This is a genomic window from Serratia ficaria (assembly GCF_900187015.1).
Classification (GTDB): Bacteria; Pseudomonadota; Gammaproteobacteria; order Enterobacterales; family Enterobacteriaceae; genus Serratia; species Serratia ficaria.
This window is the reverse complement of record NZ_LT906479.1, coordinates 3,059,326-3,174,298: the sequence shown is the minus strand read 5'-3', so window position 1 is coordinate 3,174,298 and position 114,973 is coordinate 3,059,326. Positions and strand designations below refer to the sequence as shown.

At 61.7% G+C, this 114,973-nt stretch carries 106 protein-coding genes (1 of these 106 cut by a window edge); 76 read left to right on the top strand and 30 right to left on the bottom strand.

What is annotated here, in order from left to right; all coding sequences use genetic code 11:
* The first annotated feature begins 1,030 nt into the window (after window positions 1-1,030).
* From flhD to CKW09_RS14975, 17 genes are all read left to right on the top strand, one after another.
* Complete coding sequence (gene flhD / locus CKW09_RS15055) at window positions 1,031-1,381, top strand: flagellar transcriptional regulator FlhD (RefSeq protein WP_061794720.1); 351 nt, start codon at window positions 1,031-1,033, stop codon at window positions 1,379-1,381.
* Complete coding sequence (flhC, locus tag CKW09_RS15050) at window positions 1,381-1,965, top strand: flagellar transcriptional regulator FlhC (RefSeq protein WP_170310329.1); 585 nt, start codon at window positions 1,381-1,383, stop codon at window positions 1,963-1,965. Before flhD ends, flhC begins: the two co-directional genes overlap by 1 nt.
* Window positions 1,966-2,124: 159 nt before the next feature.
* A complete protein-coding gene (motA, locus tag CKW09_RS15045; protein WP_061794719.1) occupies window positions 2,125-3,015 on the top strand; it encodes a flagellar motor stator protein MotA in 891 nt (296 codons plus the stop codon).
* Window positions 3,012-3,947: a flagellar motor protein MotB gene (gene motB, locus CKW09_RS15040; protein ID WP_095098048.1), complete on the top strand. Its 936-nt coding sequence runs from the start codon at window positions 3,012-3,014 to the stop codon at window positions 3,945-3,947. The genes motA and motB overlap by 4 nt, the downstream gene beginning before the upstream one ends.
* Complete coding sequence (gene cheA, locus CKW09_RS15035; RefSeq protein ID WP_095098046.1) at window positions 3,944-5,899, top strand: chemotaxis protein CheA; 1,956 nt, start codon at window positions 3,944-3,946, stop codon at window positions 5,897-5,899. Before motB ends, cheA begins: the two co-directional genes overlap by 4 nt.
* Before the next feature lie 32 nt (window positions 5,900-5,931).
* Complete coding sequence (gene cheW, locus CKW09_RS15030; protein ID WP_061794773.1) at window positions 5,932-6,432, top strand: chemotaxis protein CheW; 501 nt, start codon at window positions 5,932-5,934, stop codon at window positions 6,430-6,432.
* Window positions 6,433-6,587: 155 nt separating this feature from the next.
* The gene (tsr, locus tag CKW09_RS15025) at window positions 6,588-8,258 is read left to right on the top strand and encodes a methyl-accepting chemotaxis protein (RefSeq protein ID WP_095098043.1); all 1,671 of its coding nucleotides are present in this window, start codon (window positions 6,588-6,590) and stop codon (window positions 8,256-8,258) included.
* Between the two features lie 80 nt (window positions 8,259-8,338).
* The gene (locus CKW09_RS15020; RefSeq protein ID WP_061794715.1) at window positions 8,339-9,964 is read left to right on the top strand and encodes a methyl-accepting chemotaxis protein; all 1,626 of its coding nucleotides are present in this window, start codon (window positions 8,339-8,341) and stop codon (window positions 9,962-9,964) included.
* A 28-nt stretch (window positions 9,965-9,992) separates the two neighbouring features.
* Window positions 9,993-10,865, top strand: coding sequence for a protein-glutamate O-methyltransferase CheR (gene cheR / locus CKW09_RS15015; protein WP_095098039.1), 873 nt, complete (start codon window positions 9,993-9,995; stop codon window positions 10,863-10,865).
* Window positions 10,865-11,914, top strand: a complete 1,050-nt coding sequence (locus CKW09_RS15010; protein WP_061794713.1) for a protein-glutamate methylesterase/protein-glutamine glutaminase — start codon at window positions 10,865-10,867, stop codon at window positions 11,912-11,914. Before cheR ends, CKW09_RS15010 begins: the two co-directional genes overlap by 1 nt.
* Before the next feature lie 103 nt (window positions 11,915-12,017).
* Window positions 12,018-12,407 (top strand): chemotaxis response regulator CheY, encoded by a 390-nt coding sequence (gene cheY, locus CKW09_RS15005; protein WP_006326141.1) that lies wholly within the window; start codon window positions 12,018-12,020, stop codon window positions 12,405-12,407.
* Between the two features lie 10 nt (window positions 12,408-12,417).
* On the top strand, window positions 12,418-13,062 hold the full coding sequence (cheZ, locus tag CKW09_RS15000) for a protein phosphatase CheZ (RefSeq protein WP_061794712.1): 645 nt from the start codon (window positions 12,418-12,420) through the stop codon (window positions 13,060-13,062).
* 126 nt (window positions 13,063-13,188) lie between these two features.
* Window positions 13,189-13,422: a type II toxin-antitoxin system VapB family antitoxin gene (vapB, locus tag CKW09_RS14995; RefSeq protein WP_061794711.1), complete on the top strand. Its 234-nt coding sequence runs from the start codon at window positions 13,189-13,191 to the stop codon at window positions 13,420-13,422.
* Complete coding sequence (gene vapC, locus CKW09_RS14990) at window positions 13,422-13,820, top strand: type II toxin-antitoxin system tRNA(fMet)-specific endonuclease VapC (protein WP_019452963.1); 399 nt, start codon at window positions 13,422-13,424, stop codon at window positions 13,818-13,820. Before vapB ends, vapC begins: the two co-directional genes overlap by 1 nt.
* A gap of 125 nt (window positions 13,821-13,945) precedes the next feature.
* On the top strand, window positions 13,946-15,097 hold the full coding sequence (gene flhB / locus CKW09_RS14985) for a flagellar biosynthesis protein FlhB (RefSeq protein ID WP_095098036.1): 1,152 nt from the start codon (window positions 13,946-13,948) through the stop codon (window positions 15,095-15,097).
* Window positions 15,090-17,168, top strand: a complete 2,079-nt coding sequence (gene flhA, locus CKW09_RS14980; protein WP_095098033.1) for a flagellar biosynthesis protein FlhA — start codon at window positions 15,090-15,092, stop codon at window positions 17,166-17,168. The genes flhB and flhA overlap by 8 nt, the downstream gene beginning before the upstream one ends.
* Complete coding sequence (locus tag CKW09_RS14975; protein WP_061794707.1) at window positions 17,168-17,572, top strand: flagellar protein FlhE; 405 nt, start codon at window positions 17,168-17,170, stop codon at window positions 17,570-17,572. Before flhA ends, CKW09_RS14975 begins: the two co-directional genes overlap by 1 nt.
* Window positions 17,573-17,581: 9 nt before the next feature.
* On the opposite strand, the gene CKW09_RS14970 is transcribed toward CKW09_RS14975, so the two are convergent.
* The 5 genes from CKW09_RS14970 to flgA all read right to left on the bottom strand — a co-directional run bounded on the left by CKW09_RS14970 (window position 17,582) and on the right by flgA (window position 20,028).
* Entirely contained in the window at window positions 17,582-17,884 is a 303-nt protein-coding gene (locus CKW09_RS14970; protein ID WP_061794706.1) for a helix-turn-helix domain-containing protein, read from the bottom strand.
* Window positions 17,877-18,251 (bottom strand): type II toxin-antitoxin system RelE/ParE family toxin, encoded by a 375-nt coding sequence (locus tag CKW09_RS14965; RefSeq protein WP_095098030.1) that lies wholly within the window; start codon window positions 18,249-18,251, stop codon window positions 17,877-17,879. The genes CKW09_RS14970 and CKW09_RS14965 overlap by 8 nt, the downstream gene beginning before the upstream one ends.
* Before the next feature lie 207 nt (window positions 18,252-18,458).
* Window positions 18,459-18,893, bottom strand: coding sequence for a flagella synthesis protein FlgN (locus CKW09_RS14960; protein ID WP_061794704.1), 435 nt, complete (start codon window positions 18,891-18,893; stop codon window positions 18,459-18,461).
* A gap of 41 nt (window positions 18,894-18,934) precedes the next feature.
* Window positions 18,935-19,246 carry a flagellar biosynthesis anti-sigma factor FlgM gene (flgM, locus tag CKW09_RS14955; protein ID WP_095098027.1) on the bottom strand — a complete coding sequence of 104 codons (312 nt, stop codon included), beginning with the start codon at window positions 19,244-19,246 and terminating at the stop codon, window positions 18,935-18,937.
* Between the two features lie 128 nt (window positions 19,247-19,374).
* Window positions 19,375-20,028: a flagellar basal body P-ring formation chaperone FlgA gene (flgA, locus tag CKW09_RS14950; protein ID WP_061794772.1), complete on the bottom strand. Its 654-nt coding sequence runs from the start codon at window positions 20,026-20,028 to the stop codon at window positions 19,375-19,377.
* 160 nt (window positions 20,029-20,188) lie between these two features.
* On the opposite strand from flgA, the gene flgB reads away from it, so the two are divergent.
* The 11 genes from flgB (at window position 20,189) to flgL (ending at window position 30,375) form a co-directional block, all read left to right on the top strand.
* Window positions 20,189-20,602, top strand: coding sequence for a flagellar basal body rod protein FlgB (flgB, locus tag CKW09_RS14945; RefSeq protein ID WP_061794702.1), 414 nt, complete (start codon window positions 20,189-20,191; stop codon window positions 20,600-20,602).
* Between the two features lie 5 nt (window positions 20,603-20,607).
* Window positions 20,608-21,012 carry a flagellar basal body rod protein FlgC gene (gene flgC, locus CKW09_RS14940; RefSeq protein ID WP_061794701.1) on the top strand — a complete coding sequence of 135 codons (405 nt, stop codon included), beginning with the start codon at window positions 20,608-20,610 and terminating at the stop codon, window positions 21,010-21,012.
* A 15-nt stretch (window positions 21,013-21,027) separates the two neighbouring features.
* Window positions 21,028-21,705 carry a flagellar hook assembly protein FlgD gene (gene flgD, locus CKW09_RS14935; protein WP_061794700.1) on the top strand — a complete coding sequence of 226 codons (678 nt, stop codon included), beginning with the start codon at window positions 21,028-21,030 and terminating at the stop codon, window positions 21,703-21,705.
* Between the two features lie 62 nt (window positions 21,706-21,767).
* Window positions 21,768-22,991: a flagellar hook protein FlgE gene (gene flgE, locus CKW09_RS14930; RefSeq protein ID WP_061794699.1), complete on the top strand. Its 1,224-nt coding sequence runs from the start codon at window positions 21,768-21,770 to the stop codon at window positions 22,989-22,991.
* Window positions 22,992-23,003: 12 nt separating this feature from the next.
* Window positions 23,004-23,759: a flagellar basal body rod protein FlgF gene (locus CKW09_RS14925; RefSeq protein ID WP_061794698.1), complete on the top strand. Its 756-nt coding sequence runs from the start codon at window positions 23,004-23,006 to the stop codon at window positions 23,757-23,759.
* A gap of 18 nt (window positions 23,760-23,777) precedes the next feature.
* On the top strand, window positions 23,778-24,560 hold the full coding sequence (flgG, locus tag CKW09_RS14920) for a flagellar basal-body rod protein FlgG (RefSeq protein WP_061794697.1): 783 nt from the start codon (window positions 23,778-23,780) through the stop codon (window positions 24,558-24,560).
* 76 nt (window positions 24,561-24,636) lie between these two features.
* A complete protein-coding gene (gene flgH / locus CKW09_RS14915; RefSeq protein ID WP_061794696.1) occupies window positions 24,637-25,338 on the top strand; it encodes a flagellar basal body L-ring protein FlgH in 702 nt (233 codons plus the stop codon).
* Window positions 25,339-25,381: 43 nt separating this feature from the next.
* Window positions 25,382-26,482, top strand: a complete 1,101-nt coding sequence (locus tag CKW09_RS14910; RefSeq protein WP_095098024.1) for a flagellar basal body P-ring protein FlgI — start codon at window positions 25,382-25,384, stop codon at window positions 26,480-26,482.
* Complete coding sequence (flgJ, locus tag CKW09_RS14905; RefSeq protein WP_095098021.1) at window positions 26,482-27,426, top strand: flagellar assembly peptidoglycan hydrolase FlgJ; 945 nt, start codon at window positions 26,482-26,484, stop codon at window positions 27,424-27,426. Before CKW09_RS14910 ends, flgJ begins: the two co-directional genes overlap by 1 nt.
* Before the next feature lie 283 nt (window positions 27,427-27,709).
* Window positions 27,710-29,356 carry a flagellar hook-associated protein FlgK gene (gene flgK / locus CKW09_RS14900; RefSeq protein WP_095098018.1) on the top strand — a complete coding sequence of 549 codons (1,647 nt, stop codon included), beginning with the start codon at window positions 27,710-27,712 and terminating at the stop codon, window positions 29,354-29,356.
* A 59-nt stretch (window positions 29,357-29,415) separates the two neighbouring features.
* Window positions 29,416-30,375, top strand: coding sequence for a flagellar hook-associated protein FlgL (flgL, locus tag CKW09_RS14895; RefSeq protein WP_061794692.1), 960 nt, complete (start codon window positions 29,416-29,418; stop codon window positions 30,373-30,375).
* Window positions 30,376-30,658: 283 nt separating this feature from the next.
* On the opposite strand, the gene sra is transcribed toward flgL, so the two are convergent.
* The 14 genes from sra to fliF all read right to left on the bottom strand — a co-directional run bounded on the left by sra (window position 30,659) and on the right by fliF (window position 41,978).
* A complete protein-coding gene (gene sra, locus CKW09_RS24800; protein ID WP_095098015.1) occupies window positions 30,659-30,793 on the bottom strand; it encodes a stationary-phase-induced ribosome-associated protein in 135 nt (44 codons plus the stop codon).
* 344 nt (window positions 30,794-31,137) lie between these two features.
* Entirely contained in the window at window positions 31,138-31,920 is a 783-nt protein-coding gene (gene fliR, locus CKW09_RS14885; RefSeq protein WP_061794691.1) for a flagellar biosynthetic protein FliR, read from the bottom strand.
* A gap of 2 nt (window positions 31,921-31,922) precedes the next feature.
* The gene (gene fliQ / locus CKW09_RS14880) at window positions 31,923-32,192 is read right to left on the bottom strand and encodes a flagellar biosynthesis protein FliQ (RefSeq protein WP_061794690.1); all 270 of its coding nucleotides are present in this window, start codon (window positions 32,190-32,192) and stop codon (window positions 31,923-31,925) included.
* A 33-nt stretch (window positions 32,193-32,225) separates the two neighbouring features.
* Complete coding sequence (gene fliP, locus CKW09_RS14875; RefSeq protein ID WP_095098012.1) at window positions 32,226-32,996, bottom strand: flagellar type III secretion system pore protein FliP; 771 nt, start codon at window positions 32,994-32,996, stop codon at window positions 32,226-32,228.
* Window positions 32,993-33,397 carry a flagellar biosynthetic protein FliO gene (gene fliO, locus CKW09_RS14870; RefSeq protein WP_095098009.1) on the bottom strand — a complete coding sequence of 135 codons (405 nt, stop codon included), beginning with the start codon at window positions 33,395-33,397 and terminating at the stop codon, window positions 32,993-32,995. Before fliO ends, fliP begins: the two co-directional genes overlap by 4 nt.
* A complete protein-coding gene (gene fliN / locus CKW09_RS14865) occupies window positions 33,397-33,813 on the bottom strand; it encodes a flagellar motor switch protein FliN (protein ID WP_061794687.1) in 417 nt (138 codons plus the stop codon). Before fliN ends, fliO begins: the two co-directional genes overlap by 1 nt.
* Window positions 33,806-34,810: a flagellar motor switch protein FliM gene (gene fliM, locus CKW09_RS14860; protein WP_061794686.1), complete on the bottom strand. Its 1,005-nt coding sequence runs from the start codon at window positions 34,808-34,810 to the stop codon at window positions 33,806-33,808. The genes fliN and fliM overlap by 8 nt, the downstream gene beginning before the upstream one ends.
* Window positions 34,811-34,815: 5 nt before the next feature.
* Window positions 34,816-35,301 carry a flagellar basal body-associated protein FliL gene (gene fliL, locus CKW09_RS14855; RefSeq protein ID WP_095098006.1) on the bottom strand — a complete coding sequence of 162 codons (486 nt, stop codon included), beginning with the start codon at window positions 35,299-35,301 and terminating at the stop codon, window positions 34,816-34,818.
* Window positions 35,302-35,590: 289 nt separating this feature from the next.
* Entirely contained in the window at window positions 35,591-36,790 is a 1,200-nt protein-coding gene (locus CKW09_RS14845; protein WP_095098000.1) for a flagellar hook-length control protein FliK, read from the bottom strand.
* Complete coding sequence (gene fliJ / locus CKW09_RS14840) at window positions 36,787-37,233, bottom strand: flagellar export protein FliJ (RefSeq protein WP_061794683.1); 447 nt, start codon at window positions 37,231-37,233, stop codon at window positions 36,787-36,789. Before fliJ ends, CKW09_RS14845 begins: the two co-directional genes overlap by 4 nt.
* A 21-nt stretch (window positions 37,234-37,254) precedes the next feature.
* On the bottom strand, window positions 37,255-38,616 hold the full coding sequence (gene fliI / locus CKW09_RS14835) for a flagellar protein export ATPase FliI (protein ID WP_061794682.1): 1,362 nt from the start codon (window positions 38,614-38,616) through the stop codon (window positions 37,255-37,257).
* Complete coding sequence (fliH, locus tag CKW09_RS14830; RefSeq protein ID WP_061794681.1) at window positions 38,616-39,317, bottom strand: flagellar assembly protein FliH; 702 nt, start codon at window positions 39,315-39,317, stop codon at window positions 38,616-38,618. Before fliH ends, fliI begins: the two co-directional genes overlap by 1 nt.
* On the bottom strand, window positions 39,310-40,302 hold the full coding sequence (gene fliG, locus CKW09_RS14825) for a flagellar motor switch protein FliG (protein ID WP_061794680.1): 993 nt from the start codon (window positions 40,300-40,302) through the stop codon (window positions 39,310-39,312). The genes fliH and fliG overlap by 8 nt, the downstream gene beginning before the upstream one ends.
* Window positions 40,299-41,978: a flagellar basal-body MS-ring/collar protein FliF gene (gene fliF / locus CKW09_RS14820; RefSeq protein WP_095097997.1), complete on the bottom strand. Its 1,680-nt coding sequence runs from the start codon at window positions 41,976-41,978 to the stop codon at window positions 40,299-40,301. Before fliF ends, fliG begins: the two co-directional genes overlap by 4 nt.
* A 313-nt stretch (window positions 41,979-42,291) precedes the next feature.
* Between fliF and fliE the strand changes: the two genes are divergently transcribed.
* Both fliE and CKW09_RS14810 read left to right on the top strand, forming a co-directional pair.
* The gene (gene fliE / locus CKW09_RS14815) at window positions 42,292-42,606 is read left to right on the top strand and encodes a flagellar hook-basal body complex protein FliE (RefSeq protein ID WP_095097993.1); all 315 of its coding nucleotides are present in this window, start codon (window positions 42,292-42,294) and stop codon (window positions 42,604-42,606) included.
* Window positions 42,607-42,898: 292 nt separating this feature from the next.
* On the top strand, window positions 42,899-43,174 hold the full coding sequence (locus tag CKW09_RS14810) for a hypothetical protein (protein WP_095097990.1): 276 nt from the start codon (window positions 42,899-42,901) through the stop codon (window positions 43,172-43,174).
* A gap of 181 nt (window positions 43,175-43,355) precedes the next feature.
* On the opposite strand, the gene yjjJ is transcribed toward CKW09_RS14810, so the two are convergent.
* From yjjJ to fliD, 5 genes are all read right to left on the bottom strand, one after another.
* Entirely contained in the window at window positions 43,356-44,660 is a 1,305-nt protein-coding gene (gene yjjJ, locus CKW09_RS14805) for a type II toxin-antitoxin system HipA family toxin YjjJ (RefSeq protein ID WP_095097987.1), read from the bottom strand.
* A 573-nt stretch (window positions 44,661-45,233) separates the two neighbouring features.
* Window positions 45,234-46,082: a helix-turn-helix transcriptional regulator gene (locus tag CKW09_RS14800; protein ID WP_061794676.1), complete on the bottom strand. Its 849-nt coding sequence runs from the start codon at window positions 46,080-46,082 to the stop codon at window positions 45,234-45,236.
* Between the two features lie 171 nt (window positions 46,083-46,253).
* A complete protein-coding gene (fliT, locus tag CKW09_RS14795) occupies window positions 46,254-46,622 on the bottom strand; it encodes a flagella biosynthesis regulatory protein FliT (RefSeq protein WP_095097984.1) in 369 nt (122 codons plus the stop codon).
* Window positions 46,622-47,032: a flagellar export chaperone FliS gene (gene fliS / locus CKW09_RS14790; RefSeq protein WP_061794674.1), complete on the bottom strand. Its 411-nt coding sequence runs from the start codon at window positions 47,030-47,032 to the stop codon at window positions 46,622-46,624. The genes fliT and fliS overlap by 1 nt, the downstream gene beginning before the upstream one ends.
* Before the next feature lie 27 nt (window positions 47,033-47,059).
* Window positions 47,060-48,457, bottom strand: a complete 1,398-nt coding sequence (gene fliD / locus CKW09_RS14785; RefSeq protein ID WP_095097981.1) for a flagellar filament capping protein FliD — start codon at window positions 48,455-48,457, stop codon at window positions 47,060-47,062.
* Between the two features lie 280 nt (window positions 48,458-48,737).
* Between fliD and CKW09_RS14775 the strand changes: the two genes are divergently transcribed.
* From CKW09_RS14775 to tcyN, 7 genes are all read left to right on the top strand, one after another.
* Window positions 48,738-49,793 carry a flagellin FliC gene (locus CKW09_RS14775; RefSeq protein ID WP_061794672.1) on the top strand — a complete coding sequence of 352 codons (1,056 nt, stop codon included), beginning with the start codon at window positions 48,738-48,740 and terminating at the stop codon, window positions 49,791-49,793.
* Window positions 49,794-49,975: 182 nt separating this feature from the next.
* On the top strand, window positions 49,976-50,698 hold the full coding sequence (locus CKW09_RS14770) for an RNA polymerase sigma factor FliA (protein WP_061794671.1): 723 nt from the start codon (window positions 49,976-49,978) through the stop codon (window positions 50,696-50,698).
* Window positions 50,699-50,757: 59 nt separating this feature from the next.
* Complete coding sequence (gene fliZ / locus CKW09_RS14765; protein ID WP_061794670.1) at window positions 50,758-51,267, top strand: flagella biosynthesis regulatory protein FliZ; 510 nt, start codon at window positions 50,758-50,760, stop codon at window positions 51,265-51,267.
* A 127-nt stretch (window positions 51,268-51,394) separates the two neighbouring features.
* Complete coding sequence (locus CKW09_RS14760) at window positions 51,395-52,387, top strand: D-cysteine desulfhydrase (RefSeq protein WP_061794770.1); 993 nt, start codon at window positions 51,395-51,397, stop codon at window positions 52,385-52,387.
* 115 nt (window positions 52,388-52,502) lie between these two features.
* A complete protein-coding gene (gene tcyJ / locus CKW09_RS14755) occupies window positions 52,503-53,303 on the top strand; it encodes a cystine ABC transporter substrate-binding protein (RefSeq protein WP_061794669.1) in 801 nt (266 codons plus the stop codon).
* A complete protein-coding gene (tcyL, locus tag CKW09_RS14750) occupies window positions 53,303-53,965 on the top strand; it encodes a cystine ABC transporter permease (RefSeq protein WP_061794668.1) in 663 nt (220 codons plus the stop codon). Before tcyJ ends, tcyL begins: the two co-directional genes overlap by 1 nt.
* 3 nt (window positions 53,966-53,968) lie before the next feature.
* Window positions 53,969-54,721 (top strand): L-cystine ABC transporter ATP-binding protein TcyN, encoded by a 753-nt coding sequence (gene tcyN / locus CKW09_RS14745; protein WP_095097978.1) that lies wholly within the window; start codon window positions 53,969-53,971, stop codon window positions 54,719-54,721.
* 147 nt (window positions 54,722-54,868) lie between these two features.
* Here tcyN and putA read toward each other — a convergent pair whose 3' ends face one another.
* Complete coding sequence (putA, locus tag CKW09_RS14740) at window positions 54,869-58,840, bottom strand: trifunctional transcriptional regulator/proline dehydrogenase/L-glutamate gamma-semialdehyde dehydrogenase (protein WP_061794666.1); 3,972 nt, start codon at window positions 58,838-58,840, stop codon at window positions 54,869-54,871.
* Window positions 58,841-59,422: 582 nt separating this feature from the next.
* Here putA and putP point away from each other — a divergent pair.
* From putP to lpxO, 8 genes are all read left to right on the top strand, one after another.
* On the top strand, window positions 59,423-60,907 hold the full coding sequence (gene putP / locus CKW09_RS14735) for a sodium/proline symporter PutP (protein WP_061794665.1): 1,485 nt from the start codon (window positions 59,423-59,425) through the stop codon (window positions 60,905-60,907).
* 248 nt (window positions 60,908-61,155) lie between these two features.
* On the top strand, window positions 61,156-62,001 hold the full coding sequence (efeU, locus tag CKW09_RS14730; RefSeq protein WP_061794664.1) for an iron uptake transporter permease EfeU: 846 nt from the start codon (window positions 61,156-61,158) through the stop codon (window positions 61,999-62,001).
* 19 nt (window positions 62,002-62,020) lie between these two features.
* Window positions 62,021-63,157, top strand: a complete 1,137-nt coding sequence (gene efeO / locus CKW09_RS14725) for an iron uptake system protein EfeO (RefSeq protein ID WP_061794663.1) — start codon at window positions 62,021-62,023, stop codon at window positions 63,155-63,157.
* Window positions 63,158-63,167: 10 nt separating this feature from the next.
* Entirely contained in the window at window positions 63,168-64,460 is a 1,293-nt protein-coding gene (efeB, locus tag CKW09_RS14720) for an iron uptake transporter deferrochelatase/peroxidase subunit (protein WP_061794662.1), read from the top strand.
* Window positions 64,461-64,634: 174 nt separating this feature from the next.
* Complete coding sequence (gene pqqU, locus CKW09_RS14715; RefSeq protein WP_061794661.1) at window positions 64,635-66,785, top strand: TonB-dependent receptor PqqU; 2,151 nt, start codon at window positions 64,635-64,637, stop codon at window positions 66,783-66,785.
* 347 nt (window positions 66,786-67,132) lie between these two features.
* Window positions 67,133-67,387 (top strand): hypothetical protein, encoded by a 255-nt coding sequence (locus tag CKW09_RS24575; protein ID WP_145957252.1) that lies wholly within the window; start codon window positions 67,133-67,135, stop codon window positions 67,385-67,387.
* Between the two features lie 68 nt (window positions 67,388-67,455).
* Window positions 67,456-68,244 carry a phosphate starvation-inducible protein PhoH gene (phoH, locus tag CKW09_RS14710; protein ID WP_061794660.1) on the top strand — a complete coding sequence of 263 codons (789 nt, stop codon included), beginning with the start codon at window positions 67,456-67,458 and terminating at the stop codon, window positions 68,242-68,244.
* A 240-nt stretch (window positions 68,245-68,484) separates the two neighbouring features.
* Complete coding sequence (gene lpxO / locus CKW09_RS14705; protein WP_061794659.1) at window positions 68,485-69,387, top strand: lipid A hydroxylase LpxO; 903 nt, start codon at window positions 68,485-68,487, stop codon at window positions 69,385-69,387.
* Between the two features lie 33 nt (window positions 69,388-69,420).
* Here the strand turns inward: lpxO and chaA are convergent, their stop codons facing one another.
* Both chaA and CKW09_RS14695 read right to left on the bottom strand, forming a co-directional pair.
* Entirely contained in the window at window positions 69,421-70,521 is a 1,101-nt protein-coding gene (chaA, locus tag CKW09_RS14700; protein ID WP_061794658.1) for a sodium-potassium/proton antiporter ChaA, read from the bottom strand.
* 295 nt (window positions 70,522-70,816) lie between these two features.
* The gene (locus CKW09_RS14695) at window positions 70,817-71,635 is read right to left on the bottom strand and encodes a siderophore-interacting protein (protein ID WP_095097975.1); all 819 of its coding nucleotides are present in this window, start codon (window positions 71,633-71,635) and stop codon (window positions 70,817-70,819) included.
* Window positions 71,636-71,764: 129 nt separating this feature from the next.
* Here CKW09_RS14695 and chaB point away from each other — a divergent pair, with 129 nt between their 5' ends.
* The 17 genes from chaB (at window position 71,765) to CKW09_RS14610 (ending at window position 94,984) form a co-directional block, all read left to right on the top strand.
* Window positions 71,765-71,992: a putative cation transport regulator ChaB gene (gene chaB / locus CKW09_RS14690; RefSeq protein ID WP_061794656.1), complete on the top strand. Its 228-nt coding sequence runs from the start codon at window positions 71,765-71,767 to the stop codon at window positions 71,990-71,992.
* Between the two features lie 255 nt (window positions 71,993-72,247).
* A complete protein-coding gene (locus CKW09_RS14685; RefSeq protein WP_061794655.1) occupies window positions 72,248-72,943 on the top strand; it encodes a gamma-glutamylcyclotransferase in 696 nt (231 codons plus the stop codon).
* Window positions 72,944-73,247: 304 nt separating this feature from the next.
* A complete protein-coding gene (gene cbl, locus CKW09_RS14680; RefSeq protein ID WP_061794654.1) occupies window positions 73,248-74,201 on the top strand; it encodes an HTH-type transcriptional regulator Cbl in 954 nt (317 codons plus the stop codon).
* Window positions 74,202-74,377: 176 nt separating this feature from the next.
* Entirely contained in the window at window positions 74,378-75,946 is a 1,569-nt protein-coding gene (locus tag CKW09_RS14675) for an ABC transporter substrate-binding protein (RefSeq protein ID WP_095097972.1), read from the top strand.
* Window positions 75,947-75,962: 16 nt separating this feature from the next.
* Window positions 75,963-76,976 carry an ABC transporter permease gene (locus CKW09_RS14670; protein ID WP_095100167.1) on the top strand — a complete coding sequence of 338 codons (1,014 nt, stop codon included), beginning with the start codon at window positions 75,963-75,965 and terminating at the stop codon, window positions 76,974-76,976.
* On the top strand, window positions 76,973-77,842 hold the full coding sequence (locus CKW09_RS14665; RefSeq protein WP_061794651.1) for an ABC transporter permease: 870 nt from the start codon (window positions 76,973-76,975) through the stop codon (window positions 77,840-77,842). The genes CKW09_RS14670 and CKW09_RS14665 overlap by 4 nt, the downstream gene beginning before the upstream one ends.
* On the top strand, window positions 77,832-78,674 hold the full coding sequence (locus CKW09_RS14660; RefSeq protein ID WP_061794650.1) for an ABC transporter ATP-binding protein: 843 nt from the start codon (window positions 77,832-77,834) through the stop codon (window positions 78,672-78,674). Before CKW09_RS14665 ends, CKW09_RS14660 begins: the two co-directional genes overlap by 11 nt.
* Window positions 78,671-79,342: an ABC transporter ATP-binding protein gene (locus tag CKW09_RS14655; RefSeq protein ID WP_095097969.1), complete on the top strand. Its 672-nt coding sequence runs from the start codon at window positions 78,671-78,673 to the stop codon at window positions 79,340-79,342. Before CKW09_RS14660 ends, CKW09_RS14655 begins: the two co-directional genes overlap by 4 nt.
* A 139-nt stretch (window positions 79,343-79,481) precedes the next feature.
* Window positions 79,482-81,068, top strand: a complete 1,587-nt coding sequence (locus tag CKW09_RS14650) for an ABC transporter substrate-binding protein (protein WP_095097966.1) — start codon at window positions 79,482-79,484, stop codon at window positions 81,066-81,068.
* A 52-nt stretch (window positions 81,069-81,120) separates the two neighbouring features.
* Window positions 81,121-82,401, top strand: a complete 1,281-nt coding sequence (locus tag CKW09_RS14645; RefSeq protein WP_095097963.1) for a nitrate regulatory protein — start codon at window positions 81,121-81,123, stop codon at window positions 82,399-82,401.
* 270 nt (window positions 82,402-82,671) lie between these two features.
* Window positions 82,672-83,943, top strand: a complete 1,272-nt coding sequence (locus tag CKW09_RS14640; RefSeq protein WP_061794769.1) for a CmpA/NrtA family ABC transporter substrate-binding protein — start codon at window positions 82,672-82,674, stop codon at window positions 83,941-83,943.
* Window positions 83,940-84,818, top strand: a complete 879-nt coding sequence (gene ntrB / locus CKW09_RS14635; RefSeq protein WP_095097960.1) for a nitrate ABC transporter permease — start codon at window positions 83,940-83,942, stop codon at window positions 84,816-84,818. The genes CKW09_RS14640 and ntrB overlap by 4 nt, the downstream gene beginning before the upstream one ends.
* 9 nt (window positions 84,819-84,827) lie before the next feature.
* Window positions 84,828-85,616 (top strand): ABC transporter ATP-binding protein, encoded by a 789-nt coding sequence (locus CKW09_RS14630; protein WP_061794645.1) that lies wholly within the window; start codon window positions 84,828-84,830, stop codon window positions 85,614-85,616.
* Window positions 85,617-85,618: 2 nt separating this feature from the next.
* Window positions 85,619-89,749: a nitrite reductase large subunit NirB gene (nirB, locus tag CKW09_RS14625; RefSeq protein ID WP_095097957.1), complete on the top strand. Its 4,131-nt coding sequence runs from the start codon at window positions 85,619-85,621 to the stop codon at window positions 89,747-89,749.
* Window positions 89,746-92,397 (top strand): nitrate reductase, encoded by a 2,652-nt coding sequence (locus CKW09_RS14620; protein WP_095097954.1) that lies wholly within the window; start codon window positions 89,746-89,748, stop codon window positions 92,395-92,397. Before nirB ends, CKW09_RS14620 begins: the two co-directional genes overlap by 4 nt.
* Before the next feature lie 12 nt (window positions 92,398-92,409).
* Window positions 92,410-93,225: a uroporphyrinogen-III C-methyltransferase gene (cobA, locus tag CKW09_RS14615; protein ID WP_095097951.1), complete on the top strand. Its 816-nt coding sequence runs from the start codon at window positions 92,410-92,412 to the stop codon at window positions 93,223-93,225.
* Window positions 93,226-93,373: 148 nt separating this feature from the next.
* Window positions 93,374-94,984 (top strand): hypothetical protein, encoded by a 1,611-nt coding sequence (locus tag CKW09_RS14610; RefSeq protein WP_095100164.1) that lies wholly within the window; start codon window positions 93,374-93,376, stop codon window positions 94,982-94,984.
* Here the strand turns inward: CKW09_RS14610 and CKW09_RS14605 are convergent.
* Entirely contained in the window at window positions 94,981-95,631 is a 651-nt protein-coding gene (locus tag CKW09_RS14605) for a prepilin peptidase (protein ID WP_095097949.1), read from the bottom strand. The two genes, CKW09_RS14610 and CKW09_RS14605, sit on opposite strands and share 4 nt — an antisense overlap.
* Between CKW09_RS14605 and CKW09_RS24570 the strand changes: the two genes are divergently transcribed.
* Both CKW09_RS24570 and CKW09_RS14600 read left to right on the top strand, forming a co-directional pair.
* Window positions 95,630-95,833, top strand: coding sequence for a hypothetical protein (locus tag CKW09_RS24570; RefSeq protein ID WP_129544432.1), 204 nt, complete (start codon window positions 95,630-95,632; stop codon window positions 95,831-95,833). The two genes, CKW09_RS14605 and CKW09_RS24570, sit on opposite strands and share 2 nt — an antisense overlap.
* A gap of 268 nt (window positions 95,834-96,101) precedes the next feature.
* Complete coding sequence (locus CKW09_RS14600; protein ID WP_061794640.1) at window positions 96,102-97,595, top strand: YchO/YchP family invasin; 1,494 nt, start codon at window positions 96,102-96,104, stop codon at window positions 97,593-97,595.
* Here CKW09_RS14600 and narL read toward each other — a convergent pair.
* The gene (narL, locus tag CKW09_RS14595) at window positions 97,592-98,242 is read right to left on the bottom strand and encodes a two-component system response regulator NarL (RefSeq protein WP_061794639.1); all 651 of its coding nucleotides are present in this window, start codon (window positions 98,240-98,242) and stop codon (window positions 97,592-97,594) included. The two genes, CKW09_RS14600 and narL, sit on opposite strands and share 4 nt — an antisense overlap.
* Window positions 98,243-98,252: 10 nt before the next feature.
* Window positions 98,253-100,037 (bottom strand): nitrate/nitrite two-component system sensor histidine kinase NarX, encoded by a 1,785-nt coding sequence (narX, locus tag CKW09_RS14590; protein ID WP_095097946.1) that lies wholly within the window; start codon window positions 100,035-100,037, stop codon window positions 98,253-98,255.
* A 341-nt stretch (window positions 100,038-100,378) separates the two neighbouring features.
* Here narX and CKW09_RS14585 point away from each other — a divergent pair, with 341 nt between their 5' ends.
* The 12 genes from CKW09_RS14585 to CKW09_RS14530 form a co-directional block, all read left to right on the top strand.
* Window positions 100,379-101,776, top strand: coding sequence for a NarK family nitrate/nitrite MFS transporter (locus CKW09_RS14585; RefSeq protein ID WP_095097943.1), 1,398 nt, complete (start codon window positions 100,379-100,381; stop codon window positions 101,774-101,776).
* Between the two features lie 762 nt (window positions 101,777-102,538).
* Window positions 102,539-103,438: a transcriptional regulator gene (locus CKW09_RS14580; RefSeq protein WP_061794767.1), complete on the top strand. Its 900-nt coding sequence runs from the start codon at window positions 102,539-102,541 to the stop codon at window positions 103,436-103,438.
* Between the two features lie 182 nt (window positions 103,439-103,620).
* Window positions 103,621-104,583 carry an NAD-dependent epimerase/dehydratase family protein gene (locus CKW09_RS14575; RefSeq protein ID WP_061794636.1) on the top strand — a complete coding sequence of 321 codons (963 nt, stop codon included), beginning with the start codon at window positions 103,621-103,623 and terminating at the stop codon, window positions 104,581-104,583.
* 173 nt (window positions 104,584-104,756) lie between these two features.
* Window positions 104,757-105,806: a UDP-N-acetylglucosamine--undecaprenyl-phosphate N-acetylglucosaminephosphotransferase gene (gene wecA, locus CKW09_RS14570; protein WP_061794635.1), complete on the top strand. Its 1,050-nt coding sequence runs from the start codon at window positions 104,757-104,759 to the stop codon at window positions 105,804-105,806.
* A 45-nt stretch (window positions 105,807-105,851) separates the two neighbouring features.
* Window positions 105,852-106,985, top strand: a complete 1,134-nt coding sequence (locus tag CKW09_RS14565; RefSeq protein WP_095097940.1) for a polysaccharide export protein — start codon at window positions 105,852-105,854, stop codon at window positions 106,983-106,985.
* A gap of 27 nt (window positions 106,986-107,012) precedes the next feature.
* Window positions 107,013-109,193 carry a polysaccharide biosynthesis tyrosine autokinase gene (locus tag CKW09_RS14560; protein ID WP_061794633.1) on the top strand — a complete coding sequence of 727 codons (2,181 nt, stop codon included), beginning with the start codon at window positions 107,013-107,015 and terminating at the stop codon, window positions 109,191-109,193.
* Between the two features lie 4 nt (window positions 109,194-109,197).
* Window positions 109,198-110,496, top strand: coding sequence for a flippase (locus CKW09_RS14555; protein WP_061794632.1), 1,299 nt, complete (start codon window positions 109,198-109,200; stop codon window positions 110,494-110,496).
* Complete coding sequence (locus CKW09_RS14550; protein WP_061794631.1) at window positions 110,477-111,325, top strand: ATP-grasp fold amidoligase family protein; 849 nt, start codon at window positions 110,477-110,479, stop codon at window positions 111,323-111,325. The genes CKW09_RS14555 and CKW09_RS14550 overlap by 20 nt, the downstream gene beginning before the upstream one ends.
* A gap of 87 nt (window positions 111,326-111,412) precedes the next feature.
* The gene (locus CKW09_RS14545; RefSeq protein ID WP_231922055.1) at window positions 111,413-112,486 is read left to right on the top strand and encodes a hypothetical protein; all 1,074 of its coding nucleotides are present in this window, start codon (window positions 111,413-111,415) and stop codon (window positions 112,484-112,486) included.
* Window positions 112,487-112,489: 3 nt separating this feature from the next.
* A complete protein-coding gene (locus tag CKW09_RS14540; RefSeq protein WP_061794629.1) occupies window positions 112,490-113,395 on the top strand; it encodes a glycosyltransferase family 2 protein in 906 nt (301 codons plus the stop codon).
* Between the two features lies 1 nt (window position 113,396).
* On the top strand, window positions 113,397-114,452 hold the full coding sequence (locus CKW09_RS14535; protein ID WP_095097938.1) for a glycosyltransferase family 4 protein: 1,056 nt from the start codon (window positions 113,397-113,399) through the stop codon (window positions 114,450-114,452).
* A gap of 7 nt (window positions 114,453-114,459) precedes the next feature.
* Window positions 114,460-114,973, top strand: the 5' portion of a protein-coding gene (locus CKW09_RS14530) for a glycosyltransferase family 2 protein (protein WP_061794627.1). It continues 230 nt past the right edge of the window; the window shows 514 of its 744 coding nt (coding positions 1-514); it begins with the start codon at window positions 114,460-114,462; its stop codon lies beyond the right edge, outside the window.

Genomic DNA, 114,973 nt, shown 5'->3' with positions numbered 1-114,973 from the left:
GCCTGCTTCTGCTTGCGCATCGGCCTGGCATTCTTTTATCGCGATATTTATGGTCGCTGTGATTTTTCGCTGCAGTGAGAGCCTGAGGGAATGAATAAAAAACTGCGTTTTATTTATCTTGAAATGAGATATGCCACCAAAAAACACAATAACAAATAACGCATGGTGATAATCAAGCGTTTTTTCACTGGGCCGAAAAAAAAGAATTAAAGTTTTAACGATTGCGGTCGATAATTCGTTTTAAGGGTATTTTTAGCCTGAAATGCCATTCTTGCGCCGCACTTATACGGAAACATATCGTTACGTCTGTTTTCTTGTTCACGACATCGACGAATCATCGTTAAGCCAATCTTCCCCCGCGCCGAAAATTAAAACGGCCCGCCGTCGGAAATTTAAGTCAAATCCGAAACCATAAAGACTTATAGTTGCCGTGTGTTACTTTTTGCGAGCTATAGTTTATCGCCCGTTAAATGGTTATTTATACTGCATTTATCGGCTAGTAACAGATTTTTGTTCTGTTATTTTGGTTTGGTGATGCTTTTGTTCGAATTGATCTAAAAAAGATAATTTTTTGGCTGATATGCATTGTTTTTAAGACGTTTTTTTACTTATGGCTATTTAGTGAACGAAAATAAGCTCGAAAAGTGAGCGCAATACGAGATATTTGGCTTAAATATTTTTTATTTTTGTGATCTCTGTCACATTGTATTTAAAATTGCTTCTTACTTACATTGTGTGTGCTAATGGTTCGGGGGTAGAGTTGCGCTGCTTTAGGAATAATCTTATTAATTTTGTAAAAATAGTTTCATGGTGACTAAACACTATCGAAGCAAAAATGCTGTACATCCATACACGTTGGTTTACGCACGTATCAAATACTGAACAGCGGTCGAATTTAGTGATTTGCAAAATTTATAACGGCTGCTCTTCAGGAATTAATTTGCCAACTTCGGGAACAAACCCAGGTCACGGGCGATAAAAATTATCACCCAGCGTATGTTTTTAAACATAGTCTGTCGGGATGGGGAATATGGGTACGTCTGAATTACTTAAGCATATTTATGACATAAATTTGTCATACTTACTTTTAGCACAGCGATTGATTAATGATGAAAAAGCGTCGGCGATGTTCCGTCTGGGTATTGACGAAACCATGGCCGATGCGCTCGCGCAACTGACGTTGCCGCAAATGGTCAAACTGGCGGAGACCAACCAGCTGATCTGCCACTTCCGCTTTAACGACAGCCAGAGTATCGAACACCTGACCAAAGAGTCGCGAGTGGACTCCCTGCAGCAAATCCATACCGGGATTTTGCTTTCGAGTCATTTACTGCAAGAGCTATCGGCTAAAGACGGTAGTGCGACGAAGAAAAGAGCCTGATGATGGTAGAGAAAAGTATTGTTCAGGAAGCCAAGGACATTCAGCTCGCCATGGAGCTGATTTCACTGGGGGCCCGTTTGCAGATGCTGGAGAGCGAAACCCAGCTCAGCCGTGGGCGCTTGATTAAGCTCTATAAGGAATTGCGCGGCAGCCCGCCGCCTAAAGGGATGCTGCCGTTCTCTACCGACTGGTTTATGACCTGGGAACAGAACATCCACTCTTCGATGTTTTACAACGCCTACCGATTTTTGATGAAAAGCGGGCAGTGCAGCGGCGTAGAGGCGGTGATCAAGGCTTATCGCCTGTACCTGGAGCAATGCCCCCAGCAGGCGGGGGAGGCGCCGTTGCTGGCGCTGACCCGCGCCTGGACGCTGGTGCGCTTCGTCGACAGCGGCATGCTGCAGCTTTCCGCCTGCAGCTGCTGCGGCGGCGCCTTCATCACCCATGCGCATCAACCGCTTAACGGTTTTATCTGCAGTTTATGCCAACCCCCATCCCGCGCAGTAAAAAGACGTAAACTTTCGCCGCAACTGGCCGATATTATTCCTCAACTGCTGGACGAGCAGGTTAAACGCGCCATTTGAGCCCGCAACATTGCCGGTTCTCGGCAGTGAAAACAGACGTGTGATACGCAAGTGGGCGGCCATGCCGCCCCGTCGACGCAGCCCAATTTGCTGCGCCGCCGGCGTGCCATGGCGCGTTTGCCCCACCTTCCATCCACATTGTTAATTTAAGGAATGCGTGTGTTAGTTATTTTGGGTTATCTGGTGGTATTGGGTGCGGTTTTTGGCGGATACCTGATCGTGGGGGGCCATCTCGGCGCGCTGTATCAGCCGGCAGAATTTCTGATTATCGGCGGTGCGGGCATCGGCGCCTTTATCGTCGGCAACAACGGCAAGGCCATCAAATCCACGCTGCGTGCGCTGCCCAAGCTGATGCGCCGTTCGAAATACAGCAAGGATCTGTATATGGATCTGATGGCGTTGCTGTATCGGCTGTTGGCCAAATCGCGCCAGCAGGGCATGTTGTCCCTCGAGTTCGATATCGATAACCCGCAGGAAAGCGAAATTTTCTCTAATTATCCCCGCATCCTTGCCGATAACACCCTGGTGGAGTTCATTACCGACTATCTGCGGCTGATGGTGAGCGGCAATATGAATGCGTTCGAGATCGAAGCGCTGATGGATGAAGAAATCGAAACTTTCGAACAGGAAAGCGAAGTGCCGGCCGGTAGCCTGGCGATGGTCGGCGACTCGCTGCCGGCGTTCGGCATCGTGGCGGCGGTGATGGGCGTGGTGCATGCGCTGGCCTCGGCCGATCGCCCGGCCGCCGAGCTGGGGGCGCTGATCGCCAACGCGATGGTCGGTACCTTCCTGGGCATCCTGCTGGCCTACGGCTTCATCTCTCCGCTTTCCACCCTGCTGCGGCAAAAGAGCGCCGAGACGGTCAAGATGATGCAGTGCATCAAGGTTACGCTGCTGTCCAGCCTGAACGGTTACGCGCCGCAGATCGCGGTCGAGTTCGGCCGTAAAACGCTGTACACCACCGAGCGTCCTTCGTTCGTTGAGCTGGAAGAGCACGTGCGCCGGGTGAAAGCGCCGGCGCAGCAGGCGACGGAAGAAGAAGAAGCATGAAACAGAATCACCCGGTCGTTCTGGTCAGAAAGCGCAAGGCGCATCAGGCCAGCCATCACGGCGGCTCCTGGAAGATAGCCTACGCCGACTTTATGACCGCAATGATGGCGTTCTTCCTGGTGATGTGGCTGCTGGCGATCGCCAGCCCGCAGGAGCTGACGCAAATCGCCGAGTATTTTCGCACCCCGCTGAAGGTGGCGCTGACCACCGGCGATAAAAGCAGCTCGGAAAGCAGCCCGATCCCGGGCGGCGGCGATGACCCGACCCAGCAGGAAGGCCTGGTGAAGAAGCGGGTTGATTCACCGGAAAAGCGCGCCGAAGAGCTGCGGCTCAACAAGCTGCGCGAGCAGCTGGATGAGCTGATTGAGTCGGACCCGCGCCTGAAGGCGCTGCGGCCGCATCTGCTGATCAACATGATGGACGAAGGGCTGCGCATCCAAATCATCGACGGCCAGAACCGGCCGATGTTCAAGACCGGCAGCGCGCAGGTTGAAAGCTACATGCGCGATATTCTGCGGGCGATTGCGCCGATCCTCAACGACCTGCCGAACAAGATCAGCCTGTCCGGCCATACCGACGATATCCCTTACGCCAGCGGCGAGCGCGGCTACAGCAACTGGGAGCTGTCCGCCGATCGCGCCAACGCTTCGCGCCGCGAGCTGATCGCCGGCGGCCTGTCTGAGGGCAAGGTGCTGCGGGTGGTGGGCATGGCGGCCACCATGAGCCTGAAACAGCACGGCGCCGACGATGCGATCAACCGCCGGATTACCGTATTGATGCTGAACAGGGAAACTCAGCAGGGCATCGAGCACGAAAATGCCGAAAGCAACGCGATGGATATCGCCCAGCCCGACCGCCTGAAACAGCTGGCGCCTTCGGCGACCGCGCCGGCACCGACTAACCGCGACTCACAGCCCGAGGTGACCCCGTGAGCATGGATATTAGCGCTTTTTATCAGACCTTTTTTGATGAAGCAGACGAGCTGCTGGCAGACATGGAACAGCACCTGCTGGAGCTGGATCCGCTGGCTCCGGATATCGAGCCGCTGAACGCCATCTTTCGCGCGGCGCACTCGATCAAGGGCGGCGCCGCGACCTTTGGTTTTTCGGTGCTGCAGGAAACCACCCACCTGCTGGAGAACCTGCTGGACGGTGCCCGGCGTCAGGAAATGAGCCTGAGCACCGAGATTATCAACCTGTTTCTGGAAACCAAAGACATTATGCAGGAGCAACTGGACGCCTATAAAACCTCGCAACAGCCCGACGCCGACAGCTTCGAATATATCTGCCAGGCGCTGCGCCAGCTGGCGTTGGAAGCGCAGCAGCAGGCTCCCGCTGCACAACCGGCGGTGCCGCAAGCCATAGCCGCGCCGGCGGCGATCGAAGGCGGCATGCGCATCAGCCTGTCCGGCCTGAAGGCCAGCGAGATCCCGCTGATGCTGGAGGAGCTGGGCAATCTGGGCGAAGTGAAAGATCCGCGTCAGACCGAAAACAGCCTGGAGGTGACGCTGCTGACCTCGGCCAGCGAGGATGACATCAGTGCGGTGCTGTGCTTCGTGTTGGAGCCGGAGCAAATCGCCTTCGCTACGCCGCCGCAGAGCGAAGCGCCGCCTGAGCCGGCCGCCGCGCCGATCGCCGAAGCCGCTGCCGCCAAACCGGCCCCGGCCGAGGCGCCGAAAGCGCGCGCCAAGGCCAGCGAGTCGACCAGCATCCGCGTGGCGGTGGAGAAGGTGGACCAGTTGATTAACCTGGTGGGCGAACTGGTGATCACCCAGTCGATGCTGGCGCAGCGCTCCGGCAACCTGGACCCGGTGGATCACGGCGACCTGCTGAACAGCATGAGCCAGCTGGAGCGCAACGCGCGCGACCTGCAGGAGTCGGTGATGTCGATCCGCATGATGCCGATGGAATACGTCTTTAGCCGCTTCCCGCGGCTGGTGCGCGATCTGGCCGGCAAGCTCAACAAGCAGGTGGAGCTGACGCTGCAGGGCAGTTCCACCGAGCTGGACAAGAGCCTGATCGAGCGCATTATCGATCCGCTGACGCACCTGGTGCGCAACAGCCTGGATCACGGCATCGAAGATCCCGCTACCCGCGTCGCCGCCGGCAAGTCGGAAGTGGGCAACCTGGTGCTGTCGGCCGAACACCAGGGCGGCAATATCTGCATCGAAGTGACCGACGACGGCGCCGGCCTCAACCGCGAAAAAATCCTCGCCAAGGCGGCCTCGCAGGGGCTGGCGGTCAGCGACGGCATGAGCGATGAAGAGGTCGGCATGCTGATCTTCGCGCCGGGCTTCTCCACCGCCGAACAGGTGACCGACGTCTCCGGCCGCGGCGTCGGCATGGACGTGGTGAAAAGAAACATTCAGGAAATGGGCGGTCACGTCGAGATCCACTCCCAGGCGGGCAAGGGCACCGCGATCCGCATCCTGCTGCCGCTGACGCTGGCGATCCTCGACGGCATGTCGGTCAAGGTGAACGACGAGGTCTTTATCCTGCCGCTGAATGCGGTGATGGAATCACTGCAGCCGCAGGCGGAAGATCTGCATCCGCTGGCCGGCGGCGAGCGGGTGCTGCAGGTGCGCGGCGAATACCTGCCGCTGGTGGAACTGTACCGGGTGTTCCAGGTGGAGAATGCCAAGACCGATGCCACCCAGGGGATCGTGGTGATCCTGCAAAGCGCCGGCCGCCGCTATGCGCTGCTGGTGGATCAGCTGATCGGCCAGCATCAGGTGGTGGTGAAAAACCTGGAAAGCAACTATCGCAAGGTGCCGGGCATCTCCGCCGCCACCATTCTGGGGGACGGCAGCGTGGCGCTGATTGTCGACGTCTCGGCGTTGCAAACCCTAAACCGTGAGAAGCGTCTGACGGACGCCGCCGCATAATAATTAATCTATTGATTCAGAAGGTGAACAAGATGGCAGGATTGGCAACCGTCAGCAAGCTGGCTGGCGAAACGGTAGGTCAGGAGTTTCTGATTTTTACCCTGGGCAATGAGGAATACGGCATCGATATCCTCAAGGTGCAGGAGATCCGCGGTTACGATCAGGTCACGCGCATCGCCAATACGCCGGCGTTTATCAAAGGGGTCACCAACCTGCGCGGCGTGATTGTGCCGATTATCGATCTGCGGGTGAAGTTCGCGCAGCAGGGCGTCTCCTACGATGAAAACACCGTGGTGATCGTGCTGAACTTTGGCCAGCGGGTGGTGGGCATCGTGGTCGACGGCGTCTCCGACGTACTGTCGCTGACCGCCGAACAGATCCGCCCGGCGCCGGAATTCGCCGTCACGCTGGCGACCGAATACCTGACCGGCCTCGGTTCGCTCGGCGAACGCATGCTGATCCTGGTGGATATCGAAAAACTGCTGAGCAGCGAAGAGATGTCGCTGGTCGACAGCGTGGCGAAAAGCGCCTGATGGCGTTTCCCGGGGCCAGCCCGCTGGCCCCGGCATTTTAGCTCCCCTGCCAAAAATAGTGACTCCCTCGCATAAAGTTCTGTCCCGCCGCGCCGATAACCCTGTCATTCAACATAGACAGAGCCTGTCCGCTCGGGCTTTCAACAAGGGAAATCATGTTTAATCGTATGAAGGTGGTAACCAGCCTGTTGCTGGTGCTGGTGTTATTTGGCGCCTTGCAGCTGGTTTCAGGCGGGCTATTTTTCTCCTCGCTGAAGAATGACAAAGAAAACTTCGCCGTGCTGCAGACCATTCGGCAGCAGCAGTCTGAGCTGAATGAAAGCTGGGTCAACCTGCTGCAGACCCGCAACACGCTGAACCGCGCCGGTATCCGTTACATGATGGACGCCAATAAAATCGGCAGCGGCGCCAGCGTCAACGATCTGCTGACCTCGGCGAAAAGCATGCTGACGGTGGCGGAGCGGCATTACGCCGCCTACGAAAAAATCCCGCTCGACCCGCGCCAGGATGCGCCATCGGCAGAAAAGCTCAAGCAGCAGTACGGCGTTCTGCACGGCGCGCTGTCGGAGCTGATCCAACTGTTGGGCGAAGGCAAAATCAACGCCTTCTTCGACCAGCCGACGCAAAGCTACCAGGACGGTTTTGAGGATATCTACAACACCTATCTGGCGCAGAACGACAAGCTGTATCAGGGCGCGGTCGTAGACAGCAACCGCTCGTTCACCTCGGCCCTGTGGACGCTGGGAGTGGTGCTGCTGGTGGTGCTGGCGACGATCGTACTGGTGTGGACCGGCATTCACCACATTCTGGTGCGCCCGCTGAACCGCATGATCGAACACATCAAACAGATTGCCGCCGGTGACCTGACCCAGCCGATTGCGGTCACCAGCCGCAACGAAATGGGCGTGCTGGCCGCCAGCCTGAAGCACATGCAGAACGAGCTGATCGAAACCGTCAGCGGCGTGCGCCAGGGCGCCGACGCCATCTACAGCGGCGCATCGGAAATCGCCGCCGGCAATAACGATCTCTCCTCGCGCACCGAGCAGCAGGCCGCCTCGCTGGAGGAAACCGCCGCCAGCATGGAGCAGCTGACCGCCACGGTGAAACAGAACGCCGAAAACGCCCGCCAGGCTTCGCAGCTGGCGCTCAGCGCCTCCGAAACCGCGCAGAAAGGCGGCAAGGTGGTGGCCAACGTGGTGCAGACCATGCACGACATCGCCGGCAGCTCGCAGAAAATCGCCGACATCACCGGGGTGATCGACGGCATCGCCTTCCAGACCAACATTCTGGCGCTGAATGCGGCGGTGGAAGCGGCGCGCGCCGGCGAACAGGGCCGCGGCTTCGCGGTGGTGGCCGGCGAAGTGCGCAATCTGGCGCAGCGCAGCGCCCAGGCGGCGAAAGAGATCAAGGGTCTGATCGAAGACTCGGTCAGCCGCGTCGATATGGGATCGGTGCTGGTGGAAAGCGCCGGTGAAACCATGGGCGATATCGTCAATGCGGTCACCCGCGTTACCGACATCATGGGCGAAATCGCCTCGGCGTCGGATGAACAAAGCCGCGGTATCGATCAGGTCGGCCAGGCGGTGGCGGAGATGGACCGCGTCACCCAGCAGAACGCCTCGCTGGTGGAAGAGTCCGCCTCGGCGGCGGCGGCGCTGGAAGAACAGGCCAGCATGCTGACCCAGTCGGTGGCGGTGTTCCGCCTGAGGGCGGAGGGGCAGGAGGAATTCAAAGCGCCCGCCGGCAGCAAGGCGGCGCTAACCCCGGCAATCAATCATAAAAAAATGAACGCCAGCGATCTGCAGGATAACTGGGAAACGTTCTGACCGGCACTGGGCCTCTCTTTTGCGCAGAGGCCCCTTTCCCTACGTAGGCGGGCCTGTGGCCGGCCGCAAGGAGGTTCACCGTGTTTAACCGAATCCGCGTCTCTACCAGTCTGTTTCTGTTGTTGATGACTTTTTGCGTTATGCAGTTGGCCACCAGCGGCCTGTCCTATACCGCTTTTCGATCCGATAACCACAACCTTAACCTTATCACCCTCGGCAGCCAGCAGCGCGATGCGCTCAGCCTGAGCTGGGTGTCGCTGCTGCAGGCGCGCAACACCCTGAACCGCGCCGGCACCCGCGCCGCGCTGAAGCTGCCGCAGGATCAGGTGAACGCGCTGATGGGCAATGCCCGCAGTTCACTGCAAAAAGCCGACCTCTATTTCAATCAGTTTCTGGCGGTGGAGCGCACCAGCGAGCAGGAACTGCAGCTGACCGCAGCCACCCGGGCCAGCTATCAGCGCCTGCGCGGCGCGCTGCGCGAGCTGATCGGCTTCCTGGAGAACGATAATCTGCAGGCGTTTATGGATCAGCCGACGCAGAAAACCCAGGATCGGTTCGAGGCCGATTTTGTGCAGTATCTGCAGCTGGTGAACGACAAGGTTAACCAGGCCAACGGCGCCAATCAGCTCTCCTTCACGCTGTCCGGCTGGCTGGTGGCCGGCGCGGTGCTGATGCTGATCCTGGTCGCCGGCAGCGCCATGTGGTGGCTGCGAACCATGCTGGTGCAGCCGCTGAACATCATGCGCAGCCATTTTGACCGCATCGCCGCCGGCGATCTGGCCGCGCCGATCCAGGTGTACGGCCGCAACGAAATCAGCCAGCTGTTCGCCGGCCTGCAGCGCATGCAGCAGTCGCTGATCGGCACCGTCGGCGCGGTGCGCGACGGCGCGGAATCGATACTGATCGGCCTGCAGGAGATTTCCGAAGGCAATAACGATCTTTCTTCGCGCACCGAGCAGCAGGCCGCTTCGCTGGAGGAAACCGCCGCCAGCATGGAACAGCTGACCGCCACGGTGAAGCAAAACGCCGACAACGCCCGCCAGGCGTCCCAGCTGGCGCGCGACGCCTCCGCCACCGCCGCCAGGGGCGGCGCGCTGGCCGGCGACGTGGTGACCACCATGCACGAGATAGCCAACAGTTCGCAGAAGATCGGCGCCATCACCAGCGTGATCGACGGCATCGCCTTCCAGACCAATATTCTGGCGCTCAATGCGGCGGTGGAAGCGGCGCGCGCCGGCGAACAGGGCCGCGGCTTCGCGGTGGTGGCCGGTGAGGTGCGCAATCTGGCAAGCCGCAGCGCCCAGGCGGCAAAAGAGATTAAAGGCCTGATCGACGAGTCGGTCAGCCGCGTTAAGCAGGGCTCGGTGCTGGTGGAAAACTCCGGCGCCACCATGCAGGACATCGTGCGTTCGGTGACCCGGGTGACCGACATCATGGGGGAAATCGCCTCGGCTTCGGATGAACAAAGCCGCGGCATTGAGCAGGTAACGCAGGCGGTCACCCAGATGGACCAGGTGACCCAGCAGAACGCCGCGTTGGTGGAAGAGGCCGCTTCGGCCGCCGCCGCCCTTGAGGATCAGGCCATCACCCTGGCGGACGCGGTGTCGGTATTCCGTCTGGCGGACGATAACGTCGCCGCGCCAGGTAACAGTCATGACGCAGTTTCACCCGCGGTAAAGGAAGCCCCAGATTGTCAAAGCGCATAAGCAACCCGTTTTACCTGAGCGAGCAGGCATGAAGCAGGCGCCCTCAACCCAGAATCGAGACCCGGCGTCGTTGCCGACGCAAATGGTGCAGCGCCTGCCGCTGTCGGACGTGCATTTTCGTCGCATCAGCCAGCTGATCTATCAGCGCGCCGGCATCGTGTTGGCGGAGCACAAACGCGAGATGGTTTACAACCGCCTGGTGCGCCGCCTGCGGCTGCTGGGCCTGAGTGACTTCGGCGATTATCTGGCGCTGCTGGAAAGCGACCCGCACAGCGCCGAATGGCAGGCGTTCATCAATGCGCTGACCACCAACCTGACGGCGTTTTTCCGCGAGGCGCATCACTTCCCGATCCTGGCGGAGCATGCGCGCTCGCGGCCCAACGGCTACAGCGTCTGGAGCACCGCGGCGTCGACCGGCGAAGAACCTTACTCGATCGCCATCACCCTCAGCGAGGCGCTGGGGCAGCGCGCCACCGGCTGCCAGGTGTGGGCCAGCGACATCGATACCCAGGTGCTGGAGAAGGCCGAGGCGGGCGTCTATCGCCAGGAAGATCTGCGCACCCTGACGCCGGCGCAGATGCAGCGCTATTTCCTGCGCGGCACCGGGCCGCATCAGGGGCTGGTGCGGGTGCGGCCGGATCTGGCGGCGCGGGTGAACTTCCAGCCGCTGAACCTGCTGGCGCCGGAATGGGCGCTGCCGGGGCAGTTCGACGCTATTTTCTGCCGCAACGTCATGATCTATTTCGATAAGGCGACGCAGGAGCGCATCCTGCGCCGCTTCGTTCCCTTGCTTAAGCCGGGGGGGCTGATGTTTGCCGGTCACTCGGAGAATTTCAGCCAGATCAGCCGGGATTTCTACTTGCGTGGGCAGACCGTGTATGGGCTGACCAAGGAGAGGTAATGAATAAAATCAGAGTGTTGTGCGTAGACGATTCGGCCCTGATGCGCCAACTGATGACCGAGATCGTCAACGGCCATGCCGACATGGAGATGGTGGCGACCGCGCCGGACCCGCTGGTGGCGCGCGATCTGATCAAGAAATTTAACCCGCAGGTGCTGACGCTGGACGTCGAGATGCCGCGCATGGACGGCCTCGATTTTCTCGAAAAGCTGATGCGGCTGCGGCCGATGCCGGTGGTGATGGTGTCGTCGCTGACCGGCAAGGGCTCGGAGATCACCCTGCGCGCGCTGGAGCTGGGGGCGGTGGATTTTGTCACCAAGCCGCAGCTCGGCATTCGCGAAGGCATGCTGGCCTACAGCGAGCTGATCGCCGAGAGGATCCGCACCGCCGCCAAGGCGCGGCTGCCGCAGCGTTCCACCAGCCCGGCGCCGGCGATCCTCAGCCATGCGCCTTTGCTGAGCAGCGAGAAGCTGATCGCCATCGGCGCGTCCACCGGCGGCACCGAGGCGATCCGCCAGGTGCTGCAGCCGCTGCCGGCCACCAGCCCGGCCTTGCTGATCACCCAGCATATGCCGCCGGGCTTTACCCGTTCGTTCGCCGAACGCCTGAACAAGCTGTGCCAAATCACGGTGAAAGAGGCGGAAGACGGCGAACGCGTGCTGCCGGGCCACGCCTATATCGCCCCGGGCGATCGCCATCTGGAGCTGACGCGCAGCGGCGCCAACTACCAGGTGAAGCTGCACGACGGCCCGGCGGTTAACCGTCACCGCCCGTCGGTGGACGTGCTGTTCCGCTCGGTGGCGCAGTACGCCGGCCGCAATGCGGTCGGGGTGATCCTCACCGGCATGGGCAACGACGGCGCCGCCGGCATGCTGGAGATGCACCGCGCCGGCGCCTATACCCTGGCGCAAAACGAGGCCAGCTGCGTGGTGTTCGGCATGCCGCGCGAAGCCATCGCCGGCGGCGGCGTCAGCGAGGTGGTGGAGCTGGAACGCATCAGCCAGCGGATGCTGGCGCAGATCGCCGGCGGCCAGGCGCTGCGCATTTGATTTTATTCCGCAGGGCCAACCCTGCGGGCATCGGGTCAGCGGCCGCCGTTGGGCGGGCCGCTATTTTGCACCATTAAAACGGTTAAAAACTTCAGGAGTAGCAATGGCAGACAAGAATCTCAGATTTCTGGTGGTGGACGATTTTTCCACTATGCGCCGCATCGTCAGGAATTTGCTGAAAGAGCTGGGCTTCAATAACGTCGAAGAGGCCGAAGACGGCGCGGATGCGCTGAACAAGCTGCGCGCCGGCGGCTTCGACTTTGTGGTGTCCGACTGGAACATGCCGAACATGGACGGCCTTGAACTGCTGCAGACCATTCGCGCCGACGGCGCGCTGGCCGCCATGCCGGTGCTGATGGTGACGGCGGAAGCCAAAAAAGAAAACATTATCGCGGCGGCGCAGGCCGGCGCCAGCGGTTACGTGGTGAAACCTTTTACGGCGGCGACGCTGGAAGAAAAGCTCAATAAGATTTTCGAAAAACTGGGCATGTAAGGAGAGGGCGATGAGAGAGATTCCAATGCCTGCCAGCGATGCAGCGACCGCGGGAGAGATCATCTCCCGCATCGGCCAACTGACCCGCATGCTGCGCGACAGCATGCGCGAGCTGGGGCTCGATCAGGCGATCGCCCAGGCGGCAGAGGCGATCCCGGATGCGCGCGACCGTCTTGACTATGTAGTGACCATGACGGCGCAGGCGGCGGAACGGGCGTTGAACTGCGTGGAGGCGGCGCAGCCGCGTCAGGCGGAGCTGGAGTCCGGAGCCGATGCGCTGAAAGGACGCTGGGATGAATGGTTCGCCAACCCGATCGACCTGGCCGACGCCCGTTCGCTGGTTACCGATACCCGCGCGTATCTGGATCAGGTACCGGGGCACACGGCGTTCACCAACGCTCAACTGCTGGAAATCATGATGGCGCAGGACTTCCAGGATCTGACCGGCCAGGTGATCAAGCGCATGATGGACGTGGTGCAGGAGATCGAAAAACAGCTGCTGATGGTGCTGATGGAAAATATTCCGGAACAGCCGGTGAAAGAGAAGCGGCCGAACGACAGCCTGCTCAACGGCCCGCAGCTCGACCAGAACGGCGCCGGCGTGATAGCCAACCAGGCGCAGGTCGACGATCTGCTCGACAGCCTCGGTTTTTGACCCTTGTCGGGGCGCGCGACGGCGCGCCCCGACAAGTTGCGCTGTGTCCCGCAAAGATTAATGTATATAGCATTGCTATATACATCATGGCGGTTATAATTTGTACTCCAGTTAAAGGAGGTCGCCATGACGTTAGGTTCTGTCTTTACCAATAATCGGACACAGGCTGTACGCTTGCCTACAGAGGTGCGTTTCCCTGATACCGTTTCTAAAGTGACCGTCCGCGTAGTGGGCAAAGAGCGCATTCTTGCCCCCCTGGAGAATACCTGGGACAGTTTCTTCTGCGCGGAAAATGAGGTGAGCGATGACTTCCTCAATGAACGCGCCGGGCAACACCAGCGCGAGCGGGAAGAGTTTTGATGTTCAGCCATATGCTGGACACCAACATTGTTATCTATGTCATCAAGCGCCGGCCTCTGGAAGTGCTGGAGGCGTTCAATCGCTATGCGGGCAAAATGGTCATTTCGTCGGTCACCTATGGCGAATTGGTTCACGGAGTGGAGAAAAGCTCGCGTCCGGCGGTTAACGCGAGAGTGGTTGAGGATTTTGTCTCCCGATTGGACATTCTCGATTACGGCGCCAAAGCGGCTTCGCACTACGGCAACATTCGGGCTGCGCTGGAGCGTCAGGGAACGCCTATTGGCGTAAACGATCTGCATATCGCTGGGCATGCGCGCAGCGAAGGATTGATTCTGGTGACCAATAACCGACGCGAATTTGAGCGCGTTGATGGCTTACGGCTGGAAAATTGGCTGTAACGTCTCCCCTTGATTGCCCCATCCCCTAAATAACCCGCCTTTTTCCCCGCTGTTCCATCAATGACATCGGCAGTTTTTTGGCATGCTGACCGCCATTCTATTCCCTCCCGGTACAGGAACGGCGCGTGGCTGAAGACAGCGATCTGGAAAAAAGCGAGGCCCCCACGCCCCATCGGCTGGAAAAGGCGCGCGAAGATGGCCAGATCCCGCGTTCGCGCGAGCTGACCTCGGTGCTGATGCTGGTGGCCGGGCTGGCGATCGTTTGGCTGTCCGGCGGCAATATGGCGCAACAGCTGGCGATGATGCTGACCCAGGGGCTGCATTTCGACCACGGCATGGTCAGCAACGACAAACAAATGCTGCGCCAGCTGGGCATGCTGCTGCGCCAGGCGGTCTGGGCGCTGCTGCCTATCATGGCGGGGCTGGTGCTGGTGGCGATCGCCGCGCCGATGCTGCTGGGCGGCATCCTGTTCAGCGGCAAGTCGATCAAGTTTGATTTGAAGCGCATGAACCCGCTGTCCGGGCTGAAGCGCATCTTCTCCAGCCAGGTGCTGGCGGAGCTGCTGAAGGGCGTGCTGAAGGCGACGCTGGTGGGGTGGGTCACCGGTTTGTATCTGTGGCACAACTGGGCGGCGATGCTGCACCTGGTGACGCAACAGCCGCTCGATGCGTTGGCCAATGCGCTGCAGATGATTATTTTTTGCGGCCTGTTGGTGGTGCTGGGGCTGACGCCGATGGTGGCGTTCGACGTGTTTTATCAGCTGTGGAGCCACTTCAAGAAGTTGAAGATGACCAGGCAGGATATCCGCGACGAGTTCAAGGACCAGGAAGGGGACCCGCACGTCAAGGGGCGCATTCGCCAGCAACAGCGGGCGATCGCCCGGCGCCGCATGATGGCCGACGTGCCGAAGGCCGACGTGATCGTCACCAACCCGACGCACTACGCGGTGGTGCTGCAGTACAACGACCAGAAAATGAGCGCGCCGAAAGTGCTGGCCAAGGGGGCCGGCGAGATTGCGCTGCGCATCCGCGAACTGGGCGCTGAACACCGCATCCCGCTGCTCGAGGCGCCGCCGCTGGCGCGCGCGCTGTATCGACACAGCGAGATTGGGCAACCTATCCCGGCCACCCTGTACGCCGCGGTCGCCGAGGTATTGGCCTGGGTTTACCGGCTGCGCCGCTGGCGATGCGAGGGCGGTCTGATCCCGAAAAAACCTGAACGTTTACCGGTGCCGGAAGCACTGGACTTTGCTGGAGAGAGTAACTCTGATGGCTAATTTGGCCTCCCTGCTTCGTTTGCCGGGTAATTTTAAAGATACGCAGTGGCAGGTGCTGGCCGGCCCGATACTGATCCTGATGATCCTGTCGATGATGGTGCTGCCGTTGCCGGCGTTCATTCTCGACCTGTTGTTCACCTTCAATATCGCGCTGTCGATCATGGTGTTGCTGGTGGCGATGTTTACCCAGCGCACCCTGGAGTTCGCCGCCTTCCCGACCATTCTGCTGTTCTCAACGCTGCTGCGGCTGTCGCTTAACGTGGCCTCGACGCGCATCATCCTGATGGAAGGCCATACCGGTTCGGCCGCCGCCGGCCGCGTGGTCGAGGCCTTTGGCCACTTCCTGGTGGGCGGCAACTTCGCCATCGGCATCGTGGTGTTCATCATTCTGGTATTGATCAACTTTATGGTGATCACCAAGGGCGCCGGGCGCATCGCCGAAGTGGGCGCGCGTTTCGTGCTGGACGGCATGCCGGGCAAGCAGATGGCGATCGACGCCGATCTCAACGCCGGTCTGATCGGGGAAGACGAGGCCAAGAAGCGCCGCGCCGAAGTGACCCAGGAAGCGGATTTCTACGGCTCGATGGACGGCGCCAGCAAGTTCGTGCGCGGCGACGCGGTCGCCGGCCTGATGATCATGGTGCTGAACGTGGTCGGCGGCCTGCTGGTCGGCGTGATCCAGCACGGCATGGAGCTGGGGGCGGCGGCGGAAAGCTACACGTTGCTGACCATCGGCGACGGCCTGGTGGCGCAGATCCCGGCGCTGGTGATCTCCACCGCGGCCGGCGTGATAGTCACCCGGGTGGCGACCGATCAGGACGTGGGCGAACAGATGGTCGGCCAGCTGTTCAACAACCCGCGGGTGATGCTGCTCAGCGCCGCGGTGCTGGGGCTGCTGGGCCTGGTGCCGGGCATGCCGAACCTGGTGTTCCTGCTGTTTACCGCCGCCTTGCTGGGATTGGCCTGGTGGCTGCGCGGCCGCGAGCAGCAGGCGCCGAAGGCGGCGGAAGCGCCGGCGGCGCAGGAAAATCCGCAGGCTGCCGAGGCCAGCTGGTCCGACGTGCAGCTGGAGGATCCGTTGGGCATGGAAGTCGGTTATCGGTTGATCCCGATGGTGGATTTCCAGCAGAACGGCGAGCTGCTCGGGCGCATCCGCAGCATTCGCAAGAAGTTCGCTCAGGACATGGGCTATCTGCCGCCGGTGGTGCACATCCGCGATAACCTGGAACTGCCGCCCGCCGGCTACCGCATCCTGATGAAAGGGGTGGAAATCGGCAGCGGCGAGGCGCAGCCGGGCCGCTGGCTGGCGATTAACCCCGGTAACGCGGTGGGCGAACTGGCGGGAGACAAAACCGTCGATCCGGCCTTTGGGCTGGAAGCGGTGTGGATCGACAGCGCGCTGCGCGAGCAGGCGCAGATCCAGGGCTTTACCGTGGTCGAGGCCAGCACGGTGGTGGCCACGCACCTCAATCACCTGATTGGCCAGTTCGCCAGCGAGCTGTTTGGCCGCCAGGAAACGCAACAGCTGCTGGATCGCGTCTCGCAGGAGATGCCGAAGCTGACCGAAGACTTCGTGCCGGGCGTGGTGTCGCTGACCACGCTGCATAAGGTGCTGCAGAATCTGCTGGCGGAACGGGTTTCAATCCGCGATATGCGCACCGTCATCGAAACGCTGGCGGAGCATGCGCCGACGCAGAGCGATCCTTACGAACTGACCACGGTAGTGCGGGTGGCGCTGGGCCGGGCCATCACGCAACAGTGGTTCCCGGGCCACGGCGAGATCCAGGTCATCGGTCTGGACACCCAGCTGGAACGGTTGCTGCTGCAGGCGCTGCAGGGCGGCGGCGGGCTGGAGCCGGGGCTGGCGGATCGCCTGCTGGACCAGGCGAAGCAGGCGTTGCAGCGGCAGGAAATGCTCAGCGCGCCGCCGGTGCTGCTGGTCAACCATGCGCTGCGGGCGTTGCTGGCGCGGTTCCTGCGCCGCAGCCTGCCGCAAATGGCGGTGTTGTCGAATCTGGAAATCAACGACGATCGGCAAATCCGCATGACCTCGACCATTGGAGCCGCATAATGAAAGCCTGGCTGACGATACTGTTTTTACTGGCGCCGTCCCTGGCCCTGGCGGTGTCCGGCTCCTGGGTGGCCGAGGGGGCCGGCGTGACGCTGGAGCAGGGCGGCGTGCGCGACGCGTCGGACGCCTTGCGCCCGCCGAATGCGCTGCCGAACGCCGATGCGCGCATCACCAGCGTCAGCTGGCGCTATCGCCTGCTGTCGGGCGAACCGGCCGGCCTGCAGGCGCAGCTGTGCACCCCGAGCCGCTGCATCCCGCTGGGCGGCGGCAGCGGCACCAGCCGTGGGCTGCAGGGCGAACCGGCCAACGTGGAATTGCGTTTTATTTATCTTGTGCAGTCGCGCGGCGGGCTGAATCCGCCGCTGCGGGTGATCGGCAATCAGGTGATTGTCAACTATCAGTGACCGAACGCCTCAGGCCAGTATCGCCAGGCCGTTGCGGTCGATGAGAGAAAGCAGCTTCATGGCGGCGGAGTTCGGTTGCGCTTCGCCGCGCTCCCATTTTTGCACCGCTTTTTTGCTGACGTTCAGATACAGCGCGAACACCGGCTGGCTGACGTTTTCGCGTTCGCGCAGCGCGCGGATGTCTTCCGGCCCATAGTGCTTGACCGGCCGCAGGCACAGCATGTCGAAGGTGCGCATGGTGACGTCATCGACAAACCCGGCGCGGTGCAGGCCCTGAACTTCCTGGTGGATCTCGGCAAGAATTTTACTCATCGCTTAGCCTCCTTAATTCCTTGTTGTTGACCAACTGGTAGAGTCTGAAAGGCGAATAATCCAGATACAGCGCAGCCAGATGTTTCAATCCCTGTAACTCATCCGTACTGATGTTTTCTCTCTCACTTTTGGCAAAACCGCGCATGAAAAACAGGCGATTTTCATCGCAAAAGGCGATCGGCACGCGATAGCCGTTGCGTTTACCGCCGCCGGGGCGGGCGATGCGTTTTTTATATGCGCAGCCGCCGAGGTTGGCGTCATACAGCTGATTTTGCATTTCGCGCGCGGCTTTTATTATCGCGGCATCGCGGATGCGTTCACCGGCGGCGAAGGCCTGGAAGGTTTTGGTGAGGTAAATGTCGGTCATTCATTCTCCTGTGAAATTTATACCCGATTAGGGTATAGATCAAGGGGTTTAAAAACCGACGCAGGGTTGCGGACCCGGCTGGCGCAGGCAAGGCGTTAACGTAAAGGATGCGTGATGCTGCGCGAATAAACAGCGGTAAACGGCAGAGTGTAGAGTGATGGTGCGATCGGCTGCGCACGCCCGGCGGCCCCGGGCGAAGAAGAGGGTTCAGACGCCGATTTTACGCCCCAGCAGGCTATTGCCGCGCGATTGGCCATCCGGTCCGTACAGCGATTTGCTGTTTTTGCTGAGGATGGCCAACGCCTGGGCGTTGTGATCGATCTGCTGATTGAGCAACATGCCGTTGTGCTGGTTCTTCTCGCGCAGCGTTTGGCTCAGTTGCTGCACCCGTTGCCAACGATCCGCCAGCGGGGGCTGGTCGGCATAAGGCGCGCGTTGCCGGTGGGCGTTTTCGGCACCCAGGCGCTGCTGCTCCAGGTAGGCGACGGTGGCCAGCAGCTGGCTCTTGGCGTCGGTGGCGCGCTGCAGCGCCACGCCGGGCAACTGGCCCGAACACAGCAGATGGTGTTCCTCCGCCAGCACCGTATCCAGCGCCTGCAGCGTTTCCAGCAGCTTATCCAGCAGTTTTGCCAGGTTTTCCATGGTGGTTGATTATCCTTCAGATTTTCCCTGCCGCTGCGCGTTCAGTCGCGCCCGGCGTTCCAGTGGCCATCGCGTTGCGCATCCTGCAGCAGCGCGTCGGCGATTTTACCGGCGTCCATGGTTAGCTCGCCGCTGCGGATCGCCTGCTTGATGGCTTCTACCCGGCCCATGTCAATATCCTGGGTGCCCGGCTGCATCAGGCGCGCCTGCGCATCGCTCAGCTTTACCTGGGTGCCGCCGACGGCCGTTTCCGCCGTAGCGGCTTTGCGCGGCTGAAGCGGATTGTCGGCGGGAGTTTCACGCGGTTGCACCGTTGGAACAGGTTGCAGCCGCTGGGTGCGATCGATACTCATGGTCAATCTCCATCTGCGCCATCGCCGTAGCGGCGACGGCGCTGCAATGATAATTTTGCGGCCCTGGTGGCCAATAAAATACTGCCTCTATTTTTCTTATCGGCAAGGTTCGGCAAACCTTTACACTTTTATAACGCAATGCGGATGCCGCCATCCTCGCCGGCGACGCCGCTGACGATTTGGCCCGACGCCATGCGCACGCGTACGCCGTCTTCGGCGGCGGCGTTGTTCATCGCGGTGCCGGCGCCGCTGATGTTGAACCCCTCTCCCCGGGCGCTCACCTGCACCCGCTGACCGGCCTTGATCACCCAGGCGCGGCGCAGCATGGCGAAGGTCAGCGGCTGGCCGGGGCTGATATTGCGCAGGCTGACGGCGCCGAGCGCTTTGCCGGTTGTCGTCAGGGTGCGCGGCGGCAGGGTATCCAGCCGGCCGGTTTTCAGCTGCAGATCCGCCGCAGTCAGGCGGCTGCCGGCGCCGATGCCGCGCGCCGAGACCAGATAACGGCCGATCACCTGCACCTGGGTCTGAATAAAGCGCCGTTCCTGGCCGCAGCGCACCGAGACGCTGATATTGCCCCATGAGCGGGCGTTCGACGGCAGCGACAGCTGCGGCGCCGCACACTGCGGCCACTGCGCCGGCGGGGTGCGCACCCGCACCTTGACCTGCACCGCGGCGTCGGTGAAGCGCCCCTTGATGAAGCTTTCGATTTGCGTCGCCAGACCTTCGGCGCGGGCGCCAGGACTGCACAGCAGCCCGGCAAGCAGCAGCATTTTACCTTTCATCATTCTCTTCTCAAGCTTCATCGGGATGCGCGTAAGTGTACCCGTACGACGCGCTGGCTAAGCAGACAAATAGCGACCCATTTTGCCCTTATTCCCGCGATAGGCTGGCGCTGCGGGCGTTTATGCTGTCGGCTCCAAATTCTAACCTCGCGGAGGGGGCATGCTCGACAAACTGGACGCTGCTCTGCGCTTTGGTCAAGAGGCGCTGAACTTGCGCGCCCGGCGGCAGGAAATTTTGGCCGCTAACATCGCCAACGCAGACACACCGGGCTATCAGGCGCGGGATATCGATTTCGCCAGCCAGCTGAATAAAGTGCTGGAACAGGGGCGCGTCAGCGGCGGCGGCATCGCGCTTAACCTGACGGCGGCGCGCCACATACCGGCGCAGAACATGCAGCCGCCGCAGCTCGATTTACTGTTCCGGGTGCCGGATCAGCCGTCGATGGACGGCAACACGGTGGACATGGATCGCGAGCGTACCCATTTTGCCGATAACAGCCTGAAATATCAGACCGACCTGACGCTGATCAACGGTCAGATCAAAGGGATGATGTCGGTGCTGCAACAAGGATAAGGCTCATGTCTTTACTGAATATTTTCGATATCTCCGGCTCGGCCCTGTCCGCGCAGTCGCAGCGCCTGAACGTCAGCGCCAGCAACATGGCCAATGCCGACAGCGTAACCGGCCCGGACGGCCAGCCCTATCGCGCCAAGCAGGTGGTGTTCGAAGTGGCGGCGGCGCCTGGCCAGCCGACCGGCGGCGTGCGAGTGGCGCAGGTGGTGGACGACCCGGCGCCGGAGCGGCTGGTGTATCAGCCGGGTAACCCGCTGGCGGACGCCAAGGGCTATGTGCGCATGCCGAACGTCGACGTGGTGGGCGAGATGGTCAACACCATTTCCGCCTCCCGCAGCTATCAGGCCAACGTCGAGGTGCTTAACACCACCAAGTCGATGATGATGAAAACCCTGACGCTGGGTCAGTAACCGGGAGATATCGCCATGTCAGTGGCCCCAACTACCAATGCATCGCTGGATGACACGCTCATCGGCGCCAACGGCAAAACCACCAACAGCCAGGACCTGAGCAACAGCTTCCTGACGCTGCTGGTGGCGCAGCTGAAGAATCAGGACCCGACCAACCCGATGCAGAACAACGAGCTGACCTCGCAGTTGGCGCAGATCAACACGGTGCAGGGCATCGAGAAGCTCAACACCACGCTGGGCTCCATCTCAGGCCAAATCAACAGCAACCAGTCGCTGCAGGCCAGCGCGCTGATTGGCCACGGGGTGATGGTGCCCGGCAACAACATCCTGGCGGGCAGCAAAGACGGCAAGATCAGCACCACGCCGTTTGGCGTCGAGCTGGAGCGCGCCGCCGATCGGGTGACCGCCACCATCACCAACGCCAGCGGCCAGGTGGTGCGCACCATCGAGATCGGCGGCCTGACCGCCGGCGTGCACGCGTTTACCTGGGACGGTTCGCTGGACGACGGCAGCACCGCGCCCGACGGCGCCTACAAAGTGGCTGTCAACGCCAAGGGCAACGGCGAGCAACTGGTGGCGCGCAGCCTGCACTTCGGCATGGTCAACGGCGTGATCCGCGACGCGAACGGCGCCAGGCTGGATCTCGGCCTGGCGGGCAGCGCCACCCTGGAAGAAGTGCGACAGATTTTATAACCCCATTCCTTGTTTCATCAGGCTCAATCGGACGATAGCCTGACCACTATTCGGAGAATAACATGGCCTTTTCTCAGGCAGTCAGCGGCTTGAACGCGGCAGCAACCAACCTGGACGTGATCGGTAACAACATCGCCAACTCCGCCACCTCCGGCTTCAAATCCGGCAGCGTGTCCTTTGCCGACATGTTCGCCGGTTCGCAGGTCGGGCTGGGCGTCAAGGTGTCCGGCATCACCCAGAACTTCAAGGGCGGCACCACCACCGGCACCAGCCGCGCGCTGGACGTCGCCATCACCGGCAACGGTTTCTTCCGCATGCAGGACAAGGACGGCGGCATTTTTTACACCCGCAACGGCCAGTTCAAGCTGGACGAGAACCGCAACCTGACCAACATGCAGGGGCTGCAGCTGACCGGTTACCCGGCGGCCGGCACGCCGCCGACCATTCAACAGGGCGCCAACCCGGTGCCGTTGAGCATTCCCGAAGGCATGATGAACGCCAAGGCGTCCACCTCGGGCGAGATGGTGGCCAACCTGAAATCCACCCACAAGGTGCCGGAAAACAAGACCTTCGATCCGACCAAGCAGGACAGCTACAACTACGTCAATACCATCACCGCCTACGATTCGCTGGGTAATGCGCACAACATCAACGCCTACTTCGTGAAGACCGAAAACAATAAGTGGCAGGTCTATACCCAGGACGGCAGCGCGGCGCCGGTAGACGCGGGCACCATGGAATTCAGCACCAGCGGCAACCTGGTGAGCACCACCAGCGCCCAGGGCGCCGCCGGCGACTTCAACATGCTGATCCCGATGGCCGCCAAAGACGGCGCGCCGGCGCAGAACTTCACCCTGAGCTTCGCCGGCAGCATGCAGCAAAACGTCGGCAGCGACTCGGTGAGCAAGGTGGCGCAGGACGGTTATGCCGCCGGCGAATACACCAACTTCCAGATCAACAACGACGGCACGGTGGTGGGGATTTATTCCAACCAGCAGACCCAGGTGCTGGGCCAGATCGTAATGGCCAACTTCTCCAACCCGGAAGGCCTGTCTTCGCAGGGCGATAACGTTTGGCAGGAAACCGGCGCTTCCGGCCAGCCGCGCGTCGGCCTGGCGGGCAGCGGCGGCCTCGGCAAACTGGCCAGCGGCGCGCTGGAGTCGTCCAACGTCGATCTCAGCCAGGAGCTGGTGAACATGATCGTCGCCCAGCGCAACTATCAGTCGAACGCCCAGACCATCAAGACGCAGGACTCGATCCTGCAGACGCTGGTCAGCCTGCGCTAACAGGATTGATTTATGGATCACGCGATTTATACCGCGATGGGTGCGGCGCGGCAGACGCTGGACCAACAGGCGGTCACCGCCAACAACCTGGCCAACGCCGCGACGCCGGGCTTTCGCGCCCAGCTGTCGGCGCTGCGCGCGGTGCCGGTTGACGGCCCGAGCCTGGCGACCCGTACGCTGGTCACCGCCTCGACGCCGGGCGCCGACATGAGCCAGGGCGCGCTGAATTACACCGCGCGCCCGCTGGACGTGGCGCTGCAGCAGGACGGTTTTTTGGCGGTCAGCCTGCCGGGCGGCGGTGAGGCCTACACCCGCAACGGCAATATCCAGATCTCTTCCACCGGGCAATTGACGGTGCAGGGCATGCCGCTGATGGGCGACGGCGGGCCGATCGAAGTGCCGCCGTCGGCGGAGGTAACCATCGCCGCCGACGGCACCATTTCGGCGCTGAATGCCGGCGACCCGCCGAACACCATCGCGCAGATTGGCCGCCTGAAACTGGTGAAGGCCGACGCGCGCGAGGTGATGCGCGGCGACGACGGTCTGTTCCGGCCAACGCCGGAAACCCAGCGGCAGCGCGGCAACCTGCTGCAGAACGATCCGCTGGTGCGGGTGATGCCGGGGGTGCTGGAAGGCAGCAACGTCAAGCCGATGGAGACCATGGTCGACATGATCGCCAACGCCCGCCGTTTCGAAATGCAAATGAAGGTCATCCACAGCGTGGATGAAAACGAACAGCGCGCCAACTCATTGCTCTCATTGAGTTAAGCAGCAAGGAAATAATCAATGATCCCATCGTTATGGATTGCCAAGACCGGTCTGGACGCGCAGCAGACCAATATGGACGTGATCGCCAACAACCTGGCCAACGTCAGCACCAACGGCTTCAAACGCCAACGCGCGGTGTTTGAAGACCTGTTGTACCAGACCATGCGTCAGCCGGGGGCGCAGTCCTCCGAGCAAACCACGCTGCCTTCCGGCCTGCAGATCGGCACCGGCGTGCGCCCGGTCGCTACCGAACGCCTGCACAGCCAGGGCAACCTGTCGCAGACCAACAACAGCAAGGACGTCGCCATTAAAGGGCAGGGGTTCTTCCAGGTGATGTTGCCGGACGGCAGCCAGGCCTACACCCGCGACGGCTCGTTCCAGATCGATCAGAACGGCCAACTGGTGACCGCCAGCGGTTTTCAGGTGCAGCCGGCCATCACCATTCCGGCCAACGCCCTGAGCATCACCGTCGGGCGCGACGGCATCGTCAGCGTCACCCAGCAGGGGCAAACCGCCGCCCAGCAGGTAGGGCAACTGACGCTGACCACCTTCGTCAACGACAGCGGCCTGGAAAGCGTCGGCGAGAATCTGTATCAGGAAACCGAAAGCTCGGGCGCGCCGAACGAGAGCACGCCGGGGCTGAACGGCGCCGGCTTGCTGTATCAGGGCTACGTGGAAACCTCCAACGTCAACGTGGCGGAAGAGTTGGTCAATATGATCCAGACCCAGCGCGCCTACGAGATCAACAGCAAGGCGGTATCGACCTCCGATCAGATGCTGCAAAAACTGACGCAGCTGTAATTGACGGGCGCAGCCTGCTGCGCCCGTAACCCCATTTAGTGAAACAAAGGCGATACCCGTGGTAACCACATATTCGATGGCAATCCTGCCGCGGCAGGGACAACGCTGGCTGGCGGGAATGGTGATGCTGACGCTGAGCGGCTGCGCTTACATACCGCACAAACCGCTGGTGGACGGTGCGACCACGGCGCAGCCCGCGCCGGCGGGGGCGCCGGTGCCGAACGGCTCAATTTTCCAGACGGTGCAGCCGATGAACTACGGCTATCAGCCGCTGTTTGAAGATCGCCGCCCGCGCAACGTCGGCGATACCCTGACCATCGTGCTGCAGGAAAACGTCAGCGCCAGCAAAAGCTCCTCCGCCAACGCCAGCCGCAACGGCGCCAGCAAATTCGGCGTCGCCACCTCGCCGCGCTATCTGGACGGCCTGTTGGGCAACGCGCGCGCCGACATGGACATTTCCGGCGACAGCACCTTCGGCGGCAAGGGCGGGGCCAACGCTAACAATACCTTCAGCGGCACCATCACCGTGACGGTCAATCAGGTGCTGGTCAACGGCAACCTGCACGTGGTGGGGGAAAAACAGATCGCCATCAATCAGGGCACCGAGTTCATCCGTTTTTCCGGCGTGGTCAACCCGCGCACCATCAGCGGCAATAACTCGGTCACCTCCACCCAGGTGGCGGACGCGCGCATCGAATACGTCGGCAACGGCTATATCAACGAGGCGCAAACCATGGGCTGGCTGCAGCGCTTCTTCTTAAATGTTTCCCCGTTTTGAGTTCAGGCTATAACGCTTTTTGGCTAAGGCGAATGAGGTTCCAATGATAAAAAAATTCCTGATGGCTTTGCTGATCGGAACGATAAGTCTGGCGGCGGCGGCGGAGCGCATCCGCGATCTGGTGACGGTGCAAGGGGTGCGCGACAACGCCCTGATCGGCTATGGGCTGGTGGTGGGGCTGGACGGCTCGGGCGACCAGACCATGCAGACGCCGTTCACCACCCAGAGCCTGAGCAACATGCTGTCGCAGCTGGGCATCACCGTGCCGCCGGGCACCAACATGCAGCTGAAAAACGTCGCGGCGGTGATGGTGACCGCCAGGCTGCCGCCGTTTTCGCGCACCGGGCAGAATATCGACGTGGTGGTGTCCTCGATGGGCAACGCCAAAAGCCTGCGCGGCGGCACCTTGCTGATGACGCCGCTGAAAGGCGTGGATAACCAGGTCTACGCGCTGGCGCAGGGCAACGTGCTGGTGGGCGGCGCCGGCGCGACGGCCGGCGGCAGCAGCGTGCAGGTCAATCAGCTGGCGGGCGGGCGCATCAGCAACGGCGCCACCATCGAACGCGAACTGCCGACCACCTTCGGCAGCGGCGGGGTTATCAACCTGCAGCTGAATGACGAAGACTTCACCCTGGCGCAGCAGATCAGCGACGCCATCAACCGCCAGCGCGGCGGCGGCACCGCTTCACCGCTCGACGCCCGCACCATTCAGGTGCTGGTGCCGCAGGGCAACAGCTCGCAGGTGCGCTTCCTGGCGGAAATTCAGAATATCAACGTCAGCGTCGGGGCGATCGACGCCAAGGTGATCATCAACTCGCGCACCGGTTCGGTGGTGATGAACCGCGATGTGATCCTGGACTCTTGCGCGGTGGCGCAAGGCAACCTGTCGGTGGTGGTCGATCGGCAAAATACCGTCAGCCAGCCGAATACGCCGTTTGGCGGCGGGCAGACGGTGGTGACGCCGAACACCCAGATATCGGTGCAGCAGCAGGGCGGATCGCTGCAGAAGGTTAACGCCAGCGCCAATCTGAACAACGTCATTCGCGCGCTGAATGCGCTGGGCGCCACGCCGATCGACCTGATGTCGATCCTGCAGGCGATGCAGAGCGCCGGCTGCCTGCGCGCCAAGCTGGAAATTATCTGATGGCCGGCGATCTGATGGCCATGTCGGGCGCGGCCTATGATGCCCAGGCGCTGAACGGCTTGAAACGCGACGCGGCGGCCGACCCGCAGGGCAACCTGAAGCAGGTGGCGCAGCAGGTCGAGGGGATGTTCGTGCAGATGATGCTGAAGAGCATGCGCGCCGCGCTGCCGCAGGACGGGGTGCTGAGCAGCGATCAAACCCGGCTTTATACCTCGATGTATGACCAGCAAATCGCCCAGCAGATGTCGCAGAAAGGGCTGGGGCTGGCCGATATGATGGTCAGGCAGATGAGCAACGCCAACGCCGTGCCGAGCGAAACGGCGGGCATGTCGCCGATGGCGCTGGATCATGAGGTACTGCGGACGCTGCCGAACCCGGCGCTGGAGCAGATCCTCCGCCGGGCGGTGCCGAAAGCGCCGCCGGCGGTCTCGCCGCTGTCGTTGAACAACGGCAACTTCGTCGCTCGCCTGGCGATCCCGGCGCGTGTCGCCAGCCAGCAGAGCGGCATTCCGCATCAGCTGATCGTGGCGCAGGCGGCGCTGGAATCCGGCTGGGGCCAGCGCGAAATTCCGACCGCCGACGGCGCGCCGAGTTACAACCTGTTCGGTATCAAGGCCGGCGCCGGCTGGAGCGGCCCGGTAACGGAAATCACCACCACCGAGTTCGAGCAGGGGGCGGCGAAGAAGATCAAGGCGAAATTCCGCGTTTACGGATCTTACGTCGAAGCGATCGCCGACTACGTCAGGCTGCTGACCAGCAACCCGCGCTATGCCGACGTGGCCGCCGCCCGCAGCCCGGAGCAGGCGGCGCACGCCCTGCAGCGGGCGGGCTACGCCACCGATCCGCAGTACGCCAGCAAGCTGGTCGGCGTGATCCGGCAGATGAAGAGCGCCGGCGAGCAGGCGGTGCGGGCCTATACCCACGATCTGAAAGATCTGTTCTAAAGCCCCGTCATTCTTGACGCCGCAGCGGCGTTGACTGCACAAGCTTGCCCCGGTCACTCGGTTTGACCAGGCTCCCGGGGACGCCCTTGCTTGTCGCCTTGCTGCGACGCCGATTATTTAGGGGATGGGCGGTAATGAAGGCTGGCTGGATGCTGACCGCATGGCCGCTTTTTTTCCTCAAGTTTTTCCCGTTTTTGCCGATAACCGAGACAGGCTGAGCGAACAGGCTCAGCAGATTAATTGAACCCTGTGGGCCGCAGGCGCCGCAGCATAAGGAATCCCGATGTCCAATAGCTTAATCAACACCGCCATGAGCGGGCTGAATGCGGCTCAGGTGGCGCTCAGCACCGTCAGCAACAACATTTCCAACTACAACGTGGCCGGCTATAACCGCCAGACCGCCATCCTGGCGCAGAACGGCGGCCTGAGCACCATGAACGGCTTTATCGGCAACGGCGTCACCGTCACCAGCGTCAACCGCGAATACAACCAGTTCATCAGCAACCAGTTGCGCAGCGCGCAGGGCAATGCCGAGGCGCAGGGCGCCTATTACCAAAAAATTTCCCAGATCGACAACCTGCTGGCGAGCAAAACCAACAACTTGTCGACCAACATGCAGGATTTCTTCACCAACCTGCAGAATCTGGTGAGCAACTCCGGCGACGACGCGGCGCGCCAGACGGTGCTGGGCAAGGCCAACGGCCTGGTTAACCAGTTCAACAACACCGATAAATATCTGCGCGATATGGACAGCGGCGTCAATCAGCAGATCGGCGACAGCGCGCAGCAGATCAACGGCTATAGCCAGCAGATCGCCAGGCTGAACGACGAAATCACCCGCCTGCGCGGCAGCGGCGGCGAACCGAACGCCCTGCTGGATCAGCGCGACCAGCTGGTGACCGAGCTGAACAAGGTGGTTGGCGTGCAGGTGACCCAGCAGGATGGCGACGCTTACACCCTTTCCTTCGCCAACGGCCTGACCCTGGTGCAGGGCAGCGCCACTTATCAGGTGGCGGCGGTGCCTTCCGGCAGCGATCCTTCCCGATTGACCCTCGGCTACGATCGCGGCCACGGCGCCAGCGAAGTGCCGGAAGGGCAGATCAACAGCGGCAGCCTGAGCGGCGTGCTGAAGTTCCGCAGCGAAACGCTGGACGGCGCGCGCAATCAGCTGGGCCAGATTGCGCTGGCGTTGGCGGACAACTTTAACCAACAGCACCGCGCAGGCTTCGATCTGAACGGCGACGCCGGCGCCGATTTCTTCAGCTTCGGCGGCGGCCGGGTGGTGGACAATACCCGCAATGCCGGCGACGCCGCGCTGTCGGTGTCTTATACCGATACCGGCAAGGTGAAGGCCAACGACTATCGCGTCGAGTTCGACGGCGGCAATTGGCAGGTAAGCCGGCTGCCGGACAACGTCAAGGTCAACGCCACCGCGGGCACCGACGCCGACGGCAAGCCGACGCTGAGCTTTGACGGGCTGCAGATCGGCATCGACGGCACCCCCCGGGCCAAGGACAGCTTCACCGTGAAGCCGGTGAGCGACGTGGCCGGCAGCCTGACGGTCGCCCTCAGCGACTCGTCGAAAATCGCCGCCGCCGGCAAGGACGACAGCGGTCGGGGCGACAACGAGAACGCCAAGAAGCTGATCGATCTGCAAACCAAGAAGCTGGTGGACGGCAAAGCGACCTTCAGCGGCGCCTACGCCGGCATGGTCAGCAGCATCGGCAACCAGACCGCCTCCGCCAAGGTGGCCACCACCTCGCAGGCCAACATCGTGACGCAGCTGACCCAGCAACAGCAGTCGATCTCCGGCGTCAACCTGGACGAAGAGTACGGTGAACTGTTGCGTTTCCAGCAGTATTACATGGCTAACGCGCAGGTGATTCAAACCGCCAGCTCGATGTTCGACGCGCTGTTGAACATTCGTTGATTTCATTGCCGGCCGGGCCCCGACGCGGGCGCGGCGGCTCATTTTGAGGAAACCACCGCATGCGCATGAGCACCAGCATGATGTATCAGCAGAACATGGCCGGCATCACCGGCAACCAGTCGCTGTTTATGAAGGCCGCAGAGCAGCTTTCAACCGGCAAGAAGGTGATCAATCCCTCCGACGATCCGCTGGCGGCATCGCAGGCGGTGATGCTGTCGCAGTCGCAGGCCGAGAACAACCAGTATACGCTGGCGCGTACCTTCGCCCGGCAGAACGTCTCGATGGAAGAAAACGTGCTGGCCGGCGCCACCTCGACCATTCAGGACATCAAGGCGTTGATCGTCAACGCCGGCGGCACCGAAAGCGATAACGACCGCGATTCGCTGGCCACCCAACTGCAGGGGCTGAAAGATCAGCTGCTCAACCAGGCCAACAGCACCGACGGCAACGGGCGCTACATGTTCGGCGGCTATATGAACGACAAGCCGCCGTTCGTCGACCAGGGCGGCGCGGTGAGTTACCAGGGCGGCGACAGGGCGGTCGAGCAGAAGGTGGACGCCAACCGCACCATGACCATCGGCCATACCGGCAATACGGTGTTCATGTCGCTGACCAGCAACCCGAAACCCGAGCCGGACGGCAGCGCGCCGGTGGCCAACGTCTTCGAGAGCATCGACATTGCGCTGAAAGCGCTGAAAACGCCGCTGCAGGATGCCGACGAGGCCACCCAACAACAGGTCGCCGATGCGCTGGCCAAGGCTAACCGCGGCATGGACAACTCCTACAACAAGGTGCTGAGCGTGCGCGCCGAGTTGGGTAGCCAGCTGCAGGAGATGGATCAGCTGGACAGCATCGGCAAGGAACGCGACATGACCAATCAGGTGCAGATGAGCGCGCTGACGGATGCGGATTTGGCCGAGTCGATCTCCGCTTACTTTATGCAGCAGGCGGCGCTGCAGGCGTCGTACAAAACCTTCGGCGATATGCAGGGCATGTCGCTGTTCCAGATGAACCGTTAATCGGGCACTACCCCGGCGTGTCGTCACGGCGGGTTTCCCTTGGGTGCGCTTAGAAAACGCTATCGCTGCGAGGCAGGGGTAGGGAATTCTTGAAACCGGGCGCACTTGTTTGGCACGTCACTTTTTCTCCCACGAAAAGCTTGAGTGACGTGCCTTTTTTTCTTCAGGAACGAAAACAATAATAAGGCGGTCGGCCGGAGTTAATACCTAAGGGTATTATTGAGCTTCTGGCCGGGAAAACCTTGTTGAATATATTATTTTTAACTGACTGAAGAGGGTGGCGTTATTTCTTTTTCTTGATCACTTTCCATTCGCCGCCATCCGGCGTTTCGTCAAAGGCAATTTTGAAGCGGTTGCTCTGCCAGTGGCTCATGCCAAATAAACGTCTGGCCTTACGGTTGGTTTTCGCCTTGATCATGATATCACTCCTGGGGCTATCGGGGGGGTATGCCTCGCCTGCGGCGGGTCGCCGGGTTTATGACGTGCCGGGGCCGGCACCTGTTTAATAAGCAGGTGATGAAATAATTCGATATTTATCGGTCGCCGTGTTATTGCCGGGTTATAACTTTCCTCTCATAATAAAACCTCACTTGTATTTTATTTCAGGTCTATTCTAGGGCGGGTATTTTATTATTCAAGCCGTGGCGGGCTTTTGGACCTTAATGCGGATAACCGGGGTTTATCACGCTTTTGTTCCGATAAAGCCGGTTTCTTGCCATTTTGTCTTGCGGCGCGCCGCGGAAAGAGCGGGAAGAGGGGGATTCAGAAGGTCATGCCGCCGACCACCGCCGCCAGGCGGTCGAACACCTCGCCGAACAGGTGTTCGCAGAACGGCGCCAGCATCGGCATCATCATGCCGAGGGTCATGATGCCGATGGTCATGGTGACCGGGAAGCCGATCACGAACACCGACAGCTGCGGCGTCATGCGGTTGAGCAGGCCGAGCGCCATGTTGAGCGTCAGCAGCAGGCAGATCAGCGGCAGCGCCAGCATCAGGCCGTTGATGAAGATCAGCGAGCCGACCTGGGTCAGCACCAGGAAGCCGTTGCCGTTCAGCGGCCGGGTCTGGACCGGCAGGGTGTGGAAGCTGTCCGCCAGCAGGGAAATCAGCCACAGGTGGCCGTCAACGCTGAGGAACAGCAGCATCGCCAGCAGGTTGAGCAGCCTGGCCAGCACCGGCATGTTCGGCCCGCCGCTGGGGTCGAAGAAGGTGGCGAACGACAGCCCCATCTGCATGCCGATCACCTCGCCGGCCAGCCGCACCGCCGCGAAGGCGAACTGCATGGTCAGGCCCAGCGCCACGCCGATCAGGATTTGCTGGACAGCCAGCCACAGACCGGCGGCGGAGAAGATCGGGATATTGCTGGTAGGCAGGGTCGGGGCGATCAGGATCACGATCAGGCCGCCGAGGCCGATTTTCACCTTTTTGCTGATTTGCTTCTCGCTGAATACCGGCGCGGTGCCGATGAGCGCCAGAATGCGCAGCAGCGGCCAAAAATATTGGCTGAGCCATACGCCGAACTGGGCGCTGTCGACGGTGAGCACGGTCAGCCGATCAAATTGGGCAGGTTGCTGAACAGCATGCGCATGTAGTCCAGCAGCAGGTTCAGCATCCAGGGGCCGGCGATCACGATGGTGGCGAACACCGCCAGAATTTTGGGAATGAACGACAGCGTCATTTCGTTGATCTGGGTGGCGGCCTGCAGCAGGCTGACCACCAGGCCGCTGATCAGCGCCGCCAGCAGCAGCGGCGCGGCCAGCGCCAGCGCCACTTTCATCGCTTCGGTGCCCAGTGCCATGACCGATTCGGGTGTCATTATGCTTCCTTGAAAGGCGGCGTCAGCGCCGGGTTACGAATAAAAACTCTGCGCCAGCGAGCCGAGCAGCAGCTGCCAGCCATCCACCAGCACGAACAGCATCAGCTTGAACGGCAGCGAGATGGTCGCCGGCGGCACCATCATCATCCCCAGCGCCATCAGCACGCTGGCGACCACCAGGTCGATGATCAGAAACGGGATAAACACCGTGAAGCCAATCTGGAAGGCGGTTTTCAGCTCGCTGGTGACGTACGCGGGCAGCAGAATGCGCATCGGCACCGCCTCCGGCCCGGCCAGCGGCGGCTGGTTGGCCAGCTTGGCGTACAGCGCCAGATCGGTTTCACGCGTTTGGCGCAGCATAAACTCGCGCAACGGCTGCGAACCTTTGTCCAGCGCCGCGTCCAGGCCGATTTTGTCCTGGCTGAACGGCAGATAGGCATCCTGGTACACCCTGTCGAACACCGGCGACATGATGAAAAACGTCAGGAACAGCGCCAGGCCGAGCATCACCTGATTCGGCGGCGCGGAGGGCGTGCCGAGGGCGTTGCGCAGCAGGCCGAGCACGATGATGATGCGGGTGAAGCTGGTCATCATCAACAGCATGGCCGGCAGGAAGCTGAGCGAGGTCAGCAGCACCAGCGTCTGTACCGGCAACGACCAGCTTTGGCCGCCGTTGGCCAGCGGCTGGCTGATCAAACCCGGCAGCTGCGCCGACGCCGCCGGACTGGCCAGCAGCAGCAGGGCGCCCAGCCAGGGGAAAATGCGCGCGGCGCGGCGGCGCGCGGCGGGTGAAATAGCGGTCATGCCGATTTTTCCGGGCGTTTCAGAACTTTTTGCAGCAGCTGGCGGAAGTCCGCCGCCGCCGCCGTTTCGGTCGCATTCCCCTCCTGCGGCGGCGCGGGCAGGGTATGCAGCGGGGTTACCCGTTGGGCGGTAACCCCCAACACCAGCCAGGTGTTAGCCACTTCGACCACCACCACGCGTTCGCGCTGGCCAACCTGGCAGCTGGCGCGCAGGTTCAGCAGCTTGCCGTTGCGCGCCTGCGGGGCGAAGCCCAGCCGGCGGAACAGCCAGCCGGCCAGCAGGATCAGCAGCAGAATGCCGCCGAGCGCGCTGCTGACCTGCGTCAACACCGAACCGGCCGGCAGGGCCGGCGCGGCGGGCTGTTGGGTGCCGTGGGCTGTGACGGGTGCGCCGGTGGTCATCAGCGGCTCAGGCGACGCATGCGTTCAGAAGGGGTGATGATGTCGGTGATGCGCACGCCGAACTTGTCGGCCACCACCACCACTTCGCCCTGGGCGATCAGATAGCCGTTGATCAGGATATCCAGCGGTTCGCCGGCCAGCCCGTCCAACGCCACCACCGACCCCTGCGACAGCCGCAGCAGTTCCTTGATGGTCATTTTGGTGCGCCCCAGCTCGACGGTCAGCTTGACCGGGATGTCCAGGATCAGATCGATATCCTGCAGGCTGCCGAGCGCATCCTGAGCTTCAAGCGACGTGAACACCCCTTCGGTGGTCGCGCCGGCTTTCTCGGTCGACTGCTGCTCGTTAAACGCATCAGCCCACAGATCGTCTACGGATCCCTTTCCTTCGCCAGACGGTTGCTTAGGGTCACTCATTGGGCTGTTCCTCACTCAGAGCATGTAAAATAGGGTTAATCAAATGTTCGACGCGCAGGGCGTACTGCCCGTTTAGCGTGCCGTATTGGCTGGTCAGAACCGGGACGCCGTCCACGTGGGCGATCAGGCGCTCCGGTTTGTCTATCGGTAATACGTCGCCCGGCTGCAGCTTCAGGATTTTCGACAGCCGCATCGGGATATCGACGAAGTTGGCGGTCAGCGTAAGCTCGGAATGCTGCACCTGTTTCACCAGCGTTTCGCGCCAGTGGCTGTCCTCCTGCCGCGAATTTTCCAGCGGCGGGTTGGTCAGCAGCTCGCGCAGCGGTTCGATCATCGCGAACGGGATGCAGATATTGAACTCGCCGGTCAGCGCGCCAATCTCCACCTGGAACGGCGTGGTGACCACGATGTCGTTCGGCGAGGTGGTGATATTGGTGAACTTCACCTGCATCTCGGCGCGCACGTATTCCACGCTGATCTTGTAAATGGCGCTCCAGGCGTCGCCGTAGGCGTCCAGCGCCAGGCGCAGCATGCGCTTGATCACCCGCTGTTCGGTCGGGGTGAACTCGCGCCCCTCGACCTTGGTCGGGAAGCGGCCGTCACCGCCGAACAGGTTATCGACGGCGATAAACACCAGGCTGGGCGCGAACACGAACAGCGCGGTGCCGCGCAGCGGATTCAGATGCACCAGGTTGAGGTTGGTCGGCACCGGCAGGTTGCGGGCAAACTCGTGGTACGGCTGGATCTTGATCGGGCCGACGGTGATGTCCGGGCTGCGGCGCAGCAGGTTGAACAACCCCATGCGGAACTGCCGGGCAAAACGTTCGTTGATGATTTCCAGCGCGTGCAGCCGTTCGCGCACCACGCGGCGCTGGGTCGTCGGATCGTAAGGCTTGACCTCGCTCTCGTGGCCGACCACCGCTTCGGGTTCGTCGCCCGCGCTGTCGCCGTTGAGCAAGGCGTCGATCTCTGCCTGTGAAAGTATGCTGTCGCCCATAGTGATTACCGCAGTATGAAGGCGGTGAACAGCACATCGCTGACCACCTGCTTCGGTTGCCCCTTAACCAGCGGCGGGCTGAGCACGTCCTTAATCTGCGCCACCAGCTGCTGTTTCCCTTGTTCACTGGCCAGCTGACCCGCGTCCTGGCGGGAGAGCAGCATCAGCAGACGGCTGCGCACTTCCGGCAGAAAATCGTTCAGCTGGCGGCGGGTATGTTCGTCCGGCAGACGCAGCGTCAGACCGATGTACAGCACGCGGTCGGGGTTGTTGTCCGGCGTCACCAGATTGACGGTGAAGGTGTCCAGCGGCATAAACACCGGCGCGGCCGGCGGCTGTACCTTGGCGGCCGCCGGCTGGGCGCCGTCGGCTCGCTGCTTCAGCAGCCAGCCGCTGTAACCCGCCGCGCCGCAGGCGACCACGGCGATCAACGCCAGCAAGATGACCAGAAGGGAGCGTTTCGGTGCTGCCGGAAGGGTATTCTGAGACATAGCCAAATCAAATTCCTGTTGTTCCACCCGCGGCCGGCGAGGCGGCGGGCATGGCGCGCGGCAAAGCCGCACGCATGACATGATTTACCCCAAATAATTGGGGCTGCATCGCGGCGGCAAATTTGTAAGTCCCCAGGAGCATAGGTAACTATGTGACTGGGGCGCGCAAATGCAGCCAACAAAGATGCAGCTTCAAGTATGACGGGTAACGGTATTATCGCGCCTATCGCGGCGCGCAATAGCCTGAATAGACGCGCAAATGGGTGCCAGCTTGGGCGTTTGCGGCGGCTCAGGCGAAAATATCGACGCCGTTGACGGCGCCGGCCATACGCTGCAGCGCCGCCGGCGCGCTGACGATCTCGACCGCGCTATTGGCGTCGCCATGCCGTTCGGCGTAGCTCGCCCCCCCCTGGCCGTCGGCGGGCCCGTGCTGCCCGTGCTGCCCGTGCGGCGCAGGCTCGCCGCCGACGCTGCTTTGCCCCAGGCTGATGCCGCTCTCGGCCAGCGCGTGACGCAGCTGCGGCATCGCCGCTTCCACCGCCGCGCGCACCTGGCCATGAGCGGAAGCGATGTGCAGCTGCGCCTGCTGGTCATCCAGCTTCAGGGTTATCTGCAGCGCGCCCAGTTCCTGCGGATGCAGCCGCAGCTCGGCGCTTTGCTGGCCGTTGCGATGGAACATCAACACCTGCTGACTCAGCGCCTGCTGCCACTCCGGGCTGCCCAACTGCGCGCTCAGCTGCGGCGTCGGCGGGGCGCTCACCGGCGCGCCGACGGGCGCCGGGGCCGGCTGCAGCGGGCTGCCCGTCGGCGGCGCCATGGCGTGGCCGAAGGTTGCGGCTTGCTGGCTTTCGTTTCCCGGCTTCGGCTGCGCGAGATCGGGGCGTTCGGCCGGCGGTTGAGCCGGGCCGGCGACGCCGTTATCCGCGTTCGGCCCGGGTTTGCCTGGCGGCTGGGCGCCCGGTTGCGCCTCGGTCGGGCGGGCCGTTGGCGCGGCGGCGCTCAGCAGGCTGCCCGTCGGCGGCTCGGCGCCGTCATCGGTGACTGCGCTCGGGTGGTGCTGGCCGGAAGCGACCGGCGGTTGCGCGGCGAGCGCCGCCGGCAACATGGCGAACAGCGCCTGCAGGGTCGCGGCATCCAGCTCGCCGTCGGCTGCGGTTGCAGGCGGCGCCGATTGTTGCGCATCCGGTTGCCGCCGGTCGGCAGGCGCGTTGACGGCCCGATCGCCGCACGGCAGTGCGGTGGCCAGCAGGCCATCGCGCTCGCCGAATGTCGCCAACAACGCGTTGAGCTGGCTGCGGCTGAGCGCCGGCGCCTGCGGGTCGTCGGCGCTCGGCGCCGCAGCGGGCAGCTTGCCGCCGCCGGCGGGCAGAAAACGCGCCCCGAGCAGTTGGGCGAAGGCGGATGACAGCGAGGATCCATCCAGCGGCAGGTCGGACAGGCCGCCGGCTTCGCCGGTTGTCGCCAGGCCTGGCAGGGCGTTCAGATTCATGGGTTAGTGTTCCTTTGTGCACTGCGTTGAGCGAACTCATCCATCAGCTTTTGATCCCGTTTGTTCTCCCGCTGCTGCTCCGCGCTCAGGGCGCGAGTGTGCAGGGTTTCGAAGGCGTTCAACCGCTGCTGTTTGTCCTGCCAGTGCCTGACCGCATGGTCGACCTTCCGGCTCCACTGCAGCAGCTGTTGCCGGTGCTGATCGATAGCCTGCTCCAGGGTGCCGATAAACTGCTGGTAGTTTTGCCAATGGGAAGAGTCCATGCCGCCGCTCAGCTGGCGGTTCAGCTTCTGGCGGTACTCGTCCTGGTAGTTGAGCAGCATCGACAGCTGCCGTTCCGCCGCCTGCTGCGCCAGGCGCACCTGGCCCAGCTGCTGTGCGGCCTGTTCCACCGCGTCCTGCGCCAGATCGCGCAGGGTGTTCAGGGGTGACTGTGATTTCATCGGTCTCAGCCTCTGGTGTGGTTAAACAATCAGCTGCTGCAGCTGTTGACAGGCTTCGTCGTAGCCGCTGCGCTCAAAGATGCCCTGTTGCAGGTAGGCTTCCATTTGCGGATACAGCGTCATCGCCTTGTCCAACAGCGGATCGCTGCCCGCGGCGTAGGCGCCGACGCTGATCAGATCGCGGTTGCGTTGGTAGCTGGCCAGCATCTGCTTGAAGTTGCGTACCCGGCGGTAGTGCTCTTCGTCGATCAGAGAGGTCATGGCGCGGCTGATCGAGGCCTCGATGTCGATCGCCGGGTAGTGGCCGGCCTCCGCCAGACGGCGCGACAGCACCACGTGCCCGTCGAGGATGGCGCGCGCCGAGTCGGCGATCGGGTCCTGCTGGTCATCCCCCTCGGTCAGCACGGTATAGAAGGCGGTGATCGAGCCGCCGCCGCTGATGCCGTTGCCCGCACGCTCCACCAGCGCCGGCAGCTTGGCGAATACCGAAGGCGGGTAGCCTTTGGTGGCCGGCGGCTCGCCGATCGCCAGGGCGATTTCGCGCTGCGCCATGGCGTAGCGGGTGAGGGAATCCATGATCAGCAGCACGTGCTGGCCGCGATCGCGAAAATCTTCGGCGATGCGCGTGGCGTAGGCGGCGCCCTGCATGCGCAGCAGCGGCGAAACGTCGGCCGGGGCGGCGATCACCACCGAACGCGCCCGGCCTTCGGCGCCGAGAATGTTCTCGATGAAGTCTTTGACCTCGCGGCCGCGCTCGCCAATCAGGCCGACCACGATCACGTCGGCCCGGGTGTAGCGCGCCATCATGCCGAGCAGTACGCTTTTACCCACGCCGGAGCCGGCGAACAGGCCCATGCGTTGGCCGCGGCCGACGGTCAGCAGGCCGTTGATGGTGCGTACCCCAACGTCCAGCACCTTTTCGATCGGCGTACGCTGCAGCGGGTTGAACGGCGCGGTGATCAGCGGCGCGCGGTAGCCGGTATCCGGCGCAGGCAGGCCGTCGAGCGGTTTGGCGCCGCCGTCCAATACCCGCCCCAGCAACGCCGGGCCGAGCGGCAGCTGTTTGCCGGCGCTCTGGCCCTCCGGGGCGATGCGCGCATAAACCCGCGCGCCCGGCACTATGCCTTCCACTTCTTCCAGCGGCATCAGGAACAGCCGCTGGCCGTTGAAGCCGACCACTTCGCTTTCCACCTCCTGCACCTCCCCGGCGTCGTGACGCTCGATCAGGCAGGTGGCGCCGAGCGGCAGCTGCAGGCCGGTGGCCTCCAGCACCAGACCGGTGGCGCGGGTCAGCCGACCGTAACGGCGCACCGTCGGCGCGCGGGCGATGCGTTTTTCCAGCGTATCGAGAGAGCTCAGCCAGCGGCCGAGACGCGCGGTCATTACACTTCCCCCGGGGCGGCCAGGCGGCACAGCTCATGCCAGCGCGTCGCCAGGCTGGCGTCGAGATCGCCTTCCTCGGCGCTGACCTTGCAGCCGCCGGGATGCAGTTGGCCGTCCGCCAGCAGCCGCCAACCGTGCAGGCCGAGGGTGACCCCCAGCTGCTGCTCGACCCGCGGATAGTCGTCCGGGTGCACGCGCAGCTGCGGCTTGCCGTTGAACATCGGTTCCTGTTGAATCAGCTGCTGGATCTGGCCGAGCAGGGCGGTGCCGTCGCACACCGGCGGCTGGCCCAGCACCTGCCTGGCGGCGGTCAGCGCCAGCTGCATCAAGCGGGAGGCGATCACGCTATCCAGCGCGTCCAGCGTATGCTGGAATTCGGTCACCAGCTGCTGCCAGTGGGCGGTCAGCGGCTGTTGCTGCTGCTGCGCCTCCAGCAAGCCTTGCTGACGGCCTTCCTCCAGCCCGGATTGGAAACCGGCCTCGTAGCCTTGTTGCTGGCCGTCGGCGTAACCCTGCTGCCGGCCCTGTTGCTCGGCCTGCAGGCGCAGCTGCGCCAACCGTTGCTGCAGGTCGGCTTGCTCATCCTGCGGCGCCGCGTCGCTTGCCGCGACGGGCGGCGGCGGTTCGAAGGCCGGCGGTTTTTCGGCCAGATCGTTCAGCGACCAGGGCTGCCAGGGCAGGGCGTTAATGCGCTCAGACATAGGTGTCCTCGCCACCGCCGATGATCATTTCGCCGCTCTCCGCCAGGCGGCGAACCACCAGCAGAATGGCTTTCTGTTCGTTCTCCACCTGCGACATGCGCACCGGCCCGCGGTTGGCCAGATCGTCGCGCAGGATGTCGGCGGCGCGCTGCGACATGTTCTTGAGGAACTTCTCGCGCAGCGGCTGCTCGGCGCCCTTCAGGGCAATCAGCAACGACTCGCCTTCCACTTCCTGCAGCAGGCGCTGGATGCTGCGGTCGTCGACTTCCACCAGGTTCTCGAACAGGAACATTTCGTCGATGATTTTCTGCGCCAGCTCGCCGTCGTATTCGCGCATCGCATCGATAACCGCTTCTTCCTGCTGCGTTTTCATCAGGTTGATGATCTCGGCTGCGGTACGCACCCCGCCCATTTTGCTGCGCTTGAGGTTCTGGCCGTCGAGCAGGTTGTTCAGCACTTCGGTCAATTCCGCCAGCGCCGCCGGCTGCACGCCGCCGAAGGTGGCGATGCGCAGCATTACGTCGTTGCGCAGGCGCTCGTCGAACAGCGCCAGAATATCCGCCGCCTGGCCGCGCTTCAGGTGCACCAGAATGGTGGCGATGATTTGCGGGTGTTCGTCGCGGATCAGATCCGCCGCGCTCTGCGGCTCCATAAAGTTGAGCGTTTCCATGCCGGTGGTGGTTTCGCGCGATTCGAGAATGTCTTCCAGCAGGCTGGCGGCGCGCTCTTCGCCCAGCGCTTTGACCAGCACCGAACGCAGGTAGTCGCTGGCGTTGACGCTCAGCGCCGCATACTGTTCGGCGTCGTCTTCAAACTCGCCCAGTATTTCGCTCAGCTGTTTGTGCGACACCTGGCTCATGCTGGCCATGGTGCCGCTCAGCTGCTGCACTTCGCGCGAGGAGAGGTGCTTGAACACCTCCGCCGCGCGATCTTCCCCCAGCGTCATCAGCAGAATGGCGCTTTTTTCGGTTCCGGTCAGGCTCATATCTCGTTACTCATCCATTGGCGGATTACCAGAGCGACCACGCGCGGGTCTTTATCAGCCAGATCGCGGATCCGCTGGCTCTGGACTTCTGCGCTGACGCGCTGCTGCGACTTGCGGCGCTGCGCCAGCTCCTCATTGCTCGGTTTGCCGCCGTCGGCCGGCTTGGCGGCGGGCGCATTGGCGGCGGCGATGGCGGCCTGCTGCGCCGCCTGGCGGTGCAGCAGCTGCGGCCGCACCAGTTTGCGCCACAGTAGCCAGGCCACCAGCAGCACCAGCAGGTAACGGCCGGCGTCGAGCAGGCGATCGATAAACGACTGGCTCTGCCAGAACGGCAGTTCGCCGCCGGTGGCCTCGTTATCGGTAAACGGCGTGTTAATCACGTTCAGGGTGTCGCCGCGGCTGCTGGAGTAGCCCATGGCCTCACGCACCAGCGATTCAATCTGCGTCAGCTGTTCCTTGCTCATCGGCAGCGGTTTGCCGTCTTTGCCCGCGCCGCGGTAGTTGACCACCACCGCCACCGACAGCCGCTGCACGGCGCCGGCTTTCTGCTGGGTATGGCGGATGGTGCGATCGACCTCATAGTTGGTGGTCTCGTCGCGCCGGGTGTTTTGCGGCCCGCGGCTGCCGGCATCGGCGGCGGTCGGCCGGGCGGCGTTATTGCCGGCGGCCGCGGGCTTGGCGGTTTCTATCGGCGCGCTGGCCGGCGCGCTCGGCTGATTGGACAGCGCCCCCGGCACGCCGCCGACCTGCGGCCCGCCAATCTGCTCGCTCAGGCTGGTTTGCTGAGAGCGTACGGCGGCCTTATTCGGCTGCTGATTGGGCTGATATTCTTCGTCGGTTTGTTCGCGGGTGGCGAAATCGATCTGCGCGGTGACCTGGGCGCGCACGTTGGCGCTGCCGACCATCGGCGCCAGGATCGCTTCAATGCGACGCTGGAAACGGCTTTCCACTTCGCCGGCGTATTTCAGCTGGGCGGCGTTGAGATCGCGCCCGGTGCCGTCGGACTGGGTCAGCAGACGGCCGGCCTGATCGACCACCGTCACGTTGCCCGGCGGCAGGCCGGCGACGCTGCTCGAGACCATATAGACGATGGCGTTGATTTGGCCGTCATCCAGCGCGCGGCCTGGCTGCAGCGTTAGCGTTACCGAGGCGGAAGGGGACTTTTGTTCGCGCACGAACAGCGAAGGTTTGGGCAGCGCCAGATGCACGCGGGCGTTCTGCACCGGCCCCAGCGATTCGATGGTGCGCGACAGTTCGCCCTCCAGCGCGCGCTGATAGTTAATCTGCTCGCTGAACTGGCTGATGCCGAATTTTTCCTGATCCAGCAGTTCGAAGCCGACGGCGCCGCCTTTCGGCAACCCCTGCTGCGCCAGACGCAGACGGGTTTCATGCACCTTTTCCGCCGGGATCAGCAGCGCCGCGCCGTTTTCAGCGAAGCGGTAAGGGATGTTCATCTGCGTGAGCTGGGTGACGATGGCGCCACCGTCGCGATCGTTCAGGTTGCTGTACAGCACGCGGTAGTCTGGACTTTTTGCCCATAACAGCAGCGCGACCACGATGGCGATCGCGGCGGAAGCGGCGACCAGCAACGGGATCTTCGGGTTGGCGCGCAGACGGTTCCAGATGGCCAGCAGGCCATGGTCGCGGCTTTCGCCGGCGATGATTGAGGCACTCATTTTAGGTCCGGTCCTTCAATGGCGCTCAGGATCCGGTGCGGGCCGCTGCGCAGCTCCCTGCCAGGCTGATGAACGGTATGGTTAGCGTTGTGTGACAAAACAGACTCCCTGATACACATATCTTCTAAATAGCGGCGCTCCCATTTCTGGGCATGCCATTATTTGCCCGCGACGGCGATTTCGATGGCCCGATAAGCCGGGTTTTTTGCAGTTAATTAACCGATTTAGCAAAAAACCGCTGTGGTAGGCTGTGCAGCATCGGAGAAATGTCGGACGCCATAGCGCCCGTCAACGGAGTAAGGCAGAGATCAAAATGGCAATTCAGGGGATTGAAGGGGTGCTGCAGCAGCTGCAGGCGACGGCGATTCAGGCCGGGCAGATGGGGCCGGGCCCGACGACGCAGGGCGTCAGTTTCGCCAGCGAACTGAAGGCGGCCATCGGCAAAATCAGCGACACCCAACAGGCGGCGCGCAAACAGGCGCAGGACTTCGAGCTGGGCGCGCCGGGCATCAGCCTCAACGATGTGATGGTCGATCTGCAAAAGTCGTCGGTATCGCTGCAGCTGGGGGTGCAGGTGCGCAACAGGCTGGTGGCGGCGTACCAGGAAATCATGAATATGCCGGTGTGATGGGATTTCCATCATCATCTGCACCCGTCTCTCGCAGCAAAAAGCCCATCGGAGGCTTTTTGCTATCTGGCGCTCTGAAATTCAATCTGCTTGAGATAGAAAACTTGAATATCTGTTTTGAACACATATAACAACGCGGCGACAATCAGCGCCACGACCAGCAATTTTTTCATTTTTAACCTTGCAGATTAGGTTGCCGCCGTCGCCAGCGTTGAGGCATCCTGAGGAAGTTTACTCTTCAATGGCCGAGTAACAACGTGATAAATCCTATTGTCGCCTTGGAGGTTAAGCCATGATCGACAGGCTATGCGCTTGTCTTCAGGGAGTGCTGAAGACGGAAATAAATCGGGGCAATAGCGTGCTTGAGGTCAGCGAAGGCTGGCCTTCGGCCGACAGCCTGTTCATTTCGCTGAGCAAGGACCTTAACGAGCGAAAATATCGCGGCCGGGTTCCGTCCTCGGTGACATTCTCGATCTGCGCAGACCCGCATTATGGCTGGCACAACGAATGTTTTTGCCAAACGCATAAACACCTTTTGGTCGCCGGGAAGACCCACGGCCGCAAATAAGCGCATCTCGCCAAAAAACGTTGGCTAGCTACTTTCAAGGACTGACCCGTACTGGGATTGGCTCAGATGCCGTTGTGCTGATCTGTCGCCCGATTCTGGTATTTTTCGGGCATATATACCCGCACGCTTTGGACCCTATTGAGTTGAAAAATGAGTGGATCGGCAAATTTGAACTCGCTTTTTACCCTAGACGGGCGATACGCGTTCTGGCCTCGTCAAGGTGACGGCGTAATGCCTCAAGGCATGGACCGAAATGGGCGGAGAAACGCCCGCAATCACTGGCCATAACAAAGAAGTTCTCGGCCAGGCCCAACGTTTCCTGCCAGACATCCCCGCTAATGACTTCCGATAGTGACGCCGGCCGAAGCTCGTTCACTATTGCACCGCCCGCTCTGGGGGCGAATCCCATAGGCAGAATGTCGTAGGCCGGTGCAAGGTGATACGGGCGACCATGGCTGCTGATGAACGACAAGTTCCCGTGGTGCATGTCGGTATTGCCGATTAGCGTCCCAAATGCCCAAAGCCGGGCGGTGCCAGCTGCGGCATCAGGATGGACATGTCCTCCCGCAACGAGGCTATCAACCAAAACGGGCCAGGGGGCTCTGGCATTGCCGACAAACTCTGCATCAAGTGCCCGCAGAGAGAAGACGCCGATACGACCCAGTTGGCCAACGCGGTCGAATCGGGGGATCTCGAGGAAGCGCTGACTGCCAAAATCTAGTACCTGTGTTTCCACACCAAGCACTCTCAACGCTAAGTGTTCGGCCAGCAGAAGGTCACGCCAGCGTTCGCTAACCGGGTTATCGTCTGGGGCCGAGAATTTCACCAGGACATGACCGCGTTCTGTATAGGTGCAAAATTTCGGCTGTTCACCGCCTGCAGATGACCCGGGTACATCACCGGCAGCAGCCGCTAATGCCAGCGCGGGATACGCTGTGGCTCGCTCAACTGGACGAGGCTCCGGCATCTCGAGGAAACGGTCCCGTGCTTGTTCTCCTACCAGTAGGTTGCCGATAGCATCATGACCATGAGTAAGCAACGCCTTAACCACATCCGAGTCTGTCCATTGCTCTGGGTCCGCCGACAGGCCAAGATCAGCCGCATACGTTGATGCGTAGGCTCGCCCGAGATACCCTTGTGGTCGCATGTCAAACAGCCACCACGGCAGCCCGTCGCTATGGAGACTTACGTTGTCGGCTGGCACCATGACGAATCCCTCGGGACGAACCGGAATAAGCTCGCCAAGAGGCCTAATGCGCCCTTCATCGGTAATACGGTAAATGGGCGCAGATCTGAATCCGCGGTAGGTATCGCGTAGAGCGTATTGAATAGATGGGCCAGCTCCGATTCGAACAATGTCATCGCCAATATTTCTCAATGCACGGGACATTGTCGGTTGGCTAACTCCCATCATATCAATTAGTTGACGAGATTTCATCGGCCCTTGACTGAGCATTTGGCGTATCGTGTCAGAGCGAGCTGGCATAGTGGTGAATCGCTATTGTGAATAGATAATTGAAAGCATATTCTATCAATTGATTTGCCGCTAGTCACCCCCTGAGGGAGCAGCCCCAACAGGAGTGACCAGGCTCTGGTAAACAGTTTCCGTCCTCACGGCGAGGTGACGCCGCCAGGATGCGGACTTTAAAACGAACAACGCTGGATGCTGCTCTTACCCACCTGGCTAAAGCTTATCGAAATAGGGTGTTAATTTATTAGCCCTGATTTAGTGGGGGTCCCTCAGCCGTTTGGGGCCAAGTGAATTTTCAATCAATGGAGCAGAGCGATAAAAAGCGCGCTGTCATTCATATTGGCCCAGGCTCGGGCGAATTATTATAAGCCTGCGAATAAGGTCATAATTTTTGGGCGGGGTAATGAGCGGTAAAAGCGAAACCAGATGGCGACTGTTCAGCATTTTAATGCTGATGGTTTTAGTCGTACTAATAAGCGTTTTAATACAACCAGATTGAAACACCCCAGGCCACCCTCCGGTGGCCTCGATGTTTTATGGTGCCGCCGGCAAGCGTCCGTCCGCGTCTCCTGCGTTCATGCTCGCCGATTAAATGATCCCCTGAGGTTGCATCGCGCCGGGCTCCATGATCCGCTGGTGGCCGCGGATGGCGGTGGGGGCAAAGCCAAAGCGTTTGCGAAAACGCTCGGCAAAACGCGAGGCGCTTTCATAGCCGACGTGCTGAGCGATGGCGGAAATCGGCCAGTCGGTGGACTGCAATAACGCCAGCGCGCTGCTCATGCGCACGTCGATCATCAGATTGCGCAACGCGGTGTTCTCCATCGACAGTTTGCGGCGCAGCACCACTTCGCTCATCGACAGGCTTTCGGCCACCTTGGCCGCGGTCCAAATGCTGTGTGGGTCGGTCGCCAGGCAGCGACGCACCCGCTGGGTGAGATCCCGGGCTTCGTTATGAATGAAGCGCACGCCGAACTGCGTCAACCACAGCAGAATTTCCAACATTTTGTGGCGCACTATAATGGCCGGAAAGCGCTGTCTCAGCGCCAGCGCCAGGCTGGCGGTCTCGAAGCTGTGCATCAGGGCGCAGGGCAGGTTGCGCAGCGCCAGCACCGCATCGAACGGCGTTGTCGGCGGCGTTTCTCCGCAGGGCGGTTGGGCGCTGAGCAGCAGCGGATCGCAGGTCAGCAGCTGGCAGCTGAATACGCCTTCCTCCGAGGGGCCATTAATCACATCCACGGTTTGGCCGCCGTCGATGATCAACAGCTCGCCGGCCTGAGCCACCACTTCGCGCTGCCGCCAGCGCACGCGTTTTTGCCCTTGCCGTATCAGATACAGATGCGGTTGCTCAAAATAAACTGAGGGGAATAATAATTCAGTATGCTGAATGATGTGCGCCGATGCGCCAATTCCAGGACAGAGATTAATTGTACGTTCCATCGATATTCATTTCGCAGCCATTATCTGAAGAATATCTTTACGCTTTGCTGAGCGCTGGAGCAACATTTTTCCATGCGTTGTGAAACACAACGACGTGTTTTATCTATCAAAAATCAATTTCCTGCTGAACAGAAAACGTCCGTGTCGGGGTGATATTTATCCGTTGCGATCTCATCGTACCTGCGGCTCTCCCAACAGCAGGGCGCGGTCGTGAAATTGCCCGTAGGTATTGTTGACCACGTTCTGGCGCGTCGACTGGCCAATCAGCTCTTTCAACTCGTCCATGCGCAGCTGCAGCAGGCGCTTCAGCTCGGTTTCGTTATCCAGGATCTGCTGCAGTTTGTTGCGCAGCATCTCCTGCAGCGCGATGGACGGGCCGACCAGGCCGGTAAAGGCGGCGGTTTTTTCCACCGCCGTCACGTAGGTGAGCTCCTGTTCGACCAGCTCTTCCCAGCGGCCGGTTTGCGCCAGCGCGATCATCTGGCTGCTGAGGGTGTAAATTTGTTGATATGCGGCTAACAGTTGCTGTTGACGTTCCATTACACGGCGTCCTGAGAGGGTTGATAGTGGGGGCCAATCTGGCGCCAGGCGTCAGCAATATTTTCCAGCAGCTTGACCACTTCGGCGATCGCCGCATCGTCGTTATGCAGGTTGGCCTGCATCAGCCGGCGTTTCATGTAGTCGTACAGCGCCGCCAGGTTGTCGGCCATTTCGCCGCCCTGCTGGTGATCCAGGCCGCTTTTCAGACCGTTGTCGATGATGTTGATGGCCTTGGACAGGGCCAGCCCCTTGCCGGCGATGTCGCCCTGGTTCATCAGGATGCGTGCGCGAAGCAGGGCGCTGAGCGCCCCGTCGAACAGCATCACGATTAACTGGTGCGGGCTGGCGCTCATCACGCCGCTTTCCAGACTGACCTGCGCATAGGCCTGAGTGCCGCTACGGTTATACATGCTGTTTTTTTACCTGGTTAAAAAGAATTATTTGAACTGTTGGTTTAAGTAATTACTGGTGCCGTTCAATTTGGACATCATGGTATCCAGCTGAACGAACTGCAGCTTATAGCGATCTATGGTGTTTTGAATGCTGGCGGTGACCGTGGTTATCTGGTTGTTCAGGCGATCGAGGTTGGTGTTGATGCTCTTGGTCGAGTTCTCGATGATGCCGCCGGACTTGATATAGCTTTGGATTTCGTTGTGGATCTCGGTGGCCATGCCGGTGTCTTTGCCGTTGCCGACGAAGAAATTGGTGACCTGATCCGGCTTTTCATCCAGCGCTTTTTTCAGCTTGGTGCTGTCGATTTCCAGCTTGCCGGTCTTGGTGTCGGTCGAGATGCCGAGGTTGCCCAGGCCTTTCAGCTCCGGGTTGTCCTGGGCGGCGCTGAGGGCGCTTTTAATCGACGACTGAACGCCGCGCAGCGTGTTGTCGCCCAGCAGGGGGCCGTTGCTGGCATTCTGCGCCTCACCGGTTTTGACCGGGGTGAACTTGGTCAGTGAGTTGAAGGTGTCCAGCAGCGAGTTATAGCTGTCGACCCACTCCTTAATCTTGTCGGTGGTGCCGGCGGTATTGGTGCTGATCACCAGGTTCTGCGGCTCGCCGTCTTTGGTTTTGGTTTTCAGATCCAGGGTCACGCCCTGCAGCGCATCGCTGATCGAGTTGGTGCTGCGCTTGATGGCGGTGCCGTTCACCACCAGCTGCGCATCCTGCGCCTTCACCGTTTCCTTCATCGGGCTGGTGCTGCGCGTGGCGTCGTAATTGAGAATGCCGCCCAACTGGGCGTCGTTATTGACCTGGATGGCGACCTGGTTGCTTTCGCCGGTGGTGGAGGAGCCGATCGCCAGCTGATATTGGTTATCGCCCACCCGCATGATGCTGGCGGTGACGCCGGCCTTGGCGCCGTTGATGGCGTCGCGCATTTCCACCAGCGAGGTCTGATCGTCGCTGAGCGGGATCTTGGTCTCTTTCGGCGGGTTGCCGGCGGTGATGCTGATCGAACGGTCGGCCGCGCCCTCGGCGCCGAGCCTGGTGGTCTGATCGCTGATTTTCTCCTGGGTGGTCAGGGTTTGCGCCTGCGCCAGCTGGGTGACTTCCACCACATAGTTGCCCGGCACCGCCTTGGCGTCGGTGCTGATTTTAAAGGCGTCGTGTTCGCTGGCGGTGGTGCCCTTGAAGAAATCTTCCTTCGCCAGCTCTTTGCTCAGGTTATCGAACTTTTCCAGCGAGCCTTTCAGCGTGCCGTAGGCGGTCAGTTGGGCGTTGTAGCTCGATTGTTTGGTGGTGTAAGGGGTCAGGCGCTGTTGTTCCGCCTTGGTCAGCTTGTCCAGCAAGCCGTTGAGGTCAAGTCCTGAGCCGATGCCTAATGAACTGATCGATGCCATTCGTAATTCTCCTTGGTAATGACTTTATTCGCTTTACGCGTTATCGGCCCAGCGGAGAAAAAGTTTACCGAAAAAATAAAAAGCCGATGGCGCAATAGAGGAGGGAAAAACCGCGCTATTTACGCCATTGCCGAAAGCGCAAAAAAAAATGAAAAATTTCTAAAGGTTGCAGGGGGAGGGCCGATACCTGAGGGGACGGTGGTTGACGCCGTGGGCAAATAAGCCCGAACCTTTTAACCGTGATGCGAATATCGCAACTGATTCGTAAGGAAAGCATACAATGGCACAAGTAATTAACACCAACAGCCTGTCGCTGATGGCGCAGAACAACCTGAACAAATCTCAGTCTTCTCTGGGCACTGCGATTGAGCGTCTGTCTTCCGGCCTGCGTATCAACAGCGCCAAGGACGACGCGGCGGGTCAGGCGATCTCCAACCGTTTCACCGCTAACATCAAGGGCCTGACTCAGGCTTCCCGTAACGCCAACGACGGTATCTCCCTGGCGCAGACCACCGAAGGCGCGTTGAACGAAGTCAACGACAACCTGCAGAACATCCGTCGTCTGACCGTGCAGGCGCAGAACGGCTCCAACTCTTCCAGCGACCTGAAGTCCATCCAGGACGAAATCACCCAGCGCATGTCCGAAATCAACCGCATCTCCGAGCAGACCGATTTCAACGGCGTGAAAGTGCTGAGCAGCGATCAGAAACTGACCATTCAGGTTGGCGCCAACGACGGTGAAACCATCGACATCGATCTGAAAAAGATCGACGCCAAACAGCTGGGTCTGGATACCTTCGACGTCACTGAAAAAGGCACCAAAATCGGCGCCGAAGTCGCCAACGGCGGTACGCTGAAAGTCACTGCCGGCGGCGCCGATGTCGCTTACGACAAAGCGGGCTCCGCTCTGGCAGCCGGTAAGACTGTCGTGGCCGGTAAAGATAAAGACGGTAAAGATGGTTTCTACGTGCAAACCGTTGCCGCCGACGGCACCAAATCTTACGCAGTCGCTACCGTTGCGGCCGATGGTAAAGTGACCGAAGGCGCGGCAGTGACCGACGTGAAAAACCCGCTGGACACCCTGGACAAAGCGCTGTCTCAGGTTGACGGTCTGCGTTCTTCTCTGGGTGCGGTACAGAACCGTTTCGATTCTGTCATCAACAACCTGAACAGCACCGTTAACAACCTGTCCGCGTCCCAGTCGCGTATTCAGGATGCCGACTACGCGACCGAAGTGTCCAACATGAGCCGCGCCAACATCCTGCAACAGGCTGGCACCTCCGTTCTGGCACAGGCTAACCAGTCTACGCAGAACGTACTGTCCCTGCTGCGTTAATCGCCTCTCCCGATTAACTGTCGCGAAAGAACCCCGCTCCGGCGGGGTTTTTTTATGCTCGCGCAGCCAGCGGCCAGTACATGGCGCAAATAAGGCCCGTTTTGTGCGACTGTTCAGCCGATTGGCATTTTGCCCCCTACGGATAATAGCGCTGACTCTCTTATCCGCAGGTTTTAGACATAGTGAGCTTTCTGTATACCGCCGAAGGCGTGATGGACAAAAATTCTCTTTGGCTGCGCTACGTGCCGTTGGTGCGCCACGAGGCGTTGCGCCTGCAGGTCAGGCTGCCCGCCAGCGTGGAGCTCGACGATCTGCTGCAGGCCGGAGGAATCGGGCTGTTGAACGCCGTCGAGCGTTACGACGCCCTGCAGGGAACCGCCTTTACCACCTACGCGGTGCAGCGCATCCGCGGCGCGATGCTCGACGAGCTGCGCAGCCGCGACTGGGTGCCGCGCAGCGTGCGGCGCCACGCGCGTGAAGTGGCGCAGGCGATGCGGCAGCTGGAACAGCGCCATGGCCGCCCGGCCAGCGAAGTGGAAGTGGCGCAGGCGCTGGATATCTCACTGGACGAATACCGTCAAATTCTGTTGGACACCAATAACAGCCAGCTTTTCTCCTATGACGAGTGGCGCGAAGAGCACGGCGAAAGCGCGGAGCCCCTGCTGGAAGGGCATGAGGAAGCCAACCCGCTGCACCATCTGCTGGAGGGCAGCCTGCGCCAACGGGTGATCGACGCCATCGAGGCATTGCCGGAACGCGAGAAAATGGTGCTGACGCTGTATTACCAGGAAGAGTTGAACCTGAAGGAGATCGGCGCCGTGCTGGACGTGGGCGAGTCCCGCGTCAGCCAGCTGCACAGCCAGGCGATCAAACGCCTGCGGGCGCGGTTGGCGAATGCGTCCTGACGGCGGATCAACCGCTTTCCCTTCAACCTGAACACCATTGCGACTATCGGATAGCCCTTATGCCAGGAATACTGTTGAAAAAACGGCCGCTGAGCCGTTATTTGAAAGACTACAAACACAGCCAGACGCATTGCTCCCAGTGCGGCAAGCTGCTGGACCGCATGGCGTTGGTTTTTCGCGGCAAGATCATCAACAAAGACGCCATCGCGCGCATGGATCAGCCGATCGACGACCACGTCTGGCTGAACGTGCAGCAGGAGCTGACTGCGCTGTGCCGCTTCTGCAGCGAAATTTCCTGCAACAGTCACCCGAGCTATTTCGACATCATGGCTTTCAAACAGTATCTGTTTGAGCAAACCGAAATGAGCCACAGCACCATCCGCGAATACGTGGTGCGCCTGCGCCGGCTGGACGAAATGCTGGTGGCGCGCAACTATCCGGCCGACAAGTTCGCCAGCAGCGCCAGCCATCAGCGCATCATCGACGATCTGCCGTCCGCGGCGCATAACAACTACCGCATCGCGCTGCGTAAATACGATCAGTATCTGGCCTGGCAGCGCAGCTATTGATCCCCGCTCCCCGGCGCGTCGGCCGGGGAGGCGCCGGCTTCCCGCCCAGCGATAAAGGATGATTATTCGGTTCACATCTGCTAAATCTATCCGCCAGATGTCGATATTTGATTCCCTGGGGGAAGTAGTGAACCTGCAACAGCGATTGGCGCAATTCCCGCGCCTGGATTTTGTTGGCTCTGCCACGCCGCTCGAAAAACTGTCTCGCCTTTCCGATTACCTCGGCCGTGAAATTTACATCAAACGTGACGACGTCACGCCGATGGCGATGGGCGGCAACAAGCTGAGAAAGCTCGAATTTCTTGCCGCCGATGCGCTGCGTCAGGGGGCCGACACGCTGGTGACCGCCGGCGCCATCCAGTCCAACCACGTGCGCCAGACGGCGGCGGTGGCGGCCAAGCTCGGTCTGCACTGCGTTGCGCTGCTCGAAAACCCGATCGACACCCGGGCGGAAAACTACCTGACCAACGGCAACCGCCTGCTGCTGGGTCTGTTCAATGCCGAAGTGGTGATGTGCGAAGCGCTGCACGATCCCCAACAGCAGCTGGCCGAACTGGCGACCCGGCTGGAGGCGCAGGGCTTCCGGCCTTACGTGGTGCCGGTGGGCGGCTCCAATGCGCTCGGTGCGTTGGGCTATGTGCAATGCGCGCTGGAAATTGCCGAACAGAGTCGCCGCAGCAATGTCGATTTCAGTTCGGTGCTGGTGGCGTCCGGCAGCGCCGGCACCCATGCCGGCCTGGCGGTTGGCCTGCAGCAGCTGTTGCCGGAGAGCGAACTGATCGGCGTGACCGTTTCGCGCAAGGCCATCGACCAGTTGCCGAAGGTCGAACAGATCCAGCAGGCGCTGGCCTGCTCGCTGAACATCGAACCGCTGGCGCCGATCGCGCTGTGGGACGATTATTTTGCGCCGCAGTACGGCATGCCGAACGAAGAGGGCACGGCGGCGGTGCAGCTGCTGGCGCAACAGGAAGGAGTGTTGCTGGATCCGGTCTATACCGGTAAAGCGATGGCCGGCCTGATCGACGGCATCGCCCAGCGGCGCTTCCGCGATGAGGGCCCGATCCTGTTTATTCATACCGGCGGCGCGCCGGCGCTGTTCGCCTATCATCCGCAGGTATGATCGCGCTTTGTTATTCCATTCTGGACTATATTTATAAGGTTATATTCCTTTATGCGGGCAACTGCACTGTTAAAGTGCTGATATCAAAAAAGATAAACAACATACAGGGGTGTTTATGATCTTTTCCAAAGTTCGTCGCCAGATGCTGATGGGCGTGATGGCCGTGGCGCTGACCGCCGGTTTAAGCGCGCAAACCTGCGCCGCCGACAACCTGCTGCAGCAGGTGAAACAGCGCGGCAGTCTGATTGTCGGTCTGGAAGGCACCTATCCGCCGTTCAGCTTCCAGGGGGAAGACGGCAAGCTGACCGGCTTCGAAGTGGATTTCGCCAACGCGCTGGCGCAGCACCTTGGCGTGAAGGCCAAGCTGAACCCGACCAAATGGGACGGCATGCTGGCTTCGCTGGAGTCAAAACGCATCGACGTGGTGATCAATCAGGTGACCATCTCCCCTGAGCGCCAGAAAAAATATGATTTCTCCACCCCTTATACCGTTTCCGGCATCCAGGCGCTGGTGAAGAAGGGCAACGAGGGCTCCATCACCAAGCCGGAGGATCTGAAGGGCAAGAAGGTCGGCGTCGGTCTGGGCACCAACTACGAGCAGTGGCTGCGTGAAAACGTGCAGGGCGTGGACGTGCGCACCTATGACGATGACCCGACCAAGTACCAGGATCTGCGCGTAGGCCGCATCAACGCCATTCTGGTCGACCGTCTGGCGGCGCTGGATCTGGTGAAGAAGACCGGCGATACGCTGGCGGTAGCCGGCCCGGCGTTCTCGCGCCAGGAATCCGGCGTGGCGCTGCGCAAAAACAATCCTGAGCTGCTGGCCGCCATCGATCAGGCGATCGCCGAAATGCAAAAAGACGGCACGTTGGCGAAGATTTCCGAGAAATGGTTTGGCGCGGACGTAACTAAATAATGCACGAAAGTATTCAACTGGCGCTGGATTCAGCGCCATTTTTATTGAAGGGCGCGATACTCACGCTGCAGCTCAGCCTGGGCGGCATGGCGCTGGGTCTGCTGCTCGGTTTTCTGCTGGCGCTGATGCGCCTTTCGCCGTTATGGCCGCTGTCGTGGCTGTCGCGCCTCTACGTCTCGCTGTTCCGCGGCACGCCGCTGATAGCGCAGCTGTTTATGATTTACTACGGCCTGCCGCAGTTCGGCATCGAATTTGATCCTTTCCCGGCGGCGCTGATTGGCCTGTCGCTCAACACCGCCGCCTACACCTCCGAAACGCTGCGCGCGGCGATCTCCTCGATCGAAAAAGGGCAGTGGGAAGCCGCCGCCAGCATCGGCATGACCCGCTGGCAAACGCTGCGCCGGGTGATCCTGCCGCAGGCTGCGCGCACCGCCTTGCCGCCGTTGGGCAACAGCTTTATCGGCCTGGTGAAAGACACCTCGCTGGCGGCCACCATTCAGGTGCCGGAACTGTTCCGCCAGGCGCAGCTGATCACCTCGCGCACGCTGGAGGTGTTCACCATGTATCTGGCGGCATCGCTGATTTACTGGGTGATGGCGACCCTGCTTTCCGCGTTGCAAAACCGCCTGGAAAACCACGTCAACCGCCAGGATCAGGAGTAACGCATGAGTGCCATCGAAGTTAAACAGTTGACCAAGCAGTTCAAGGGTCAGACGGTGCTGCATGGGATCGATCTGGAGGTGGCCGCCGGCGAGGTGGTGGCGATTATCGGGCCGAGCGGCTCGGGCAAGACCACCTTGCTGCGTTGCATCAATCTGCTGGAGGAGCCGGATTCCGGCACCATTCGCGTCGGTGATATCCTGATCGACGGCTCCAAACCCCTCAGCAAGCAGAAGAAACTGGTGCGCGCGCTGCGTCAGCAGGTGGGTTTCGTGTTCCAGAATTTCAACCTGTTCCCGCACCGTTCGGTGCTGGAGAACATCATCGAGGGGCCGGTGTTCGTCAAGGGCGAGGCCAAGGCCAGCGCCGAGCAGCGCGCTCGCGCCCTGCTGGCCAAGGTTGGGCTGAACGGCAAGGAGCAGGCTTACCCGCGGCGTCTTTCCGGCGGCCAGCAGCAGCGGGTGGCGATCGCCCGCGCGCTGGCGATGCAGCCTGAAGTGATCCTGTTCGATGAGCCGACCTCGGCGCTCGATCCCGAGCTGGTGGGGGAAGTGCTCAACACTATCCGTTCGCTGGCGGAAGAGAAGCGCACCATGGTGATCGTCACGCACGAGATGAGCTTCGCCCGCGACGTGGCCGACCGCGCCATCTTTATGGATCACGGCCGCATCGTGGAGCAGGGGCCGGCCAAAGCGCTGTTCGCCAATCCGCAACATCAGCGCACCAAGCAGTTCCTCGACAAGTTCTTGAATCAGTAAGTCCGTACGGGCCGAAGACGAATATGTTCGGCCCGTAGCCAACCTTCCCCGCCCCCATTGTATCTCCACAGCCACGCGGCTGTGGAGATACAAACAAAAAGGGCGCAGTTCAATTGAACTGCGCCCTCAGGTGATTAGCTACAACGATCAGCCGATGGTCATCAGGCTGGCGTTACCGCCGGCTGCGGCGGTGTTGACGCTGAGCGAGCGTTCGATCAGCAGGCGTTCCAGCAGGATGTTGGTTTCGCCGTGGGCGAAGCCCTGCACCGAGACGATGGCGCCGCTGCGTTGGGCAATCTGCTCGCACAGGGTGCGCAGTTGGTCGGCGTCGCCGTGGTAGATGGCGGCGTCGAACTCGACCTTGTCCTGCTGCCAGTCTTTGCAGAAGGCGATGCGCGCCTGAACCTCGGCCGGCAGGCGGCGATACAGGTTGCGCTGCAGTTCGGCTTCCGGCCACAGCACGCCGCTGCCGACCGCCAGCACCGCCGCCAGTTGGATCAGGGCGTCGGCCTCGTTGTCCGCCAGGCACAGCACGCGCTCGCGCGGCAGCAGGGCGTAGGTGTTGCGCTCGCCGGTCGGGCCCGGCAGCGGGCGCACGGTGCCGCCCTGGCCGAGTTCCGCATAGCGTTGCGCCAGCTGGGCCAGATCGCTCCGTTTCTGGGCTGTCGCCCACTGCTCCAACGCCTGATGGGCGTTGAGCAACAGCGGCCGCGCGGTAGCTTCCAGCGGGCGCTCTTCATCCTGACGGTTAAGGGTGCGTTGCACCGCGTCGTCCGGGCGGTTGGCCAGCAGACGGTACAGATACAGCGGGCCGCCGGCTTTCGGGCCGGTGCCCGACAGGCCTTCGCCGCCGAACGGCTGCACGCCGACGACCGCGCCGACCATGTTGCGGTTGACGTACAGGTTGCCTACCTTGGCGCGGTCGGTCACTCGGGCGATGGTTTCATCGATGCGGGTGTGAATGCCCAGCGTCAGGCCATAGCCGGCGGCGTTGATCTGATCGACCAGCGCTTCCAGGTTGGCGCGCTGGAAGCGAACCACGTGCAGTACCGGACCGAAGATCTCTTTTTGCAGCTCGTCGAAGCTGTCCAGTTCGATCAGCGTCGGCTTGATGAAGGTGCCGCGCGCCCATTCTTTCTCGTCCTGCGCGCTGCCCTTGGCGGCCTGATACACCTTGCGGCCCTTGGCGCGCATCGCCTGGATATGGCGCTCGATGCCGGTTTTGGCGTCGGCGTCGATCACCGGCCCGATGTCGGTAGACAGGCGTTCCGGGTTGCCCATGCGGCATTCGGCCATCGCGCCGCGCAGCATCTGCAACGTGTGCTCGGCCACGTCTTCCTGAATGCACAGAATGCGCAGCGCGGAGCAGCGCTGGCCGGCGCTGTCGAAGGCCGAAGCGACGACGTCGGTCACCACCTGTTCGGTCAGGGCGGACGAGTCGACGATCATCGCGTTCAGGCCGCCGGTTTCGGCGATCAGCGGCGTCGGGCGGCCCTGCGGATCGAGGCGGCCGGCGATGCTGCGCTGCAGGATGCCGGCGACGTCGGTAGAGCCGGTGAACATCACGCCGCGCACGCGGGCGTCGTTGACCAGCACCGAGCCGACGGTTTCACCCTGGCCCGGCAGCAGCTGCAGCACGCCCTGAGGAATGCCGGCCTCCAGCAGGATGCGCACCGCCTGCGCCGCCACCAACGGGGTTTGTTCGGCCGGCTTGGCCAGCACGCTGTTGCCCGCCGCCAGCGCGGCGGCGATTTGGCCGGTGAAGATCGCCAGCGGGAAGTTCCACGGGCTGATGCACACCACCGGGCCCAGCGGGCGGTGGCTGTCGTTGGCGAAGTCATCGCGCACCTGGCCGGCATAGTAATGCAGGAAGTCGACCGCTTCGCGCACCTCGGCGATGGCGTTGTTGAAGGTTTTGCCCGCTTCGCGCACCAGGATGCCCAGCAGGCTCTGCAGCTGGCTCTCCATCAGTTCGGCGGCGCGTTCGAGGATGGCGGCGCGCTCCGACGGCGGGGTGGCGAACCAGATAGGGCCGGCGGCGGCCGCGGCGTCGAGCGCGCGGCTCACTTCGCCTTCGGTGGCTTCGCGCACGTAGCCGACGACGTCGCCCGGTTCGGCGGGGTTGATCACCGGCTGCTCAACGCCCTGATCCAGCTCGGCGTCGATGATAGGCTCGGCGCGCCATGGCTGGGTGGCGCTGGTCAGCAGGGCGCTGGACAGCGAGGCCAGACGCTGTTCGTTGGACAGGTCCAGGCCGCTGGAATTGGCGCGTTTTTCGCCGTACAGCTCGCGCGGCAGCGGGATGCGCGGATGCGGCAGGCCGATTTGGCCCTCGCTGGCCGCCATCGCTTCCACGGCGCTGACCGGATCGGCGACCAGTTCGTCGAGCGGCAGGGTGGCGTCGGCGATGCGGTTGACGAACGAGGTGTTGGCGCCGTTTTCCAGCAGGCGGCGCACCAGGTAGGCCAGCAGCGTTTCATGGGTGCCGACCGGCGCATAGATGCGGCACGGACGGTTCAGTTTGCCGTCGGCCACTTTGCCCACCACCTGTTCGTACAGCGGCTCGCCCATGCCGTGCAGGCACTGGAATTCATATTGGCCAGGATAGTAGTTGTTGCCCGCCAGATGATAGATAGCGCTCAGGGTATGGGCGTTATGGGTGGCGAACTGCGGGTAGATCAGGTTCGGCACCGACAGCAGCTTGCGGGCGCAGGCCAGATAGGAGACGTCGGTGTACACCTTGCGGGTGTAAACCGGGTAGCCTTCCAGGCCGTCCATCTGGGCGCGTTTGATTTCGCTGTCCCAGTAAGCGCCTTTCACCAGGCGGATCATCAGGCGGCGGCGGCTGCGCTGCGCCATGTCGATCACCGCGTCGATGGCGAACGGACAGCGTTTCTGATAGGCCTGGATCACGAAGCCGATGCCGTTCCAGCCGGCCAGCTGCGGCTCAAAGCACAGCTTCTCCAGCAGATCGAGCGAGATCTCCAGGCGGTCGGCCTCTTCGGCGTCGATGTTGATGCCGATGTCGTACTGGCGGGCCTGCAGGGTCAGCGACAGCAGGCGCGGGTACAGTTCTTCCATTACGCGTTCGTACTGCGCGCGGCTGTAGCGCGGGTGCAGCGCCGACAGCTTGATGGAAATGCCCGGGCCTTCATAGATGCCGCGGCCGTTGGAGGCTTTGCCGATGGCGTGGATCGCCTGCTGGTAGGACACCAGATAAGCCTGGGCGTCGGCTTCGGTCAGCGCGGCTTCGCCCAGCATGTCGTAGGAATAGCGGAAGCCTTTGTCTTCCAGCTTGCGGGCGTTGGCCAGCGCTTCGGCGATGGTTTCGCCGGTCACGAACTGCTCGCCCATCAGGCGCATCGCCATATCCACGCCTTTGCGGATCAGCGGTTCGCCGCTCTTGCCGATAATGCGGTTCAGCGAGCGCGACAGGTTGGCTTCGTTATGCGTGGATACCAGCTTGCCGGTGAACAGCAGGCCCCAGGTGGCGGCGTTGACGAACAGCGAGGGGCTACGGCCAAGGTGCGAATGCCAGTTGCCGTTGCTGATTTTGTCGCGGATCAGCGCGTCGCGGGTCGGCTTGTCGGGAATGCGCAGCAGCGCTTCCGCCAGGCACATCAGCGCCACGCCTTCCTGCGAGGAAAGGGAGAACTCCTGCAGCAGGCCCTGCACCATGCCGGCGCGGCCGTTTGCACTTTTTTGGTTCCGCAGCTTCTCGGCGATGCCATAGGCCATTTTGTGGGTGGCTTTGGCAAGATCGGCCGGTAATCGCGCCTGTTCGAGCAACATCGGCACCGCTTCGGTCTCCGGGCGACGATAGGCGGCGGTGATGGCGGCGCGAGTGACCGACTGCGGCAGAATTTGTTCTGCAAAATCAAGGAAAGGCTGGTGTGACTCTTCCTGCGCTTGCGGCATAATGTCGTCCGCTTCGGCCTGGCCGGCAGCACCCAACGCGGGGATTTCAGGAATATCGGAACCGCTCTCGAGACGCTCGAGGTAATTAAAGATGGCCTGCTTGATGAGCCAGTGCGGCGTGCGATCGATGCGCTGCGCCGCGCTTTTGATCCGGTCGCGTGTTGCTTCGTCGAGTTTCACGCCCATTGTGGTAGTGCCCATGCCAATCCAACTCCTGTGTGTAGAACCTATCCCATCAGGCTAGACAAACGGCAGGCCACATAAGCCTGTTGGGATAGGTTCGTAAGATGTGTGGTGTGAAGAATGCAGACAATATCCTGCATGTTGCAACTTTGTGCAACCTTGTTAAAACAGGCTGATGAGCGAAGTGTGAGTTCCATCGATTTTTTAACATCGGCCGCTGGCATGGATGTTGCTTTAACGTACGGGCGAAGCGGGTTTTATCACGCGCAATCGGTTTTCCCTGCGCCAAATGAGGGTAATCAGGAGGTGCAACTCGTTTTGCGCGCCAAAAGTGCAACCCTAAGGGCGCCTAAATGTGACGCAGGGTAAACTTTGTGTAACTTTGTTGTTAAATATCTTGTTGGTTAATGAATGGCTCATCTAGGATAGCCAACGGTCAACAATTACGGGCAGAAACTATTTTACCTGCACTATCTATAGGGTAACGCCACGTTCCGGCGTGCCGGCAAGTGAAATGCATCGCGCGCCTGCTCCTTATGCCCACGCCCGGGTGAGGGCAACGGGGGCCTAGCGCGAATAATAATGAAAGTGGAGAATTAAATGATAATGAGCACACCTATGCTGGTGACCTTCCTGGTGTACATTTTCGGGATGGTGCTGATCGGCCTGCTTGCCTACCGGGCAACCAATAACTTCGACGACTACATCCTCGGCGGCCGCAGCCTGGGCAGCGTGGTTACCGCGCTGTCCGCCGGCGCCTCCGACATGAGCGGCTGGTTGCTGATGGGCCTGCCGGGCGCCATCTTCCTGTCCGGCATCTCGGAAAGCTGGATCGCCATCGGCCTGGCCATCGGCGCTTACCTGAACTGGAAGCTGGTGGCGGGGCGGCTGCGCGTGCATACCGAAGCCAACAACAACGCCCTGACGCTGCCGGACTACTTCACCAGCCGTTTTGAAGACAACAGCAAGCTGCTGCGGGTGATCTCGGCCATTGTCATTCTAGTGTTCTTCACCATCTATTGCGCCTCCGGCATCGTCGCCGGCGCCCGTCTGTTCGAAAGCACCTTCGGCATGAGCTATGAAACCGCGCTGTGGGCCGGCGCGGCGGCGACCATCCTGTACACCTTCATCGGCGGTTTCCTGGCGGTCAGCTGGACCGACACCGTGCAGGCCAGCCTGATGATTTTCGCGCTGATCCTGACGCCGGTATTCGTGATATTGGCCGTCGGCGGCATCGACACCTCGATGCTGGTGATCGAGGCGAAAAACCCGGCCAACCTCGATATGCTGAAAGGGCTGAACTTCGTCGCCATCCTGTCGCTGTTGGGCTGGGGCCTGGGCTACTTCGGCCAGCCGCACATCCTGGCGCGTTTCATGGCGGCGGATTCTCACCGCACCATCCGCAGCGCGCGCCGCATCAGCATGACCTGGATGATCCTGTGCCTGGCGGGCACCATCGCCGTCGGCTTCTTCGGCATCGCCTACTTCGCCAATAACCCGGATCAGGCCGGCAACGTGTCGCAGAACGGCGAGCGGGTGTTTATCGAACTGGCGATGCTCCTGTTCAACCCATGGGTAGCGGGCATTCTGCTGTCGGCGATCCTGGCGGCGGTGATGAGCACCCTGAGCTGCCAGCTGCTGGTGTGTTCCAGCGCGATCACCGAAGACCTGTACAAGGCGTTCCTGCGCAAAGGCGCCAGCCAGCGCGAGCTGGTGTGGGTCGGCCGCATCATGGTGCTGGTGGTGGCGCTGATCGCCATCGCGCTGGCGGCCAACCCGGAAAACCGCGTGCTGGGCCTGGTGAGCTACGCCTGGGCCGGTTTCGGCGCGGCCTTCGGTCCGGTGGTGCTGATCTCGGTGATGTGGTCGCGCATGACCCGCAACGGCGCGCTGGCCGGCATGCTGGTCGGCGCGGTGACGGTGATCGTCTGGAAGCAGTACGCCTGGCTGGATCTGTATGAAATCATCCCGGGCTTCCTGTTCGGCTGCATCGCCATCGTGGCGGTGAGCCTGATGGGGCGCCGGCCTTCCGCCACCATGACCGAGCGTTTCGATCGGGCGGAAGCCGAGTTCAAAACCATTTAATCTTGTCCTGCCACCGATCGCAAAGGGCGCTTAAGGCGCCCTTTATCGTTGTTAGTCCGCAGTTTTCCCGCAAGCTCCCGAAACACCTGGCGACATTTGATTAGAAAAAATCACCCTTGCTCCCCTTGTATTTCTACGCGGCAGAATGATAATCACTATCGTTGTGTTTTACTTTTCTTTACATTGGCGCTGCGGCCCATTCCGGGCGCGCAGGCTCGCGGCGGATGCCTTTTCAGGGGTTAATATCTATGTTCGTTCCCTTCCTTATCATGTTCCGTGAGGGCCTGGAGGCCGCGCTGATCGTCAGCCTGATCGCCAGCTACCTGAAACGCACGCAGCGCGGCCAATGGCTCGGCGTTGTGTGGATTGGGGTGATCGTCGCCGCCGCTCTGTGCCTGGCGTTGGGTATCTTCATCAACGAAACCACCGGCGAGTTTCCGCAGAAGCAGCAGGAGCTGTTCGAAGGCATCGTCGCGGTCATCGCGGTATTCATCCTCACCTATATGGTGTTCTGGATGCGCAAGGTCTCCAGGTCGGTCAAGGTGCATCTGGAAGGCGCCATCGACCACGCGCTCAACTCCGGCAAAGGCCAGGGCTGGGCGCTGGTGGCGATGGTGTTTTTCGCCGTGGCGCGCGAAGGGCTGGAGTCGGTGTTCTTCCTGCTGGCGGCCTTTCAGCAGGACGTCGGGATTGAAGCGCCGATCGGCGCCATTCTCGGCCTGGCGGCCGCCATCGTGCTCGGCATGGCTATCTACTGGGGCGGCGTGAAGCTGCACCTGGCCAAATTCTTCAAATGGACCAGCCTGTTTATCCTGTTCGTCGCCGCCGGCCTGGCCGCCGGGGCGATCCGCGCCTTCCATGAGGCCGGGCTGTGGAACCATTTCCAGGATATCGCCTTCGATTTCAGCAACGCCCTGTCCACCCATTCGCTGTTCGGCACGCTGCTGGAGGGCATTTTCGGCTATCAGGAAGCGCCGACGGTGAGTGAAGTGGCGGTCTATTTCCTGTATCTGATCCCAGCGCTGATTTTCTTTTTCCTGCCGCAGCGCGCGGAGCCGACCGCGGCCCCGGCGCAACGTAAAATCAATCATTAATTTTAATAGGGAATCTCGTATGTCTACTCCGTTATTCCGCCGCAAGGCGTTGCACGCAGCATTGCTGGCCCTCCCGGCGTTCGCGCTGAGCCTCGACGCCCTGGCGGCGGACGTGCCGCAGGTGAAGATTACCGTTAACGACAAACGGTGCGAGCCGATGCAGCTGACGGTGCCGGCCGGTAAAACCCAATTTGTGGTGCACAACGCCAGCCAGAAAAACCTCGAATGGGAAATCCTGAAAGGGGTGATGGTGGTGGAAGAGCGTGAGAACATCGCGCCGGGCTTCACCCAGAAAATGACCGCCAACCTGGAGGCGGGCGAGTATGACATGACCTGCGGGCTGCTGAGCAACCCGAAAGGCAAGCTGACCGTCGCCGCCGCGGCCGGCGCCGCCGGCGACGGCAAGCCCGACGCGCTGGATCTGGTCGGCCCGATCGCCGAATACAAGGTCTATGTCACCAAAGAGGTGGATGGGCTGGTGAAGCAGACCAAGCTGTTCACCGATGCGGTCAAGGCCGGCGACGTGGCGCAAGCGCGCAAGCTGTATGCGCCGACGCGCCAACACTATGAGCGCATCGAACCGATCGCCGAACTGTTCTCCGATCTCGACGGCAGCATCGACGCCCGTGAAGACGATTACGAGAAGAAGGCGGAAGATCCCAACTTCACCGGTTTCCACCGCCTGGAGAAAGCGCTGTTCGCCGACAATAGCACCCAAGACATGGGCAAATACGCCGATCGTCTGTACAACGACACCCTCGAGCTGCAAAAACGCGTGACCGATCTGACCTTCCCGCCAAGCAAGGTGGTTGGCGGGGCGGCCGGCCTGATTGAAGAAGTGGCGGCCAGCAAAATCAGCGGTGAGGAAGATCGCTACAGCCGCACCGACCTGTGGGACTTCCAGGCCAACGTCGACGGCGCGCAGAAGATTGTCAACCTGCTGCGCCCGCTGCTGGTCAAGGCCAACAAACCGCTGTTGGACAAGATTGACGCCAACTTCAAGACCGTAGACGGCATTCTGGCGAAGTACAAAACCAAAGACGGTTATGCGTCTTACGAGAAGCTGACCGACGCCGATCGCAACGCGCTGAAAGGGCCGATCACCACGCTGGCGGAAGACTTGTCGCAGCTGCGCGGCGTATTGGGTCTGGACTGAGGCACGCGCTATGAGCAACAAGATCGGCCCGGCTAACGGGCCGCATCCACAGGGCGCGGCCTCGCCGTCGCGCCGCCGCTTGCTGCAGGGGCTGGGCCTCGGCGCGCTGGCGCTGGGCGGCACGCGCCTGGCGCAGGCGGTGGACAAACCGGCAGAGCCGCTGGCGACCCCGCAGGACGAACGCTGGCAGACGCAGCCGTTTTACGGCCGCCATCAGGCTGGCGTGCTGACTCCGCAGCAGGCGGCGATGATGCTGGTGGCTTTCGACGTGCTGGCCACCAACAGGCAGGATCTGGAGCGCCTGTTCCGGCTGCTGACCGATCGCATCGCCTTCCTCACCCGCGGCGGCAGAGCGCCGGAGGTGGATCCCAAGCTGCCGCCGCTCGATTCGGGCATCATGGGGCCGGAGATTTATCCGGACAATCTGACCATCACCGTGTCGGTCGGCACCTCACTGTTCGACGAGCGTTTCGGCCTGCAGGCGCAAAAGCCGCTGCGGCTGCAGAAAATGACCCGCTTCCCCAATGACTCGCTGGACGCCAGCCTGTGTCATGGCGATCTGCTGCTGCAGATTTGCGCCAACACCAACGAGACGGTGATCCACGCGCTGCGCGACATCATCAAGCACTCGCCGGATCTGCTCAGCGTGCGCTGGAAAAGGGAAGGCTTCATTTCCGCCCATGCGGCGCGCAGCAAAGGCAAAGAAACGCCGATCAACCTGCTGGGCTTCAAAGACGGCACCGCCAACCCGAAAACCGACGACCGGGCGCTGATGGATCGCGTGGTGTGGGTCGGCGCCGGCGCCGGTGAACCGGCCTGGGCGGTGGGGGGCAGCTATCAGGCGGCGCGCATCATCCGCTTCCACGTCGAGTTCTGGGACCGCACGCCGCTGCAGGAGCAGCAGACCATTTTCGGCCGGGAAAAACACAGCGGCGCGCCGTTGGGGATGAAGCGCGAACATGACGAGCCGGATTATGAGCGGGATCCTGAAGGCAAGCTGATCCCGATGGACGCGCATATTCGCCTCGCCAACCCGCGCACCGCAGAGAGCCAAAGCAATTTGCTGCTGCGCCGCGGCTACAGTTATTCCATCGGGGTGTCGAACGCCGGCCAGCTGGAGATGGGGCTGCTGTTCGTCTGCTATCAGGCCGATCTGGAGCAAGGTTTCCTGACGGTGCAGAAACGGCTGAACGGCGAGGCGCTCGAGGAGTATATCAAACCGATTGGCGGCGGTTATTTCTTCGTGTTGCCGGGCGTCGAGGACCCGCAGGACTATCTGGCCCGCGGCCTGTTGCAGGCATAGCGGCAAGGCGAAAGGGCGGAGATTTCCGCCCTGTTTTATTGGCGCCGGCTCGCTCAGACAAAAAAAGTTACCCTTTCACGCATAATATTTTCAATTGGCCATTAAAAGTATTAACATTCCGGGAGTTTTGTCCCAAACGGTTCATGTTTCAGCACTTTTAACGGCATATTCCAGATGAAAAGCACCCCTAAAACTGCGCTGGCGGCGACCGTCATCGTTATTCCCGCCCTGTTGCCCGCGTCCTACTGTTTTGCGCAGGACGGCGAAGGCGAACAGAGCATGGTGGTTACGGCTACCCGCAGCGGCCTGTCCGAGCTGGCCACCCCGGCGGCGGTCAGCGTGGTCGACGGCGATCGCATTCGCGAGGCGAGGCCGCAAATCAACCTGTCGGAAAGCCTGGGCGGCGTGCCTGGCCTGCAGGTGCAAAACCGCCAGAACTACGCGCAGGATCTGCAGCTTTCGGTACGCGGCTTCGGCGCTCGCTCGATGTACGGCGTGCGCGGGGTGCGGATTTATGTCGACGGCATCCCCGCCACCATGCCCGACGGGCAGGGGCAAACCTCCAACATCGACCTGAACTCGGTCGAGAAGGTCGAGGTGCTGCGCGGGCCGTTCTCCGCGCTGTACGGCAATGCCTCCGGCGGTATGCTGAACGTCGAAACCGAAACCGGCCGGCAGCCCAACCGTCTTGAGGCGGGCAGTTACTTCGGCAGCTACGGCAGCTGGCGCTACGGCGTCAAGGCCACCGGCGCCACCGGCGACGGCAGCCATGCCGGGGACGTCAACTACAGCATCTCCGGCACCCGCTTCACCACCCGGGGGTTCCGCGACCACAGCGGCGCGCAGAAAAACCTCGGCAACGCCAAGTTGGGCGTGCGAATCGATGACGTCAGCACGCTGACGTTGCTGTTCAACAGCGTAGACATCAATGCCAACGATCCCGGCGGCCTGACCGACGCCGAATGGCGTGACAACCCGCGCCAGGCGCCGCGCGCCGATCGGTTCAATACCCGCAAAAGCACCTCGCAAACCCAGGCCGGGCTGCATTATCAGCGCCAGATGGGCGCCAACGACGACCTGAGCGTGATGATGTACGCCGGCGAGCGTGAAACCACCCAGTACCAATCGATTCCGGTAGCGGTGCAGCAGCGCAGCGCGCAGCACCCGGGCGGGGTGATTGACCTGACGCGCCACTATCAGGGCATCGACACCCGCTGGACGCACCGCGGCGATTTGGCGGCGGTGCCCTATACCCTGACCGGCGGGCTGGATTATGAAACCATGACCGAGCAGCGCAAGGGCTATGAAAACTTTACCCAGTCCGGCGGCGAGACCGAACTGGGCACCCAGGGGGCGCTGCGTCGCAACGAGCGCAACCTGATGTGGAGCCTGGACCCTTATCTGCAAACGTCATGGCAGCTGACGCCGCGCCTGACGCTGGATGCCGGCGTGCGGTTCAGCAGCGTCAACTTCGACTCCAACGACCATTACATCACCGCCGACAACGGTGACGACAGCGGCGGCGCCCGCTACCATCGCTGGCTGCCGGCGGGCTCGCTCAACTATGCGCTGGATAAAGGCTGGAATGTTTATCTCTCCGCCGGCCGCGGTTTCGAAACCCCGACCATCAACGAGCTGTCCTATCGCCCGGGCGATCAGAGCGGGCTTAATTTCGGCCTGCAGCCCGCCACCAGCGATACCGTGGAACTGGGCAGCAAAACCCGCATCGGCAACGGCCTGCTGACCGCGGCGGTGTTCCAGACCGACACGCAGAATGAAATCGTGGTCGACGAAAGCAGCAACGGCCGCACCAGCTACAAAAACGCCGGCCAGACCCGCCGCCGCGGGCTGGAACTGGCGCTGGATCAAGAGTACGCCTACGACTGGAAGCTGCAGCTGGCCTGGACGCTGCTGGACGCCCGCTATCGCGATGACCAGTGCGGCGACAGCCAATGCAGCGCGGCCAACGGCGTATCGGCCGGCAACCGCATGCCGGGCATCGCCCGCAATATGGGCTACGCCTCGCTGGCCTGGTCGCCGCCGGCAGGCTGGTACGCCGGCGCGGAACTGCGCTATATGAGCGATATTCAGGTGAACGACCGCAATACCGAGCAGGCGCCGTCTTATACCACCGTGGGTCTGAATACCGGCTATCGCTATCCGTTAGGCAACTGGCTGTTCAACGTCTTTGGCCGCGTCGATAACCTGTTCGACCGCGACTATGTCGGTTCGGTGATCGTCAACGAAGGCAACGGCCGCTATTACGAACCGGCGCCGGGCCGCAACTGGGGCGGTGGGGTGAGCCTGTCTTACAGCTTCGAGTAAGGGTGAGGGGACCTGCAGGCGCAGGTTTCCCTCGTTTTTCCGATGCTGAATGCAAAAAGTTTGGGCTGAAAAGCAGAATTTAAACTGGCTGAAATTTAATCGGAAACCGGAATGTCATCCGGTAATTTTAATCATAACTATTTGATCTGACAGCGGGATAAAATTTCTGTGGAATGGCGTAACCGGCGTGATATAGTGTTCTTGCGCTGACTGAAAACAGAAAATATTAAATTTTTTTACATTTTAGCAACGCTGCGGGATTGAATGTCATTATACTGTAATCATCTGGCGGTAGTTTTCACAAGGTGCACAGCTTGATGCTGTAAATAACACTGCGGGGATCGCTAATGGTAAAGTCCTTGGTTGGGCTGGAAAGAAAAAATAACATACCTTCCCTGATTTCTCGTTGTAACGAGGGTTCTCTCTCCGACTCTCTTTTCCTGGCAACTCCGCTCTCTTATCGCTACCACCGCCTGTCACGTTTTACTCCACTTTTAATTACGCAACCTGCGTTATCCCGTGAAAAAATGGCGCATCAAACTGCTGCCGGCTATTCACCTGGTCCATTGGCTTTTATTGGCTCGAAGGAGGCCAAAACCTAATACGTGTGTGAAACATAATCGCGCGGCCCGGCCGCTGCGGTAGGTGAAACAAACTGTAAGGTGCCACTATGGGAAGACAGAAAGCAGTGATCAAAGCACGTCGTGAAGCGAAGCGCGTTATTCGTCGTGACGCTCGTAGTCATCGCCAGCTTGAAGAAGAGTCTGTGACCTCGCTGGTACAAATGGGGGGTGTCGAGTCTATCGGCATGGCGCGAGACAAGCGCGATAGCTCACCCATCGAGGCGCGAACCGAAGCTCAGGGTCATTACTTATCAGCCATAGATAATAAGCAGTTGATATTTGCCACCGGCGAAGCCGGCTGCGGCAAAACATTCATCAGCGCCGCCAAAGCGGCGGAAGCGCTAATACATAAAGAGGTGGATCGGATAATAGTCACTCGTCCGGTTCTGCAGGCGGATGAAGACCTCGGTTTCCTGCCTGGGGATATTTCTGAGAAATTCGCCCCTTATTTCCGCCCGGTGTATGACATTCTGGTGCGCCGTTTAGGATCGTCCTTTATGCAATACTGCCTGCGGCCGGAAATCGGCAAGGTAGAGATCGCGCCCTTCGCCTATATGCGCGGGCGCACCTTCGAAAATGCGGTGGTCATTCTGGATGAAGCCCAGAACGTTACCGCCAGCCAGATGAAGATGTTCCTGACCCGCCTGGGTGAGAACGTGACGGTAATCGTCAATGGTGACGTAACCCAGTGCGATTTGCCGCGCGGCGTGAAGTCCGGCCTCAGCGATGCGTTGGAACGCTTCGAAGAGGACGAGATGATCGGCGTCATCCGCTTCGATAAACAGGACTGCGTGCGCTCCGCCCTGTGTCAGCGCACGCTCAACGCTTACAGTTAACCTATCCGCTTAATAAAAAGGTCGCCGCGGCGGCCTTTTTTATCCCCGCCGTCAAATTGCCGATCCGTTTAATCTTTGTGTAAATTAAAGTGGTTTTTTGTATAGATTTTCGTTGAGTCAGCGTTAATGATTAGTGGGTTCCAGATTGGCAGGCAGACGTCGTTTACCGCCAAAAGGACATTTCTGGGGTGTGCGCCGCGCCGGCGCACAGAGCGTTGGGTTCTTTGATGCGATGCAATCATGAAATATATTATCCTGATCTTATTTATTTTATGCGTTGTCTATGTTCATTACCGCGGCCGGATTCGCTATAACTTTTGGCGGCAGCTGTCCGATCATTCCACCTTTACCGCGCCGCTCAACGTCTTTATGTATCTGTTCTCGCGCGCGCCGACCACGCCGTATCTGCAGCCGGAACAATTTCCCGAGCTAAAGGTGCTGCGCGATAACTGGCAAAGCATCCGCGACGAAGGGCAACGGCTGATGGAGATCCGGCAGATCAAAGCGTCGGATCAGTTCAACGACGCGGGCTTCAACTCGTTTTTCAAGACCGGCTGGAAGCGTTTCTATCTGAAATGGTACGAAGACAGCCACCCGTCGGCGATGACCCTGTGCCCGCAAACCACCGCGCTGCTGCGCAGCCTGCCTTCGGTCAAGGCGGCGATGTTCGCCGAACTGCCGGACGGCAGCCGCTTGCCGCGTCACCGCGATCCCTATGCCGGTTCGCTGCGTTATCACCTGGGCCTGATTACGCCGAACGACGATCGCTGCTTTATCGAGGTCGACGGCGAACGTTACAGCTGGCGCGACGGCGAGGGCGTGATGTTTGATGAAACCTACCTGCACTATGCGGAAAACCAGAGCGGGAAAAATCGCTTGATCCTGTTCTGCGATATCGAACGGCCGATGCGTTACCGCTGGGCGCAGGCGGTCAACCATTGGCTGGGGCGCCATCTGATGAGCGCCGCCACCGCGCCGAACGAAGAGGGCGATCGCACCGGCGGCGTCAATAAGCTGTTCAAGTACATCTATGCGATACGCAAGCTGGGCAAGCGGTTGAAGGCGTGGAACCGCACCGGTTATTACATCATTAAATGGATTTTGTTCGGCGGGATCGCCGCGGCGATTTTCTTCTCGGTCTAAAGCAAAAGGGGCGCGGTAAGCGCCCCTTGTTGATCAGGCGAATATCGTCATCATGTAGGCGGCGAACAGCGCCAGGTGGGCGGTGCCGTTCAGCACGTTGGTGCGGCCGGTGGAGAACGACAGCTGGCACAGCAGCAGCACCGTCAGCATCACCACGATATGCGGCGTCTGCAGGCCGAAGATCAGCGTCTGGCCGGTCAGGGTGGCGATGATGGTGACTGCCGGCACCGTCAGGGAAATGGTCGCCAGCACCGAGCCGAAGAACAGGTTCATGGCGCGCTGCACCTGATTGTTCAATACCGCCCGCAGGGCGCCCAGGCCTTCCGGCGACAGGATCAGCAGCGCCACCAGGAAACCGGTGAATTGCGCTGGGGCGTTCACCCTGGTCAGCAACCCTTCCAACGGGTTGGCGTTGAATTTGGTCACCGCGATAACCGCGATCAGGTGAACCACCAGCCAGACGGCGTGCCAGGCGCTGCTGTGCGACGAGGGTTTGCCGTGATGCGGGTCACCGTCGTCATCTTCGTGTTCATAGACGAACAGGCTCTGGTGGGTCTTGGTTTGGATCACCAGAAACACGCCGTACATGGCGGCGGAGATCAGCGCCACCAACAGCGCCTGGCCGGTGCTGAAGTTGCCGCCCGGCAGCGCGCTGGGAAACACCAGCACAATCACCGCCAGCGGGAAGATGGCCATCAGGTATTGTTTGATGCCGCCGAGATTGACGTACTGGGTGGCGAATTTGCGGCCGCCGAGCAACAGCGCAACGCCCACCAGGCCGGCGCTGACGATCATGATAATCGAGTAGAGCGTGTCGCGCATCAGCGCCGGAGCGGCGTCGCCGGTCGCCATCAGCGCCGAGATCAGGCTGACTTCGAGGATCACCACCGACAGGCTGAGGATCAGCGAGCCGTAGGGTTCACCCAGGCGATGCGCCAGCACGTCGGCGTGGCGCACCACGCTGAATGCGCTGCTGAGGATACCGATCAGGGCGATGATGTTGATGCCGACGATCAGCGGGAAGTTGCCGGTGGTGCCCCACAGATTCAACACGATCAGCGCGGCGATGGGAAAAATCAGGGAATACTCGGTGTGGCGGGATTTGGATCGGCCAGGATCGTGTTGCGACTTCATGGGTGTGGTACTCCTTCTCAAACAGCGTGGTCCCGTCATCGCCGGCTGCCGCGAAACGGCAACTCTGCGTATCCAGTAAGTATTTTATAATAGGATACACCCGCAGCGTTGATGTGATGTTGTTTTTAAACTGAGAAAGCAATTGCTTGCTTTATGTGATCAGGGTAACAAAAAAACCGCAAGGGATGCGGTTTTATTTACTTACTTTTACGCAATAACATGATTTTTTCTGGCTAATGGCGAGAAATGTCGTGTTTACTTGCTTATCCCATGGTTAATCAAAGAAAAATTGGCCTCAGTCATCAATGTTGTCCATGATTTCATGCCGCTTATTGTGATAACCCTCTTCATTTAACCCCTCACGCCAATAAGGCACGGCATAAAGGCGATTACGATCGCATTGGCGCTCGCGGCGCAGGTAACGGCGCAGCTCCACCACCAGGCGATCTTCGCCGGCCAGCCAAAAATGGGTTTCCGCCTGCGGCGGCGTCAGGGCGCGGAATTGGCCGATCAGGTCGCCGGTTTTCTCGGTGCCGCCGATGATCCAGCTCAGCTCGACGCCGGCGGGCTTGTGCAGGTCGATGACGTCGGCGGCGCTGTCAACGCGGATGAACGCGTGGCCTGCCGCATGCGCCGGCAAAGCTTCCAGCAGCGCGGCCAGCGCGGGCAGCGAAGAGGGATCGGCGGCCAGGCAGTAGAAATCGGCTTCCGGTAACATCGGTTTGGGGCCGCCGGGGTTGCTGATGCCGATTTTGTCGCCGGCCCTGGCGTTGCGGGCAAACTCAACCGCCGGGCCGTTGTGGTCGTGCAGGGCGAATTCGATGTCGACCTCTTCCTGCTCCGGGCGCACGGCGCGAATAGAATAGGTGCGCACGATCGGGCGCAGCGCATCGGCGGCCCAGCGCGGGCCGTTTTCGGTCAGGGTCGGCAGGTCGGGGCGCTCCTGGCCTGGCTGCGGCAAAAACACCTTGATATGCGCGGCGGCGGCGTTGGCCGGGTAATAGCGTAAGTCGGGCGCGCTGAAGGTGATGCGGCGCAGGTGCGGCGTAATATCTTGAATGGCGCTGACGGCAATCAGGTAGGGGGCGCGTGAGCGAGGGGCTTCGGTAGTCACGGGGATCTCCTTATGTTCGTTTGCCGCGAGTATAACATGTCGTTTGATAATGAGAATTGTTTGCCAATTGAGGCCCGCGGCGGCATCGCCTAAACTTAAGGTTCATTCACCAGCAACGGGAGGAATGTGATGCCGTACCACAGCAGGAGCGCCTTGCCGGACAATGTGAAGCACGTGCTGCCGGAGCATGCGCAGGAAATCTATAAGGAAGCGTTTAACAGCGCCTGGCAGCAGTACCGCGATGCCGATGACCGGCGCGGCGATGACAGCCGCGAGGAAACGGCGCATAAGGTGGCCTGGGCGGCGGTAAAACAAAGCTATCGCAAAGGCGACGATGACCGCTGGCACAAAAAGTAACCCCTTCGACCGGCGCGTTCGCGCGCCGGTGAAATGGCCCGTTCGCCGCGGCAATTAATATTATTGCTGCTCAGTACAAATACTTTTTCACTTTAAAACCCGTTTGAAACTTGATCGCCCATCGAGAAAAGAATAATGTCATTCTTATTAGCAATGGCTAGTGAATTAATAAATTTCCGAACCAATAAATAAAATTGCAAAGGCGCCGTGGTGGCGAGGGCATGCGAGAAATCGTATTCCCGGGAGGATGTAAAGGTGTTAACGCGAGATTTTCTGCAAAAAGCAGACTGCAAAACGGCATTCGGCGCTATCGAGGAGTCATTGTTACTGACGCCGGAACAGCGTGCGGCCTCGTTGGATTGCACGTTATCGCGCCGTCCGGGCAATCGCCCGGTGTGGATATTCGGTTACGGCTCGCTGATGTGGAACCCGGTATTCGAATCCGAAGAGGTGCGGCCCGCCACGCTGCAGGGCTGGCACCGGGCGTTCTGCATGCGGCTGACCGCCGGCCGCGGCACGCTGCATCAGCCGGGGCGCATGCTGGCGCTGAAAGAGGGCGGCCAGACCACCGGCCTGGCGTTTCGCCTGCCGGAGGCCAAGCTGCGTGAAGAGCTGGAGCTGTTGTGGAAGCGCGAAATGGTGACCGGCTGCTATCTGCCGACCTGGTGCGATCTGCGGCTGGCCGACGGCGAAGTGGTCAGCGCGCTGGCGTTCGTCATGAACCCTCAACATCCGCTGTTCGAAGAAGATACCAGTCATCAGGTGATCGCGCCTTTGATCGCCAGCGCCAGCGGGCCGCTGGGCACCAACGCCCAATACCTGTTCGCGCTGGATAACGAACTGAAGAACCACGGCATGCAGGACGACTGCATCGGTGACCTGGTCAGCTATGTGCGGCAATGGCTGCAGCAGAATACCGCCGGCCCGATCGGCGGCGAAGCCACCGCCTGATGTGTTGCGGCGGCCGGGTTTATCCAGGGGCTCAGCGTGCTGAGCCCCTGTCGTTTATATATCTAATGCCTATATTTAATAACTTTATTTTGCAGTACTTATTAATCCCTTTCTTTAGAGTGGGTACTTATCTCGTTAATTCTAAAGCCATTAGATAATTATCAGCCGGAGAAACAGCTAATTCACCGCGGTGAAAAATTCACTTAGCATTAAAATGCATAAGTAAAGGTTATTTCTTATTTGTTCCTGTCCGCCTGACTCCGTATCAATGCAGTTAACGCTATTGCAAGAAAGGAAGACGGGGATGAACTTTCAACAATTAAAAATTATTCGAGAATCGGCGCGCTGCAACTACAACCTGACCGAGGTCGCCAATACCTTATTTACCTCACAGTCTGGCGTCAGCCGCCATATTCGCGAGCTGGAAGAAGAGTTGGGCATTGAGATATTCATCCGGCGCGGAAAACGCCTGTTGGGCATGACCGAGCCGGGCAAGGAGCTGCTGGTGGTGGCGGAGCGCATTCTGAACGACGCCAATAATATTCGCCGGCTGGCGGACGTATTCAGCAGCAACGACTCGGGGCAGCTGCATATCGCCACTACCCACACCCAGGCGCGTTACAGCCTGCCGGGGGTGATCAAGGAATTCCGCGCGCTGTATCCGCGGGTGAGGGTGGTGCTGAATCAGGGCAGCCCGGAGGAGATCGTGTCAATGCTGGCCTCCGGCGAAGCCGACATCGGCATCGCCAGCGAGCGCCTGATGAGCGACGAATCGCTGGCGGCATTTCCTTACTACCGCTGGCATCACACCATTTTGGTGCCGGAAGGGCACGAGCTGACGCGCCAGCCGCAGGTCACGCTGGAGATGCTCAGCACGCTGCCGCTGATCACCTATCGGCAGGGCATCACCGGCCGTTCGAAGCTGGACGCCGCTTTCAAGGCGGCGGGGCTGACGCCCGACATCGCATTGAGCGCGCAGGATTCCGACGTGATTAAAACCTACGTTGAGCTGGGGCTGGGCGTCGGCGTGCTGGCGGACATGTCATACGAAAAAGAGCGCGATCGCGGGCTGGTCAGCCTCAATGCCGAGCACCTGTTCGAACCCAACACCGTATGGTTGGGGCTGAAACGCAGCCAGTTACAGCGTAACTATGCCTGGCAATTTATCCAGCTGTGCAACCCGACGCTGTCGCTGAGCGAAATCAAGGATAAGGTATTCTCTTCCCAGCTGGATGCGGTGATCGACTACCAAATCTAGCTTCAGCACGGCAGGGTCGCCTGCCGTTCGCTCCTCCTCATGCGCAGCTAATAATCAAAACCCCATCTATATACGCAAAAAGAATATCTATAGTTATTTAAGTACCTTCGCCTGCCGATCGCGCTCACATACACTCGCGAAATTACTATAAATTCCATCCGCTTGGAGAGTTTCCGATGAAAGCGTTCGCCCCTTCTTTGCTGTTTTTGGCCGTGGCGGCCAGTGTCAACGCGCAGGCGGCCACCCCGGCCAATACGCTGGTGGTTGCCCAGTCTATCGATGACGTGGTCAGTTTCGACCCGGCCCAGGGATTCGAGTTAACCACGGTGCAGTCGTTCAACAGCCTCTATCAACGCTTGATTCAGTCGGATCCGCAAAACCCGATCGATCTCAAACCGACGTTGGCCGCCAGCTGGCAGGCCGGCAGCGACAACCGCAGCCTGACCTTCAGCCTGCGTCCGGACGCCAAATTCGCCAGCGGCAACCCGCTGCGGCCGGAGGACGTGATTTTCTCGCTATCCCGGGTGGTGAAGCTGAATCTGGAGCCGTCGTTTATCCTGACCCAGCTGGGCTGGAACGCCAAAAACGTCGACCAGCATCTGACCAAGCTGGACGATCACCGCGTCAAAGTGAGCTGGAGCGAGAACGTCAGCCCGGCCTTCGTGCTGAGCCTGCTGTCGGCGCCGGTGTCGTCGATTGTCGACGCCAAAGAAGCGTTGGCGCACCGGCAGGGGGATGACCTGGGCCACCAGTGGCTGAACAGCCACTCCGCCGGCAGCGGCCCCTACAAGATCCGCACCTATGTGCCGCACGAAGTGGTGGTGCTGGACGCCAACCCGGGTTCGCCGGAAGGCGCGCCGACGCTGAAAACCATTCTGATCAAGAACGTGCCGGATCCGGCCGCGCGCCGCCTGCTGGTCGAGCAGGGCGACGCCGACATCGCGCGCAACCTGGGCGCGGACCAGATGGCGGCGCTGAAGGGCAAGCCGGGGGTGAAACCGCTGGCTATCCCGTACGCCTCGCTGTATTACCTGCAGTTCAACGCCAAAGCCTCGCCGGCGCTCGGCAACCCGGCGTTCTGGGAGGCGGCGCGCTGGCTGTTCGATTACAAGGGCATCGCCGACGACCTGCTGAAAGGCCAGTTCCAGAGCCACCAGGCGTTTCTGCCCGAAGGCTATCTCGGCGCGCTGAAAGACCAGCCGTACAGTTTCAACCCGCAAAAGGCCAAAGAGATCCTGGCCAAGGCCGGGTTGAGTAACGTCAGCTTCCGCCTGGACGTCAACAACCAGCCGCCGTACCTGGACATCGCCCAGGCGCTGCAGGCCAGCTTCGCCCAGGGCGGGGTGAAGGTGGAGCTGGTGCCGGGCATCAGTTCGCAGGTGTCGACCAAGGTCAAGACCCTCAACTACGACGCCACCCTGACCTCCTGGGGGCCGGACTACTTCGATCCCAACACCAACGCCGCCGCCTTTGCCTACAACCCGGAAGACGGCAGCAAAACGCTGGCCTGGCGCGCCAACTGGCAGATCCCGGCGCTGAGCAAACTGACGCTGGCCGCCACGGCGGAAAATGACGCCGCCAGGCGGGTCGCCGACTATCAGCAACTGCAAAAAGAGGTGCAGCGCAGCTCGCCGTTCGTCATCGGTCTGCAGGCGCGCAGCCTGATTGCGGTGCGCGACAATCTCAAAGGTTACCAACAGGGCATCAACCCGGACATGGTGTTCTACAGCAAGGTCAGCAAGTAATGGCCCCCGCGTCTTCATCCGCCGCCGGGGCGGCCGGCTGTTCGGCGGTGCGCTGTCGCTGGCGCTGACGTTGCTCGGTCTGCTGCTGTTCACCTTCATGCTCTCGCACCTGGCGCCGATCGATCCGGCGCTGCAGGTGGCGGGCGACCACGCCAGCGAGGCCACCTACGCGCAGGTGCGCCACGATCTGGGGCTGGATCAGCCGCTGCCGGTGCAGTTCTGGCGCTATCTGGCGCATCTGGCGCAGGGCGACATGGGCATTTCGCGCATTACCGCCCAGCCGGTGCTGAGCGACCTGTTGCGCACCTTCCCGGCGACGGTGGAGCTGGCGACCTGTGCGATTATTCTCGGCGCCTTCGGCGGCATTACGCTGGCGTTTCTGGCGGTGCTCAAACCGGGCAGCTGGCTGGACAACGCCGCGCGGCTGTTGTCGTTGATCGGCTATTCGGTGCCGATCTTCTGGCTCAGCCTGCTGGGTTTGCTGCTGTTTTACGCCACGCTGCACTGGTCGGCGGGGCCGGGGCGGCTGGACGACATTTACCTGTACAGCATCGAGCCGCGCAGCGGCTTTGTGCTGATCGACAGCTGGCTGTCCGGCGATCGCGACATGTTCTATAACGCCATCGGCCACCTGTGGCTGCCGGTGGTGGCGCTGGCGCTGCTGTCGATGGCCGGCATAACCCGGCTGCTGCGTGCGGCGATGTTGGAGGAGTGCAACAAGGAGTACGTCACGCTGGCGCGTTCCAAGGGGGCCGGCCGCCTGCGCATTCTGCTGCGGCATGTGTTTCCCAACGTGCTCGGCACGCTGATCACCGTGCTGTCGCTGTCTTACGCCAGCCTGCTGGAGGGCGCGGTGCTGACCGAAACGGTATTCGCCTGGCCGGGCGTGGGGCGTTACCTGACCTCGGCGCTGTTTGCCGCCGACACGCCGGCCATCCTTGGCGCCACCCTGCTGATCGGCGCCTGCTTCGTGCTGCTTAACGCGCTGGCCGATGCCCTGACCTATTTAGTGGACCCGCGAACCCGATGAGCCAATATCTTTCCGAACATGAACCCCAGAGCGAGCCGAGCGCCGGCTATCGCGCCGGCGGCCGACTGACCACGCTGACGCTGGGCGCGGCGCTGGTGGCTGTCCTGATCCTCACCGCGCTGCTGGCCCCGTGGCTGGCGCCTTTCGATCCCAACCTGCAGCACATCGAGCTGCGGCTGTTGCCGCCCTCCGCCGAGCACTGGCTGGGAACCGACGGCTTCGGCCGCGACCTGCTGTCACGGGTCATCTACGGGGCGCGGCCAACGCTGATACTGGTGTCGCTGATCCTGCTGCTGACCATTCCGATCGGCCTGCTGGTGGGCATCAGCGCCGGTTATCTCGGCGGCTGGGTGGAGCGCATCCTGATGCGCGTGACCGACATTTTCCTGTCGCTGCCCAGCCTGGTGATCGCGCTGGCGTTTGTCGCGGTGCTGGGCCCCGGCCTGATGAACGGCGCGCTGGCGCTGGCCCTGACCAGTTGGCCGGCCTTCGCCCGCCAGTCGCGCGCCGAAACGCTGGCGCTGCGCCGCAGCGACTACCTGGCGGCGGCGCGCATGCAAGGCATCGGCGGCCTGCGGCTGATGGGCGGCCACATTCTGCCGCTGTGCCTGCCGAGCGCGGTGGTGCGCGCGGCGTTGAGCCTGGGCGGCATTATATTGTCCGCCGCCGGCCTGGGCTTTCTCGGCATGGGCGTGGCGCCGCCGACCGCCGAATGGGGCTCGATGGTGGCCGAGGGCAGCAAAGTGATTTTCGACCAGTGGTGGGTCGCCGCCGCACCGGGCGGGGCGATCTTGTTCGCCAGCCTGGCCTTTAACCTGCTGGGCGATGGCCTGCGCGATAAAATGGATCCTCGTCATGGGCATTGAAAACCGGCTGTTGACCGTTGAACAACTCTCAATACGGCTACCGGCGCCGCAGCCGGTGGCGCTGGTGAAAAACATCTCTTTCAGCATGGGGCAAGAGCGGCTGGCGCTGGTGGGCGAGTCCGGCTCCGGCAAGTCGCTGACCGCCCGCGCGCTGATGGGGTTGCTGCCCGCGCCGCTGCAGCTGCAGGCGCGGCGTTTGACGCTCGGCGGCGCCGATCTGGCGCGGCTGAACGAACGCCAGTGGAGCCGGCTGCGCGGCGATAAAGTGGCGATGGTGATGCAGGATCCCAAGCATGCGCTGAATCCCAATCAGCCGATTGGTCGCCAGGTCGCGGAGCCTTTGGTGCTGCATGCGCGCCTGAGCCGCGCCGAGCGGCGCGAGAAGGTATTGGACATGCTGGCGGCGGTGGGGTTGCCGGATCCGGCGGCGTTGAGCAAGCGCTACCCGCACCAGCTGTCCGGCGGCATGGGCCAGCGGGTGATGCTGGCCATCGCGCTGATCAACGATCCGCAACTGCTGATTGCCGACGAACCGACGTCGGCGCTCGATCACCAGATGCGCGATCAGGTATTGCAGCTGATTCAAAATTTGGTTGAGCAGCGCAATATGGGGCTGATCCTGATCAGTCACGATCTGCAGCAGGTGGCGCACCACTGCGAACGGGTGCTGGTGATGTACCGGGGGGAATTGCTGGATCAGCTGCCGGCGGACCGGCTGGCGCAGGCGACCCACCCTTATACCCGCACCCTGTGGTCGTGCCGGCCGAGTCGGGAGACCCGCGGCAAACCGCTGCCGGTATTGGATCGCGCCCTGCTGGAGACCCTGAAATGAGCGTCATTGCGCTGGAAAACCTGAGCGTCAGCCACCGCCAGGGCTATGAATTGCGCACCGTGGTGCACGACGTCGACCTGCGGATCGAGCAGGGCGAATGTTTCGGGCTGGTGGGGCCTTCCGGCTGCGGCAAATCATCGCTGCTGTGGGTGCTGGCCGGGCTGAACGACAGCTGGCAGGGCGGGTTTGAGCTGCTGGGGCGGCAACTGCAGCCGGGGCGGCCGTTTACCGGCGCGCTGCGGCGCGAGGTGCAAATGGTGTTCCAGGACCCTTACGCTTCGCTGCACCCCAAGCATCGGCTGTTGCGTACGCTGGCGGAGCCGCTGAAGCTGCTGAAGGAACGCGATATCGAACGCAAAATCGGCGAGGGCTTTCGCCAGGTCGGGCTGGATCCGCGCCTGCTGGAGCGCTACCCGCATCAGCTGTCCGGCGGCCAGCGCCAGCGGGTGGCTATTGTGCGCGCCCTGTTGCTGAAGCCGAAGCTGTTGCTGCTGGACGAACCGACTTCGGCGCTGGACATGTCGGTGCAGGCGGAGATCCTCAACCTGCTTAACGAGCTGAAGCAGGCGGGGGATCTGACCCTGATCCTGGTCAGCCACGATGCCGATGTGATCGATCACATGTGCGATCGTTCGGTGGCGATGGCGCATGGCCGCATACTGCGCTGAGGCGCTTTCACCCGCCGCGTCCTGCGGCGGGTATATTCATCTGCGTAATAAATAAAGCAATTTATAGTGGTTCTTCTGCTAACGCTCGCCTCATACACTCGAAAAATAGCGCAACCGCGTGATTCTGGAGAGTGCATCGATGAAAAGGCTAATCCCAACCCTGCTGTGCAGCCTGCTGTGCAGCCTGCTGGCGGCCAGCCTCGGCGCGCAGGCCGCTACGCCAAAGGATACGCTGGTGGTGGCCGGCTCGCTGGAAGGCATTATCAGCCTCGATCCGGCCGAAAGCTTCGAAACCGTCAGCTCGGCCAACCTGGTCAACCTGTATCAGCGCCTGTTGGCGCCGGATCGCGCTGCGCCGCAAACGCTGGCGCCGGATGCGGCCGGCAGCTGGCAGGCGGGGGCGGACGGCCACAGCCTGATTTTCACCCTGAAAGCTGACCAGCGCTTTGCCTCCGGCAATCCGCTGCGCCCCGAAGACGTCATTTTCTCGCTGGCGCGCGCGGTGAAGCTGAACAAGGCGCCGTCGTTCATCCTCGGCGAGTTTGGCTGGACGCCGGCCAACGTGGAAAGCCAGCTGAAAAAACTGGGGGACAACCAGCTGCAGCTAAGCTGGCCGGCGAATATCGGCAGCGAACTGGCGCTGCGGCTGCTGACCGCGCCGGTGGCCTCGATCGTCGATGAAAAGTTGCTGAGCGAGCATGCGCAGCAAGGCGACTACGGCAACGGCTGGCTGCGCAACCATTCCGCCGGCAGCGGCCCCTACCGCGTCAGCAACTATGTGCCGCACGAGGTGCTGTTGCTCAGCCGCAACGATCGCGCACAGCCGCGGGCGAAGCTGAAGACGGTGCTGCTGAAGAACGTCAGCGACGCCGGCACCCGCAGGTTGCTGCTGCTGAAAGGCGATGCCGACGTGGCCTACGATCTGGGCGCCGATCAGTTCGAATCGCTGCGCAAGGCGCGGGGCGTGCGCATCGAGCAACAGGACTCGCCCAAGGTGTATTATCTCGGCTTCAATACCGGCAGCAAGCAGAACCCGGCGCTGGGCAAGCCGGCGCTATGGCAGGCGGCGCGTTGGCTGGTGGACTATCAGGCGATCGCCGATCGGCTGCTGAAGGGGCAATACCGGGTGCATCAGGCCTTCTTGCCGCAGGGGCTGGACGGCGCCATCGCCGATCAACCCTTTAAGCTTGATGTGGCAAAGGCCAAACGGATCCTGCATGACGCCGGCATTGCCGAAGGCACCCGCCTCGATCTGATCGTCATCAACCAGCCGCCGTACACCGATATCGCGCAGGCGCTGCAGGCCAGCTTCGCCAAAGCCGGGCTGCAGCTGGATATTCATCCGGTGGTGGAAAGCGACCTGTGGGGCAGGATGCGCAGCCGGGATTTCCAGGCGATCTTCACCTACTGGGGCGCCGACTACCTGGACCCCAACACCAACGCCAGCGCCTTCGCCTACAACGTGCCGAACGGGCCGAAAACCCTGGCCTGGCGCACCCAATGGACGATACCGGCGATCAGCGCCGAAACCCGCGCGGCGGCGGCGGAGGGCGACGCCGCCAAACGCAGCGCGCGCTATGGCGTGCTGCAGCGTGAACTGCAGGCCAGCTCGCCTTATGTGGTGGCGCTGCAGGGGCAAACGCTGGTGGCGCTGCGCGACAACGTCAGGGACGCCAGGGTGGATATCGCCAACAGCATGCTGTATCTGGACAAGGTGAGTAAATAAGGCACGGCACGGCTTTTGCAGGATCCGTTCATTTACCGCAACGGGGATCCTCATGAGCCGCACTAGCGCCTTTCCGCCGAGCGCCGGCGATTTTTTGCTGGCGTCCAAACGCTGTGAAATTACCGTACTGCAACAGCTGCTGCAGATGGGGCAACTGGTCGGCCGGGTGAGCCAACTGATCCATGTGCTGCAGCGCGAACGCGGCAGCGTCAATATCTACCTGTGTTCGCAGGGCGCGATGTTCGGCGAGCGGCTGGCCGGCCGGGCGCAGGAGGTGGAACAGGCGGAGCTGGCGGTGCAGCGTCTGTTGGCGCAGCTCGACGCCGCCAGTACGCCGCTGGCCGGCGCCAGTCGGTTGTTCAATCGCATCGCCTGCGCGCTGCACCATCTCACCGCGCTGCCGGCGCTGCGCCCGCAGGTGCGGCAGCGGCAGATTTCACAGCCGGCGGCGATGAGCACCTTCAACAACATCATTCACAGCCTGCTGGCGCTGGTGTTCGAGGCGGCGGATGCCTGCGTTGAGCCGGCGATGGCGCGGGCGCTGATCGCCATGTTCAGCTTTATGCAAGGCAAGGAGCTGGCCGGGCAAGAGCGGGCGATCGGCGCGGCGGGGTTTGCGTCGATGCGCTTCAGCGAACAGGACCAGCAGCGGCTGCTGGCGTTGATCGAGGGGCAAGAGCGTTGTTTCGACACCTTTCGCGACTTTGCCGACGCCGCGACGCTGGCGCAGTGGGCGCGGATGCAGCGGCAGGACCCGCGCGAGTTCGAACGGCTGCGGCGTATCGCCTGCACCCAGCGGCAGCTGAGCGATCCGCTCGACACCAGCCTGCGTTGGTTCGACATCACCAGCGCGCGCATTGACCTGATGAAACAGATTGAAGATCGGCTGGAGGAGGCGCTGATGGCCGGCTGTCGCCGCAGCCTGGATGAAGCGCAGCGCGCGCTGGCGCAGGATCACGCCGCCTGGGCGCCGCCGCCGGCGCAGGACAGCTACGCGGTATTCGTCGCCGCCCCTGCGGGCGATGCCGCCCCGCTGCTGGGGGAAGGCATCAATCCGTACCTCGGGCGTTCGATGATGGAGATGATCCGCCAGCAGTCGCAGCGGCTGCAAGCGCTGTCGGCGGAGCTGGCCAGCGCGCACGCCACCCTGCACGAGCGTAAACAGGTTGAACGGGCCAAAGGGCTGCTGATGCAGCACCGCGGCCTGACGGAACAACAGGCGCATGGCCTGCTGCGCAAGATGGCGATGAACCAGAACCGGCGCTTGATCGACATCGCCGAGGCGATGCTGGCGGTGGCCGATATTTTGCCGCAGGCGGAAGATACTCCCTAAGGAGTATATGCACACACTCAGTGCAGTTTCTGCCTTGCGGTTGTGCAAGCGGGGCCGGCAGATGGCGGGCCGCCGCGCGCAACCGCGGGAAAATACGCCGCCGACAGAGTTGGCATGCAAGCTGCATTAATACAGGCGTGACCCGGCCAATGGCGGTCGGTCGCTAGCATGATTCGGATAAAGGCGTCCTTTCAGCATGTTCACCCCAACGGTGGAATGTGCTGATGGGACGCCTTTTTTTATTTTTACGCCTGACTGAAGGACTTGCTGATGACGCACACCAAACACCCTGAGCTGAGGCTGTCGCGCCGCCGTTTTTTAGCCGGCGGCGCGGCGTTGGGCGGCAGCCTGCTGTTGCCGGGCCTGATGAATGCCGCCTGGGCCGCGGGTTCCGATGCGCCGGAGAAGAAAGAGATCCGCGTGGGGTTTATCCCCCTGACCGACTGCGCGTCGGTGGTGATGGCGGCGGTGAAAAAGTTTGATGAGAAATACGGCATCAAAATCATTCCCAGCAAGGAGGCCAGCTGGGCCGCGGTGCGCGACAAGCTGCTGTCCGGCGAATTGGACGCGGCGCACGTGCTGTACGGCATGGTCTACGGTCTGCAACTGGGCGTCGCCGGGCCGCGGCACGACATGGCGGTGTTGATGACGCTCAACAACAACGGCCAGGCGATCACGCTTTCCAACCAGTTCAAACAGGCCGGCGTCACCGACGGCGCCAGCCTGAAAAAGCACATCGACGCCAGCGCCAAGGGCACCTACACCTTCGCCCAGACCTTTCCGACCGGCACCCACGCCATGTGGCTGTATTACTGGCTGGCCAACGCCGGCATCCATCCGTTCGACGACGTGCGCAACGTCGTGGTGCCGCCGCCGCAGATGGTGATGAACATGAAGATCGGCAACATGAGCGGTTTCTGCGTCGGCGAACCGTGGAACCAGCGCGCCATTGCCGAAAATATCGGCTTTACCGCCGCCACCACGCAGGATATTTGGCCCGATCATCCGGAGAAGGTGTTGGGCACCACCGGCGATTGGGTGAAAGCCAACCCCAACGGCGCGCGCGCGTTGACCGCCGCGGTGCTGGAGGCGGCGCGCTGGATCGACGCGTCGGACGCCAACCGGCGGGAGACCGCGCAGGTGGTGGCGGGGCGCGCCTATATCAACACCAAACCGGAGACCATTACCGGCCGCATGCTCGGCCAGTACCAGAACGGCCTGGGCAAATCCTGGCAGGACGCGCACGCGATGCGTTTCTTCCACGACGGCGAAGTGAGCTACCCCTACCTGTCCGACGGCATGTGGTTCCTGACCCAGCATCGCCGCTGGGGCCTGCTGGAGGCCGAGCCGGACTATCTGGCGGTGGCGCGCAGCATCAACCGCACCGATATCTACCAGCAGGCGGCCAGCGCGGTGGGCGGGGTAAACCTGCCCGGCGGCGATATGCGCGCCAGCACCCTGCTGGACGGCAAGCGCTGGGACGGCAGCAACCCGGCGGAGTACGCCAGGAGTTTCACTCTAATGCGCGGAGCCAAATCATGAAAAATCTCGCTGAACGTCTCGACCTGTCTGCGCCGGCCACCGCCGAAGTGGTGCCGCTGAAGGCGCCGCCCAGGCCGGCGCGCAAGCCGCGCTGGCGCCCGCTGTTGCAGCGCGGCTTTCGCCGCACGGTGCCCGCCGTTCTCGGCCTGGTGCTGGTTCTGGCCGTCTGGCAAATCGCCGCGCTCAACAGCCAGGGGTTTCCGACGCCGCTGGCGACCTGGCGGGCGGCGCTGACGCTGTTCGCCGACCCGTTCTATTCCGCCGGGCCGAACGACCAGGGCATCGGCTGGAACGTGCTGGCCTCGCTGCAGCGCGTCGCCACCGGCTTCGGCCTGGCCGCGCTGGTCGGCATCCCGGCCGGCTTTCTGCTGGGGCGTTTCGCCTTTCTGGCGCAGATGCTGAACCCGATCATCTCGCTGCTGCGGCCGGTCAGTCCGCTGGCCTGGCTGCCGATTGGCCTGCTGCTGTTCCAGCGTGCCGAGCCGGCCTCCACCTGGACCATTTTCATCTGCTCTATCTGGCCGATGATCCTCAACACCGCGGAAGGCGTCGCGCGCATCCCGCAGGATTACCTCAACGTGGCGCGGGTGCTGAAGCTGTCCGAGTGGACGGTGATGCGCAAAATCCTGTTCCCGGCGGTGCTGCCTTACGTGCTGACCGGCGTGCGGCTGTCGATCGGCATCGCCTGGCTGGTGATCGTGGCGGCGGAAATGCTCACCGGCGGCGTCGGCATCGGCTTCTGGATCTGGAATGAGTGGAACAACCTCAACGTGGAAAACATCATCATCGCCATCCTGGTGATCGGCGTGGTCGGGCTGCTGCTCGAACAGGGGCTGATGCTGTTGGCAAAACGCTTTAGCTATCAGAGTCATTAAGGAGTCGCCATGAAACCGATCATTCAGGTCCAAAACGTCAGCCAGCGCTTCGCCACCCCGCAGGGCGAGTTCGTCGCGCTGGACCGCGTGAGCTTCGATATTCAGGCCGGAGAAACCGTCAGCCTGATCGGCCACTCCGGCTGCGGTAAATCCACGCTGTTGAATCTGATCGCCGGCCTGACCCCGCCGAGCGACGGCGTGCTGCTGTGCGATAACCAGCAGATCGCCGGGCCGGGGCCGGAGCGCGGCGTGGTGTTCCAGAACCATTCGCTGCTGCCGTGGCTGACCACCTACGAGAACGTGGCGCTGGCGGTGCATCAGGTGTTCCGCCGGCAGATGAACCGCGCGGAAATGCGCGACTGGATTGAGCACAACCTGGCGCTGGTGCACATGAGCCACGCGCTGCACAAACGGCCGCACGAGATCTCCGGCGGCATGAAGCAGCGCGTCGGCATCGCCCGGGCGCTGGCGATGAAACCCAAGGTGCTGCTGATGGATGAACCGTTCGGCGCGCTGGACGCGCTGACCCGCGCCCACCTGCAGGATGCGGTGATGGCGATCCAGCAACGGCTGCACACCACCATCGTGCTGATTACCCACGATGTGGATGAAGCGGTGCTGCTGTCCGATCGGGTGATGATGATGACCAACGGCCCGGCGGCCACGGTGGGGGAAATTCTGCGGGTCGAGCTGCCGCGGCCGCGTTCCAGAGTGGCGTTGGCGGACGACGCCGACTACCACCACTACCGCCGGCAGGTGCTGAAGTTCCTGTACGAAAAACATGCGAAGGCGGCCTGAGCATGACGCGCCAGCGACTGGTGGTGATCGGCAACGGCATGGCCGGCATGCGGCTGGTGGAGACGCTCTGCCGGCTGGCGCCGCAGCGCTACGCCATTACGGTGATCGGCGAAGAGCCGCGCGGCAACTACAACCGCATTCTGCTGTCGCCGGTGCTGGCGGGGGAGAAGGCATTCAGCGAGACGGTGCTGCACGATGCCGGCTGGTATCTGCGGCATGGCGTGCGGCTGCTGGCGGGGGAGCCGGCGTTGGCGCTGGACCGGCGCAAAAAGCGGGTGACTACCGCCCGACGGCGACTGGGCTATGACCTGCTGGTGCTGGCGACCGGCTCGCGGCCGCTGATGCCGCCGCTGCCGGGCTGCGAATTGGCGGGCGTGCACGGGTTTCGCACCCTCGACGACGTCGAGGCGATGCTCAGCCGCTGCGCCGCGGGGCGACCGGCGCTGGTGCTGGGCGGCGGCGTGCTGGGCATTGAGGCGGCGGCAGCGCTGGCGCGGCGCGGCATGCGCGTCAGCCTGGTTCACCGCGGCGCGCACCTGATGGAGCGCCAGCTGGACGCCGTCGCCGGCCGGATGCTGCAGCGCAACCTGCAGCAGCGCGGCATTGTTTGCCGGCTGGGCTGCGAAGTCAGCCGGTTTCTCGGGCAGGGGGCGCTGAGCGGCGTCAGCCTGAGCGACGGCGATGAACTGCCGTGCGATCTGGCGGTGATCGCCATCGGGGTGCGGCCGGAGATCGGCCTGGCGCAGGCCGCCGGCCTGGAATGCGCGCGCGGCGTGCGCATCGACGACAGGATGCGCACCGCCGATCCGGCCATCTTCGCCTTGGGGGAGTGCGCGCAGTTTGGCGACGCCGTCCCGGGGCTGGTGGCGCCCTGCTGGCAGCAGGCGGCGTTGCTGGCGCGGCAGCTGGCCGGCGAGCCGGCGGAGGCTTACGCCCCGGCGCCGCAGCCGCTGCGGCTGAAGGTCAGCGGCATTGAGATGTTCAGCGCCGGCGAGGTCATGGCGGATGCGCGCAGTGAAATTCACAGCGCGGAGGATCCGCTGGCGCAGCACTATCGCCGGTTATTGATGCGCGACGGCGTGCTGTGCGGGGCGTTGCTCTACGGCGACGCCCAGGACGGCCCCCTTTATCTGCAGCAGCTCGGTCAGCCGGTGAATCACCCCGCCGAGCTGCTGTTTGGCAGCAGCGAACCCGCGGCGCCGCAGGCGTCCGGCGAGAGGATAACTGAGATGAACAAACCCGTTTTGGTGGTTGCCGGTCACGGCATGGTAGGGCAGCACTTCCTGGAGCAACTGGTGGCGCGCGAGCTGCACCTGCAGTTTCACATCCTGGTGTTCTGCGAGGAATCGGTAGCGGCCTACGATCGCGTGCATCTGTCGGAGTTTTTCTCCGGCCGAAGCGCCGATTCGCTGGCGATGGCGGAAGAGGGCTTCTTCGAACGTTACGGCATAGAACTGCGTTTGGGGCAGTCGGTATGCGCCATCGATCGCCGGCGGCGCTGCGTAATCGACGCCGCAGGGCGCGAGACGGCCTATGATCGCCTGGTGCTGGCCACCGGCTCCTATCCGTTTGTGCCGCCGATCCCGGGCAACGATCGCCCCGGCTGCCTGGTTTACCGCACGCTGGACGATCTGGCGGCGATCGCCGAATGCGCGCAGAGCGCCGGCGTCGGGGTGGTGGTCGGCGGCGGCCTGCTGGGGCTGGAAGCCGCCAATGCGTTGCGCCAGCTAGGGTTGAAAACCCACGTGGTGGAGTTCGCTCCACGGCTGATGGGCGTGCAGCTGGATGACGGCGGCGCGGCGATGCTGCGCAGAAAAATCGAGGCGCTGGGCGTCAGCGTGCATACCGGCAAGCAGACGCAGGCCATCGGCGACGGTTTGTTACGGCGTCACAGCATGAATTTCGCCGATGGAGAAAGCCTGGAGGCGGATCTTATCCTGTTTTCCGCCGGCATTCGCCCGCGTGACCAGCTGGCGCGAGAGGCCGGCCTCGAGGTCGGGCCGCGCGGCGGCATCGTGATAGACAGCCAGTGCCGCACCGAGGACGAGGCCATCTACGCCATCGGCGAGTGCGCATTATGGAACGGCCAGATTTTCGGGCTGGTGGCGCCGGGCTACCAGATGGCGCGCACCCTGGCGGATCGGCTGGCCGGGCGGGAAAGCGTATTCTGCGGCGCGGACATGAGCACCAAGCTGAAGTTGCTGGGCGTTGAGGTGGCGTCGATCGGCGACGCGCACGGGCATACCGCCGGCAGCCAGAGCTACAGCTGGGTCGACGGCCCGGCGGAGGTGTACAAGAAGCTGGTGGTCGACGCCGCCGGCCAGCGGTTGCTGGGCGCGGTGCTGGTGGGCGACAGCGGCGAGTACGGCGACCTGCTGCAGATGATGCTGAACGATTTGCCGCTGCCCGCCAGCCCGGAAAGCCTGATCCTGCCGGCTTCGGCCGGCGCGGCGCCCAAAGCGCTGGGCGTGTCGGCGCTGCCGGCGAGCGCGCAGATCTGCTCTTGCCATAACGTCAGCAAGGGCGACATCAGCTGCGCGGTGGAACAGGGCTGCGGCGATTTGGCGGCGGTGAAAAGCTGCACCAAAGCCGGCACCGGCTGCGGCGGCTGCGCGGCGTTGGTAAAACAGGTCATGGAACACGCGCTGCAGCAGCGCGGCGTGACGGTGAAAAAGGACGTTTGCGAACACTTTGCCTACTCGCGCCAGGCGCTGTATCACCTGGTGCGCGTCGGCGATATTCGCACCTTCGACGACCTGCTGGCGCGCCACGGTCAGGGGCGGGGCTGCGAGGTTTGCAAACCGCTGATCGGTTCCATTCTGGCGTCCTGCTGGAACGAATATCTGCTGAAACCGCAGCATTTGCCGCTGCAGGACACCAACGACCGTTTCTTCGCCAATATTCAAAAGGACGGCACCTATTCGGTGGTGCCGCGGGTGCCCGCCGGCGAGATCACGCCGGAAGGCCTGATCGCCATCGGGCAAATCGCCCAGCGTTATCGGCTGTACACCAAAATCACCGGCGGCCAGCGGGTCGACATGTTCGGCGCCAGGCTGGAGCAGCTGCCGGACATCTGGCGGCAGCTGGTGGCGGCCGGGTTCGAGACCGGCCACGCCTACGGCAAGTCGCTGCGTACGGTGAAGTCCTGCGTCGGCTCCAGCTGGTGCCGCTACGGCGTGCAGGACTCGACCGCGCTGGCGATCGCGCTGGAGAACCGCTACAAGGGGCTGCGCTCGCCGCACAAGCTCAAAATGGCGGTGTCCGGTTGCACCCGCGAGTGCGCCGAGGCGCAGAGCAAGGACGTCGGGGTGATCGCCACCGACAAGGGCTGGAACCTGTATCTGTGCGGCAACGGCGGCATGAAGCCGCGCCATGCCGACCTGTTCGCCAGCGATCTCGATACCGCCACGCTGATCCGCACCATCGACCGCTTTCTGATGTTCTACATTCGCACCGCCGACCGTCTGCAGCGCACCAGCAGCTGGATGGATAATCTGGAAGGCGGGCTGGACTACCTGCGCCAGGTGGTGCTGGAAGACAGCCTGGGCATCGCCGCCGAACTGGAAAAGGAGATGCAGTCGGTGGTCGCCAGCTACCAGTGCGAGTGGCAAACCACGCTCGCCAGCCCGGATCGGCTGAAGCTGTTCCGCGGCTTCGTCAACAGCGAGCAGCCGGATGAAGCGATCGCCTGGCTGCCGGAGCGCGGCCAGCATCGGCCCGCCGGCCTGCGGGCGGAGGCCATCCCGGTTATCAGCCAGGAAGCGCAGTGGCAAGAGGTGTGCTTACTGGCCGATATTCCCGCCAACGCCGGCGTCGCCGCGCGCCTGGGGCAGCAGCAGATTGCGCTGTTTCATCTGCCTGAGCACGGGGTTTACGCGCTGGCCAACCGCGAGCCAGACAGCGACGCCAACGTGCTGGCGCGCGGGCTGGTGGGCGACGTGGCGGGCGAACCCGTGGTGATATCCCCCCTGTACAAACAGCGTTTTCGCCTGCGCGACGGCGTCTGCGTGGACAGCGGCGAACCGGGCGTCACCGCCTGGCCGGTGCGGGTGGAATCCGGCCGGGTGTGGGTGTGCAGCCAACCGCTGGCGGTTCAGCCCGGGCTGCGGCAAACCAGCGGAGCCTCATCATGAGCGCCGGCCATTGCACTACCTGTCCCTACTGCGGCGTCGGCTGTGGGGTGACCCTCGAGCGGCGGGCCGACGGCGCGCTGGCGGTCAGCGGCGACGCGCAGCATCCGGCCAATCAGGGGCGACTGTGCGTCAAGGGCAGCGCGCTGGGGGAAACGCTGGATCTGGCGGGGCGCTTGCTGCATCCGCAGATCGACGGCCGACGCGCCGGCTGGGACGAGGCGCTGGAGCAGGTGGCGCAGCGCTTTGGCCAGGTTATCGAACAACACGGGCCGCAGGCGGTGGCGTTTTACGCCTCCGGCCAACTGCTGACCGAGGATTACTACGTGGCCAACAAGCTGATGAAGGGCTTCATCGGCGCGGCCAATATCGACACCAACTCCCGGCTGTGCATGGCGTCGGCGGTGGTGGGCTACAAGCGGGCGTTCGGCGGCGATGCGGTGCCGTGCAGCTATCAGGACATCGAACTGGCGGACCTGGTGATCCTGACCGGTTCGAACACCGCCTGGGCGCATCCGGTGGTGTATCAGCGGCTGGTGAAAGCGCGCCAGCAGCGGCCGCAGATGCGGGTGGTAGTGATCGACCCGCGCGAAACGGCGACCTGCGACATCGCCGACCTGCATCTGGCGCTGCGTCCCGGCAGCGACGCGGCGCTGTTCAATGGCGCGCTGCATTGGCTGGCGCGGCATGACGGCCTGGATCGGCGGTTTTTGCGCCGGCACGCCGAGGGCGCGGAGGCGACGCTGGCGAGCGCGGCGCAATGGCCGCCGGAGCGGGTGGCGGAGTTTTGTCGGCTGCCGATGGCGGCAGTGACGGCCTTTTTCGACCTGTTGAGCGAGGCGGACAACTGGCTGACGCTGTACTCGATGGGCATCAACCAGTCTTCCAGCGGCGCGGATAAATGCAATGCGATCATCAATCTGCATCTGGCGGGCGGCCGTATCGGCAAGGCCGGCTGCGGCCCGTTTTCGATCACCGGCCAACCCAACGCCATGGGCGGCCGCGAGGTCGGCGGGCTGGCCAACCAGCTGGCGGCGCACATGGGATTCAGCGCATCGGATACCGATCGGGTGCGGCGCTTCTGGCAGGCGCCGCATATCGCCCGTCAGCCGGGGCTGAACGCGGTCGAGCTGTTTCAGGCGATAGCTTCCGGCCAGGTCAAGGCGGTGTGGATCATGGGCACCAACCCGGCGGTGTCGCTGCCGGACGCCGATGCGGTAAGGCAGGCGCTGAAGCGCTGCCCGCTGGTGGTGGTGTCGGAGGTGATGGCCGCTACCGACACCGCGGAGCTGGCGCATATTCGCCTGCCGGCGCTGGCCTGGGGAGAGAAAGAGGGCAGCGTGACCAATTCCGAGCGTTGCATTTCGCGCCAGAGGGCGTTTTTGCCGGCGCCGGGCGAGGCGCGGGCCGACTGGTGGATCCTCAGCCAGGTGGCGCAGCGCATGGGGCACGGCGCCGCCTTCGCCTATCGCCATCCGGCGGAGATTTTCGCCGAGCATGCGGCGCTGTCGGGGTTTGAAAATCAGGGAACGCGCGCCTTCGACATCAGCGGGCTGGCGACGCTGACGCCGGCGCAGTGGTACCGCATGGCGCCGGTGCAGTGGCCGGTCAATGCGCAACATCCGGCGGGCTGTCGCCGCCTGTTTGCCGACGGCCGTTTCTTTCATGCCGACGGCAAGGCGCGGCTGTTGCCGATCGCGCCGCAGCTGCCGAAAAATGCGCCGTCGGCCGCCTATCCGCTGGTGCTCAACACCGGGCGCATTCGCGACCAGTGGCATACCATGACCCGCACCGGCAAGGCGGCGCGGCTGATGCGCCATCTGAGCGAGCCCTTCTGCGAAATACATCCGCAGGATGCCGCACCGTTGGGCATCGACCATCGGTGCCTGGTACGGCTCGACACCCCCCATGGCTGGATGCTGGCGCGCGCGCAGATCAATCCGGGGCAACAGCGCGGCAGCCTGTTCGCGCCGATGCACTGGAATGGCCAGTTCACCGCCCAGGGGCGGGTCGACAGTCTGATCCCGCCGGTGGTGGATCCCGATTCCGGGCAGCCGGAAAGCAAGCACGCGCCGGTTCGGGTCAGCCGCTGGCGCACGGCCTGGCAGGCGGAAATATTTCTGCGCGCCGAAGCCCCTGCGCCGGCGGGCATTTACTGGAGCCGGGTCACGCAGGAGGGGGCAACGCATTACATCATGGCGGGCGCGTCGCCGGTCGACGACTGGCGCCGCTGGCTGCTGCGGCATTTCCCGGCGGACGAACTGACGCTGCAGACCGCGCAGCTGGCGCAGCACGGCTTCCACGCGATCGGCTGGCTGCAGGGGCGGGTGGCGCTGGCATTTTATGTCGGGCGAGGCGCGCCGGAGCTGGAAAGATCGTCGATTTTGCAGGCGTTTGAACAACCGCCCGCGCCCGGGGCGCCGCGGCTGGCGCTGCTGGCGGGGCGCGGAGCCGCGGATCGGCCGGCGGCCGGGGCGACGATTTGCAGCTGCTTCGGCGTGGGGGAAAAGCGCATCATCGCGGCGATCGCCGAAGGCTGCCACAGCGCCGCGGCCCTGGGCGAACGTCTGCAGTGCGGCACCAACTGCGGCTCCTGCTTGCCGGAGCTGAAAAAACTGATTCAACAGCACGCATCTCGCCGGGTGGCGTAACGGAGAACAACGATGAACGCGATAGATCAACTGAGCGAGGCGGGCGAACGGCGTCAGCCGGTGAAAAACGGGGAAGTCTGGCTGGTCGGCGCCGGGCCGGGGGACGCCGAACTGCTGACGCTGAAGGCGCTGCGGGTGATGCGGCAGGCGGACGTGGTGGTGTTCGACCGGCTGGTGTCGGCGGAGGTGATGGCGTTGCTGCCGGCTGAGGCGCTGCGCATCGACGTGGGCAAATCAATGCATCGTCACACCTTGTCGCAGCCGGAGATCGAACGTTTGCTGGTGGAGTTGGCCTCCGCCGGCAACCGGGTGGTGCGGCTGAAGGGGGGCGACCCTTTTATCTTCGGTCGCGGCGGCGAGGAGATGGTTGCGCTGCGGCGGCAGGGCGTCGCCTGCCATATCGTGCCCGGCATTACCGCCGCCAGCGGTTGCGCGGCGGCGAGCGGCATCCCGCTGACCCACCGGGATTTTGCGCAGTCGGTGCGGTTCGTTACCGGCCACTGTCGCGACGGCGGCGCGCCGCCGGATTGGCGCACGCTGGTCAGCGAAGGGCAGACATTGGTGTTTTATATGGGGCTGGCGCAGAGCGACGCCATCGCCGCCCAGCTGATGCGGCATGGTATGGCGGGCAGTACGCCGCTGGCGATCATCGAGCGCGGCACCCGGGCGCGGCAGCGGGTTCTGATCGGTACGCTGGCCGATCTGTCAGGGCTTATCGCCCGGCAGCGGCCGGTATCGCCCAGCTTACTGGTGATTGGCGCGGTGGTCGGGTTGTATCAGCCCGCGCCGGCAGCCGCCGAGCGCCCGGCCGCCGCGCTGGCGGTGTGAAGGCCCCGGCGCGCCGCCATCACCACGGCCCGGCGATTGTTAACGCTGTGTCAGAGTGAAATAAGATGAAATTTCATAACTTCCTGGCTAAACGGCGGTATTTTCAGCGTCACAAACGGCATCGACCGCAGTGAAACGGGAGGAAGATATGGCGAACAATGGAACCAGTTCAACCACGCGCTCTTTGGCGGCGGACCTGACGAGCACCGGGGAAGTGGTCACGCCGGAACAATACTATCGGGACGGCGACGGCGACGGCGACGACTGGGCGCCGGCGATCAATAAGGCGGCCGCGGCGGCGCTGCGGGCCGGCGGTACCCTGTCGCTCGGCAAGCGGGTATACCGGGTGGCCGGACAGGTGATTATCCAAACCACCACGGATATTTACGGCGGCATGGGGCTGCGGGTGGTCGGGCTGGGCCGGGCGACGCAAATCGTCAAAACGGCGGATAACGACTACACCAATGAACAGGGCGAAACGAAGAAAGCGGTGATCGTGGTGAAGGGCTTCGCCAACCTGACGCTGCACGGCCTGACGCTGAGGGACGACAGCGCCGGCGCCGACGGCCATGGCGTGTGGTTCAGCGATCGCAACATGACCAAGTGCGATATCCGCGATATTTACACCCAGGTTGGCGGATACTCGCTGTTCGTTTCGGGCGACATGTTCATCAACTGGCTGGTGAACGTGCAGATGGCGGTCGATGCCCATCGCCCGGGGGACGGGGTGCTGTGGATGGACAAGTCCGGCACCACCAATTTTATCGATGGCCTGCATGCCGCCCGCGCCAAAGGGAAGGCCTATATGATTTCCGGGTTTTATTCCACCCTGGGATCGTTGGCGGCGGAGGATTGCAGCGGCGACATCTACTGTTTCAAGGATTTTAACGGCACCGTCAATTCGCTGAGCTGCGAGAACCGGCAGGTGAAACGCGGCGCCGACGTCAGCCTGTTGTCCACCCATTTTGCCCAGGGCTCGATCGGCAGCATCAATATTCAGGATGCGCATAACGTTGAAGGCAGCGCTGTGCTCTGTCGCTTTATTAACGAATCGCGTTGGGATATCGGCCAATTGAACCTCTACGCCGGCGGCGCAGCGGCGATCGCCGTCTGCAGCAACAATACCGAAGTGAGGTTCAGCAATCTGCATCACGGCGGCGCGCCGCTGACCGGCAAGAGCAGGGTGGACGCCACCTCTTTCCTGAGCGGCGTCGACGTGACGGGCAGCCAGGGCGCGCGGGGCATTGCGCCCGGCGCCACCAGCCATCATTTGCCGCGCAATACCGCGCGGCGGGCGTTCTGGGCCTTTCTCGGCACCCTGACCGCCCCTGACCGGCAACCGACCACGCGCATCACGCTGCAGCAAAGCGTTGGCCCGCGGGTGCTGGCCTGCGATCTGTACATCACCTTCGATCTTTCCTCGCAGGCGACCGCCTTCGTCGCCAATAAGGGCAGCCATAGCGCGCAGGGGGCCTTCAGCCTGCGCCGCACCGGGCCGCTGAGCTGCGAAATTTATTACCGCGTTGAGCAGGATTTCGGCGTCGGCAGCTATCAGGTGCAGACCTCGCGCGGCAGCTGTTGGCGGCCGGACGGCGCGGCGCGGGGCACCCCTCCCGCCGACGCGCTGGAAATCCGCAACGATGAAATGCTGTCGGCGACCAAGCTGACGGCGGTGCAACCGCTGGTCAACCCGGCATCCGCCACCGCCGCCGAGGTCGCGGGGTTGCTTAATCGCCTGATTGGCGCGTTGAAAAGCTAGGCGTAATGGGCCCCGGCGTTCAGCAGCAGCGTCAGCCAGCCGGCGGCGGCGAGATAAACGCCAAAGGGCAGCGGCGTGCGCCAGGCCATCTTGCCCGGAGGGCTGCGCGCCAGCGTGACGCACAGCCCCGCCGCCGCCGCGACGCTCACCAGCAGCGGCAAGGCGCCCCAGCCGACCCAGGCGCCCAGCGCCGCCAGCAGCTTGAAATCGCCCTGGCCGATGCCGGCCCGGCGCCGCGCTCGGCGATAGAGCGCATCGAGCAGCCACAGCGACAAATAGCCGGCCACGGCGCCGAGTAACGCATCAGACAGCGGTACCCATTCCTGATTCAGGTTGCACAGCAGCCCTGCCCACAGCAGCGGCTGGGTCAGCCGGTCCGGCAGCCGCTGGTGCCGCCAGTCGATCAGCGCCAGCGCGATAAGCAGCGTCGCCGCCGGCAGCAGCCATAATCGCTGCTGCAGGGTCAGGTCGCAAGGCAGGGTAGCCAACCCGGCGGCGGTCGCCGTCAGCATCACCTGTCCCACTGTCCTCGGCGGCGATGCGGGGGCGTTTCCCGCCGGGGCGAATTCGGCGATCAGCCAGGCGGCAATCGCCGCGGCCGGCCACAGAGCGACGATCGACAACGCCGCTGGCAGGTAGGTGGACATGACATTTCCGCAATCAAATAAAACATGCGTTCAAAATAGCGGCAAAAATTTCATTTCATCAGGGGCGTCGCCAATCGGTGGTTCAGGCTGCGCCGGGGCGCGCATCGCCATGTCGCGCACGGCCGGACGTCTCAGGCGCTTGCGCATGGCGCCGCGTTTGCGCGGCTGTTTTTCCGGCAAAATCGGCGATGAAATCCGGTGAATTCACTTCGCCATGCGGCGGCGGGTCATAACAAGGCTTATTTGTGACGGCGTCACTGTGAAAGATTGGGGTTTATCCGATTGTTTCTCATCATAAAGCCGCTACCCTGTGGGGATAATGACGCATGCTTGGCCAGTGGCCGCGCCGGCAGGGCCAGCCGCCCGCTGTGCTATAGTGTGCGAAGGTTTGGCTGTCTGTGGCCGGGAGTGGCCGCAGCAAAACAGGTTGATTCGCCGGGCTCTGAGGACGGGAGCGCGGCGACGGTGTGATGACTGACGTTATTCAAGCAGTGCGCAACAACGCAAGCAGCAAGACTTTTTGGCTCCATCGCCTGCCGGCGGCGTTGCTGGCCTGGCCGTTCCTCTGGCTGGGCGGCGCGCTGCCCGCCCGCGCCGAGTCTCCGCCGGCGCCGGACTCCGTCACCCGCCACGGCGGCGCCGACCTGCCTGAACTGGGCGGCGCCCCGGACGACGCCGAACGCGAGAAAGAATGGGCCACCATGGCCAAACAGCTGGGCGAACGCGATCTGAACAATGTGTCCGGCCAGCAGGTGCGCACCCGCGCCGAAAACTACGTGCTCGGGCAGGCGACCGGCGCGCTGCAGCAGCAGGCGCAGGAGCTGCTGTCGCCATTGGGGACGGCGACGCTGGCGCTGAAGGTGAACAACGAGGGCGATTTTACCGGCAGCACCGGGCAGCTGTTCAGCCCGCTGTATGACGTCAACGGCCTGCTGACCTACAGCCAGGTCGGTTTGCTGCAGCAGAGCGAAGGCTCGTTGGGCAACTTCGGCCTGGGGCAACGCTGGATCACCGGCGACTGGCTGCTGGGCTACAACACGGTGCTCGACAGCGACTTCGCCCGGCAGCGCAACCGCGCCAGCGTCGGCGCAGAGGCCTGGGGAGACTACCTGCGCCTTTCCGCCAACTACTACTATCCGCTGTCGGCACTGGCGCAGCAGCCGAACGACGCGGTGTTCTTCAGCCGCCCGGCGCGCGGTTACGACATCACCACGCAGGGCTACCTGCCGTTTTACCGCCATATCGGCGGTTCACTCAGCTACGAACAGTACCTCGGGGATAACGTCGACCTGTTCGGCAGCGGCAAAAAACAAAACGATCCGCGCGCCATGCAGCTGGGGCTGAACTATACCCCGGTGCCGCTGGTGACGGTGAAGGCGCTGCACAAGATTGGCGAGGGCGGCCAGAGCCAGGATCAGGTGGAGCTGGCGCTGAGCTACCGGCTTGGCGTACCGCTGGTCAAACAGATTTCTCCGGAGTACGTGGCGCAGGCCAAATCGCTGCGCGGCAGCCGCTACGACAATATCGAGCGGAAAAACGTGCCGGTGCTGGAGTTCCGCCAGCGTAAAACGCTGCAGGTGTTTCTGGCTACGCCGCCGTGGAGTCTGCAGCAGGGGGAAACGCTGCCGTTGGTGCTGGAGATCAAGGCGGTGAACAACATCACCCGCGTCAGCTGGCAGGGCGATACCCAGGCGCTGAGCCTGACGCCGTCGCGCAACGCCAACGATCCGCACGGCTGGACCCTGATCGTGCCCAAATGGGACGACAGTCCGGGGGCGGCCAACAGTTACCGCCTGTCGGTCACGCTGGAGGATGACAAGCAGCAGCGCGTAACGTCCAACTGGATCGATCTCAAGGTGACGCCGCCGCTGACGTTGTCTTCCGGCGATGAAGCCGCGCCGCCGGTGAAAACCCTCACGCCGCCGGTGATCCCGGCCCAGACCGGGCCGCTGGGGGGCGGCTAACCGTTTTTGCCCTGCAGCACCCAGACGGCGGCCTCAACGCGCGACTTAAGCTTCATTTTTTTCAGCAGGTGTTTGACGTGTACCTTGACGGTGCTCTCGGTGATGGTCAGGCGACGGGCGATCAGCTTGTTCGGCAGGCCCTGCGCGATCAGCTTGAGGATATCGCGTTCGCGCGGCGTCAGCTGCTGAATGTCGCGGTCGGCGCTGGGGCGATTTTCCCGCAGGCTGGCGGCCAGGATCGGCGTCAGCGCCTCGCTGAGCACCATTTGCCCGGCCGCCGCCTGATGCAGCGCCTTCAGCAGTTCTTCCGGCTCCATGTCTTTCAGCAGATAACCGTCGGCGCCGCGCTTCAGCGCGCTGACCACGTCATCCTCGTGATTGGAGACGCTGAACACCACGATACGCCCCGAAAGGTCCGTCTGGCGCAGGCGGTCGAGGGTTTCCAGGCCGTTGATGCCCGGCATGTTCAGATCGAGCAGGATCAGGTCCGGATCCTGCTGCTCCGCCAGCGTTACGCCCTGTTCGCCATTGCTGGCTTCGGCGATGACCTGCAGGCGCGCGTCCATGCCGATCAGCTGCTTGACGCCGTTGCGCAGCATCGGATGGTCGTCGATCAACAAAATGGTGGCGGCGGTTTCAGTGGTCATGGGATCTCCGTTAATCGATGGCAGGGTTGTCGGGCTTGAAGGTCACCCGCACCTCGGTGCCGCCGCCGCTGCGCGGTAAAATCTCGCAGCGGCCGTGCAGGCTTTTGGCGCGGTCGCGCATGATGATCAGCCCGTAATGATCGGGCCGCGTCGTGTCGGCCGGCAGGCCGCGGCCGTTATCGCAGACGCTCAGGCTCACTTCGCCCCGCTTGTTGAGCACCTGGATGCTCACCTGGCTGGCCGCGGCGTGCTTATGGATATTGCTCAGCGCCTCGCGGGCGATCTGCAGCAGATGGATCGCCTGGTAAGCGGGCACCGTGCGCGGCCCCAGCTGATAGTCGAGCGTAATCGTCAGGCCCAGTCTGGGGGTGAACTCGGTCACCGTAGACTGCAGCGCCGCCAGCAGGCCGGGCTCGGTCAGGCGCAGGCGGAAGGTGGTCAGCAGTTCGCGCAGCTGGCGATAAGCGCCGTTCAGCTCTTCGCGCATCTGCCGCACCAGCGCCTGGCTGTCGGCGGAAAGCTCCTTGCCCTGCATTTGCAGGCAGGCCGTCTGCATTTTCAGGCAGGACAGCGACTGGGCGATGGAGTCGTGCAGCTCGCGCGCGATCGCCGCCCGTTCTTCCATCAGCATCAGCTGCTGCTGGTGATCCACCTGGCGCTCTATCGCCAGTACGCTGGTCAACTGTTCGACCAGCGTATTGATCAGCTGGCGATGGTCGTCGTTCAGCGGCTGCCGCGGCGCATGCTGCGCGACGATCACCCCGTAGTCGCCCAGCTTGTCGCTCAGGCTCCAGCTCAGCGAGGGATTGTCGGCGTGCTGGCGGTCGCTGTCGTTCAGGCAGGCGCTGCATACCGGATTGTGGCAGTGTTCCGGCCGCAGCGGCTGGTTGCCGCTCAGCTGCAGCAGCGGTTCCCGGCTGTCGTTTTCGTACAGCCGCACCTGAATGGCGCGCAGCGGCGTCAGCGTCTGCAGCTGATTGAGTATCGGCGTCAGCCGGCTGCACAAGGGCTCACTGGCGTGCAGTTGGCGGCTGGCGCGATACAGGAAGCTCAACACCTGGTTTTTTTGCTGCAGATCGGCGGTTTTTTCCGCCACCCGCTGCTCCAGCCCGCTGTAGGTGGCGGACAGTTCGTCGGACATGGTGTTCAGCGCGCCGCCGAGCGAAGCCATTTCATCCTGATGGCCGCGCTGGGCAAAGCGGCGGCTGAAGTCGCCGCGGCCGACCGCCAGCGCCATGTCGACCAGCTGGCGCCAGGGGTGCAGCAGCCGGCGGCGCAGGTAGCAGGTGGTGCCGATCAACAGCAGCAGCGTCAGGGCGATAAATCCCGCCTGCACCAGGGTAACCATCAGCAGCCGTCGTTCGGTCTGCCGGTCGATATCCGACACCAGCTTGTCCACCAGCCGGACAAAATGCGCGGCCTGCCCCGCGGCGTCGGCAGGGCGCTGGGCGGCGCGCAGCGCGGGCTGCAGACCCTGTCTCCAGTAGTCGCGCAGGGCGCCGAAGGGTATCGCCAGACCTTCCTGCTCCACCGAACGCCGCAGGTCCGGGCTGTTTTCATCGCGCTCCAGCTCCTGAATCAACGCCTCGTGGCGCGCATCCAGCGGCACCTGCGCCAGCAGGCGATAGCTCTGCATGCGCAGCGAGCCGGCCTTGTTGATGGCGTGCGCGTTGCCCTGGATGCTTTGCGACATCCACGCGGAGATCCCCATGCCGGCCACCCCCAGAATGCCCAGCAGCAGCATCAACAGGGCGACCTGGTTCACCAGCGAAAGGGGAGCCAACAGGCGTTTCATAGGGCGAGGGTCTCCATGGCGCGCACGGCCGCGGTAGACGGCGGAGGCGCTAAAGTAGTAACGATTCAGCCATATTCTTCATTATCCCTGAGCATAACCACATACCTCGAACGAAGTACCCACTAGTTTCCGTTTGGCGCGAGTCTGTCGGGCGCCGGCGCGGGATGCGTGTTCAATTGATTGATATTTGATTGTTTATTTCTTTGCTGTGCGGTACTCACAAAGGGATGAGGGACGTTTTCCCGCCGCCGACTACTTGCACCTGCGTTGATATACATCAACTTTGCCACCGGGGGCGCCCCCTAGGGTGTGCGGAGTGATTCCCCGTGTCTGAGGTTTTTATGTCGCAATTTGCAACGCCATCATCGAAAAAAACCGGCGCGCTGATCCAGGACTGGCGTCCTGAAGACGGCGCTTTTTGGCAGGAGCGCGGTCAGCGCATCGCCACCCGCAACCTGTGGATCTCCATTCCCTGCCTGCTATTGGCCTTCTGCGTCTGGATGTTGTTCAGCGCGGTGGCGGTCAATCTGAACAAGGTCGGTTTCAACTTCAGCACCGATCAGCTGTTCTTGCTGACTGCGCTGCCTTCGGTCTCGGGCGCGATCCTGCGCGTGCCTTACTCATTCGTCATCCCGCTGTTCGGCGGCCGCCGCTGGACCGCCATCAGCACCTGCTTCCTGCTGGTCCCCTGCCTGTGGCTGGGGTTTGCGGTGCAGGACAGCGGCACGCCGTTCAGCGTGTTTGTGATTATCTCGTTGCTGTGCGGCTTCGCCGGCGCCAATTTCGCCTCCAGCATGGCCAATATCAGCTTCTTCTTTCCCAAGGCTCGCCAGGGCGGCGCGCTGGGGTTAAACGGCGGGCTGGGTAACCTGGGCGTCAGCGTCATGCAGCTGGTGGCTCCGCTGGCGATCTCTTTCGCCATGTTCGGCCTGTTTGGCGGCACGGCGCGGAGCCAGCAAGACGGCAGCGCGCTGTGGCTGGAAAACGCCGCCTGGATCTGGGTGCCTTTTTTGCTGATGGCCACGCTGGCGGCCTGGTTCGGCATGAACGATTTGGCGGCGTCCAAGGCCTCGCTGCGCCAGCAGCTGCCGGTGTTGAAACGCGGGCACCTGTGGGTGCTGAGCCTGCTGTATCTCGCCACCTTCGGTTCCTTCATCGGTTTTTCCGCCGGTTTTGCCATGCTGTCGAAAACGCAGTTTCCGGACGTGGTCATTTTGCACTACGCCTTCTTCGGTCCTTTCCTCGGGGCGTTGGCGCGGCCGGTGGGCGGCGCGTTGTCCGACCGCTTTGGCGGCATTAGGGTCACGCTGATCAACTTCGTGCTGATGGCGGTATTCGCCGCGCTGCTGTTCTTTACCTTGCCGGGCGGCGGCCATCCGGGCTCCTTTATCGCTTTCTACGGCATATTCATGCTGCTGTTCCTGACCGCCGGATTGGGTAGCGGCTCCACCTTCCAGATGATCGCCGTTATCTTCCGCAAAATCACCGTGGACCGCGTCAAGGCGGCCGGCGGCAGCGACGAGAGCGCACAGCGCGAAGCCGTGACCGATTCCGCGGCGGCGCTGGGCTTCATCTCGGCGATCGGCGCCGCCGGCGGTTTCTTCATTCCCCAGGCCTTCGGCACGTCGCTGGCGCTGACCGGTTCGCCGGCGGGGGCGATGAAGATATTCCTGGTGTTCTACCTGTTGTGCGTGGCTATCACCTGGGTGGTGTACGGCCGGAAGAAAATGGCCCGATAGCCGACCCTGGCCTCATCCCTCCCCGGCCGGGGAGGGGATCCCGTCTTTCCCCCGCAGCGTCCTTTCTTTTGTCCCCGCTCAGTGAAATTTTCTGCATTTAGGTAAAATTCTTATTTTCGCATGCTATTTTTTCCTTTTTTTATAGGCGTATCTCTCAATGTACCAATGGAAATGCGCGGAAGGATTATATTATTAAATCCGTCCTTGCGTTTTATTGACGATAACCTGACAAAAATAAGGCAGAGCGACAAAGCGATGCAGAACAATAAAGTGGATGCAATGATGATTTCACCTCATCAAATTTTCGATAAATTATCGCCCGAAGAGGGATATTTTCTTCGCCGGTGAATAATCGATGAAATCAGATAACTCTCATTCTGTTTTCGCTGGCTTTTTGTAGGCTATCTGGCAATCAGATTAGGTGGAAAAACGTGATGATTTTGCGGTGCAAGATGAAATTTCACAATTTCACTCGATTAACAACTAAATAACATTTTCAGGCGTACCAGGCTAACTTGTTGAAATCGTTTATTTAAATTAATGGCAATCGCGAAGAGAGCCCATGTTGCCAGCAGGGAAAAGACGTCGTTAGGATAAACTGAGCCTCCTGATCGGGAGGGAATGTAAAAAATGAAATCAGAAAAGTTTTATAAAAGCCAATATCCAATGAATGCAACCTGTTGAGTTTACATTTAATTTCTTGAACATTTTTTGATATTTCTATACAAAGTGTGCAGGACAGGCACGCTAAGGAAATTAAAAGTGAATCTTGATAAAAGAATAAAGATTAGGAATCTCGATGTTCTGACACCTTCTGGGGAAAAATTTCGTCTGCGCTGGAAGGAGTATCAGATACTTTCGTTGCTTGTCGCCAGGTCCCCCGAACTGGTCACCCGTACAGAAATTATAGAAAATATCTGGAAAGGGACCTATTGTTCAGATTCAACTATAAATCAAACAATTAAATCAATTCGTCAAAAAATTGGCGATGCCGAGCACGTGCTTATCAGAACCATTCCACGCCTGGGCTATAAGGTTGAGAACAAGGCGATTTTTCACTTTATATCCGAGGAGGATGAGTATATCGACGATGATATATTGAGTGAACAAGTCGGCGTCGATGATAATATTCAAGCGGAACTTTCCGAAAGTGCAAAAAAACAATCTGAAGAAATAAAGGAAGAAATAGATACGCCGGGAGAGAAAATCATTATTTCTCCTCATGCAGCGCAGGAAAAAACGGCGAAGCGCGGGGCCTCCGCGAAAAAAACGGCTGCGCTACGCCGTTTTTTCTCAATGCCGGCCATCAGAGTTGTGAAATATCTGACGGTGTTTGCGTCATTGCTGGTTATTTCACATTTTTCATACGTGCTGGGCAATCAGACCCGTCCTCCTATCATCAATGACATCCAGAACAACACGCGCGTGGTATTGACGCTCACCCTGAACAATCCCCATACCAACAGCCCGCAGACCCTGCTTTGCCTGTATCAGGGCGAGAGCCTGGACCAGGCGACCATCGAATGCGTCGATCCCAAACAGGGGCAGTTGAAATCCCCGGTGAAATACGAAACTTCCGCCGCCCGGGGTAAGGGTCAGATTAATCTCATATTGCCGAATAAAACCATGCAATATCAAGTGGCTTATGATGTTAAAAATTAGCGGACGTTGATATTTCATTTTTAGCCATAATTTTACAAATGCCGAATAAATTTATTTCATTATTTGTTATTTGAAAGCCCGGCGTGATTTGTCCAGTCTGGAACCCATTATCTAACGCGTATTAGCGTCCTGCCTCAATGGTGCGGCAGGAAATAATGGGAAACCTGGCTGAGTGACAAATTATGGACAAACGTAAGGTAGCAATTATCGGGGGTTCCGGCTTTATCGGCACACGCCTGGTGAAACGTCTGAGTGCGCGCGATGACCTGACCCTGGTGATCGTCGACAAGCGCCCCAGCGCGCACTTTCCCGCGCTTTATCAGTTTGGCGATGTGACCCAACCCCAGACGCTGCAGCAGCCGCTGGCGGGCTGCGACGCGGTGATTAACCTCGCCGCAGAACATCAGGATAATGTCGATCCCATCTCGCTCTATTATCAGGTGAACGTTGACGGCGCGCGGCATGTTTGCATGACCGCCGCCGCCCTGAATATCCGCCAGATCATTTTCACCTCCTCGGTGGCCGTCTACGGCTTCGTCAAGCAGGAAACCGGTGAAGAGGGGCGTTTCGACCCCTTCAATCATTACGGCAAGTCCAAGCTGGAGGCGGAGTACGTCTACGAAGCCTGGCGCAAGGCCGACGCGGAAAACAAGCTGACGATCATTCGCCCGACGGTGGTATTCGGCGAAGGCAATCGCGGCAACGTGTATAACCTGTTCCGCCAGATCGCCAGCGGCCGTTTCGTGATGATCGGCAGCGGCAATAATATGAAGTCGATGGCCTACGTCGAAAATATTGCGGCGCGGCTGGAATATGCGTTGGATCAGCAATCGAGCTACCAGGTCAGCAACTATGTCGATAAACCCGATTTCACCATGAACCAGCTGGTGGACGTTATTTCCTCGTCGCTTGGCAGAGATAACAAGACGATTCGCATTCCTTATGTGGTCGGAATATGCGGCGCCACCGCATTGGATGTGGTGAGTAAAATAAGTCGCAAAAAATTCCCCATCAGCCGCGTCAGGGTGCAGAAATTCTGCGCGAGAACGCAATTTAAAAGCAATGTGCAGAATAATTTCGTGGCGCCGGTCGAGCTTGATTCGGCTATCGAAAAAACCATTAAACATGAATTTTCTGATAGATAACCTGAATACACGCTGACGTTCTTAATTAATTTTCATTGAAAACCGGATGGATCTGCATCTGCGGGATTAAATCATGCTGACTTATATCCTGGCACTGTCAATTTTGTTTTTGTTAATAGCGCATTGGGAGCTGTAACTCAAGGGCGGTAGCGTGCTTAATCGCTGGAGGAACGATGTTATATCAACTGAGCGTGATATTTATTTTGGCGCTGATGCTGGTGGTAATCGCCCGCCGGGCGGCGCTGAGGGTAGGGCTGGTGGATAAACCCAATGCCCGCAAGCGGCACCAGGGGCATATTCCGCTGGTCGGCGGCATCGCGGTCTACCTGACCTTGACGCTGATGACGCTGTGGCAGCCGGAGTGGCTGCCGTACAGCACGGTTTACCTGCCGTGCGTGGCGGCGCTGGTGGTGCTGGGCGTGCTGGACGACCGTTTTGATCTGCCCGTGGCGCCGCGCGTCATGGTGCAGGGAGGGATTGCGCTGGCGATGATGCTGGCGGCAGGGATGCAGCTTTCTTCGTTCGGCTATCTGTGGGGGCGCGAGGAGCTGATGCTGGGCTACAGCGCGCTGCTGGTTACCCCGCTGGCGGTTTGGGGCGCGATCAACGCCTACAACATGGTCGATGGCATCGACGGCCAGCTGGGGACGCTGTCCTGCGTGACCTTTGCCGCGCTGGCGATCCTGTTCGGGTTGGGCGGGCGCGATGAGCTGGCGCTGTGGTGCCTGGGGCTGATTGCCGCGTTGGCCGCCTACCTGCTGTTCAACATGAGCGTCTTCGGCCTGCGCCACAAAATCTTCATGGGCGACGCCGGCAGCATGGTGATCGGCTTCACCGTACTGTGGCTGTTGCTGCTGGCGACGCAGGGGCAGCAGGCGGTCATTCGCCCGGTGACCGCGCTGTGGCTGATCGCCATTCCGCTGATGGATATGGTGACGGTGATGGTGCGCCGCCTGCTGCGCCGCCAGAGCCCGTTCAGGGCCGGCCGCGACCATTTGCACCACATTCTGATGCGCCGCGGGCTCAATGCGCGCCAGGCGCTGGGCATGAGCACCATGCTGGCGGTGACGCTGGCCTGCGTCGGCATCTGCAGCGAAGTGCTGCAGCTGAAGGAAAGCCTGCTGCTGGTCGCGTTCCTGCTGTGTTTTGGCGGCTACTTCGCCATGTTGCACGAACCGCGCCAGGCATCGGTCTTCGGCGATAACCCGACAGCCGATCGTTAATCCTCCCACAGGCCGCAACGGCGGCCTGTTTTTCACGGTACTTTCATGAATCTTCATTTACCTCATTTGATGCCGCTGGTGCTGTCCGCGACCTTGCTTGGCGGCTGCACGGTGGTGCCGGGCACCCATCTGCCCACCGGCGGCAAAGCCACAGTCACCCAGCAGGACGACGACTTCAGTCTGAACGAACAGGTGCAGGTCTACCGCATGACGCCGATGCTGCTGGAAAAAATGCGCCGGGTGGAACCGGTGGCGCTGCCCAACCCGGCGCTGGAACAGCGGCTGCAGAGCTATCAATACCGCATCGGCGTCGGCGACGTGCTGAACGTGACCGTCTGGGATCACCCCGAATTGACCACGCCGGCCGGCCAGTACCGCAGCGCCAGCGACACCGGCAACTGGGTGCATGCCGACGGCGCGATCTTTTACCCCTATATCGGCCGGGTGCAGGTGGTGGGCAAAACCGTCTCCGAGGTGCGCAACCTGATCGCCGGTCGGCTGGCGCAGTACGTCGAAAGCCCGCAGGTCGACGTCAGCATCGCCGCCTTCCGCTCGCAGAAAGCCTATGTCACCGGCGAAGTGAAAACCTCCGGCCAGCAGGCGATAACCAACGTGCCGCTGACCATTCTGGACGCCGTCAACGCCGCCGGCGGCCTGACGGAAAACGCCGACTGGCGCAATGTGGTGCTGACGCATCAGGGCAAGGAGCAGCCGATATCGCTGCAGGCGCTGATGCAGCGCGGCGATATCAGCCAGAACGTGTTGCTGCAGCCGGGCGACATCCTCTACGTGCCGCGCAACGACGAGTTGAAAGTGTTCGTGATGGGCGAGGTCGGCAAGCAGTCGACGCTGAAGATGGACCGCAGCGGCATGACGCTGACCGAAGCGCTGGGCAGCTCGGAAGGCATCAGCCAGACGGTCGCCGACGCTACCGGCGTGTTCGTGATCCGGCCGAACGGCGGCAGGCAGCCGCAGCGGCTGGCGACGCTGTACCAGTTCGACCTCTCCGATGCCACCGCGCTGGCGATGGGCACCGAATTCCAACTGCAGCCTTACGACGTGGTGTACGTCACTGCGGCGCCGATCGCGCGCTGGAACCGTTTGATCGGTCAGCTGGTGCCGACCATCAGCAGCTTTAACGATCTCAGTGAGGCAACCTTGCGCGTGCGCAACTGGTAAATCCGCCGGGTGAATAAGGAACATAAGATGAAAAACAATGCGCTGCCAATCGTCATGGCCGAACAGGACGAAAAGCTGGAGTGGGAACGCCTGGTGGGGCCGCTGTGGGACAGCCGCTGGCGCATCGCCCTGGCCACCGGCGTGGCCGGTGCGCTGGGCGCGGTCTACGCGCTGCTGGCGACCCCGGTGTATCAGGCCACCGCGCTGGTGCAGGTGGAACAGCCGGCCGCCGGCGCCTCGCTGCTGCAGGAGACATTGGCCACGACGCTGGGCCAGTCCGCGTCGACCCAGGATGAAATGGTGCTGGCCAACTCACGCTTTGTGCTGGGAAAAACCGTTGACGACATGAACCTGACCGTCAGCTCCCGGCCGGACTCTCTGCCGTTGGTCGGCAAGGGGCTGGCGCGTCTGCGCGGCGAGACCGCGCCGGTGCTCAGCATCGCCGCCATGACGGTGCCCGGGGAGATGCTGGGGGAAACGCTGCGGCTGACCCTGGACGACAAACGGCATTTTACCCTGAGCAGCGATGGCAGCCCGGTTCTGTCGGGTGTGGTCGGGCAGGCGGCGGCCAAGGGCGCCTGGAGCATCAAGGTCAGCGCGCTGGACGCGCCGGCCGGCACCCGCTTCCGGGTGATGAAGGTGGCGCGTCAGCAGGCCATCGACGATCTGCGCGACAGCCTGAGCATCGCCGGGGTGGGCAAAGACAGCGGCATCATGAGTTTCCGGCTGGAGAACGAGGATCCGCAGAAGGCGGAAGCGGTGCTGAAGAATATTGCCGACAACTATTTGCAGCAGAACGTCGATCGCAAAACGGAAGAGGCGCAGCGCACGCTGGCGTTCCTCGGGGAACAGCTGCCGCGCACCCAGGCCGCGCTGAATTCGGCGGAAAACCAGCTCAACCGGTTCCGCCAGCAAAACGACTCGGTGGATCTGTCGCTGGAGGCGAAGTCGGTGCTGGACACCTCGGTGCAGCTGGAGGCGCAGCTTAATGAGCTGACGTTCAAGGAGGCCGAAATTTCCAAACTCTACACGCGCCAACACCCGGCGTATCGCGCGCTGCTGGAAAAACGCGCCACGTTGGAGGAAGAGAAGGCGAGGATGGGGCGGCAGGTGCAATCGCTGCCGAAGACTCAGCAGGAGATCCTGCGTCTGACCCGCGACGTGCAGGTGGATCAGCAGGTGTATATGCAGCTGATGAACAAGCAGCAGGAGCTGAGCATCAGCAAGGCGGGCGCGGTGGGCAACGTGCGCATCATCGACGAAGCGGAAACCGCCATCAAGCCGGTCAAACCGCAGAAGGCGCTGATCGTGCTGTTGGCGCTGATGCTGGGCGCCGTGCTGTCCGCCTCGGTGGCGCTGCTGCGCGCGGTATTCCACCGCGGGATCAACGATATCGATACCCTGGAGAAACGCGGCATCAATGTGTACGCCACCGTGCCGCTGTCGCCATGGCAGGTCAAACACAGCCGGGGTCAGCAGCAGTTGCTGGCGAAAAGCGGGGCGGAGCGCCTGCCGATCCTGGCGTTGGCCGAGCCGACGGATCTGTCGGTGGAGGCGATCCGCAGCCTGCGTACCAGCCTGCACTTCGCCATGCTGGAGGCAAAAAATAATATTCTGATGGTGTCGGGCGCCAGCCCGGAAAGCGGAAAAAGCTTTACCAGCACCAATCTGGCGGTGGTGATCGCCCAGGCGGGGCAGCGGGTATTGCTGATTGACGCCGACATGCGCAAAGGGTTTCTGCACCGCTGGCTGGCGACAGACGCGCGCAACGGGTTGTCCGATATGCTGGTGGGCAAGGTGACGGCGCAAGACGCGGTGCGGAAAACCGCGACCGCCAACCTGGATTTCGTTTCGCGCGGCCGGGTGCCGCCGAATCCCTCCGAGTTGCTGATGCATCACCGCTTCGCCGATTTTCTGCATTGGGCCGGGCAACGCTACGATCTGGTGCTGATCGATACGCCGCCGGTGCTGGCGGTGACCGATGCCGCCATCGTCGGCAACCATGTCGGCACCGCGCTGATGGTCGTGCGCTTCGAGGTGAACACCGTCAAGCAGATTGAAACCAGCCTGCGTCGCTTCGAGCAAAACGGCGTGGCCGTCAAAGGGGTGATCCTCAACGGCGTGGTGAAGAAGGCGGCGACCGACATGAGCTATTACAACTTCGCCTATCCAAGCCATCGCGAAGATCTGCCGCAGGCAGGGGAATAAGCGGGTGAAGGCCATTATCGCCAATGCCCTGTGGCTGATGCTGGAACGCGTCTCGCTCAGCCTGTCCGGCATCTTCGTCTCCATTTACGTCGCGCGCTATCTGGGCCCCGCGCAGTTTGGCGCGCTCAACTATCTGTTGGCGACGATCGCCATCCTGGTGCCGCTGGTGCAGCTGGGCGCCGACAGCGTCATCTTCAACCGCATCGCCCGCCGACGGTCGAGCGGCATTCGCCTGATGCTGGCCTCGATGCGGCTGCGCCGTCGGCTGTTCCTGGTGGCGGCGCTGCCGATGCTGACGTGGAGCCATTTCAGCCAGCCGCCGGCCACCCAACTGATGACGCTGCTGCTGCTGATCAGCGCCTATTTCTCGATTCAGGACGTATACAAAATTTATTACGACGCCCGCCTGCAGTCGAAGCGCAATACGCTGATCAACAACCTGGCGCTGCTGCTGTCGATCGCGCTGCGGCTGGCGCTGGTGAGCGCCGCGCTGCCGCTGGTGTGGTTCGCGGTGCCTTACATCCTCAGCAGCGCCGTTCCTTACCTGGCGCGCCTGTGGTTATTCCGCGGGGAAGCGGCGGCCTCGCCGCGGGTTACGCCGCGCCAGGCCGGGCGCTATGGCCGTTATCTGCTGAAGGTGGGGCTGCCGCTGGCCATCTCCAGCCTGTCGATAGTGATCTATACCCGCATCGATCAAATCATGCTGGGCAATCTGGTCGGCGAACAGGCGGTCGGCTGGTTCAGCGCCGCCACCACCCTCAGCCAGGGCTGGGTTTTTGTGCCGATGGCGCTGATCACCTCGCTGATGCCGGGCATTGCCGGCTGCCGCGATCCGCTGGAGCAGGAGTACCGCATCCGGCTGCTTTATCTGGTGGTATTGGGCCTGTCGTTGCCGGTGCTGCTGGGCCTGTGGTGGTTCGCTCGCCCGGCCATCGCGCTGCTGTATGGCGCCGCTTTTCAACCGGCCGCCGACATCCTGGCGGTCTGTACGCTGACCTCGCTGTTCTCGGTGATGGGGACGGTTTCGTACCGCAGCATCGTGCTGTTCGCCGGTTATCGCTTCATCGCCATCAAGATGCCGCTGGTGGCGCTGGCGAACGTGGTGATGAATCTGCTGCTGATCCCGCGCTACGGCCTGATCGGCGCGGCGGTGTCTACGCTGCTGGCGGAATTCATTTCGTTTTTCGTTCTGAACAGTTTTTTCCGCGGCGGAAAAATCACCCGACTGCAGCTGACCTGTTTTTACTGCCTGCCGCGTCTTATCAGCAAATTAAGGAGAGAGCATGTTAAACACCCTGGTTAAAAACATTTCCAAGCGCCTGCCCGATGCCTGGCACCATCAGGTTAAATACGCGCTCTGTTTCAAAAAGCTGCCGCACCTGTCGAAACCGACCGGCTTCAGCGAAAAGATCATGCGTCGCAAAATTTACCCGCGCAGCATCTACACCACCCTGTCGGACAAGTACAAGGTGCGTGAATTCATCGCCGGCCTGTGGGGCGAGGAGTATCTGGTGGAGCTGTATGCGCACGGCACCGAGCTCAGCTACGACACCTTCAGGCAGTTGCCCGACGCCTTCGTGCTGAAGGCCAACCATGGCAGCGGCTATAACCGGTTGGTGTTCGACAAGCGGCAGGTCAGCTACGCGGAGCTGTACGATCTCAGCAGCGCGTGGATGCGCAGCAACTTTTACGAGCAGAGCCGCGAAAAGCATTATCAGGACATCGAACCCTGCATCATGGTGGAGCGCATGCTGCTGGACGGCGAGCAGGTGCCGAACGACATCAAGTTTCATTGTTTCAACGACAATCATGAAATTCGCATGTTCATCCAGGTGGATTACCAGCGTTTCGGCACCCATCGGCGCGACATTTTCGATATCGACTGGAACCGCACCGAAATCCGCATCGGTTTGCCGAATGCCGACGAACCGATGCCGCGCCCTACGCGGCTGGAGGAAATGACGCGTCTGGCTCGCCAGGTAGCGCAGCAGTTCGCTTATGTCCGCGTGGATTTCTACCAGGCCGGCGAGCAGGTGTATTTCGGCGAGCTGACGTTTACGCCCGGCGCGGGGTTAAGCAAGCTGATGCCGAAAAACATCGAGCAGGAATGGGGCAGTTATTTTACTGAGTAAACGCTTATGCAGAGAGTCGCCTCCAGTTTTCACGCGCATGCCAATGCCGGTTATAATCAGTCGCGGGACTTGGTCAATCAATCAATAGTGTTGACCTTTCTGTTGATATTTTTCGTGAAAACCTTCCTGACCTCGGGATCGTTCAACAGCGATCTGATCAATAAAGCCGTGATGGGGCTTAATGGCCTGATGTTGCTCTATGTCGGCTATGCTTTTTTTATCGCCACGCTGGCGGAAAAGGCGGTGGCGGGATTTTTGGTTCTGCTGTTTCTGATTAATATCGCTACCGGGCATGGCGATTATCTTTTTGGCGCGGTATTCAGCACGGCGGTGATCATTTTATTTCGCCGCATCGAGATGGCGCGCGGCGCTGAAATGTTCGCCATCGCCTTTGTGGTCGCCGGGCTGTTGATGGTTATTCCCTATACCTTTTACACCGATGGATTTGTTTATCTGGATGAACGTTACGGCAACAGATTAACGCTGGGTTTCGATAACCCGAATACCCTGGCGTATTATTTTTTTGCCCTGTTCGCCATGCTGCTGTGCCTGATCGACCTGGCGAAATTAACGCGCGGCATGAAAAACATCGCCTCGCTGGCGGTGTCGGCGTTAATTCTGCCGGTGCTGATGTATTCCTATTCTCGCACCTGTTTCATGCTGGCGTTGTTGATGCTGCTGCTGTTTTGGCTGGCGCCGCTGCTGCGCGTCGCCCCCAATAGAAAAGTCTGCATCGCGCTGACGTTGGCCATTCTCGGCTTTCAGTTCGCCAGCGTGATGCGTTGGGGGAGCAATCCGGCGTTGGACGTACTGCTGAACCAGGCGCTGACCGGGCGCATCTGGTTCTCATGGCAGATGTTTCAGGCGGTGGGGCTGCCCAATCCGCTGTTCGGCATGAACATCGAACCTTATAAGCCGGTCGACTTCTTTTACATCGCCATGTTTTATTCGGCCGGCGGGATCGCCTCTGTCGTCATGCTTTCCTGTTATTTCCAGCTGTTGGGAAACATGCGCAGGCTGAGTCGGTTCATGCGCTGGGTGGTGGCTGTTTTCCTGCTGACAACTTTTACGGAAACCTATTTCCTGGTCCCGGTATTCAACGTGTCTTTATTGTTGCTTTGCCGTGGAAAAGAAATGATCAATTCGAAACTGGAGGGGTAAGAAATGGATTTCTCGATCGTGATTCCTATTTATAACAGTGCGCGCTACCTGCCTAAAACCCTGAAGCGGATTTTCAACGCCTGCCAAGGGTTCGATTATCAGGTGATTCTGGTTGATGATTGTTCCGACGAGGACGACATCAAACATATTCGCCAGATAGCGGCGACCAACAGCAACGTGATGCTGCATGAGAAAAAACAGAAGAGCAATGCGGCGGTGTCGCGCAATCTCGGCAGCCGATTGGCGCAATCGGAGATCGTGTTTTTTCTCGACTCGGACGATTACTTCACCACCAACTATATTATTCGCCGCATGAAGAAACACGAAGATCGCCATATCGATATTATCTTCGGCAACTATGCGGAGGTGAGCGGCGATTCGGTGCGCGACTTCAACTTCCACTATAAAACCGGTTCTTCCGGCGAGGATTTTCTTTTTCTGGAAATGGGCGATATTCGCTCATCCACCATCAGCATGCGTAAAAAAAGCGATCGCCGCTTTTTATTTCCCGAGTTTCTCAACAAGCATCAGGATTGGGGCTTTCTGGTCAACGCCACCAATTTGGGCGCCCACGTGGCGCACGACGCCGGCGGCGGGGTGTTCCTCGACGTGGGGCGCGACGGCCGCATGACGGCGAAGCTCAATCTGGAGGCCAGCGACCGCTTTATCAACACCTTCCTCAGCCCCAGCGATCGCCATATCAGCGGATTCGCCTGCAAGCACCTGCTGGCCTCGCTGTATTCCGAAAACGCCCAGGCGTTCAATTATTACTCGTCGCGCATCGTGCGCCACAGCCTGAGCGGCAAGTTCAAGATGATCAAATGGTATGGCGATTGCCTGGCGCGGTTGGGGTTGTTCCCGGTCGGCGGCCGGCTGCTGCGCAATGTGCGCCAGGGATTCAGGAGATGATATGCAACCACGCAAGGTAATCGTCGTTATCGAAAATATGGCGGGCAAGGGCGGCACCGAACGGGTCGCCAGCGGTTTGGCCAATGCGCTGGCGCGCCTGCCGGGTTACGAGGTGGCGGTGTTTTCGCTGTTTGGCGAGCGGAGCTTCTTTCCGCTGGCCGCCGACGTCCGGTTGCGCTGCGGCGGCGGCGGCTCGCTGTTTTGGCCATGGCGGCTGGCGTTGGCCCTGCGGCGTGAACGCGCGGACGTGATCATCACCGTTTCCATGGGAAAACTGTCGGTGGTGATGACGCCTTTTCTGCGTTTGTTTTGCGCCCGCAGCCGGCTGTTATTGAGCGAACACGTCAGTTTTCACCAGTATCCGCGCGTATTCAAGTGGTTGAAGCTGCTGGTTTACCGGCTGGGCGATCGGGTGATTTTCCTGACGCGGCAGGATCGCGACGCCATCGCCCGCTGGGTGGGCGCCGGGAAGTGCCGGGTGATCGAGAACGTTTCGCCGTTCGGCGCGCAGGCGCCGACGCCGGAGCTGCAGCAAAAGGTGGCGCTGGCGGTGGGGCGGTTGAGCAACCAGAAAGGCTTCGATCGTCTGATCGCGCTGTGGCGAGGGGTGGCGGCGCAGGCGCCGGATTGGCGGCTGCTGATTGTCGGCGACGGCCCGGAGCGCGACGCGCTGCGGCGGCAGATTGCCAGCGCCGGGCTGGAGCGGCAGGTGAGCCTGCTGCCGGCCACCGCCGACGTGGCGGCCTATTATCGCCAGGCCAGCCTGTATCTGATGACGTCTCGCTATGAGGGGTTGCCGATGGTGCTGATCGAAGCCATGAGCTTCGGCCTGCCGCTGGTGGCCTACGACTGCAAGACCGGCCCGGCCGAGCTGATCGACGACGGCGTCAACGGCTATCTGGTGCCCGATGACGACGGCGCCGCCTTCAGCGACGGGGTGCTCAAACTGATGGGCGATCCGGGCCTGCGCGAGCGCTTTTCGAACGCCGCGTTGGAGAAGTCTCGCCGTTTTTCTCCCGAACGTATTTATCCCCAGTGGCGACAGCTCACCGAGTGAGGACAGAATGGAAAAAATATCCGTGATAATGCCGGCCTACAACGCGGCGAACTCTATCAAAGAGTCGATTCTTGGCGTGCTGAACCAGCGATTTACCGACTATCACCTGTATGTGATCGACGATGCGTCCACCGACAACACCGCCGAGGTGGTGCGGCCGTTCATCCACGACCGCCTGACCTATATACGCAATGAGCATAATCAGGGCGTGGCGGAAACGCGCAACATCGGCATCGAGGCGGCGGGCGGCGACTATATCGCCTTCTGCGACAGCGATGACGTCTGGCTCCCCAACAAGCTGTCGCGCCAGGCGAGCATCTTGCAGACCCGCCGCTACGACGTGGTGTGTTCGCATTATTACACCTTCGAAGACGACCTGAAGTTGATCAAAAACACCCGCGGCGCGGATGAGCTTATCGGCTATCAGGACATGCTGAAAAGCAACTGGATCGGCAATCTCACCGGCATCTACAACCAAAAGCGCATCGGCAAGGTGTACCAGCAGAAAGTGGGCCATGAGG

Coding starts and splice junctions, on each gene's coding strand:
- fliZ (WP_061794670.1), top strand. CDS start 50,758: ATGCCAGGAATACTGTTGAAAAAACGGCCGCTGAGCCGTTATTTGAAA.
- flhC (WP_170310329.1), top strand. CDS start 1,381: ATGATGGTAGAGAAAAGTATTGTTCAGGAAGCCAAGGACATTCAGCTC.
- ntrB (WP_095097960.1), top strand. CDS start 83,940: ATGAAAAATCTCGCTGAACGTCTCGACCTGTCTGCGCCGGCCACCGCC.
- CKW09_RS14800 (WP_061794676.1), bottom strand. CDS start 46,082: ATGGAACGTACAATTAATCTCTGTCCTGGAATTGGCGCATCGGCGCAC.
- flgC (WP_061794701.1), top strand. CDS start 20,608: ATGTCTTTACTGAATATTTTCGATATCTCCGGCTCGGCCCTGTCCGCG.
- CKW09_RS14585 (WP_095097943.1), top strand. CDS start 100,379: ATGTCGCAATTTGCAACGCCATCATCGAAAAAAACCGGCGCGCTGATC.
- cheW (WP_061794773.1), top strand. CDS start 5,932: ATGGCAGGATTGGCAACCGTCAGCAAGCTGGCTGGCGAAACGGTAGGT.
- cheY (WP_006326141.1), top strand. CDS start 12,018: ATGGCAGACAAGAATCTCAGATTTCTGGTGGTGGACGATTTTTCCACT.
- CKW09_RS14775 (WP_061794672.1), top strand. CDS start 48,738: ATGGCACAAGTAATTAACACCAACAGCCTGTCGCTGATGGCGCAGAAC.
- CKW09_RS14610 (WP_095100164.1), top strand. CDS start 93,374: ATGGCGAACAATGGAACCAGTTCAACCACGCGCTCTTTGGCGGCGGAC.
- phoH (WP_061794660.1), top strand. CDS start 67,456: ATGGGAAGACAGAAAGCAGTGATCAAAGCACGTCGTGAAGCGAAGCGC.
- fliO (WP_095098009.1), bottom strand. CDS start 33,397: ATGACCACCGGCGCACCCGTCACAGCCCACGGCACCCAACAGCCCGCC.
- fliG (WP_061794680.1), bottom strand. CDS start 40,302: ATGAGCCTGACCGGAACCGAAAAAAGCGCCATTCTGCTGATGACGCTG.
- efeB (WP_061794662.1), top strand. CDS start 63,168: ATGAGCAACAAGATCGGCCCGGCTAACGGGCCGCATCCACAGGGCGCG.
- efeU (WP_061794664.1), top strand. CDS start 61,156: ATGTTCGTTCCCTTCCTTATCATGTTCCGTGAGGGCCTGGAGGCCGCG.
- CKW09_RS14550 (WP_061794631.1), top strand. CDS start 110,477: ATGTTAAACACCCTGGTTAAAAACATTTCCAAGCGCCTGCCCGATGCC.
- flgD (WP_061794700.1), top strand. CDS start 21,028: ATGTCAGTGGCCCCAACTACCAATGCATCGCTGGATGACACGCTCATC.
- cobA (WP_095097951.1), top strand. CDS start 92,410: ATGAACGCGATAGATCAACTGAGCGAGGCGGGCGAACGGCGTCAGCCG.
- flgM (WP_095098027.1), bottom strand. CDS start 19,246: ATGAGTATCGATCGCACCCAGCGGCTGCAACCTGTTCCAACGGTGCAA.
- CKW09_RS14535 (WP_095097938.1), top strand. CDS start 113,397: ATGCAACCACGCAAGGTAATCGTCGTTATCGAAAATATGGCGGGCAAG.
- flgL (WP_061794692.1), top strand. CDS start 29,416: ATGCGCATGAGCACCAGCATGATGTATCAGCAGAACATGGCCGGCATC.
- CKW09_RS14600 (WP_061794640.1), top strand. CDS start 96,102: ATGACTGACGTTATTCAAGCAGTGCGCAACAACGCAAGCAGCAAGACT.
- lpxO (WP_061794659.1), top strand. CDS start 68,485: ATGAAATATATTATCCTGATCTTATTTATTTTATGCGTTGTCTATGTT.
- CKW09_RS14675 (WP_095097972.1), top strand. CDS start 74,378: ATGAAAGCGTTCGCCCCTTCTTTGCTGTTTTTGGCCGTGGCGGCCAGT.
- fliH (WP_061794681.1), bottom strand. CDS start 39,317: ATGTCTGAGCGCATTAACGCCCTGCCCTGGCAGCCCTGGTCGCTGAAC.
- CKW09_RS15010 (WP_061794713.1), top strand. CDS start 10,865: ATGAATAAAATCAGAGTGTTGTGCGTAGACGATTCGGCCCTGATGCGC.
- tcyL (WP_061794668.1), top strand. CDS start 53,303: ATGCACGAAAGTATTCAACTGGCGCTGGATTCAGCGCCATTTTTATTG.
- chaA (WP_061794658.1), bottom strand. CDS start 70,521: ATGAAGTCGCAACACGATCCTGGCCGATCCAAATCCCGCCACACCGAG.
- flgB (WP_061794702.1), top strand. CDS start 20,189: ATGCTCGACAAACTGGACGCTGCTCTGCGCTTTGGTCAAGAGGCGCTG.
- cbl (WP_061794654.1), top strand. CDS start 73,248: ATGAACTTTCAACAATTAAAAATTATTCGAGAATCGGCGCGCTGCAAC.
- sra (WP_095098015.1), bottom strand. CDS start 30,793: ATGATCAAGGCGAAAACCAACCGTAAGGCCAGACGTTTATTTGGCATG.
- wecA (WP_061794635.1), top strand. CDS start 104,757: ATGTTATATCAACTGAGCGTGATATTTATTTTGGCGCTGATGCTGGTG.
- CKW09_RS14650 (WP_095097966.1), top strand. CDS start 79,482: ATGAAAAGGCTAATCCCAACCCTGCTGTGCAGCCTGCTGTGCAGCCTG.
- CKW09_RS14910 (WP_095098024.1), top strand. CDS start 25,382: ATGATAAAAAAATTCCTGATGGCTTTGCTGATCGGAACGATAAGTCTG.
- CKW09_RS14965 (WP_095098030.1), bottom strand. CDS start 18,251: ATGACCGACATTTACCTCACCAAAACCTTCCAGGCCTTCGCCGCCGGT.
- fliE (WP_095097993.1), top strand. CDS start 42,292: ATGGCAATTCAGGGGATTGAAGGGGTGCTGCAGCAGCTGCAGGCGACG.
- chaB (WP_061794656.1), top strand. CDS start 71,765: ATGCCGTACCACAGCAGGAGCGCCTTGCCGGACAATGTGAAGCACGTG.
- vapC (WP_019452963.1), top strand. CDS start 13,422: ATGTTCAGCCATATGCTGGACACCAACATTGTTATCTATGTCATCAAG.
- fliI (WP_061794682.1), bottom strand. CDS start 38,616: ATGACCGCGCGTCTCGGCCGCTGGCTGAGCTCTCTCGATACGCTGGAA.
- fliL (WP_095098006.1), bottom strand. CDS start 35,301: ATGTCTCAGAATACCCTTCCGGCAGCACCGAAACGCTCCCTTCTGGTC.
- fliJ (WP_061794683.1), bottom strand. CDS start 37,233: ATGAAATCACAGTCACCCCTGAACACCCTGCGCGATCTGGCGCAGGAC.
- CKW09_RS14565 (WP_095097940.1), top strand. CDS start 105,852: ATGAATCTTCATTTACCTCATTTGATGCCGCTGGTGCTGTCCGCGACC.
- putA (WP_061794666.1), bottom strand. CDS start 58,840: ATGGGCACTACCACAATGGGCGTGAAACTCGACGAAGCAACACGCGAC.
- tcyJ (WP_061794669.1), top strand. CDS start 52,503: ATGATCTTTTCCAAAGTTCGTCGCCAGATGCTGATGGGCGTGATGGCC.
- fliS (WP_061794674.1), bottom strand. CDS start 47,032: ATGTATAACCGTAGCGGCACTCAGGCCTATGCGCAGGTCAGTCTGGAA.
- fliF (WP_095097997.1), bottom strand. CDS start 41,978: ATGAGTGCCTCAATCATCGCCGGCGAAAGCCGCGACCATGGCCTGCTG.
- narX (WP_095097946.1), bottom strand. CDS start 100,037: ATGAAACGCCTGTTGGCTCCCCTTTCGCTGGTGAACCAGGTCGCCCTG.
- flgG (WP_061794697.1), top strand. CDS start 23,778: ATGATCCCATCGTTATGGATTGCCAAGACCGGTCTGGACGCGCAGCAG.
- CKW09_RS14960 (WP_061794704.1), bottom strand. CDS start 18,893: ATGGAAAACCTGGCAAAACTGCTGGATAAGCTGCTGGAAACGCTGCAG.
- CKW09_RS24570 (WP_129544432.1), top strand. CDS start 95,630: ATGACATTTCCGCAATCAAATAAAACATGCGTTCAAAATAGCGGCAAA.
- CKW09_RS14975 (WP_061794707.1), top strand. CDS start 17,168: ATGAAAGCCTGGCTGACGATACTGTTTTTACTGGCGCCGTCCCTGGCC.
- CKW09_RS14605 (WP_095097949.1), bottom strand. CDS start 95,631: ATGTCCACCTACCTGCCAGCGGCGTTGTCGATCGTCGCTCTGTGGCCG.
- CKW09_RS14925 (WP_061794698.1), top strand. CDS start 23,004: ATGGATCACGCGATTTATACCGCGATGGGTGCGGCGCGGCAGACGCTG.
- fliQ (WP_061794690.1), bottom strand. CDS start 32,192: ATGACACCCGAATCGGTCATGGCACTGGGCACCGAAGCGATGAAAGTG.
- yjjJ (WP_095097987.1), bottom strand. CDS start 44,660: ATGCCAGCTCGCTCTGACACGATACGCCAAATGCTCAGTCAAGGGCCG.
- CKW09_RS14620 (WP_095097954.1), top strand. CDS start 89,746: ATGAGCGCCGGCCATTGCACTACCTGTCCCTACTGCGGCGTCGGCTGT.
- flhA (WP_095098033.1), top strand. CDS start 15,090: ATGGCTAATTTGGCCTCCCTGCTTCGTTTGCCGGGTAATTTTAAAGAT.
- fliN (WP_061794687.1), bottom strand. CDS start 33,813: ATGAGTGACCCTAAGCAACCGTCTGGCGAAGGAAAGGGATCCGTAGAC.
- flgE (WP_061794699.1), top strand. CDS start 21,768: ATGGCCTTTTCTCAGGCAGTCAGCGGCTTGAACGCGGCAGCAACCAAC.
- CKW09_RS14645 (WP_095097963.1), top strand. CDS start 81,121: ATGAGCCGCACTAGCGCCTTTCCGCCGAGCGCCGGCGATTTTTTGCTG.
- narL (WP_061794639.1), bottom strand. CDS start 98,242: ATGACCACTGAAACCGCCGCCACCATTTTGTTGATCGACGACCATCCG.
- CKW09_RS14560 (WP_061794633.1), top strand. CDS start 107,013: ATGAAAAACAATGCGCTGCCAATCGTCATGGCCGAACAGGACGAAAAG.
- pqqU (WP_061794661.1), top strand. CDS start 64,635: ATGAAAAGCACCCCTAAAACTGCGCTGGCGGCGACCGTCATCGTTATT.
- flgA (WP_061794772.1), bottom strand. CDS start 20,028: ATGAAAGGTAAAATGCTGCTGCTTGCCGGGCTGCTGTGCAGTCCTGGC.
- fliT (WP_095097984.1), bottom strand. CDS start 46,622: ATGGAACGTCAACAGCAACTGTTAGCCGCATATCAACAAATTTACACC.
- fliD (WP_095097981.1), bottom strand. CDS start 48,457: ATGGCATCGATCAGTTCATTAGGCATCGGCTCAGGACTTGACCTCAAC.
- efeO (WP_061794663.1), top strand. CDS start 62,021: ATGTCTACTCCGTTATTCCGCCGCAAGGCGTTGCACGCAGCATTGCTG.
- tsr (WP_095098043.1), top strand. CDS start 6,588: ATGTTTAATCGTATGAAGGTGGTAACCAGCCTGTTGCTGGTGCTGGTG.
- fliP (WP_095098012.1), bottom strand. CDS start 32,996: ATGACCGCTATTTCACCCGCCGCGCGCCGCCGCGCCGCGCGCATTTTC.
- CKW09_RS14655 (WP_095097969.1), top strand. CDS start 78,671: ATGAGCGTCATTGCGCTGGAAAACCTGAGCGTCAGCCACCGCCAGGGC.
- flhD (WP_061794720.1), top strand. CDS start 1,031: ATGGGTACGTCTGAATTACTTAAGCATATTTATGACATAAATTTGTCA.
- flgK (WP_095098018.1), top strand. CDS start 27,710: ATGTCCAATAGCTTAATCAACACCGCCATGAGCGGGCTGAATGCGGCT.
- CKW09_RS14810 (WP_095097990.1), top strand. CDS start 42,899: ATGATCGACAGGCTATGCGCTTGTCTTCAGGGAGTGCTGAAGACGGAA.
- CKW09_RS14665 (WP_061794651.1), top strand. CDS start 76,973: ATGAGCCAATATCTTTCCGAACATGAACCCCAGAGCGAGCCGAGCGCC.
- cheZ (WP_061794712.1), top strand. CDS start 12,418: ATGAGAGAGATTCCAATGCCTGCCAGCGATGCAGCGACCGCGGGAGAG.
- tcyN (WP_095097978.1), top strand. CDS start 53,969: ATGAGTGCCATCGAAGTTAAACAGTTGACCAAGCAGTTCAAGGGTCAG.
- CKW09_RS24575 (WP_145957252.1), top strand. CDS start 67,133: ATGGTAAAGTCCTTGGTTGGGCTGGAAAGAAAAAATAACATACCTTCC.
- CKW09_RS14640 (WP_061794769.1), top strand. CDS start 82,672: ATGACGCACACCAAACACCCTGAGCTGAGGCTGTCGCGCCGCCGTTTT.
- CKW09_RS14660 (WP_061794650.1), top strand. CDS start 77,832: ATGGGCATTGAAAACCGGCTGTTGACCGTTGAACAACTCTCAATACGG.
- flgH (WP_061794696.1), top strand. CDS start 24,637: ATGGCAATCCTGCCGCGGCAGGGACAACGCTGGCTGGCGGGAATGGTG.
- nirB (WP_095097957.1), top strand. CDS start 85,619: ATGACGCGCCAGCGACTGGTGGTGATCGGCAACGGCATGGCCGGCATG.
- putP (WP_061794665.1), top strand. CDS start 59,423: ATGATAATGAGCACACCTATGCTGGTGACCTTCCTGGTGTACATTTTC.
- flgJ (WP_095098021.1), top strand. CDS start 26,482: ATGGCCGGCGATCTGATGGCCATGTCGGGCGCGGCCTATGATGCCCAG.
- CKW09_RS14845 (WP_095098000.1), bottom strand. CDS start 36,790: ATGAATCTGAACGCCCTGCCAGGCCTGGCGACAACCGGCGAAGCCGGC.
- motB (WP_095098048.1), top strand. CDS start 3,012: ATGAAACAGAATCACCCGGTCGTTCTGGTCAGAAAGCGCAAGGCGCAT.
- CKW09_RS14540 (WP_061794629.1), top strand. CDS start 112,490: ATGGATTTCTCGATCGTGATTCCTATTTATAACAGTGCGCGCTACCTG.
- vapB (WP_061794711.1), top strand. CDS start 13,189: ATGACGTTAGGTTCTGTCTTTACCAATAATCGGACACAGGCTGTACGC.
- cheR (WP_095098039.1), top strand. CDS start 9,993: ATGAAGCAGGCGCCCTCAACCCAGAATCGAGACCCGGCGTCGTTGCCG.
- CKW09_RS14970 (WP_061794706.1), bottom strand. CDS start 17,884: ATGAGTAAAATTCTTGCCGAGATCCACCAGGAAGTTCAGGGCCTGCAC.
- CKW09_RS14630 (WP_061794645.1), top strand. CDS start 84,828: ATGAAACCGATCATTCAGGTCCAAAACGTCAGCCAGCGCTTCGCCACC.
- fliM (WP_061794686.1), bottom strand. CDS start 34,810: ATGGGCGACAGCATACTTTCACAGGCAGAGATCGACGCCTTGCTCAAC.
- CKW09_RS14575 (WP_061794636.1), top strand. CDS start 103,621: ATGGACAAACGTAAGGTAGCAATTATCGGGGGTTCCGGCTTTATCGGC.